At 54.7% G+C, this 115,343-nt stretch carries 84 protein-coding genes and 17 pseudogenes (2 of these 101 running past the window's edge); 51 read left to right on the top strand and 50 right to left on the bottom strand.

The window, feature by feature from the left end; all coding sequences use genetic code 11:
- Nucleotides 1-82: the 3' portion of a molybdopterin-dependent oxidoreductase gene (locus O1V66_RS07285; protein WP_045047818.1), read on the top strand. The gene continues 2,216 nt to the left of window position 1, outside the view; the window shows 82 of its 2,298 coding nt (coding positions 2,217-2,298); the start codon falls outside the window, past its left edge; its stop codon occupies nucleotides 80-82.
- Here the strand turns inward: O1V66_RS07285 and O1V66_RS07280 are convergent.
- The 4 genes and pseudogenes from O1V66_RS07280 to O1V66_RS07265 form a co-directional block, all read right to left on the bottom strand.
- Nucleotides 79-1,413 (bottom strand): MmgE/PrpD family protein, encoded by a 1,335-nt coding sequence (locus O1V66_RS07280; RefSeq protein WP_045047819.1) that lies wholly within the window; start codon nucleotides 1,411-1,413, stop codon nucleotides 79-81. The two genes, O1V66_RS07285 and O1V66_RS07280, sit on opposite strands and share 4 nt — an antisense overlap.
- A complete protein-coding gene (locus O1V66_RS07275; RefSeq protein ID WP_045047820.1) occupies nucleotides 1,413-2,504 on the bottom strand; it encodes an Ldh family oxidoreductase in 1,092 nt (363 codons plus the stop codon). Before O1V66_RS07275 ends, O1V66_RS07280 begins: the two co-directional genes overlap by 1 nt.
- Complete coding sequence (locus O1V66_RS07270) at nucleotides 2,501-3,652, bottom strand: amidohydrolase (RefSeq protein WP_269128235.1); 1,152 nt, start codon at nucleotides 3,650-3,652, stop codon at nucleotides 2,501-2,503. The genes O1V66_RS07275 and O1V66_RS07270 overlap by 4 nt, the downstream gene beginning before the upstream one ends.
- A 38-nt stretch (nucleotides 3,653-3,690) precedes the next feature.
- Nucleotides 3,691-4,220, bottom strand: a pseudogene (locus O1V66_RS07265) (GNAT family N-acetyltransferase).
- Nucleotides 4,221-4,562: 342 nt separating this feature from the next.
- Here O1V66_RS07265 and O1V66_RS07260 point away from each other — a divergent pair.
- From O1V66_RS07260 to O1V66_RS07215, 10 genes and pseudogenes are all read left to right on the top strand, one after another.
- A pseudogene (locus O1V66_RS07260) lies at nucleotides 4,563-5,635 on the top strand (iron-containing alcohol dehydrogenase family protein).
- Nucleotides 5,636-5,762: 127 nt separating this feature from the next.
- On the top strand, nucleotides 5,763-7,076 hold the full coding sequence (locus O1V66_RS07255; protein ID WP_045047823.1) for an LLM class flavin-dependent oxidoreductase: 1,314 nt from the start codon (nucleotides 5,763-5,765) through the stop codon (nucleotides 7,074-7,076).
- Between the two features lie 14 nt (nucleotides 7,077-7,090).
- Complete coding sequence (locus tag O1V66_RS07250) at nucleotides 7,091-8,308, top strand: aminotransferase class I/II-fold pyridoxal phosphate-dependent enzyme (protein ID WP_045047824.1); 1,218 nt, start codon at nucleotides 7,091-7,093, stop codon at nucleotides 8,306-8,308.
- A 134-nt stretch (nucleotides 8,309-8,442) separates the two neighbouring features.
- Nucleotides 8,443-8,964 (top strand): sugar dehydrogenase complex small subunit, encoded by a 522-nt coding sequence (locus O1V66_RS07245; RefSeq protein WP_045047825.1) that lies wholly within the window; start codon nucleotides 8,443-8,445, stop codon nucleotides 8,962-8,964.
- A 27-nt stretch (nucleotides 8,965-8,991) separates the two neighbouring features.
- Nucleotides 8,992-10,581 (top strand): GMC family oxidoreductase, encoded by a 1,590-nt coding sequence (locus O1V66_RS07240; protein WP_045047826.1) that lies wholly within the window; start codon nucleotides 8,992-8,994, stop codon nucleotides 10,579-10,581.
- Nucleotides 10,582-10,594: 13 nt separating this feature from the next.
- The gene (locus tag O1V66_RS07235; protein WP_269128234.1) at nucleotides 10,595-11,209 is read left to right on the top strand and encodes a c-type cytochrome; all 615 of its coding nucleotides are present in this window, start codon (nucleotides 10,595-10,597) and stop codon (nucleotides 11,207-11,209) included.
- Complete coding sequence (locus tag O1V66_RS07230; protein ID WP_269128233.1) at nucleotides 11,179-11,991, top strand: c-type cytochrome; 813 nt, start codon at nucleotides 11,179-11,181, stop codon at nucleotides 11,989-11,991. Before O1V66_RS07235 ends, O1V66_RS07230 begins: the two co-directional genes overlap by 31 nt.
- Before the next feature lie 101 nt (nucleotides 11,992-12,092).
- On the top strand, nucleotides 12,093-12,326 hold the full coding sequence (gene pptA, locus O1V66_RS07225) for a tautomerase PptA (protein ID WP_045047828.1): 234 nt from the start codon (nucleotides 12,093-12,095) through the stop codon (nucleotides 12,324-12,326).
- 222 nt (nucleotides 12,327-12,548) lie between these two features.
- The gene (locus O1V66_RS07220) at nucleotides 12,549-13,814 is read left to right on the top strand and encodes a chloride channel protein (protein WP_045047829.1); all 1,266 of its coding nucleotides are present in this window, start codon (nucleotides 12,549-12,551) and stop codon (nucleotides 13,812-13,814) included.
- A 70-nt stretch (nucleotides 13,815-13,884) separates the two neighbouring features.
- Nucleotides 13,885-14,787 (top strand): LysR family transcriptional regulator, encoded by a 903-nt coding sequence (locus O1V66_RS07215; RefSeq protein WP_045048203.1) that lies wholly within the window; start codon nucleotides 13,885-13,887, stop codon nucleotides 14,785-14,787.
- A 68-nt stretch (nucleotides 14,788-14,855) separates the two neighbouring features.
- Here the strand turns inward: O1V66_RS07215 and O1V66_RS07210 are convergent, their stop codons facing one another.
- Nucleotides 14,856-15,635 carry an L-threonylcarbamoyladenylate synthase gene (locus O1V66_RS07210; protein WP_045047830.1) on the bottom strand — a complete coding sequence of 260 codons (780 nt, stop codon included), beginning with the start codon at nucleotides 15,633-15,635 and terminating at the stop codon, nucleotides 14,856-14,858.
- 212 nt (nucleotides 15,636-15,847) lie between these two features.
- Here O1V66_RS07210 and O1V66_RS07205 point away from each other — a divergent pair, with 212 nt between their 5' ends.
- The 4 genes from O1V66_RS07205 to O1V66_RS07190 are packed head-to-tail and all read left to right on the top strand — an operon-like array spanning nucleotide 15,848 to nucleotide 20,854.
- On the top strand, nucleotides 15,848-16,786 hold the full coding sequence (locus O1V66_RS07205) for a LysR family transcriptional regulator (RefSeq protein ID WP_241481402.1): 939 nt from the start codon (nucleotides 15,848-15,850) through the stop codon (nucleotides 16,784-16,786).
- A 53-nt stretch (nucleotides 16,787-16,839) separates the two neighbouring features.
- On the top strand, nucleotides 16,840-18,369 hold the full coding sequence (locus O1V66_RS07200; RefSeq protein ID WP_045047831.1) for an MFS transporter: 1,530 nt from the start codon (nucleotides 16,840-16,842) through the stop codon (nucleotides 18,367-18,369).
- Nucleotides 18,370-18,404: 35 nt separating this feature from the next.
- On the top strand, nucleotides 18,405-19,457 hold the full coding sequence (locus O1V66_RS07195) for an HlyD family secretion protein (protein WP_045047832.1): 1,053 nt from the start codon (nucleotides 18,405-18,407) through the stop codon (nucleotides 19,455-19,457).
- Nucleotides 19,454-20,854 carry an efflux transporter outer membrane subunit gene (locus O1V66_RS07190; protein WP_045047833.1) on the top strand — a complete coding sequence of 467 codons (1,401 nt, stop codon included), beginning with the start codon at nucleotides 19,454-19,456 and terminating at the stop codon, nucleotides 20,852-20,854. The genes O1V66_RS07195 and O1V66_RS07190 overlap by 4 nt, the downstream gene beginning before the upstream one ends.
- Nucleotides 20,855-20,895: 41 nt before the next feature.
- On the opposite strand, the gene fucP is transcribed toward O1V66_RS07190, so the two are convergent.
- The gene (fucP, locus tag O1V66_RS07185; RefSeq protein WP_045047834.1) at nucleotides 20,896-22,140 is read right to left on the bottom strand and encodes an L-fucose:H+ symporter permease; all 1,245 of its coding nucleotides are present in this window, start codon (nucleotides 22,138-22,140) and stop codon (nucleotides 20,896-20,898) included.
- Between the two features lie 529 nt (nucleotides 22,141-22,669).
- Here fucP and O1V66_RS07180 point away from each other — a divergent pair.
- A complete protein-coding gene (locus tag O1V66_RS07180) occupies nucleotides 22,670-23,479 on the top strand; it encodes a Cof-type HAD-IIB family hydrolase (RefSeq protein ID WP_045047835.1) in 810 nt (269 codons plus the stop codon).
- A 117-nt stretch (nucleotides 23,480-23,596) separates the two neighbouring features.
- Complete coding sequence (gene dld, locus O1V66_RS07175) at nucleotides 23,597-25,291, top strand: D-lactate dehydrogenase (RefSeq protein WP_045047836.1); 1,695 nt, start codon at nucleotides 23,597-23,599, stop codon at nucleotides 25,289-25,291.
- A 62-nt stretch (nucleotides 25,292-25,353) separates the two neighbouring features.
- Here the strand turns inward: dld and ampC are convergent, their stop codons facing one another.
- Together ampC and mntR are read right to left on the bottom strand one after the other, a co-directional pair.
- Nucleotides 25,354-26,496 carry a class C beta-lactamase gene (gene ampC, locus O1V66_RS07170; protein WP_269128232.1) on the bottom strand — a complete coding sequence of 381 codons (1,143 nt, stop codon included), beginning with the start codon at nucleotides 26,494-26,496 and terminating at the stop codon, nucleotides 25,354-25,356.
- 161 nt (nucleotides 26,497-26,657) lie between these two features.
- Nucleotides 26,658-27,107 (bottom strand): manganese-binding transcriptional regulator MntR, encoded by a 450-nt coding sequence (mntR, locus tag O1V66_RS07165; RefSeq protein ID WP_152623619.1) that lies wholly within the window; start codon nucleotides 27,105-27,107, stop codon nucleotides 26,658-26,660.
- 211 nt (nucleotides 27,108-27,318) lie between these two features.
- On the opposite strand from mntR, the pseudogene O1V66_RS07160 reads away from it, so the two are divergent.
- The 5 genes and pseudogenes from O1V66_RS07160 to O1V66_RS07140 all read left to right on the top strand — a co-directional run bounded on the left by O1V66_RS07160 (nucleotide 27,319) and on the right by O1V66_RS07140 (nucleotide 31,663).
- Nucleotides 27,319-28,262, top strand: a pseudogene (locus tag O1V66_RS07160) (metal ABC transporter substrate-binding protein).
- Complete coding sequence (locus tag O1V66_RS07155; protein ID WP_045047840.1) at nucleotides 28,259-29,062, top strand: ATP-binding cassette domain-containing protein; 804 nt, start codon at nucleotides 28,259-28,261, stop codon at nucleotides 29,060-29,062. Before O1V66_RS07160 ends, O1V66_RS07155 begins: the two are co-directional and overlap by 4 nt.
- Entirely contained in the window at nucleotides 29,059-29,916 is an 858-nt protein-coding gene (locus O1V66_RS07150) for a metal ABC transporter permease (RefSeq protein ID WP_045047841.1), read from the top strand. The genes O1V66_RS07155 and O1V66_RS07150 overlap by 4 nt, the downstream gene beginning before the upstream one ends.
- Nucleotides 29,916-30,785 carry a metal ABC transporter permease gene (locus O1V66_RS07145; RefSeq protein WP_045047842.1) on the top strand — a complete coding sequence of 290 codons (870 nt, stop codon included), beginning with the start codon at nucleotides 29,916-29,918 and terminating at the stop codon, nucleotides 30,783-30,785. The genes O1V66_RS07150 and O1V66_RS07145 overlap by 1 nt, the downstream gene beginning before the upstream one ends.
- 98 nt (nucleotides 30,786-30,883) lie before the next feature.
- Nucleotides 30,884-31,663: a lysine/arginine/ornithine ABC transporter substrate-binding protein gene (locus O1V66_RS07140; protein WP_052673413.1), complete on the top strand. Its 780-nt coding sequence runs from the start codon at nucleotides 30,884-30,886 to the stop codon at nucleotides 31,661-31,663.
- Between the two features lie 81 nt (nucleotides 31,664-31,744).
- Here the strand turns inward: O1V66_RS07140 and pdxR are convergent, their stop codons facing one another.
- A complete protein-coding gene (gene pdxR / locus O1V66_RS07135) occupies nucleotides 31,745-33,232 on the bottom strand; it encodes a MocR-like pyridoxine biosynthesis transcription factor PdxR (RefSeq protein ID WP_045047843.1) in 1,488 nt (495 codons plus the stop codon).
- Nucleotides 33,233-33,390: 158 nt separating this feature from the next.
- On the opposite strand from pdxR, the gene O1V66_RS07130 reads away from it, so the two are divergent.
- Together O1V66_RS07130 and O1V66_RS07125 are read left to right on the top strand one after the other, a co-directional pair.
- A complete protein-coding gene (locus O1V66_RS07130) occupies nucleotides 33,391-34,659 on the top strand; it encodes a 4-aminobutyrate--2-oxoglutarate transaminase (RefSeq protein WP_045047844.1) in 1,269 nt (422 codons plus the stop codon).
- A 188-nt stretch (nucleotides 34,660-34,847) separates the two neighbouring features.
- A complete protein-coding gene (locus O1V66_RS07125; RefSeq protein WP_045047845.1) occupies nucleotides 34,848-36,206 on the top strand; it encodes a M35 family metalloendopeptidase in 1,359 nt (452 codons plus the stop codon).
- Between the two features lie 10 nt (nucleotides 36,207-36,216).
- On the opposite strand, the pseudogene O1V66_RS07120 reads toward O1V66_RS07125, so the two are convergent.
- Nucleotides 36,217-44,826 (bottom strand): annotated as a pseudogene (locus tag O1V66_RS07120) (GH36-type glycosyl hydrolase domain-containing protein).
- 686 nt (nucleotides 44,827-45,512) lie between these two features.
- Here O1V66_RS07120 and O1V66_RS07115 point away from each other — a divergent pair.
- From O1V66_RS07115 to O1V66_RS07105, 3 genes and pseudogenes are all read left to right on the top strand, one after another.
- A pseudogene (locus tag O1V66_RS07115) lies at nucleotides 45,513-45,987 on the top strand (YciE/YciF ferroxidase family protein).
- Nucleotides 45,988-46,060: 73 nt separating this feature from the next.
- Entirely contained in the window at nucleotides 46,061-46,576 is a 516-nt protein-coding gene (locus O1V66_RS07110) for a ferritin-like domain-containing protein (protein ID WP_045047847.1), read from the top strand.
- 123 nt (nucleotides 46,577-46,699) lie between these two features.
- Nucleotides 46,700-46,828 (top strand): hypothetical protein, encoded by a 129-nt coding sequence (locus tag O1V66_RS07105; RefSeq protein ID WP_269128231.1) that lies wholly within the window; start codon nucleotides 46,700-46,702, stop codon nucleotides 46,826-46,828.
- Between the two features lie 12 nt (nucleotides 46,829-46,840).
- Here O1V66_RS07105 and O1V66_RS07100 read toward each other — a convergent pair whose 3' ends face one another.
- From O1V66_RS07100 to O1V66_RS07085, 4 genes are all read right to left on the bottom strand, one after another.
- Nucleotides 46,841-48,034 carry a zinc-dependent alcohol dehydrogenase gene (locus tag O1V66_RS07100; protein ID WP_269128230.1) on the bottom strand — a complete coding sequence of 398 codons (1,194 nt, stop codon included), beginning with the start codon at nucleotides 48,032-48,034 and terminating at the stop codon, nucleotides 46,841-46,843.
- Between the two features lie 154 nt (nucleotides 48,035-48,188).
- Complete coding sequence (locus O1V66_RS07095) at nucleotides 48,189-48,554, bottom strand: hypothetical protein (protein ID WP_269128229.1); 366 nt, start codon at nucleotides 48,552-48,554, stop codon at nucleotides 48,189-48,191.
- Nucleotides 48,555-48,607: 53 nt separating this feature from the next.
- Nucleotides 48,608-49,504, bottom strand: a complete 897-nt coding sequence (locus O1V66_RS07090; RefSeq protein WP_269128228.1) for a glycosyltransferase — start codon at nucleotides 49,502-49,504, stop codon at nucleotides 48,608-48,610.
- Nucleotides 49,456-50,058 (bottom strand): hypothetical protein, encoded by a 603-nt coding sequence (locus tag O1V66_RS07085; protein ID WP_269128227.1) that lies wholly within the window; start codon nucleotides 50,056-50,058, stop codon nucleotides 49,456-49,458. The genes O1V66_RS07090 and O1V66_RS07085 overlap by 49 nt, the downstream gene beginning before the upstream one ends.
- 281 nt (nucleotides 50,059-50,339) lie before the next feature.
- On the opposite strand from O1V66_RS07085, the gene O1V66_RS07080 reads away from it, so the two are divergent.
- The gene (locus O1V66_RS07080) at nucleotides 50,340-51,176 is read left to right on the top strand and encodes an aldo/keto reductase (RefSeq protein WP_045047850.1); all 837 of its coding nucleotides are present in this window, start codon (nucleotides 50,340-50,342) and stop codon (nucleotides 51,174-51,176) included.
- Nucleotides 51,177-51,185: 9 nt separating this feature from the next.
- On the opposite strand, the gene O1V66_RS07075 is transcribed toward O1V66_RS07080, so the two are convergent.
- From O1V66_RS07075 to O1V66_RS07010, 14 genes and pseudogenes are all read right to left on the bottom strand, one after another.
- On the bottom strand, nucleotides 51,186-52,394 hold the full coding sequence (locus tag O1V66_RS07075) for a CynX/NimT family MFS transporter (protein ID WP_045047851.1): 1,209 nt from the start codon (nucleotides 52,392-52,394) through the stop codon (nucleotides 51,186-51,188).
- 153 nt (nucleotides 52,395-52,547) lie between these two features.
- Nucleotides 52,548-54,137 (bottom strand): dipeptide ABC transporter ATP-binding protein, encoded by a 1,590-nt coding sequence (locus O1V66_RS07070; RefSeq protein ID WP_045047852.1) that lies wholly within the window; start codon nucleotides 54,135-54,137, stop codon nucleotides 52,548-52,550.
- The gene (locus O1V66_RS07065) at nucleotides 54,134-54,973 is read right to left on the bottom strand and encodes an ABC transporter permease (RefSeq protein WP_045047853.1); all 840 of its coding nucleotides are present in this window, start codon (nucleotides 54,971-54,973) and stop codon (nucleotides 54,134-54,136) included. Before O1V66_RS07065 ends, O1V66_RS07070 begins: the two co-directional genes overlap by 4 nt.
- Nucleotides 54,970-55,978, bottom strand: a pseudogene (locus O1V66_RS07060) (ABC transporter permease). Before O1V66_RS07060 ends, O1V66_RS07065 begins: the two are co-directional and overlap by 4 nt.
- A 33-nt stretch (nucleotides 55,979-56,011) precedes the next feature.
- Nucleotides 56,012-57,634, bottom strand: coding sequence for an ABC transporter substrate-binding protein (locus tag O1V66_RS07055; RefSeq protein ID WP_045047855.1), 1,623 nt, complete (start codon nucleotides 57,632-57,634; stop codon nucleotides 56,012-56,014).
- A gap of 421 nt (nucleotides 57,635-58,055) precedes the next feature.
- Nucleotides 58,056-59,375 (bottom strand): NtaA/DmoA family FMN-dependent monooxygenase, encoded by a 1,320-nt coding sequence (locus tag O1V66_RS07050; RefSeq protein ID WP_045047856.1) that lies wholly within the window; start codon nucleotides 59,373-59,375, stop codon nucleotides 58,056-58,058.
- Between the two features lie 2 nt (nucleotides 59,376-59,377).
- Nucleotides 59,378-60,181: a transporter substrate-binding domain-containing protein gene (locus tag O1V66_RS07045; protein ID WP_072045081.1), complete on the bottom strand. Its 804-nt coding sequence runs from the start codon at nucleotides 60,179-60,181 to the stop codon at nucleotides 59,378-59,380.
- Nucleotides 60,182-60,206: 25 nt separating this feature from the next.
- Nucleotides 60,207-60,875 carry an amino acid ABC transporter permease gene (locus O1V66_RS07040; protein WP_045047857.1) on the bottom strand — a complete coding sequence of 223 codons (669 nt, stop codon included), beginning with the start codon at nucleotides 60,873-60,875 and terminating at the stop codon, nucleotides 60,207-60,209.
- 66 nt (nucleotides 60,876-60,941) lie between these two features.
- Entirely contained in the window at nucleotides 60,942-61,673 is a 732-nt protein-coding gene (locus O1V66_RS07035; protein ID WP_045047858.1) for an amino acid ABC transporter ATP-binding protein, read from the bottom strand.
- Nucleotides 61,674-61,771: 98 nt separating this feature from the next.
- On the bottom strand, nucleotides 61,772-61,939 hold the full coding sequence (locus tag O1V66_RS07030) for a hypothetical protein (RefSeq protein WP_269128226.1): 168 nt from the start codon (nucleotides 61,937-61,939) through the stop codon (nucleotides 61,772-61,774).
- A 56-nt stretch (nucleotides 61,940-61,995) separates the two neighbouring features.
- Nucleotides 61,996-62,343, bottom strand: coding sequence for an aminotransferase class I/II-fold pyridoxal phosphate-dependent enzyme (locus tag O1V66_RS07025; RefSeq protein ID WP_269128225.1), 348 nt, complete (start codon nucleotides 62,341-62,343; stop codon nucleotides 61,996-61,998).
- A complete protein-coding gene (locus tag O1V66_RS07020; protein ID WP_269128224.1) occupies nucleotides 62,273-62,959 on the bottom strand; it encodes an aminotransferase class I/II-fold pyridoxal phosphate-dependent enzyme in 687 nt (228 codons plus the stop codon). Before O1V66_RS07020 ends, O1V66_RS07025 begins: the two co-directional genes overlap by 71 nt.
- Nucleotides 62,960-63,050: 91 nt before the next feature.
- On the bottom strand, nucleotides 63,051-64,112 hold the full coding sequence (locus O1V66_RS07015) for a hypothetical protein (RefSeq protein ID WP_045047860.1): 1,062 nt from the start codon (nucleotides 64,110-64,112) through the stop codon (nucleotides 63,051-63,053).
- 189 nt (nucleotides 64,113-64,301) lie between these two features.
- On the bottom strand, nucleotides 64,302-65,183 hold the full coding sequence (locus tag O1V66_RS07010) for a LysR family transcriptional regulator (RefSeq protein ID WP_045047861.1): 882 nt from the start codon (nucleotides 65,181-65,183) through the stop codon (nucleotides 64,302-64,304).
- Nucleotides 65,184-65,455: 272 nt separating this feature from the next.
- Here O1V66_RS07010 and O1V66_RS07005 point away from each other — a divergent pair, with 272 nt between their 5' ends.
- The 6 genes from O1V66_RS07005 (at nucleotide 65,456) to O1V66_RS06980 (ending at nucleotide 73,268) form a co-directional block, all read left to right on the top strand.
- The gene (locus tag O1V66_RS07005) at nucleotides 65,456-66,988 is read left to right on the top strand and encodes an ABC transporter substrate-binding protein (protein ID WP_045047862.1); all 1,533 of its coding nucleotides are present in this window, start codon (nucleotides 65,456-65,458) and stop codon (nucleotides 66,986-66,988) included.
- Nucleotides 66,989-67,003: 15 nt separating this feature from the next.
- Nucleotides 67,004-67,930, top strand: a complete 927-nt coding sequence (locus O1V66_RS07000; protein WP_045047863.1) for an ABC transporter permease — start codon at nucleotides 67,004-67,006, stop codon at nucleotides 67,928-67,930.
- A 1-nt stretch (nucleotide 67,931) separates the two neighbouring features.
- The gene (locus tag O1V66_RS06995) at nucleotides 67,932-69,905 is read left to right on the top strand and encodes a dipeptide/oligopeptide/nickel ABC transporter permease/ATP-binding protein (protein WP_052673415.1); all 1,974 of its coding nucleotides are present in this window, start codon (nucleotides 67,932-67,934) and stop codon (nucleotides 69,903-69,905) included.
- Nucleotides 69,898-71,034 carry an ABC transporter ATP-binding protein gene (locus O1V66_RS06990; RefSeq protein ID WP_052673416.1) on the top strand — a complete coding sequence of 379 codons (1,137 nt, stop codon included), beginning with the start codon at nucleotides 69,898-69,900 and terminating at the stop codon, nucleotides 71,032-71,034. Before O1V66_RS06995 ends, O1V66_RS06990 begins: the two co-directional genes overlap by 8 nt.
- Nucleotides 71,035-71,110: 76 nt before the next feature.
- Nucleotides 71,111-72,301 (top strand): NAD(P)/FAD-dependent oxidoreductase, encoded by a 1,191-nt coding sequence (locus O1V66_RS06985; protein ID WP_045047864.1) that lies wholly within the window; start codon nucleotides 71,111-71,113, stop codon nucleotides 72,299-72,301.
- Between the two features lies 1 nt (nucleotide 72,302).
- A complete protein-coding gene (locus tag O1V66_RS06980) occupies nucleotides 72,303-73,268 on the top strand; it encodes a M14 family metallopeptidase (protein WP_045047865.1) in 966 nt (321 codons plus the stop codon).
- 42 nt (nucleotides 73,269-73,310) lie between these two features.
- Here the strand turns inward: O1V66_RS06980 and O1V66_RS06975 are convergent, their stop codons facing one another.
- Complete coding sequence (locus O1V66_RS06975) at nucleotides 73,311-75,593, bottom strand: FdhF/YdeP family oxidoreductase (protein ID WP_045047866.1); 2,283 nt, start codon at nucleotides 75,591-75,593, stop codon at nucleotides 73,311-73,313.
- A 254-nt stretch (nucleotides 75,594-75,847) separates the two neighbouring features.
- On the opposite strand from O1V66_RS06975, the pseudogene O1V66_RS06970 reads away from it, so the two are divergent.
- Nucleotides 75,848-76,102: pseudogene (locus tag O1V66_RS06970) on the top strand (recombinase family protein); the annotation flags it as partial.
- Nucleotides 76,103-76,156: 54 nt separating this feature from the next.
- Nucleotides 76,157-76,609: an acyltransferase gene (locus O1V66_RS06965; protein ID WP_045047867.1), complete on the top strand. Its 453-nt coding sequence runs from the start codon at nucleotides 76,157-76,159 to the stop codon at nucleotides 76,607-76,609.
- A gap of 78 nt (nucleotides 76,610-76,687) precedes the next feature.
- Here the strand turns inward: O1V66_RS06965 and O1V66_RS06960 are convergent, their stop codons facing one another.
- The 4 genes and pseudogenes from O1V66_RS06960 to O1V66_RS06945 all read right to left on the bottom strand — a co-directional run bounded on the left by O1V66_RS06960 (nucleotide 76,688) and on the right by O1V66_RS06945 (nucleotide 81,703).
- The gene (locus tag O1V66_RS06960) at nucleotides 76,688-78,160 is read right to left on the bottom strand and encodes a pyridoxal phosphate-dependent decarboxylase family protein (RefSeq protein WP_045047868.1); all 1,473 of its coding nucleotides are present in this window, start codon (nucleotides 78,158-78,160) and stop codon (nucleotides 76,688-76,690) included.
- A 17-nt stretch (nucleotides 78,161-78,177) separates the two neighbouring features.
- Nucleotides 78,178-79,564, bottom strand: a pseudogene (locus tag O1V66_RS06955) (diaminobutyrate--2-oxoglutarate transaminase).
- Nucleotides 79,565-80,016: 452 nt separating this feature from the next.
- A complete protein-coding gene (locus O1V66_RS06950) occupies nucleotides 80,017-80,760 on the bottom strand; it encodes a glycosyltransferase (protein WP_072045082.1) in 744 nt (247 codons plus the stop codon).
- Nucleotides 80,761-80,902: 142 nt separating this feature from the next.
- Nucleotides 80,903-81,703: a MetQ/NlpA family ABC transporter substrate-binding protein gene (locus O1V66_RS06945; RefSeq protein WP_045047871.1), complete on the bottom strand. Its 801-nt coding sequence runs from the start codon at nucleotides 81,701-81,703 to the stop codon at nucleotides 80,903-80,905.
- Between the two features lie 237 nt (nucleotides 81,704-81,940).
- Between O1V66_RS06945 and O1V66_RS06940 the strand changes: the two are divergent.
- Nucleotides 81,941-82,724 (top strand): annotated as a pseudogene (locus O1V66_RS06940) (DUF3750 domain-containing protein).
- 42 nt (nucleotides 82,725-82,766) lie between these two features.
- On the opposite strand, the pseudogene O1V66_RS06935 reads toward O1V66_RS06940, so the two are convergent.
- Nucleotides 82,767-83,753, bottom strand: a pseudogene (locus tag O1V66_RS06935) (aldo/keto reductase); the annotation flags it as partial.
- A gap of 257 nt (nucleotides 83,754-84,010) precedes the next feature.
- Between O1V66_RS06935 and O1V66_RS06930 the strand changes: the two are divergent.
- A complete protein-coding gene (locus tag O1V66_RS06930) occupies nucleotides 84,011-84,412 on the top strand; it encodes a (R)-mandelonitrile lyase (RefSeq protein WP_414058440.1) in 402 nt (133 codons plus the stop codon).
- 401 nt (nucleotides 84,413-84,813) lie between these two features.
- A complete protein-coding gene (locus tag O1V66_RS06925; RefSeq protein ID WP_152623620.1) occupies nucleotides 84,814-85,911 on the top strand; it encodes a YncE family protein in 1,098 nt (365 codons plus the stop codon).
- An 87-nt stretch (nucleotides 85,912-85,998) separates the two neighbouring features.
- On the opposite strand, the gene exaC is transcribed toward O1V66_RS06925, so the two are convergent.
- Nucleotides 85,999-87,519: an acetaldehyde dehydrogenase ExaC gene (exaC, locus tag O1V66_RS06920; RefSeq protein WP_045047874.1), complete on the bottom strand. Its 1,521-nt coding sequence runs from the start codon at nucleotides 87,517-87,519 to the stop codon at nucleotides 85,999-86,001.
- Between the two features lie 283 nt (nucleotides 87,520-87,802).
- Here exaC and O1V66_RS06915 point away from each other — a divergent pair, with 283 nt between their 5' ends.
- The gene (locus O1V66_RS06915) at nucleotides 87,803-89,581 is read left to right on the top strand and encodes a sigma-54-dependent Fis family transcriptional regulator (RefSeq protein WP_045048212.1); all 1,779 of its coding nucleotides are present in this window, start codon (nucleotides 87,803-87,805) and stop codon (nucleotides 89,579-89,581) included.
- Here O1V66_RS06915 and O1V66_RS06910 read toward each other — a convergent pair.
- The 3 genes from O1V66_RS06910 to O1V66_RS06900 form a co-directional block, all read right to left on the bottom strand.
- Nucleotides 89,571-90,473: a VOC family protein gene (locus O1V66_RS06910; RefSeq protein WP_269128223.1), complete on the bottom strand. Its 903-nt coding sequence runs from the start codon at nucleotides 90,471-90,473 to the stop codon at nucleotides 89,571-89,573. The two genes, O1V66_RS06915 and O1V66_RS06910, sit on opposite strands and share 11 nt — an antisense overlap.
- Nucleotides 90,474-90,642: 169 nt before the next feature.
- Nucleotides 90,643-91,965 carry a PQQ-dependent sugar dehydrogenase gene (locus O1V66_RS06905; RefSeq protein WP_045047875.1) on the bottom strand — a complete coding sequence of 441 codons (1,323 nt, stop codon included), beginning with the start codon at nucleotides 91,963-91,965 and terminating at the stop codon, nucleotides 90,643-90,645.
- Nucleotides 91,966-91,977: 12 nt separating this feature from the next.
- A complete protein-coding gene (locus O1V66_RS06900) occupies nucleotides 91,978-92,403 on the bottom strand; it encodes a DUF2231 domain-containing protein (RefSeq protein ID WP_045047876.1) in 426 nt (141 codons plus the stop codon).
- 242 nt (nucleotides 92,404-92,645) lie between these two features.
- On the opposite strand from O1V66_RS06900, the gene O1V66_RS06895 reads away from it, so the two are divergent.
- Nucleotides 92,646-92,903, top strand: a complete 258-nt coding sequence (locus tag O1V66_RS06895; RefSeq protein ID WP_241481417.1) for a hypothetical protein — start codon at nucleotides 92,646-92,648, stop codon at nucleotides 92,901-92,903.
- Between the two features lie 17 nt (nucleotides 92,904-92,920).
- On the opposite strand, the pseudogene O1V66_RS06890 reads toward O1V66_RS06895, so the two are convergent.
- A pseudogene (locus O1V66_RS06890) lies at nucleotides 92,921-94,010 on the bottom strand (oxidoreductase).
- A 165-nt stretch (nucleotides 94,011-94,175) separates the two neighbouring features.
- Nucleotides 94,176-94,817 (bottom strand): HD domain-containing protein, encoded by a 642-nt coding sequence (locus tag O1V66_RS06885; protein ID WP_045047879.1) that lies wholly within the window; start codon nucleotides 94,815-94,817, stop codon nucleotides 94,176-94,178.
- A gap of 123 nt (nucleotides 94,818-94,940) precedes the next feature.
- Here O1V66_RS06885 and O1V66_RS06880 point away from each other — a divergent pair, with 123 nt between their 5' ends.
- Complete coding sequence (locus O1V66_RS06880) at nucleotides 94,941-95,948, top strand: GlxA family transcriptional regulator (protein WP_045047880.1); 1,008 nt, start codon at nucleotides 94,941-94,943, stop codon at nucleotides 95,946-95,948.
- Here the strand turns inward: O1V66_RS06880 and O1V66_RS06875 are convergent.
- The 7 genes and pseudogenes from O1V66_RS06875 to O1V66_RS06845 all read right to left on the bottom strand — a co-directional run bounded on the left by O1V66_RS06875 (nucleotide 95,902) and on the right by O1V66_RS06845 (nucleotide 104,665).
- A pseudogene (locus tag O1V66_RS06875) lies at nucleotides 95,902-96,457 on the bottom strand (DNA-3-methyladenine glycosylase I). The gene O1V66_RS06880 and the pseudogene O1V66_RS06875 overlap by 47 nt on opposite strands.
- Nucleotides 96,458-96,514: 57 nt before the next feature.
- Entirely contained in the window at nucleotides 96,515-97,288 is a 774-nt protein-coding gene (xdhC, locus tag O1V66_RS06870; protein WP_045047882.1) for a xanthine dehydrogenase accessory protein XdhC, read from the bottom strand.
- A gap of 12 nt (nucleotides 97,289-97,300) precedes the next feature.
- A complete protein-coding gene (gene xdhB, locus O1V66_RS06865; RefSeq protein WP_045047883.1) occupies nucleotides 97,301-99,712 on the bottom strand; it encodes a xanthine dehydrogenase molybdopterin binding subunit in 2,412 nt (803 codons plus the stop codon).
- The gene (gene xdhA / locus O1V66_RS06860; protein WP_045047884.1) at nucleotides 99,705-101,162 is read right to left on the bottom strand and encodes a xanthine dehydrogenase small subunit; all 1,458 of its coding nucleotides are present in this window, start codon (nucleotides 101,160-101,162) and stop codon (nucleotides 99,705-99,707) included. The genes xdhB and xdhA overlap by 8 nt, the downstream gene beginning before the upstream one ends.
- 124 nt (nucleotides 101,163-101,286) lie before the next feature.
- A complete protein-coding gene (locus O1V66_RS06855; RefSeq protein WP_045047885.1) occupies nucleotides 101,287-101,916 on the bottom strand; it encodes a TetR family transcriptional regulator C-terminal domain-containing protein in 630 nt (209 codons plus the stop codon).
- Between the two features lie 81 nt (nucleotides 101,917-101,997).
- Nucleotides 101,998-103,339: pseudogene (guaD, locus tag O1V66_RS06850) on the bottom strand (guanine deaminase).
- 153 nt (nucleotides 103,340-103,492) lie between these two features.
- On the bottom strand, nucleotides 103,493-104,665 hold the full coding sequence (locus O1V66_RS06845) for an ROK family transcriptional regulator (protein WP_045047887.1): 1,173 nt from the start codon (nucleotides 104,663-104,665) through the stop codon (nucleotides 103,493-103,495).
- Between the two features lie 249 nt (nucleotides 104,666-104,914).
- Here O1V66_RS06845 and O1V66_RS06840 point away from each other — a divergent pair, with 249 nt between their 5' ends.
- The 5 genes and pseudogenes from O1V66_RS06840 (at nucleotide 104,915) to O1V66_RS06820 (ending at nucleotide 110,023) form a co-directional block, all read left to right on the top strand.
- Nucleotides 104,915-106,162: an extracellular solute-binding protein gene (locus tag O1V66_RS06840; protein WP_045047888.1), complete on the top strand. Its 1,248-nt coding sequence runs from the start codon at nucleotides 104,915-104,917 to the stop codon at nucleotides 106,160-106,162.
- A 9-nt stretch (nucleotides 106,163-106,171) separates the two neighbouring features.
- Nucleotides 106,172-107,074, top strand: coding sequence for a carbohydrate ABC transporter permease (locus tag O1V66_RS06835; protein WP_045047889.1), 903 nt, complete (start codon nucleotides 106,172-106,174; stop codon nucleotides 107,072-107,074).
- Nucleotides 107,071-107,910, top strand: coding sequence for a carbohydrate ABC transporter permease (locus tag O1V66_RS06830; protein WP_045047890.1), 840 nt, complete (start codon nucleotides 107,071-107,073; stop codon nucleotides 107,908-107,910). The genes O1V66_RS06835 and O1V66_RS06830 overlap by 4 nt, the downstream gene beginning before the upstream one ends.
- 48 nt (nucleotides 107,911-107,958) lie before the next feature.
- Nucleotides 107,959-108,927, top strand: coding sequence for a carbohydrate kinase family protein (locus O1V66_RS06825; protein WP_045047891.1), 969 nt, complete (start codon nucleotides 107,959-107,961; stop codon nucleotides 108,925-108,927).
- Nucleotides 108,928-110,023 (top strand): annotated as a pseudogene (locus O1V66_RS06820) (ABC transporter ATP-binding protein).
- Between the two features lie 142 nt (nucleotides 110,024-110,165).
- On the opposite strand, the gene O1V66_RS06815 reads toward O1V66_RS06820, so the two are convergent.
- Nucleotides 110,166-111,218 (bottom strand): acyltransferase family protein, encoded by a 1,053-nt coding sequence (locus O1V66_RS06815; protein WP_241481405.1) that lies wholly within the window; start codon nucleotides 111,216-111,218, stop codon nucleotides 110,166-110,168.
- Between the two features lie 247 nt (nucleotides 111,219-111,465).
- On the opposite strand from O1V66_RS06815, the pseudogene O1V66_RS06810 reads away from it, so the two are divergent.
- Nucleotides 111,466-112,916, top strand: a pseudogene (locus O1V66_RS06810) (MFS transporter).
- Nucleotides 112,917-113,061: 145 nt separating this feature from the next.
- Nucleotides 113,062-113,811 (top strand): bifunctional NADP-dependent 3-hydroxy acid dehydrogenase/3-hydroxypropionate dehydrogenase YdfG, encoded by a 750-nt coding sequence (gene ydfG, locus O1V66_RS06805; RefSeq protein WP_045047895.1) that lies wholly within the window; start codon nucleotides 113,062-113,064, stop codon nucleotides 113,809-113,811.
- A gap of 53 nt (nucleotides 113,812-113,864) precedes the next feature.
- Here ydfG and O1V66_RS06800 read toward each other — a convergent pair.
- Nucleotides 113,865-114,190, bottom strand: a pseudogene (locus O1V66_RS06800) (YnfA family protein).
- A 157-nt stretch (nucleotides 114,191-114,347) separates the two neighbouring features.
- On the opposite strand from O1V66_RS06800, the gene O1V66_RS06795 reads away from it, so the two are divergent.
- Both O1V66_RS06795 and O1V66_RS06790 read left to right on the top strand, forming a co-directional pair.
- Nucleotides 114,348-114,716 carry a DUF1283 domain-containing protein gene (locus tag O1V66_RS06795; RefSeq protein ID WP_045047897.1) on the top strand — a complete coding sequence of 123 codons (369 nt, stop codon included), beginning with the start codon at nucleotides 114,348-114,350 and terminating at the stop codon, nucleotides 114,714-114,716.
- Between the two features lie 65 nt (nucleotides 114,717-114,781).
- Nucleotides 114,782-115,081 (top strand): DUF1161 domain-containing protein, encoded by a 300-nt coding sequence (locus O1V66_RS06790; protein ID WP_045047898.1) that lies wholly within the window; start codon nucleotides 114,782-114,784, stop codon nucleotides 115,079-115,081.
- A 66-nt stretch (nucleotides 115,082-115,147) separates the two neighbouring features.
- Here O1V66_RS06790 and O1V66_RS06785 read toward each other — a convergent pair.
- A pseudogene (locus O1V66_RS06785) lies at nucleotides 115,148-115,343 on the bottom strand (MDR family MFS transporter) (it continues 1,215 nt past the right edge of the window).

The raw sequence follows: 115,343 nt of genomic DNA, 5'->3' as shown, positions 1-115,343 counted from the left end.
AACCACGGTGGAGATTGCCCGCTATACGCAGACGGCTCCGCAGGTGCAAGCCTTTGAGCCGCCGGTAGTGCTTTACCGCTAGGTATAATTGAACGATGTCAGCCGTTTTGCCAGTTCCGGCAGGGCGGTTGGCGTCGTTAATCGACATAACTCTTCAATCTCGTCCCACGTTTTTTCCGAATGCTGCGACAGACAACCCTGTAGTTTCAGACGCTGATCGACACCCATCGCTACACTTTGACTACGCGTGACACGCGAAACCCATTGCTCACCATTTTTACGTGACAACGTCACCTGATGGAAGCGTTGGGTCGGGTCTATTTCGTCGGGCGGCGCGGTCATATCGGGCTTACGGGTAACCTTGCGCGCCAACGCCATAATTTTGTCATCTACCGGCGCATCATCAAAATCTTCAAGGCTTAGACGATTGTGAAGCAGCACGGCGGCAATCACATACTCGAGGCTAAAACGGGCTTCGATACCGGTCTGTGGATTGCGCACCGACGCGGCAATATCTCCGCCCGGCGGGAAGGAAACCTCGATGGCGTGCACGTCTTCGGCAATCTCGCCAAGGGGCTTGCCGCTCTCGGCCAGCCAGCGACTGCGCAGGTTGAAAGCGGCATCGGCGGCGCTGTGGGTACCGGCGCAGGTCGGGTAAGGCTTGAATTCCAGCCCCGGCGCAATAATCCGCCACGGTGCGGCCCAGTCTTCAATCAGCTTGTCGGGTTGCTGCTGACCACCGCCGTTGCTGGCGAGAAACGCCTCCAGGACTCCAGCGCCTTTGCCGTCAAAACCTGCGAGCACCAGTCTGGCGGCCACCACGGCGGCCTCGGCGGCAAAACCGGCATGAAGAGGTTTCACGGCGGAGCCAAACTGGGCGCGCAATCCGCTGGCACGGGTCGCGGCAATGCCCAGAATCACCGCCGTTTGTGAAACATCCGCCTCGAGGTATCGGGCAACGGCCGCAGCGGCGGCTAGTGTGCCAAGCGTGGCGGTGCTGTGAAAACCGGCTTTGTAATGCTGGGGTCCGGCGGCCAACCCGACTCTGCCGGCCACTTCGACGCCAATGACGTAGGCATCCAGAAAACGCGTGTTGTCGGCGGGCGAGACGTCGCGAACCAGTGCAAACAAGGCGGGCAGGATGACCGCGGTCGGGTGACCGCGAAAACTCTGGTGAAAATCGTCATAATCCAGCGCATGACCCGCATAGCCGAGCAGCAGGGCGCGGGTTTGCACATCGTTGGCGGTATACACGCCAAGCAGACTGTTCAACGCAGGGTCTTTGATATCGCCATTAACTATTGGCAGGGCGACCGACACATAGTCAAGAATGCCTGCGCGGGCTTTTTCATGCGCCTCGGCAGAGGGCGCAGAGTCGACAATCAGGGCGGCAAGCCGATGCGTGATATCCATCAACTTTTCTCCTCAAGCAGGTAGTCAAAACCCTCCTGACGACAGAGGTCACGTAACTGGGTCAACAGCGCCGGTGGCAGCGGAATGCCCTCCAGGCTGCGTTGACGATGGCACTGATTTTCAGGCTCGCCGGCCACTAGAACCGGCGCAGACTCCTCGCTCGGCGGCGTGGCGTGCAGCGTATCGATGATTTCATCGAGGCTTGTCTCAAAGCCCTGTTCACCGCGAAACGCCTTGGGATCGAGGGCCAGGAAAAAGTGGCCGATATTGGGCATTCCGCCTTCCTGACGTGTGGCACCAAAGGCCGCATCGGCCAGCGGGCCTGACAGAATCTGCGCCATCATCGCCAATCCATAGCCCTTGTGACCGCCGTTCTCCTGCTGCCCGCCCAGCGGCGTCAATCCGCCTGCAAACTGCTGAAAGACGAAATCCATACCGCGCTGGCTGTCAGTGACGGTGTCACCTTTGTCGTCCACCACCCAACCGGCAGGCAGCGGCTTGTTGTGGAAGTCGTAGACCTTGACCTTGTTGGCCGCGACGGTCGTTGTCGCCATATCCAGTACAAAATCGTCGTTCTTGGCGGCGGGCGCGGCGAAGGCAATGGGATTGGTGCCGAGTACCGGCCACTGCGCACCGGTCGGCACCAGCAGACGGCCGCGCGTGGTGCTGGTGACAAGCGCTATCATGCCCTGTCGGGCAGCATGGCGGGCATAGAGTCCGGCTGCGCCAAAGTGGTTTGAATTGCGCACGACAACCGCGCCCATACCCAGCGTCCTGGCTTTACCCACCGCCGTTTCCATGGCGAGCATCGACGTCGCGTGACCCAGCGAATGACAGCCATCGATAACGGCCGTCACCGGCGTTTCGCCTACGATTTTGGCACGGGCATGCGGATGCCACATCTCGGCCTTCAGCAACTTGTAATAGTGCGGCAGCATCGAGATGCCGTGCGAATCGATGCCGAGCAGGTCGGTTTCAACCATCAACTCGGCAGTCTGTTCGGCCATATCGTCTGCCATGCCCCAGCCTTTGAGGATGATTTCTGCCTGCTGGCGCAGCAGCGCGGCCTGATAGGTGGCCGACGCGCTCATCGCAGTTTCTCGAGCGCAGCCACCGCCAGACGTTGCAGATAATCGGCGGTCGGGAACAGCGCGCGGTCATCGACACGGAAGGCCGGATGGTGCAGCGCATAGGGGCCGCCGGAACCAATCATGACAAAGGCACCCGGAATTTTTTGCTGGTAGAAGGCAAAGTCTTCGCCTATCGGGCTGGCTTCAACGGTCAGCGCTTCGAAACCTGCGGCGGGGGCCTGCTCGAGTGCGAAATCCACCCAGGCGGCGTCGTTCACCACAGAAGGCGGGCCGGGCTGCCAGTTAAGTTCGATTTGCGCATCGAAAGCCGTGGCAATCCCCTGCAGCAACTGGCGCAGGCGGCGTTCGATAAGCTCGCGGGTATCCTGATTAAAGGTGCGCACGGTGCCTTCGAGCCAGGCCTGATCGGGGATAACATTCCAGGTCGAGCCGCTATGAACCTGGGTAATCGAGACCACGGCGGTATGGTCGGCAGGCACGTTGCGGCTCAGCAGCGTTTGTACCGCGCCAATCACCTGACCCAGAATAATGATAGGGTCATTGCCGTCATGCGGACGCGCGGCATGGCTGCCCGTGCCCGAAATGGTGATGTCGAAACGGTCGACGCCCGCCGTCAACGCGCCCGCTTTGCTGCCGAGCACGCCAACCGGCAGCGTAGGGTCGTTGTGGATACCGAAAATCACGGCCGCGTCATCCAGCGCGCCGGTAGCCAGCAAGGCCGGTGCACCCTGACCCGTCTCTTCGGCAGCCTGGAATAGAATACGCACCCGGCCCGGCAGGGTGTCTTCACGCTTTTTCAGCAAAATAGCCGCGCCCAGTGCCGCCGACGTGTGGAAGTCGTGGCCGCAGGCGTGCATGACGCCCGGATTCTGCGACACATAGTCTACGCCGGACTGCTCGTCGATAGGCAGCGCATCGATATCGGAGCGCAGCACCACCAGATTTTTGGCGTTGGCGTCGCCCGGTTCGGCGACCAGACCGGTCGCCAGCGGTAAATCCAGCACGCGAATGTCATGCTGCGCCAGCACCGCCCTGATACGCGCCGTGGTTTCAAACTCCTGATTCGACAACTCGGGGAAACGGTGCATCTCGAGACGAAAAGCCTGAATAAACTGGGCGAGATCCTGGTGTTGCGGAAGAATGTTCATCAATAGGGTTCCTTGGGTCAGGCCTGCAAGATGCAGGATTAACGCTGGGGTTGACGCGCCAGCCAGCGTTGATGGGCAGACGGGTCGAGGATTTTTTCATATAAAGGGTGATATGCCCTTTGCCGAGGTCGGATTCATGCATCGGTTCAAAGCCGCGCTTTTGATACATCTCTTTCAACCACGGATGGCGGGTGGCGGTGCCGAGCGAAACGGCAGGGGCCTTGAGCTGCTTAAGCAGAATTTCCTGCTCTACCCAGTCCTGAATTTTTTTGCCCCAGCCATGACCGCTGTAATCGGGATGAGCACCAAACCAGCCGATGTGCGGCAGGCCGAAGGGACCGGGTAAAGGCCCCCACGGGTAACGCAGAGTCAGCGAAGAGACCATGACGTCGTCGACCAGCAGCGCGTATACGCCGTGCTCGCTCAGATGGCGGGTGACACGAGCCAAATCGGCCGTCGCCGCGTCAAAATGGATGCCCAGCTCGCGGATGGGCGCATAGGCGGCCAGCATGAGGTCGAGGTAAGCGTGGTTATCTTCGGGGGTTAATTGCCTGAACACTAACGTCATGAGTATCTCTTTTTCCGCGGTGAAAGTAGGACAGTTTATTATTGGTTTTCATCATTATCTTTTCTTTGAGCGGTTATTCATAGCAAGCTTTGTTATTTGCTTATCTAAAAAACGCATAAGTAATTGCGAATTATGGAATAGTAATGCCACTCTCTGTTATTGCTTATTTCATAAATTCTCGTAGCATTATTCCCAACAGAATCAAGGTGATAAAACGTAGGTTATCCCATTACTGCGACCCTCGCGAAACTTGCTGAATATCAATGAGATAGGCGGGTTTTTTCATTTGGCCGAAACAGACGCCGTTTGCTGACGCCACACACAAATGAACAGGTTATCGACGTGCTTGCAATCAAATCCCCCCAGACTTATTACCATCAACCGGGTATTCGCGCCAACACCGGTGAATATATCGCTCCGCTTTCAAAACATATCGCGATTATCACGACGCCGAAGGCATGGAAAGCCGTTAATCCCGAACTTGAAACCAGCCTGCAACAGCACGGTATCGAGTACAACGTCGATTTTCTGGCCGGAGAGTGCACCGAAGCGGCGATTGCCGAGCACACGGCTACGGTAAATGCGCAGGGTGCGACGCTGGTGCTGGGCATCGGCGGCGGTCGGGTGCTGGATACGGCAAAGGGCGTGGGCAATCGCCTCGAAGGCGTTGCTATCGTCACTTTCCCGACAGTCGCGGCTACCTGCGCGGCCTGGTCGCCGATCACCATTATCTATAATGCGGCTGGCGGCCACGAGAGCAGCCAGCCGCTGACCAAAATGCCGGCGCTGGTGCTGGTCGACAGCGAAATCATTGCCCGCAGCGACGCGCGTTTCCTGAAGGCGGGCATCGTCGATGCGCTGGCGAAATGGTATGAATTCCGCCCCTATCAGCAAAAGATTCGCGACAGTCTGGCGCTGAATCTCAAAGTGCAGGCCGCGCGTTTCGCCGTGGATACCTTTATCGAGTTTGGTCAGCAGGCTGTCGAAGACAATCAGCAGCAGAAAGTCACCCCCGCACTTATCAAGGTCATCGACGCCAATATCGCCGTGGCAGGCATGGCGAACAGCATGCGCGACGACTTCCCTGCGCCCGGCGTGGCCCATGCGCTGCATAACCGCATGACGCATCAGCCGGAACTGCATGACTGGCTGCATGGGGAAAAAGTAGGTTACGGGTTGCTGCTGCAATCGATTCTTGAAAACAACGGCGGCGAGCCAGAAGCGGAACTGCTGGCACTGTTAAAACAGTTTGGTGCGCCGCTGCAACTCCCCCACTGTCTGGAAATCGCGAAGAGACCCTGCAAACGATGGCGCAGGAAGTGAAATTCTCGGCGCAAAACAAGGCACGGCTGCCGTTTACGCTGTCGCCTGCCACAATTCTACAGGCGCTGAAGGCGACCGAACGCGCGGATTAACCGCGGCACACGCTGAAAGTGCGACGCACAAAACTATTCCAAGGCGGTGAGTACGACAGAAGACATCACCGCCACTATGCTTATCGTTAACACATTTTCGACAACTTTATAAATACTAAGGATTACCATGACCAGGTCCTCAACACCTTCCCGCCAAATGCGCCTCGGCCTGTTTGTTCAACCGCTTGGCCACCACGTCAGCGGCTGGCGTCTGACGGAGCGTCTTGGCTCGCCCACCGATATCGACTGGCTTATCAGCATTGCGAAAAAGGCCGAAGAAGGCACCTTCGACATGTTCTTCGTGGGCGATGCGCTGGCGACCAACGTACACCGTCTGCCGTCAACCATGGCGCGCCTCGAGCCGCTGACACTGCTTTCGGCCGTTGCCGTGAACACCAAATACATAGGTCTGGCGGCCACTGCCTCGACCACGTTCAGCGACCCGTTCACTCTGGCGCGCAGCTTCTCGTCACTGGACCACATCAGCCGTGGCCGTGCCGCCTGGAACGTGGTGACCTCCTACTCCAACGACGTCGCGCGTAATTTCAGCAAGGAAGACATGCCGGGGCACGCCGACCGCTACGCCAAGGCGACCGAATTCCTCGACGTCGCCAACAAGCTGTGGGAAGGCTGGCAGGAAGGCGCGGTGATCGCCGACAAAGCGAGCGGACAATATTTTGTCGATGGCAAAATCAACGCCATCGATCACCGTGGCGAGCACTATCAGGTGCAAGGTCCGTTGAACATTACCCGCTCGCCGCAGGGCAAGCCTGTCATTATCGAAGCCGGTTCATCCGCCGATGGTCAGAAGCTGGCAGCGGCCACCGCCGAAGTGGTGTTTACCGCCTCGGCAAGTCTGGAAGAGGGGCAGGCCTTCTACCGTTCACAGAAGCAGCAGGTTGTCGAAGCCGGTCGTAATCCGGATCACCTGCTGATTTTACCGGGCGTTATGCCGATTGTGGGCCGCACGCGTGAAGAAGCCAAAGAGACCTGGCGTCAGCTGAACCTGCTGGTGGATATCGACAACGGCATCAAGCAGCTCTCGGCCCGCTTTGATCTTGACATGACGCAGTTCCCGCTGGACGGGCCGGTGCCGGAAATTCCTGCGGTGCAGGGCAACCAGAGCCGCGTCAAGCTGCTGACCGATCTTGCCGAGCGCGAAAACCTGACGCTGCGCGAGCTGGCGGCCATCGCTGCGGGCTCTCGCGGACACCGCGTCATTGTCGGCACCGCCGAAGATATCGCCGACGATCTGCAACAGTGGCACGAGCAGCAGGGCGCAGACGGTTTCAACATCATGCCGGCCATCATTCCCGAGCAGCTCGACCTGTTCGTTGAGCTGGTTATTCCCGAGTTGAGAAAACGTGGCCTGTTCCGCGACCGCTACGCCTTCTCTACGCTGCGCGAAAACCTCGGCCTGCCGGTGGTTGAACACGCGTAACGGAGCACATTCGCATGACTGATGTAAAAGGGGCGATTCGCCTGTCAGAACGCGTGCAGCGCGTTTCGATGTCGCCGAACGCGGCGGCAAAGCAGTTGACCAACAGCCTCAAGGAGGCGGGCGTCGATATTGTGGATTTGACCACCGGCGAACCCGATTTCGACACGCCGGAGCACATCAAGCAGGCGGCCTATGCCGCCATTGAACGCGGTGAAACCAAATACACGCCGACGCCGGGCATCAAGCCGCTGCGTCAGGCGGTGCAACGCAAACTGCTGCGTGAAAACGGCCTGAATTTTGACGCCGATGCTATCGTGATTGCCAACGGGGCGAAGCAGATTATCTTCAACGCTTTTGCAGCAACCTTGAACGAGGGCGATGAAGTGCTGGTGCCGGTGCCTTACTGGCCGACTTTCCCGGACAGCGTGCGGTTTAACGGTGGCACGCCTGTGTTCCTGAATTGCCCGCTCGATCAGCACTACAAGGTGACGCCAGCCCAGCTCGAGCAGGCGATCACCGACAAAACCCGCTGGCTCATCCTGAACAATCCGGGCAATCCAAGCGGGGCGGTTTACAGCGCAGGCGAACTCACGGCGCTGGCCGATGTACTGCGCCGCTATCCGCAGGTATTGCTGATGCTCGACGAACTCTATGAACACGTGCTGTTCGATGGCCGCGAGCATGTCAGTCTGCTGAACGTGGCAGAAGACTTGCGTGACAGAACGCTGCTGGTTGGCGGGGTGTCGAAAACCTATGCCATGACCGGCTGGCGCATCGGCTATGGCGCAGGACCCAAAACCCTCACTAACGCCATGGCGGTGGTGCAGTCGCAAAACAGTTCGGGGGCATCGTCGGTCAGTCAGGCCGCGGCTGTTGCCGCGTTCGACGGCGGTCTGGAATTCATCAAACCTCAGGTGGCCGCGTATCAGGCGCGCCGTGACGTGCTGGTCGACAGGCTCGACAAGGTCAACGGCCTGCAACTTCTACGCCCGGAGGGCGCATTCTTCGTCTTTATCCACTGTGCAGGATTGCTGGGACGGCAACGTGCCGACGGCAGACGCATCGAGTCGGAAGAGGACGTCGTAAACTTCATGCTGGAAAACGGCGTGTCGGGCGTGGCGGGCAGCGCCTTTGGCCTGTCGCCGTATTTTCGCCTGTCGATAGCCACCGATTTCGAGACGGTCGACGAGGCAGGAAAACGCATCGAGGCCGCCTGTAATTCACTAAATTAAGCGAAATTATAGTGTGATGTTCGTCACACTATAATGATATGTAACAAGATGCTAACACATAAGCCCTTGTTGTTTACGGCGTTAATTATTTGTTATCAAATGGCTAACACCTATAACATGCAAGGGCTTTTCCAATGTTATCCAGAAGACAACTCCTTAAGTCCGGAGCTTATCTCACGGGTTTTGCCGCACTGAATCCCCTCATTTCCTGGGCTGTGCCTCCGGCGCAATCCAGCGATACTGCGTCGTTTTATCACCTCTCGCTGCTGCTGACCGGCCGCCGGGAATTAAGCCAGGTTGTTTCGCAACGCGCGCTTAACTGTCTGAGCGAAGAAGACAGCCAGTTTCCAGGGCAGCTTCGGCAGTTGATGCAGGCTATCGCGGCGGCAGGCATTACCCACGCCGATCAACTCAACGGGCACAGCATCATGACCCAGGATAGTACCGGTGCCACGGTGAAGAAAATCGTTTCGGCCTGGTATCTCGGCTATACAGGGACGCCCGTTTCCCTGCGCGCGGTCGACAACACCCGTTTTGTCACTTACACCGATGCGCTGGCCTATGCCCCGACAATGGATGCCACCGTGATCCCGACCTATTCGCGTGGCCATACCAATTACTGGACTCAACCGCCAGCAACAATAAAAAACGATTAATTCTTTCTCTTTTGATGTGAGCCAGAGATGACTAAACAATATGACGCCGATGTCATTGTGATCGGTTCGGGCGCGCTTGGCAGCAATGCCGCCCATACGCTTGCCCTCAAGGGCCGTTCGGTAATTATTCTTGAAGCCGGTGAAAAAATCCCGCGCTGGAAAATTGTCGAAAACTTCCGCAATTCCTCCAAAAAAGCTAACTACAACTCGCCGTATCCCAACGAGCCCTGGGCGCATCACTCCTACGACGAACAGTACATTGAAAACACCGGTTCCTTCGATTTTCGTCCGGGTATGCTCAAACTGGTTGGCGGCACGACCTGGCACTGGGCCTCGGCCTGCTGGCGCTATCTGCCAAACGACATGAAGCTGAAATCGCTCTACGGCGTGGGTCGCGACTGGCCGATGGAGTACAGCGAGCTGGAACCTTTCTACCAGAAAGCGGAAGAGGCGCTGGGCGTATGCGGCAGCGACACGGACGACCAGAGCGGTCAGGCCGGATCTGCGTTCCCCCCGCGCTCCAAACCCTATCCCATGGCACCGGAAGGCGAAACCTACCTGTTCCAGCGGGTGAAAAGCCGTCTCAGCCCGGCCGGTTACCACTTTATTCATGAGCCGAATGCCCGTGCGACGCGCCCCTATGACGGTCGTCCGGCCTGTAGCGGCAACAACAACTGTATGCCGGTCTGCCCGATAGGCTCCATGTACAGCGGCGACAAGCACGCGCAGCATGCCGAAGACGCGGGCGCGAAACTGATGACCGACGCCACCGCCTGGAAGCTTGAAAAAGGTGCCGACGGCAAGATTGTGGCAGTGCACGTGCGCAGCTCCAAGGGTGAAGACCAGCGTCTGACCGCCAAATATTTTGTCGTGGCGGCGCACGGACTGGAAACCCCCAAGCTGCTGCTGATTTCCGACGTCGCCAACAGTTCCGATCAGGTCGGACGCAACCTGATGGACCACACCGGCATGGGGCTGCAATTTCTGGCCGATGAACCGGTCTGGCCGGGGCGTGGCGCGGTCCAGCAGGGCGGCATATTCAACTATCGCGACGGGGATTTTCGCAAGAATCACGCCGCCATCAAACACGCAATGGCCAACAACGTGCCGAACATGACCGTCGCACAGCGGTTGATTGGCAAAGGGGTGATCGGGAGCGAACTCGACAGGCAAATCCGCCACGATGCGGCGCGCTGGGTCGACATCTCGACCGTTTTCGAAATCCTGCCTCATGCCACCAATACCGTGCGCCCAAGCACCACCCGCAAAGATGCGCTCGGCATTCCGATGCTGACCGTAAACTACGAAGTCGATGATTACGTCAAGGCCGCCAAAACGGTTGTCGACGCCGACTACCGTAAATTTGTCAGTCTGATGGGCGGGACCGTGGTCGAGGACAATACCGGCTGGCAGAACCGCGACCACCTGATGGGCACGGTCATCATGGGCGACAACCCGAAGGATTCGGTAGTCAACCACGAGTGCCGGACCTGGGACCACAGCAATCTGTTCCTGGCTACCACCGGCGTTATCCCTGCATCCGGGGTGATTAACCCAACCTTGACGGGCGTCGCGCTCAGCATTCGCGCGGCAGAAATCATCGACAAAGAGATTTAGGCGGGGAGACGAGATGAAAACCACACACAGGATTTTGACCGCCGCAGCGCTTGCGGCCGGTATTTTTGGCGCAACCTCTGCGCTTGCCGCGGAAGATTCCACGGCGCAGTTGATAAAGAAAGGCGAGTATCTCGCCGTCGCAGCCGACTGCGGGGCCTGTCACCGTCCGTTGCATGAGGACGGCGCGTCCTACGCGGGCGGCTATGCGATTGATTCGCCGATGGGGCGGATAATTTCCAGCAACATCACGCCGTCAAAGCAATACGGTATCGGTAATTACACCGAGCAGCAGTTTGCCGACGCGGTGCGCCGTGGCGTGGCAGCCGACGGCAGCAATCTGTATCCGGCGATGCCCTACACGGCGTATCACGCGATTTCCGATGAAGATATGCACGCGCTGTACACCTATTTTATGCAGGGTGTGAAGCCCTACGACCAGCCGGCAGCCGAGAAAACCGACCTCGCATTTCCGTTCAATATTCGCCAGATCATGTGGGGCTGGAACCTGCTTTATCGCAGCGACAAGCCGTTTGAAAAGCGCGAGGGCGCAACGGACGAGTTGAATCGCGGGAAATATCTGGTCGATGTGCTGGGGCATTGCAGCACCTGTCATACCCCCGCAACATGATGATGGCCGAAGACAGCAGCCAGAATCTGGCGGGCAGTCCGCTTGGCGGCTGGTATGCGCCCAATATCACACCGGATAAATCCGGCATTGCCGACTGGACGCAGAGTGACATTGTCACGTATCTCAAAACCGGCCATCTTGCAGGCAAGGCGCAGGCGGCAGGCCCGATGGGCGAAGCGGTGGAGCACAGTTTCCGTCATCTCGATGACAGTGACCTGAATGCCATTGCCGCGTGGATCCGTCAGGTGCCGCCGGTTTCCACGCCGGTTGCGGCCAAACTTGATACGCCGCCTGCGGCGACGGATATCAATCAGGTCGTCAAAGGTCAGGGCAGTCAGTCTTCACTGGCCGACAGTTCAAGCATAAATGGCGCCGAGCTGTATAACGGTGCCTGTGCCAGCTGTCACGGTATTGAAGGTCAGGGCACAAAGGACAACTTCTATCCTTCGCTGACTCACAATACCGCGGTGACCGGCGCGACGCCGCAAAACCTGGTGATGACGGTAGTTAACGGCATCGAACGCAAGGGCAACGATATCGACGTCGGCATGCCGGCCTTTGGGCAGCAGATGAATGACGCGCAGATAGCCGCCGTCAGCAGCTATGTGCGCACGCAGTTTGGGCAGGTTAACGATTCGGTGACCGCCGAGCAGGTAAAAGCCTTGCGACAGGGCGGCGCGCAGCCTTTCATTGTGCGTTACGTCAACGCGCTGATGATTGGCGGGGCCATTGTGGTGTTGCTGATTCTGTTCGGCTTGCTACGCTTACGTAAGAAACACTAAACGGAAGACCTCGCTCGCACAGAGTGATCGTCTTTTACTGGTTTATCCCTGTAAGATACTGAACAAATTTATGGGGATAACCCTTTTCTCGGAGAGCCGTAATGCCACATGTTGACTTGAAATTTATTACTCGTAACCTGACCGAAGAGCAGCAAAACGCGGTGTCTGAAGATATCATCGCCGTGCTGAAAAAACATTTCGGCAGCACTGACGATTCTGTCTCCATCCGCCTGAACGAAATTCCAAAAGATAGCTGGAAGAGTGAAGTTTACGACCCTATCATCATGGCGCACCTCGATAAACTGGTGAAAAAGCCGGGTTATAAACTCGACTAATCGCACGCCAGACCCACAGCAACAGTGCCAGCCTTGGGCGGACTGTTGCTGTTTATTTTGATGCCATGCCTTGCTATATCGCCGTTTATTCCCTTCATGTTTTAAAAGCATTTAACTTATTGCCGACATTCTTCCGGCCATTGCAGTGCCATTCACGCCTTCAACGTTATAATTTCCTTAATTTAAAGTGACCTAACACTGTCTTGCTTACAGGGAATATCCATGACCGATCCTCAGGTTGAAACAAAAAGCCGCACCACGACGCTGGTTTTCGCCACCCTACTGACCGGCGTGGCAGCCGGTATTGGCGGCATGTTGCTGGCGTTACTGCTGCACGCCATCCAGCATGCGGCTTTTGGCTACAGCCCGAACGCCATCATCAGCGAGGAGAGTTTTTTACAGGGCGTCAGCGCCGCCAACGCGTTTCGGCGCATTGGCGTTCTGATTATGTGCGGGGGCGTGGCCGGACTCGGCTGGTATCTGCTTTACCGTTTCGGTAAACCGCTGGTCAGTATCGCCAATGCGGTGAAAAATCCGGCAATGCCGATGCCTTTCTTCGCCACGCTCTGCCACGCGCTGTTGCAGATTGTCACCGTTGCGCTGGGTTCGCCGTTGGGTCGTGAAGTGGCCCCGCGTGAAGTCGGGGCGATTGGCGCGACCTGGCTTTCGCAGCGTTTTCGCCTGACCCAGTCAGAGACGCGGATAATGGTAGCCTGCGGCGCAGGCGCAGGATTGGCTGCGGTTTACAATGTTCCGCTGGGCGGCGCGGTGTTTACGCTGGAAGTGCTGCTTGGCGCTTTTAGCTGGCCGTTGCTGCTGCCTGCCGTCTGTACTTCGGCGATTGCGGCACTGGTGGCATGGGCGGGGTTGGGCAATGAATCGCAATATCACTTGCCCGCGCTGTCTATCACGCGGGATCTCATTATCTGGTCGGTACTGTGCGGGCCGCTGTTTGGCGTTGCCGCCAATCTGTTTAGCCGGGTGATGACGCGCGCGCGCAAACAGGCCAAACGCAATTGGCAGATGCCGGTGTTCTGTCTGTTGAATTTTACCTTGATAGGCCTGCTGTCAGTGGCTTTTCCTGAACTGCTCGGCAACGGCAAAGGGCCGGCGCAAATTAGTTTCAGCAATGAAATGATGCTTTACCTCGCGTTGAGTTTATTGATTCTGAAGCTGCTGATTATCTGGGGCAGTTTACGCTCGGGGGCAGAAGGCGGGCTGTTGACACCGGGGCTGTCCAATGGCGCTTTGCTGGCCTGCATTCTTGGCATTGCGTGGAATCATTTTTTGCCCGGCACGTCGCTTGGCGCATTTGCCATTATCGGTGCGGCGGCGTTTCTTGCCACTTCGATGAAAATGCCGATAACCGCCGTGGTGCTGATTCTGGAGTTCACCCGCGTCAATCATGACTTCCTGATCCCGATACTCTTTGCGGTAACCGGATCGGTTGCTACCAGCGCCTTGATGAACAAAAGGTTCGGGGATTGAAGGTCGGGTCCGGCAATGAATTGTGTTATTTTACCTTATTGCGTTTATTTTACTGATCTTGAAACCCTCTATGGACAATATTGAAAATCTGACCGCGATGGTGGTCTTCGCCCGCGTGGTGGAAACACTCAGTTTTACCGAAGCCGCGCAGTCGCTGCGACTGTCGAAATCGTCGGTGAGTCGTGAAATTGCCAGCCTCGAGGTCAGATTGGGCGCGCAGTTGCTGACCCGCACCACGCGCAAGATTGCGGTGACGGAAGTCGGGATGCGCTATTACCAGTACTGCAATCGTATTCTCAATGAAATCAAGGGCGCGGAACACTTTATCCGCCATTTTCATGAAGAACCGATCGGCAATCTGCGAGTCACGGCACCGGTCACCTTTGGCTGCCAATGTATTGTGCCGGTCCTGAACCAGTTCATTAATAACAATATTCACGTCAACGTGGATCTCGACCTGACCGATCGACCGGTGAATATGGCCGAGGAACTCTTTGATCTCGCCATCGTGATTACCCGCGACAAACCCGAAAGTGCGCAGATTAAACCGCTGATTCCCATTACCTGGGGACTCTATGCCGCGCCGAACTATGTCGCGCGACTGGCGAAAATCAGTAAACCCGAGGATCTGCCGCGCCATGACTACATCCTGTTTCGGGGTCCGGCCCACACCATTTCGCTACCGTTTTACAAAGACAAGCAGAAGCTGGATATCGACGTGCGCAGCCGTTTTCGCGTCAACAACAGCGTCGCGCTCATGAGTTCGGCCACGGCGGGCGCGGGTATTGCCTATCTGCCGGACTACATTGCCCAGGAGTCGGTGAAAGAGGGCAAACTGGTGCGTTTACTGCCGGACTGGAAGATGGATACCTATCATTCATGGGTACTGTTTAAATCGGAGAATATGCTGTCGGCCAGAGTAAGGCTGTTTGTCGATGATTTGGAGAGAAAGCTGCGGCAGAATTATGGCTGACTCTAAAGAATAAAACGGGTGCCAAAGGGCACCCGTTTTCATGTTTACTGACCAAGTGCTAGCAGAACTTAGTAGTAATTACCCTGACGGTAATCCCATGTCAGGAAAATATCAGACATGATAGACATGATTTTATCGACATCCAGACCTTTACGGATAAGAATTGGGCAAGGGGTCACGCTGCGCTGACCTTTTTGCTCTGGAACCAGCGTACCGTTGTCATCGACCATCGACACCATCACACCCTGCTCATAGCGGGTCTTCTCGGTTTCGTTTGGCTGAATGGAGGTCACGTATTCATTGGCTTCAATGATAAGGTCGGCGTGTGATTCGATACGCTCGCCAATACCTTCTACCTTGCCGCGGTTGCCTTTGCCGGATGGGTTGGCAGAGCTTGCGAAGGAGAATTTACCGTGGTTTTCCCACAGCTCTTTCGCCAGAATTTCGCCAGGCTTGCCGAACTTGATAACAAAGCAGCTGGTGTCGCGCTTGTCCATCATCATGGTTTTGGAGCCGTCGTCAGGAATGCGTGCCTTGGCGTCTTCTTTCCATGGCAGGATGCAGCCCAGCAAAATGTCTTTGTCCCAGTGCTGCTGATACAGCGCTTCGATTTCAGGGTTCAGCTGCGCCAGGGATTTCAACTGCTCCAGTGAACCGCACAGCACCACGCCCGGCTTGTTGCGGTTACGCTCTTTGGCTTCGAATTTACGATCCAGACCTTTGGCATCGGAGGTCATGATGATGTAGCCGACTTTGGTCGGGCAAACAATCATGCCGCCGTCTTTGGACAGAATTTCTACTGCTTCAGGCTGTAACGCGCCATTCCATTGAATTTTTTTGCTAGACATTGTCGACCCTTCCAAAAGCAAGTGATGAAGATATTCGGTGTTTCCGAACCAGTGAAATCATCCTACCGCATTTTTTCTAAACTGCGAGTATCAATCTTTAAATTTGACGATTGTTTCATTGCAGCAACAATCGATGCGAGAAGGGCGCTAATCCTGCTAGTCGGCAAATGCTGGGCATGCTATAAAAAAGCATTCTGCCAACGCGATGCCTTATGATGAAACTCCCTGATTTAAATCTGATTATTGCGCTTGATGCGCTGCTGGAAGAGGGGTCCGTGGTGGGTGCGGCCCGCCGTATGAATCTCAGCGCGCCCGCCATGAGCCGCACGCTGGGTCGTATCCGGCAACAGTTAAATGATCCTGTTCTGGTCAAGGTCGGACGCTCGCTGGTGCCTACGCCCCGAGCGCTGGCGCTGCGCGAACAGGTACAGCAGACGCTGCACAACGCGGTAAACCTGTTGCAGCCCGAAAACATTCTCGATGTTACCCAACTGACGCGAACCTTCACCCTGCATGCCAACGACGTGTTTATCAGCGCCTTCGGCGGCGAGTTGCTGGCCCGCCTGCGGCAGGAGGCCCCGAATGTCGGCCTGCGTTTCACGCCCGAAAGCCACACTGATGAAAACGGTCTGAATGAAGGCAAGGTCGACCTGTATATCAGCGCCATGCGGCCATTTGCCGACGACATTCACCTGCAAACCCTGTTCACTACCCGCTTTATGGGGCTGGCGCGTGAAGCGCACCCGATATTCGACCAGCCAATCACCCCCGAGCGTTTCGCGACCTTCGAGCAGATAAGCGTCTCTCGACGTGGTCGCGCTCGCGGCCCCATCGATGAGCGGCTTGCGGAACTGGGTCTGACGCGACACGTTTCGCTGGTAGTGCCTACCTTTCATTCCGGCGTGTTCTCGCTCGGCCATTCGGATTTGATCCTGCCGTTGCCTGAACACGTGGTGCATGCCGTTCAGAAAATGGGTATCCGCCTGCGCGCCTTTGCGCTGCCGTTCGACGTCGACAACATTCCCATTGTGCAGGCATGGCATCCGCGTTTTCAAAGCGATGCGGCACACCGCTGGTTCCGCCGCATCGTGCATGACCTGTGTATCCGTGCGCCAGACGCACGCCTCGCGTGCAAAGAAGGCAATTTCTGAATTCCTGAACTCTCCCTAGACTGAGCCCCTCAATCAATGGGAGAGGATATACCATGCAAATCAAGGCGCAATCCCGGCCAGCCGCGCCTGCCGGGAGCTTTACACTGCGCATCCTGACCGGACTTCTCGGCGTTCTGCTGGCGTCGCTGGTTGCCGGACTTAATGAACACGTGACCGATATCGCCATGATGGATGTCCGTGGAGCCATGTCGATAAGCCACGACGAGGGCAGTTGGCTCACCACACTCTATGAAGCCACGCAAGTCGCCGCGATGGCCTTCGCGCCGTGGTTTTCGGCAACCCTGTCGCTACGGCGTTTCACGCTGGGCGTTACCGGCATCTTCATGCTTCTCGGCATAGCCTGCCCGCTGGCGCCGAATCTGCACATGCTGTATGTCTTGCGCGCGCTGCAAGGGCTTTTTGGTGGCTGCCTGCCGCCGATGCTGATGAGCGTGGCACTACGATTCCTGCCTCCCGGTATCAAGCTCTATGGATTGGGTGCCTACGCGCTGACGGCAACCTTTGGGCCGAATCTGGGTACGCCGCTTGCCGCACTGTGGACGGAATATGTTGGCTGGCGCTGGGCGTTCTGGCAGATAGTGCCGCTATGTCTGCTGGCAATGGCCGCCGTTTCCTGGGGCATTCCGCAGGATCCTCTGCGCCTCGAGCGGTTCAAACAGTTTAACTGGCTTGGGTTGCTGCTGGGGTTTCCGGCGTTCACGTCGCTTGTGGTGGTGCTTGAACAGGGAACCCGGCTTGGCTGGCTCGACTCGCCGTTTATCAGTCACACGCTGTTGCTTGGCCTGGCCTGCCTGACGCTTTTCTTTGTCAATGAATGGTTTCATCCGCTGCCATTTTTCAAGGTTCAGCAGCTTGCACGCCGCAATCTGTTGTTTTCGCTGATTACTCTCGGCGGCGTATTGATCATTCTGGTGGCGATTCCGGGCATTCCGGCCGGTTATCTGGCCGAGGTGCAGGGATATCGTCCGCTTCAGACGGCTCCTCTGGCTTTGTATGTGGCGCTGGGTCAGCTTGCCGCCTTGCCGCTGGTTTCCGCGCTTTGCAACGTGCCGAAGATTGATTGCCGCTGGGTATTGGCAGCGGGACTGAGTCTGATTGCCGTTACCTGTTATCTCGGCAGCGCTATGACCTCCGACTGGATCCGCAACAACTTCTATGGCCTGCAAATGTTGCAGATTCTGGCTCAACCGATGGCCGTCATTCCGCTACTGATGCTGGCAACCAACGGCCTGCCGCCGATCGAGGGGCCTTCTGCTTCCGCGTGGTTCAATACGGTAAAAGGTATGGCGGCGGTGGTCGGCACAGGCGTGCTGGAAGGCCTCACCACGTTTCGTGAACATTTTCACTCCAACATTTTGCTGGATCAGTGGGGCAATCGGACCGCATTCACGCCGGGTTCGCTCGGGCTGGAGAATCTGGCCGAGCAGGTCCGGGCTCAGGCGCTGGTTCTCGCCTCGGCCGATGTTTACCGGGTGATGACGCTCCTGACGCTCGGGCTGGTGGTCTTTATTCCGATGATGGCGACGCGCGTGTTTCCGCCGCGGCCCGTGGCCGGATCGTAATTTTCGATAATATTTCTTTTATTCAGGGTTGTTCAATGACACAAAATTTACTCAAGAAAAACAAGGTAGTAGCCCTTGCTGGCCTAGGCGTGATGGTGCTGGTGCTGACGGGCATGAAGCTTATTTCACCGACCGCCGATCAAACCACCAATGATGCCTTCGTCAGCGCGGACTATACCCTGGTTACGCCACGCATTACCGGGCAGGTTCTGCATGTCGGGGTGGAAGATAACCAGTTTGTGCATCGGGGACAGATGCTGGTTGAAATCGACGACCGCGATGCGCGCGCCGCCTTGAATGCCGTGCAGGCCGAGGTACAGGTGCAGCAGGCGATGGTCTTGAATGCGCAGGCAAGTCTGGTGCAGCAGCAGTCGATTATCGCGCAGGCCGCGGCGGCGCTCTCGGCCAGTCAGGCGAATTTTGTCTTTGCCAAAGCGGACCTCGCCCGCTATCTCGACCTCGCCGCGCAGGGGGCGGGCAGCAGGCAAAATGCTCAGTTGGCGCGCTCAAGAATAGATACCGCACAGGCAAACGTCGCGCGCGACAAAGCCACGCTCAACGCCGCACAGGAAAAAACCGCCATCTTGAGGGCAGAGAGCGAACGCGCAGCCGGTGAATTGAAACGCGCACAGGCCGCGCTCGAAACTGCGCAACTGACGCTCTCCTATACCCGAATTGTCGCCCCGATCGATGGCTGGGTGGGAAAACGCACGGCGCGGGAGGGCGCCTACGTGACGCCGGGTAATCCGCTGCTGGCGCTGGTCCCGCTCAATCGCGCCTATGTCGTGGGCAATTTTCAGGAGACGCAGCTTGCACAGGTGCATGCAGGGCAGCCGGTCGATATCCGTGTCGACAGTCTGGGAGGCAAGACGCTGCACGGCGTCGTTGACAGCTTCGCCCCTGCAACGGGACTGACTTTTTCGCCTATCACGCCGGACAACGCCACGGGGAATTTCACCAAGGTGGTTCAGCGGATCCCGGTGAAAATCCGGCTTGACGCCGGTCAGCATCAGGCCGAACGGCTGCTGGTCGGCATGGCCGTCGAAGCCACCATTCATACGGCGGCAACGGGGAGCAAGACGTTATGAAACCCGTTTGTCTAGCATTGGGCATTACGTTGTTGAGCGGCTGTATGGTAGGGCCCGATTTTACACCACCCACTAGTAAAGCGCCCGCCGCGTGGCCGCAGGGCATCGCCGAAAGCCAGCCGGTAGGAACGTCTGTCGATGCCCGCTGGTGGACCCTGTTTCATGACCCGCAGCTCGACCAGCTGATTGCCCGTTCGACGCGCAGCAATCTCGATTTGCGCGCCGCAGGCGCCCGACTTTTGCAGGCTCGGGCAGCACGGCAAATCGTATCCGGCGACAGCACGCCGACGGTCACCGGCACGGCCAGTGCGCAGCGCGCCCGCAACAGTGAAGAGGGGCTTCAGGATATTTCGGGGCTTGAGGGCAAGAAAGCCTACAGCGTCTGGCAGCCGGGCATGGATGTCTCTTGGGAAGTCGATATGTGGGGACGAGTGCGGCGTGAGTTGGAGTCGGCCGACGCGTCAGTCGAAGCCAGTGCCGAACTGCGTCGCGACGTGCTGCTGACGGTGCAGGCCGAGACGGCGAGTGACTATATTCAACTGCGCAGCTTACAGGCGCAGCGGGCGACCACGGAACAGAATCTGGCGCTTGCGCGTCACAGCCTCAAGCTCACCGAAGTCAAGATGCGTGACGGTGTCGCAACGCGGCTGGAAGGGGCCGAAGCACGGGCGCAGGTGGCACTGATTCAGGCGCGTTTGCCGATGCTCGATCAGCAGCAGTCTCGTCTTCTGAATGCCCTGAGTTTTTTGCTTGCCGAACCGCCGGGCGCGTTGAAAACCGAACTTACGGCAAGCCGCGCAGTACCGCCGACGCCTGAAAAAGTGCCTGTCGGGCTACCGTCCGAACTCGTTCGTCGTCGACCGGATATTCGCGCAGCCGAGGCTAAACTGCATGCCGCAACGGCCGATATTGGCGTGGCGACTGCCGATTTTTATCCACGCTTAACCTTGACCGGAGACGTCGGGCTTCAGGCAATGCAATTTAGTCAGCTCGGAAATTGGGGCGCGCACTTCTTCAGCTTTGGGCCGAGTTTATCGTTGCCTATCTTTGAAGGAGGACGTTTGCGGGGGCAACTGGCGTTGCGCAAGGCGCAGCAGCAGGAGGCGGCAGTAAATTTTCAGCGTACGGTATTGAAAGCCTGGCATGAAGTTGACGATGCCCTGGTGGATTACGACACCTATCAGCAGCAGCGCTCGCAGTTGAATACCGTGGTCGAAAACGATCGGCTTGCACTTGATGCGGCCCAAAAACAGTATGTGGCGGGCGCGACTGATTTTCTGAATGTCCTGACGGTGCAGCAGGCGCTGTTGAATGCCCAGCAGGCGCAGGTGGCAAGCGATGCCGATGTGTCGTTGTCGATGGTGCGGATTTACAAGGCGTTGGGAGGAGGATGGTAGGAGAACGACGTCGGCTCCCGCAAGAGAGCCGACGTAAACCCTTAGTGGCCGGGTCTGTAACCCCGGCAGCCGTACCAGGCGATGTAGATATAACACACCAGCGGCACGACGAAGGAAACCAGCAAGGAGACGTGGTCCGCCACGGCGGCCTGCACGATAGGCATCACGGCACCGCCAACGATACCCATGCACAGTACGCCAGACGCGCGACCGGTCAGCCCACCCAGTTTGTTCAGCGCCAGCGAGAAAATGGTCGGGAACATGATGGAGTTGAACAGGCCGACGGAAAGGATAGCCCACATGCTGAATGTACCGCGCATCAGGATGGCCGACGCAATCAGCAACACCACGACAAACGCGTTGAACGCCAGCAGGCGATTGGCCTTGATGCGGGTCATCAACACGCTGCCGATGAAGCGGCCAACCATCGCGCCACCCCAGTAAAGGGCCAGCTTGTGACTCGCTTCCACGGCAGAAAGGGCAGCGATATCCGGGCGTTCAAGCAGGCTTATCAGGTAGCTGCCAATGGACACTTCCGCGCCCACGTAGGCAAAGATACCGATAACGCCCAGCACCAGATGCTTTTTCTTCCACAGGCTGTGCTCTTTGCCATCATCCTGTTCGATTTCATTGCTCAGCACCGGGAGCTTGCTGAATTTAATGACGATGGCGATAAGGATAAGCAGCGCCGTCAGCACCAGATAAGGCATCTGCACGGAGGCCGACTCGCTGGCGTAATACTGCTGCAACTGGTCCGCCGGCAGCTGGTTAATCTGGTCAGCGCCCAGCACAACGGCCGAAAGGATAAACATGCCGCCCAGAATCGGGCCGAGCGTGGTGCCGAGCGCATTGAATGCCTGAGTCAGGTTCAAACGGCTGGCGGCCGTTTCTGCCGTACCCAGCGAGTTTACAAACGGGTTGGCCGCTACCTGAAGCAGTGTCAAACCAGAGGCCAGAATGAACAGCGACAGCAGGAACAGGGGATAAGAACGCAGGGAAGCCGACGGATAAAACAGGACACAACCGGCCGCGGCGACCAGCAGACCCATGATGATCCCGGCCTTGTAACCAAACTTGCTGACCACCTTTCCGGCAGGATAGGACATGACAAAATAGGCAACGAAGAAGCAGAACTGAACCAGTGACGCCTGCACGTAGCTTAATTCGAACAAGGATTTCAGGTGCGGGACCAGAATATCATTCAGTGAGGTGATTAAGCCCCACATAAAGAACAGTGCAGTTAGCAGAGCCAGCGGCCCTTTGTAACTTGTAGTTTTGTCGTTCATGTAAATTCCTGTTACCTGTAACTGTCAGATTATTCGCCCATTGGCGCCTCTGACTCGACGATAAAATGCCGATGCCCGACTTGGCATCGTTATCTGACCCTGATGGCAATGACACACGCGTAGAAAGGTGACTTGGCGCACATTTTTTTGCGAGCGAAAGATTACATAAACTTGAAAGTAAGACAAGCGATGCCCGGTAAAGCAGCCATTTGGTTTTTGGTTGAAGAAGTAAAAATGTATTTCAATAACAATGCGTTAGTGCATGTTAGTCACTATTTGTACAGGGAATAGGCGCGCCCTATTACTATATTTGTGATCTAGATCTCATAAGTGGCCGTTAAGCAGGGAGGTCAAACAGGAACAAGCTTGCGAATTTCTTCAAAAAAGCGGGCGTAAATCAACGCAAAATCGAATAGGCTAAAGTTTGGATTAGAGGAATGAAAAGGGTTTTGATACGCTTTGACCACACGGTTGCCATGAGATAACCGGCTTACCTTTTCTTATTAATTTTGCCACCGACGGAATCCCCATGCCGATTAAATTGATTGCTGTAGATATGGACGGAACCTTTCTTGACGACGAGAAACGTTACGATAAAACGCGCTTTATGGCGCAATATGCCCAATTAAAGGAACGCGGCATTCGCTTCGTGGTAGCGAGCGGCAATCAGTATTATCAGCTGGTGCATTATTTCGAGGCTATCCAGCACGACATCGCCTTTGTCGCCGAAAACGGTGCCTATGTCGTCGATGCCGGTGAGGAGATCCACTGCGGCAAGTTTGCCCGTGAAGAGGTGGCTCGCATTCTCGACGTGCTGGCGGCTATTCCAGACATCCACCTGATCGTCTGCGGCAAAAACAGTGCCTATGCGCATACCTCAATGCCGCAGGCGGTTGTCGACAAGATGTCCAACCATTATCGCCGACTGAAAAAAGTCGAGGATTTCTCAGAGGTTGACGACATTATCTTCAAGTTTTCTCTGGGTGTGCAAAATGAAGTGATTCCTACGTTGCTTAAAAAACTGGCGTCGGCGGTGGGCGACATTACGCAGCCGGTCAGCAGCGGTTTTGGATTTATCGACCTGATCGTACCCGGACTGCACAAGGCCAACGGGTTGAGTTTGTTGCAGGCGCGATGGGGCATTCATGAAGACGATGTGGTGGCTATCGGCGACAGCGACAATGACATAGAAATGCTGCGTCACGCCCGTTACAGCTTCGCCATGGCCAATGCCAGTCCTGCGGTGGCGGAAGTCGCAAGCTATTCGACCGAGAGCAATAATCAGCAGGGCGCCTTGAATGTGATAGCACGCGTAATAAACGGGGATGCGCCGTTTTAGTTCAAAGAAAGTTTTTCGGTACGACTATTCTGACTCGGTAATAAAATCGCTATAAAGAAAGAATAATTAATCGAAATACTCGCCGCGATTTATTATGCGGCATTTGGAGAGGGTCAAATGGACAAGGCTAAAGATATTATTCCCCAGCTACAGCAATTTTTATCTGCTGAACAGCTGCTGACCGGTGAAAATGACAAGGCTTATTACACCAGGGGATTCCGGGTCGGTCACGGCAAGGCGCTCGCCGTCGCCATTCCCGATTCGCTGCTGCAACTCTGGCACATTCTCAAAGCCTGTGTCGCCTGCGACAAAATCATCCTCATGCAGGCGTCCAATACGGGCGTTACCGGCGGGTCCACGCCGGATGGCGACGATTACGACCGCGAGGTCATTATTGTCAGCACCCGCCGAATCAAGGGCGTGCAGGTCATCGACGACGCGCGTCAGGTGATAGCCTTCCCCGGCAGCACCTTGACCGAACTGGAAAAAGCCCTGCAACCGCATCAGAAAGAGCCGCATTCGGTGATTGGTTCGTCCTGTATCGGCGCGTCGGTCGTGGGCGGCGTGTGCAACAATTCCGGTGGGTCGCTTATCCGTCGCGGGCCGGCCTTTACCGAAAAATCGCTGTTTGCACAAATCGATCGGGACGGCACGCTGTCATTGGTCAATCATCTTGGCGTTGATCTCGGCACAACGCCTGAAGAGATGATAGCCCGCCTCGAAAAGCAGGATTACACCACCGGCACGCAGAGCGACTGGGACGGCAAAATCTGGGCCGATGACTACGCGAACGTTATCCGCGATGTCGAGGCCGACAGTCCGACCCGTTTCAACGGCAATGTGCAGTATCTGCACGACAGCGCAGGCAGTGCGGGCAAGGTGGCGGTCTTCGCCGTGCGTCTTTCGACGTTTGAACGCGGCGACGAAACCCAGACGTTCTATATTGGCACCAACGACGAAAAAGAGCTGGTCGCACTGCGTCGCACGCTGTTGCAAAACCTCAAGGAACTGCCGCAGCAGGCAGAATATATCCATCGCAACGCCTTTGATCTGACCGTGCGTTATTCAAAACACGTGTATTGGGCTGTTGATCGACTGGGGCCGGAGTCTTTACCTTCGCTGATGGCAAAGAAAGCGCAGTGGGATGTACGAGTTAAAAAAGCCGGTTTTCTGCCGCTGAACCTCGTGGACAAAGTGCTGCAAAAGGTCAATAGCCTGACGCCGAAACGAGTGGCGAAGCGCATCCTGAACTACCGCGACCAGTTCGAACATCATTTGATGATCAAGACCGAAGTGCGTTTTGCCGGGGAGTTGCAGCGGTTGCTGAGGCAGTTCTTCGCCGATAACACGGGTCAATTCTTTGCCTGCGATGAACGCGAGGAGAAAGACGCCTTTCTGGTGCGCTTTGGGGTCGGCGGTTGCACCGTGTCCTATTGTGATTATTGGGGCATTGACGCCAACGAACGTCTAATGGCTTTTGACGTGGCTCTACGCCGCAATGATGACCAGTGGCGTATTATTTTGCCGCCGCATTTACAGGCGCAGGTGCTTGAAGATTCCTGCTGCGGGCATTTCTTCTGCTTTGTAAACCATCAGGATTACATCCTCAAACCGGGTGTTGATCCTGTGGCGTTCAAGCATGAAGTGCTGGAATATCTGGACCGGCGCGGGGCGAAGTATCCGGCCGAACACAATGTCGGCCATCAGTATCAAGCTTCCTCTGACTATGAGCAGCATATGCGCCAGCTTGACCCAACCAACAGCTGCAATCCGGGCATCGGGAAAACCAGTAAAAACAAATACTGGGCCTGATCTGCGGCCTGTCTCTCGGCTCGCGTGTGTAAATGACACAAAAGCCGAGTCGACATTGTCCCTCAGAAACCGTGCTCCTGCGCCGCCAGAATGTCATGGGCGGCTTTAACACGTGCTTCATTCGGATAGGATTTATTGGCAAGCAGGATAATGCCCCTCTTTTTGACCGGCACAAATAGCGCATAGGTCGAGAAGCCATTAGTTGAGCCGGTCTTGTTATAAATCGCCTCTTCACGCGGTGGTTGCGGCGGTGAAATAGCGTAAGCCCTTTGCGGATGAGTGATTATCGCCGCACCGTTGTTCTCAAGCAAGGTGGGAAGCGGGGTGGGATAGGAATAACTCTCCCACATTAAATCCTGAGTAAAGTCCGCCACCTGATAATACCCCGTATGCGTGGCATCGATAGCCGCCTGCCAGCTCGCCTCGACAGGCTGCGCACGCAGATTGATATTCAGGTAGCGTATCAGGTCGGCAGACCCTGATTTCAGACCATAGGCTTCGGCGTCCAGCACGCCCGGATTGACCCGCACTGGCTGATTCTGCTTGTTATAGCCCTGAGCGTATGCCGACATTTTATTCTCGGGCACCTGAATGAAGGTGTTATGCATTCCGAGCGCCGGAAGCAGCCGTTGCTGCATTGCGTCGGTGAACGGTTGCTCCAGACGCCTTGCCGTAAGCATGCCCAGCAATCCGATCCCCATATTGGAATAAATACGCTGCCGACCCGCCGGTTGCGCAGGCTGCCAGGCTTTCAACCAGGGCATCAGGTGCGGGATATCCTTAATGCCGTCCGGCTCGAGCAGGGGCAGGCCGGAGGTATGTGTAGCGAGATTTAACAGACTGATGTGGTCGAACGCCGTGCCTTGTAATTCTGGAAGATAACGGCTTGCCGGGTCCTGCCAGTGGATTTTCCCCTGCTGCTGCGCCCAGCTTGCGAGAGTTGCGGTAAAGGTTTTACTTAAAGAACCAATCTCAAACAGCGTGGTTTGGGTCACCGGTTGACCCGTTGCTTTCGACGCAACGCCGTAGTTGTAAAACTGCTCCTTGCCGTCAATCGTGACCGCAATCGCCATGCCGGGTATCTGATAGCGCTGCATAAGGGGCTCTATTATCTGGTCGATTTTCTCGCGCAGAGGCGTTTGCGCCTGAGCCGTGCCCATCATGGCAAGAAGCAGCGCGGTTGTGGCAATCCGTCGAAGGGGCATCGTATTGAAGTCCTTGTTAAAAAAGTGGCATAGGAAGCGTCGGAACACAAAAAGCACGGAAATTAGCCAACCAGTCTACGAAAAATCCAAAAAAATCAGGAAGGGTGCTCACGCCTTCCTGATTTTTTCATGATTTATTTATGAGTATTGCTGAACGGACGTTATCTGGCCGCGTTTTGCTGCTCGGTAAAACGTTTAAACACTTCCAGCGTTTCGTCGCTGACATGGTGCTCGACACCCTCTGAATCCAGACGGGCGGTTTCAGGGCTGATACCCAGTGCGATGAAGAAGGCTTCAACGATATTGTGACGTTCGCGGTTTTCCGCCGCCAGTTTTTCGCCTTCGGGGGTCAGGAAGGTCCCGCGATAGGGTAACTGGCGTACCAGTCCGGCGCTGGCCAGACGTTTTAGCGTTTTCGCCACCGTAGGCTGGGAAACCCCAAGACGCGCGGCTAAATCGACCTGTCGCGCCTCGCCAAATTCCTGAATCAGATCCGAAATCAGCTCGACATAATCATCCATTAATTCCCGACGATGCGCTTCGCGCACCTGTAAAAAGCCCTGAGCGTGATCTTCCACATCCAGCAATGGACCTACTTTCTTATTTTTCACTACGCCCGCCTTTTTCTTGCTCAATGGCTTTTTACTTATTTAAAAACCTCACCACTACGGCCAAATTCTTCGCAGTAATGTGAAGCATTGTAAACCAAGTGGGAGCAACCACCAATTTTTGATAACTTTGCTTTGGCTAACTAATATAGCCTGTGCTATACCTGTTTAATAAACCTTCGTTTAGCTGCATGCAAGATGCCAGGGAGTGTCGATGAATAAATGCCTGAATGCTCTGAAGCTGTATAGTCGTTCACCGTTTCAACTGCGGTTGTTACTGCTGAGCCTGATTGTTGCACTGATAAGCGGCAATGCGCTGGCCGAGGACGGTAAGGAAAAAAGAAGTTTAAGGTCGTCACCACCTTTACGGTGATACAGGACATCGCGCAAAACGTGGCGGGCGAGGCGGCAACCGTGGAGTCCATTACCCGGCCGGGGGCAGAAATACACGACTACCAGCCGACGCCACGCGATATCGTCAAGACGCAGTCGGCGGACCTGATTCTGTGGAACGGCTTTAATCTGGAACGCTGGTTCGGGCGCTTTTTCGCCAATATCAAGGATGTGCCTTCCGCGACGGTGACCGAGGGCATTGAGCCGCTGCCCATCAAGGAAGGGCCGTATCGCGGCATTCCCAATCCGCACGCGTGGATGTCACCGAAAAATGCGCTGATTTATGTCGACAATATTCGTGCCGCGCTGGTCAGGTATGATCCCGCGCACGCCGCGACCTATAACCAGAATGCAAAAAACTATGCCGCGAAAATCGCCGAGCTTGATGCGCCGCTGCGTGAACGGTTGGCGAAAATCCCGCAGGCGCAGCGCTGGTTGGTGACAAGCGAAGGGGCGTTTAGCTATCTGGCGAGAGATTACGCCTTCAAGGAGGCCTATCTCTGGCCCATCAATGCCGAAGAGCAGGGCGCGCCGCAGCAGGTTAGACGGCTTATCGACCTGGTCAGGCAGCAACAGGTTCCGGTGGTTTTTAGCGAAAGCACGATCTCGGACAAACCGGCCAGACAGGTGAGCAAAGAGACAGGCTCGAAATATGGTGGCGTGCTGTATGTCGATTCACTCTCGGGGGCAAACGGCCCCGTGCCGACCTACATCGACCTGCTGAACGTTACCGTAGGCACCATTGCAGAAGGGTTCGGACAATGAACACGACACGACTTGACCTCATCGTAGACAACATCGCCGTCACTTACAACAACGGCCATACAGCCCTTCGCGATGCCAGTTTTACTCTGGGCGGCGGGTCTATCTGCGCGCTGCTGGGCGTTAACGGAAGCGGCAAGTCGACATTGTTCAAAACCATCATGGGCATTTTGCGACCCACGCAGGGACGCGTCACGCTCGACGGCGTCGGCGTGGCCAGGGCGCTAAAAGAAAACCTGATTGCCTATGTTCCGCAGTCGGAGGAAGTCGACTGGAACTTTCCTGTGCTGGTGCAGGACGTGGTCATGATGGGCCGCTACGGCAAGATGAATTTCATGCGCATTCCGGGCAAAGAGGATAAACGTCAGGTTGATTCGGCGCTTGCCCGCGTAGGTCTGGACGGACTGGCCGGGAGACAGATAGGGGAGCTTTCCGGCGGTCAGAAAAAACGCGTGTTTCTGGCGCGGGCGCTGGCCCAGCAAGGACGGGTGATGCTGCTCGACGAGCCTTTTACCGGCGTGGATATCCAGACGGAAAACGCCATCATCGACCTGATGCGCCAACTGCGCGAAGAGGGGCATCTGATTCTGGTCTCGACCCACAATATCGCGAGCGTGCCCGAGTTTTGCGACCGCGTCGTGCTTATCAATCAGACCGTGATCGCCACCGGCCCGCTGGATACCACCTTTACGCGCCCCAATCTGGAAGCTACCTTCGGCGGCGCGCTGCGCAACATGGCCTATTTCGCGCCCGATGCGCCTTCCGCTGCCAACGCGCCGTCACCGGTAAGGTTGGTCAAATGATCGAACTGCTGCTGCAACCCTTCCAGTACAACTATATGGTCAAGGCCATCTGGGTCAGCGCGGGCGTTGGCGCAGTGTGCGCATTTCTGTCGGCCTATCTGATGCTAAAGGGCTGGTCGCTGATGGGCGACGCGCTCTCACACTCCGTGGTGCCGGGGGTGGCCGGGGCTTACGCACTGGGTTTTCCGTATGCGGTGGGGGCCTTTATCACCGGCATTCTGGCCGCGCTGTCGATGACCCTGCTGCGCCACTACACGCGCCTGCGTGAAGACGCGATTATCGGCTTTGTTTTCTCGACCTTTTTCGCACTGGGTCTGCTGCTGGTGTCATTGAATCCGACGGCGGTGAACGTGCAGTCGATTCTGTTCGGCAATATTCTCGGCATCGACGAGGCCGATATTCTGCAAGTGGAGATTATCGTCGGCGTCTCCTTGCTGGTGCTCTGTGTCGTGTGGCGCGATCTGCTGGCGGTATTCTTCGATGAAGCCCATGCCGTATCGATTGGCCTTTCACCGCTCAAGCTGAAAATTATCTTCTTTACCCTGTTTAGCGCCTGTAGCGTGGCGGCCCTGCAAACGGTGGGCGCAATTCTGGTGATTGCGATGGTGATTACGCCGGGTGCCATCGCCTATCTGCTCACCGACCGGTTTTCACACCTGCTTGTTATTGCTGTCGCCATCGGCGCGCTCAGCAGCGCCGTGGGCGCGTGGCTGAGCTACTTTCTTGATGGCGCGACCGGCGGTGTGATTGTCACGCTGCAAACCAGCCTGTTTATTCTCGCCTTCCTGTTTGCGCCGAAACGTGGATGGCTAATCACGCGTTTACGCGTGCGTGATGCCAGGAGAAATGCCTGATGCTTGAGCTGATTATGGAGCCGATGAGCTTCCCGTTTATGCAGCGCGCCCTGATGACCGCCATCGCGACAAGCGTGGTATGCGCCCTGTTTTCCTGTTTTCTGGTGCTGAAAGGCTGGTCGTTGATGGGCGATGCCATCTCGCACGCAGTGTTGCCAGGCGTGGTGCTCGCCTTTCTGCTCGGCCTTCCTCTGGCGGTGGGCGCGTTCGCCTCGGGCCTTTTTTGCGCGGTCGCGACAGGCTTTATCAAGGAACATTGCCGAGTCAAAGAGGATTCGGTGATGGGCATTGTCTTCTCCGGCATGTTCGCGGCGGGATTGGTGATGTTTTCGCGCGTCGATACCGAGCAGCACCTTAGTCATATTCTGTTCGGCAATGTGCTTGGCGTAACCGATGACGAGATGCTGCAAACGCTGATTATCGCGGCGATCGTCACTGCCGTCATCTTATTCAAATTCAAGGATTTGATGCTGTTCTGCTTTGACCCGATACAGGCAAGGGTGGTCGGGCTGCCGGTGCGGTTTTACCACTATGCGCTGTTATGCCTGCTGGCAATGACGATTGTGGCGGCATTGCAGGCCGTCGGTGTCGTGCTGGTGGTCGCCATGCTGATTACACCGGGCATCACGGCCTTTCTGCTGTGCAAGACATTGAGTCGAATGATGATGCTTTCCGTGACCGCGTCACTTATTGCCGCCGTTGGCGGCACCTTTATCAGCTATTACATCGATGCCGCGACCGGGCCGACCATCGTGGTGCTGCAGTCGGCCTTGTTCCTGCTGGCGCTGACGGTCAATCTGGTGCGCAAAACCCTCGCCAATCGCGACGTGAAGAGACAGAAAAATGCCTCTGGCCTTCGCGCATCATAAGTTAAGCCTATTATCTCTCTGACTGCCGTCAGGCTATGTTGAAGAGGCCGCAACGATGGCAAATTCAATTCTGATAAATGGGTCGCGACGGAGAAGAGATGAAAAAAGTTTCACTGTTGGTTTTGATGGTCATGGCAAGCTGCAAGGCTTTCGCGGCACCGGTTCCCGCCGAACTGAAACTGGGTATCGACCCGACGTTTCCCCCTTTTGAATCCAAAACGCCACAGGGGCAGATTGTCGGCTTTGACGTTGACCTCGGCAAAGCCATCTGTCAGAAAATGCAGGTAAAGTGCGTCTTCGTCGAAAACAGTTTCGACGGCCTTATCCCGGCGCTTAAAGCCAAAAAATTCGATGCCATCCTGTCTTCACTCTCAATCAACGAGGAGCGCAAAAAGTCTATAGCCTTCTCCTCAGCGCTTTTCACCACGCCGGTTTATCTGGTTACCGCCAAAAATTCGGGGCTTTCCGCCACACCGGAGGCGCTCAAGGGCAAGCGCGTCGGCGTACAGCAGGGATCGGTGTTTGAGTCCTATGCCAATCAATATTGGCGCGCAAAGGGCGTCGAGGTCGTGTCTTATGGCTCTCCCGATGAAATCTATGCCGATTTGGCGCTGGGTCGACTCGATGCCAGTCTCGACGATGCTGCATCGGCCACCGCGTCATTTCTGGACAAACCGCAGGGCGCTAATTTTCAGCTAAACGGTAAGGAAGTGTATGACAAAGTGCTGTTTGGCAACGGCACCGGACTCGGTTTGCGCAAAGGGGACGAACCGCTGAAGGCGGCAATCGACAAAGCGATTGGCGAGATAAAAGCTGATGGCACCTTTGCCAGACTCAATAAAGAATATTTCAAGTTCGATGTCAGTCCGCGCAGCTAGCGCGACGATATTTCATGCATGATGGCCATTCGCGCGCGGGATTCCTGCAAAAAGTCTCCGCGCGCGAGCGGCATTATCGCATTATGCAGGCACGATGCCGCGCGCCTTGAGGCAGGCCACAAGCGTAGTGAATGCCGTCTCCATCTGCGGGATTTCGACGCAGCCATAGCCGAGAATCAGCCCTCGGCGCGCGCTGTTATGCATGAAATAACCAGAAAGCGGGCGTGTCAGCACGCCTTTTTGCTCAAGCTCGGCGCTCAGGGCAACATCATCGAGCGTATCCGGCAGCGCCAGAATCATATGCAGCCCGGCACTGCTGTATTCACAGAGAAAATCTTTGCCCAGCTCCTGCTCAATCATCCTTGCCAGGGCATTTCGCCGTTTACCATAAGAAAGTCGCATGCGGCGAATATGCGCGCCGTAATGGCCTTCGCGAATAAACTCCGCCAGCGTGAGTTGCGCCAACCCGTTGCCGCCGCGATACAACTCCGAATGGGCAATCTTGAGTCTGGCTGCGAGACTGCGCGGCAGCACCACGTAGCTGGTCCGCATTCCCGGAAACAGCGTCTTGCTGAAGGTGCCGATATAAATGACGGGCGCATCGGGCTGCAAGCCCTGCAACGCAGGAATCGGGCTGCCGGAGTAGCGGAATTCGCTGTCATAGTCGTCTTCGACAATCCAGCTGCCGTGCTGCACCGCGAGTGACAGGAGGCGCTGCCGCCGTGCCAGACTCATCACCGAACCGAGTGGATACTGGTGCGACGGCGTGACGCAAATCAGGCGCGGCGGTGTTTCGTCGTCGAGCACATCGGGCGGATCCATACCATTTTCATCGACCGGAATGGCGCGCATCTCAATCCCGTTAATCGACAGAATATTGCGAATACCCCAATAGCTCGGCTCTTCAATCCAGGCGCTGTCACCCAGATCACACAACACCTTTGCCAGCAGATCGAGCGCCTCGTGCGTACCCGCCGTAATCAGTATCTGTTCCGGGGAACAGTTGACCGAGCGGGCAATTCGCAGGTAATCGGTTAGCGCGTGCTGCAAGGGCGAACATCCGCCGTGGCGCGAATAGGTGAGATATTGCGGGTCCAGTTTACGATTAAGCCGGTTTTGCAGTTTGCGCCAGATGGCGTGCGGGAAGCGGGTCACATCCGGCACGCCGGGCATAAAGGCGCCCCACTGGTGTGGTGCGACGCCGGTGCGCCCCAGCAGTTGCGTACCGCGTTTTGAAAGCTGAACCTGATTGCGCACCGGCAGCGTCACCGGACGAGCCTGCTCGGCGCTGAATCCTTCCTCCGGCAAATCGGCGTTCACGAAGGTACCACTGCCGGTACGTGTCTGAATATAGCCCTCGGCTTGCAGCTGTTCATAGGCGGCCAGCACGGTATTGCGCGAGATGCCCAGCTCTTTGGCGAGATCCCGCGAGGCGGGCAGGCGGCTGCTCGGCGAGATGCTGGCATCCAGAATCGCCTGCCGCAATGCCTGATACAGCCGCTTGTTGAGAGGGCTCCCGGTGACGGAGCCAATACGATGCATAATCAGATCGGAAAGTAGCGTGCGCAATTGGTACCTCAAAATAAACAGAACTGGCTCTGGATTATAGGACCGGTTTAACGATAAAAAAGCAAGAGGAAGTGAGTGATGCGCGAGATTTTTAACCCGTCACTCCACCCATTCATTCAAGGCGTGTCTTAATAAAACTAGCGAGTCGGGGTTATAAAATGGATCAGAGCGAATTGGAACAGCGTCGTAAAGCCGCCACACCGCGTGGTGTTTCCGTGATGTACGATTTCTACGCGGGCAAGGCCGAGAACGCCACGCTGTGGGATGAACAGGGCCGTGAATTTATCGACTTTACGGCAGGCATCGCCGTGCTGAATACCGGCCATCGCCACCCGAAAGTTGTTGCAGCGGTGAAGGCACAGCTTGAGCTGTTTACGCATACCGCCTATCAGGTAGTGCCCTACGCCAGTTACATCACACTCGCCGAGCGTATCAACGCGCTGGCACCGGTTGAAGGCGCGGCGAAAACCACCTTCTTTACCACCGGGGCCGAAGCGGTCGAAAACGCGGTGAAAATCGCTCGCTCGGCCACGGGGCGTTCTGGCGTCATCACGTTCTCCGGCGCATTCCACGGCCGCACGCTGTTGACCATGGCGCTGACCGGCAAAGTCTTGCCGTATAAAAAGGGCTTCGGGCCATTCCCGGCTTCCGTGTTCCATGCCCGCTATCCTAACGCGCAGCAGGGCGTGAGCGTCGAAGCCGCGCTGGAGAGTATCGAGTACCTGTTCCGCGCCGACATTAGTCCGCAGGATGTGGCGGCTATCGTCTTTGAGCCGATTCAGGGCGAGGGCGGTTTCAATATTGCGCCACAGGAATTTGTCGAAGGTCTGCGCGCCCTGTGCGATCAACACGGTATTTTGCTGATAGCCGACGAAGTGCAGAGCGGCTTCGCGCGCACCGGCAAGATGTTTGCTATGGAGTATTACGGCAGCGCAAGGGCCGACCTTATCACTATGGCGAAGAGCCTCGGCGGCGGTCTGCCTATTTCTGGCGTAGTCGGTCGTGCCGAGGTTATGGACGCGCCCGAGCCGGGTGGATTGGGCGGCACCTACGCGGGCAGTCCGCTGGCCGTCGCGTCGTCGCTGGCGGTGCTGGATATCATTGAGGAAGAGCAGCTTTGCGAACGCGCACAGAAACTGGGTGCCGAGCTGGTGGAAGTGTTGCAGCAGGCGAAAGCGGCCTGCCCGGCGATTGTCGATATCCGCGCGCGCGGATCCATGGTTGCGGTAGAGTTTAACGACCCGCAAACCGGTAAACCTTCCGCCGATATTACGCGCCGCTATCAGCGTCTGGCGCTGGAAGCCGGTCTGATGCTGCTGAGCTGCGGCATTCACGGTAACGTCATTCGTTTCCTGTATCCGCTGACCATTCCCGACGCGCAGTTCAAACAGGCGCTCGACATCCTGACGCAGGTACTGAAAGACTAACGCTCACCCCTTATCGCGCCCGCGTGCTGCGGTAAGGGGAACCTGTTTGCAAGATTGATAGCTGGTGATTGTTAAACCGGTAAATGAGCTGGAAGTTGTAGCGCAAAGCAGACTTCCTGGAGTAATTATGGCCTCACTCTCCACAGCGATTAGCGTTGAGGAGAAAAGCTCAGGAGGCCAGTAAAGTTATGGACAATGTCATTCAGAGGCTGAATTCCGCGCGTCCGGTAAATCACGTGTGGCAGGGCGTTCGTCCCGACACCCGTATTTCTCCGCATCTCCAGACCATCAATAATAGCCTCACCGTCATGTCGAGCTTTATCGCCGATACTTTTACCGAGTCGATAACGACTCAACGTTCGATTACTACAACCACTAATAAATCGCACCCCTTGCAGGTGTGGCAATATGGCTTGATTGCCATTGCCGCCTCGGTAACCCTTTTTTATGGCGCGCGTCTGTTGTCCCAGACCATCAATCGCTGTTTACCTCATCAACTTGCGCCCGACATTCAGGATAATCAGCAAAATTACCTTATGCGGCTTCATGAGATGTCGACGTTGCGAGTAAAGGAAGGGGCGAGAGACATTATCAAAAAAACAGCGGAGGGCGTATTTCGCCGTTTTTTAACGGGTATGGAAGAGAATCTGGACGGCCTGGACGCCACCGACATTGCGCACAGCGATACCAACACGTGCTTTATGTTAGCCATCCCGTTTAATCAATTTTATATAAAAAATCATACCGCACTGAAAAATCACGATTTATGGCTAAAAACCTTCCTGTTCAAAGACAACGCGACCTTGGTCGAGGACGACTTGAATGCACTTTATAGCGAATTAATGCTTCTGCAACTCTCCGCGTTGAAGAAAGATGTCGAAAGCGCCATAAAAGTGTTGGGGAATAAAAAATATAGCGCGTCAATTCAGTCTTTATTCGGCCGATTAGGCGTATCGAGCAGTAAAGAGCGTAGCTTGATTAAGAGCTATCTAAAAATATCGTTAACACGATGCAGGGATATTATTGATCTCATCACAAAGGATCCCGCAGACGCATTAATATTTTTCCATCAGGGAACGCTGTGCGAGGTAAACGCCTTTGTCAGTCCTTGCGACAAAGACCATCACCTGCAACTGTCGAATCAATTACTGGGCAGAAATGCCGAATGCCAGAAGAAAACGCTGTTGCATGAGATTTCGCATTTCAGTGATGCAGCAGGGACCGGCGATTATCTCTATGCCACCGATCTGCAATACGAGTTCTCGCTGTTAAGTAACAGAGTTCTTAAAACGGAAGACGCCAGGCTTCAGACTGCCAGAATGTATCCGCTTGAGTGGCCTCTCAACATTAAAAAAGTGACCTCACCGCTGGTGATGGCGGTGCTGAAACTGAACAATGCCGATACCTTTGCCTGGATTGCGCTTAAACTGGCTCAACTGGACAACGCCGTCGAGCGGGGTGAATTTGTGCTCGGCGACGCCTGGGAAACGCTGCCCGCGCTGCCGCTGCCGTGGGCCGGACGCGCGGCCCACGGGCTTGGAGGTTAATCGGCCTGCGTTATACCCATACCTCGACCTGATGCGCCTCTCCGTCATCCTCGACAGGAATCAAGGCGTCGGCCAGCGGTTCGCCGTCCAGCAAGACCTGCGGACCGTTTTCGGCGCGTTTGACGGTAATGCGGTACTGGCTGCTGCCTTGCTGGTAGGTGAGGCTGATTTCCGGCCAGTCGGCAGGCAGGCGAGTCGTGATAGAAATAAATTCGCCGTGACGTTTTATGCCGAGCAGGGATTCGGTGAGCAGTCGATAAGCCCAGCCCGCCGATCCGGTGTACCAGCTCCAGCCGCCCCGACCTACATGGGGTTCCACACTGTAGATATCGGCGGTCATGACATAGGGTTCCACCTTGTAACGATGAACGGCATCGCCAGAAAGGCTGTGGTTGATAGGGTTTATGGCCGCGAAGAGCTGCCAGGCACGCTCGGTTTCGCCCATTTCGGCGAAGGCCATCACCGCCCAGATTGCCCCGTGGGTATATTGCCCGCCGTTTTCCCGAACGCCGGGTAAATAGCCGCGAATGTAACCGGGATTTGGCCCGTTATCATCAAACGGCGGAGTCAGGAGTTTGATGATGCCGACCTCTTCATCGACCAGTCGATGGTCGAGGGCGTGCATCGCCTGACGGCTGCGCTCGGGATCCTCCGCGCCTGCCAGCACCGACCAGCTTTGCGCAATGGCGTCTATCTGGCATTCCTGATTCCGGTGCGAGCCAAGGGTTTCTCCGCTGTCGAAGAAGCCGCGCAGATACCATTCGCCGTCCCATGCGTGGTCATAAAGATTCTGTTTGAGCCGTTTGGCCTGCTCATGGCAGAGCGTGGCGGCCTCGTGCTGCCCCAGTTTTTCGGCAAGCGGCGCAAAGCGCTGCAACACGTTGAGCAGGAAGAAACCGAGCCAGACGCTTTCGCCTTTACCTTTGATGCCGACATGATTCATGCCGTCGTTCCAGTCTCCGCTGCCCATCAGCGGCAGGCCGTGCTCCCCGAAATCAAGACCACGCTTGATAGCGCGCAGACAGTGCAGGAACAGCGTTTCGCTCAAGGCACTCGGTAACGGTAACCCATAAAAGGACTCTTCATCCGCGGCCAGTAGACGTGTCTCGATGTAGCCGACCAGCTTGTCGGCAACCTCGGTATCATGGGTGACCTCGATGTAGTGACACAGCGCCAGCGGCAGCCATAGATAGTCGTCGGAACAGCGCGTGCGCACCCCTTTACCGGACGGCGGATGCCACCAGTGCTGCACATCGCCCTCGACAAACTGATGCTCGGCACACAGCAAAATCTGCGCCCGCATCCGCTCGGGGGCGGCGTGCGCCAGCGCCAGCGTGTCCTGAAGCTGGTCCCTGAAACCAAAGGCCCCGCCGGACTGATAATAGCCGCTGCGCGCCATGATTCGGCTCGACAGCGTTTGATACACCAGCCAACCGTTGACCAGCAGATTGACCGCAGGCTCGGGCGTGGTGACCTGAATTTTATCCAGACGCCGATGCCAGTGGCGATGGACGCGATCCAGTTCATTTCGCGCGGCCTCTTCCTGCATAAATTGCTGGATAAGCTGCTCTGCCTCGAATGCGCTGTTGCCTAGGCCAAGTACAAAGATAAAGGTGCGCTGGTCGCCATCGATAAGTTTGGTGGCTGACTGCACGGCGGCGCAGGGGTCAAGCCCTGAACCTGGTTCTGTCGGCCAGTCTTTCGAGCAGCAGTGCGGCGGGGGCGGAAGGAGAGCCGTTGCGACCCAGGAAGTCGCGGCGATCGCCTGTGATTGAGCAATGCACGCCGGTGACCGCAAAGAAGGCGGTGCGTTCGCCCTCCGTGTCGCTGTAATGGTTGGTGGCAAGCACGCCACAGCCGCCGTTGACCTGCGCGGGGCGGGTGGCGATATGCATGGCGGATTTCGCCCGCAGGTCGCTCATGACCCATTCCACATAGCCCGTGACGGAGAGTTTTCGGGTGCGGCCCGACACGTTGCTTAACGTCAGGATAAACAGTTTCACCGGCGCCTGTTCTGCCACCAGCATGGTCAGTTCGCTGTCAATGCCGAGATGACGGTGCTCGAAGACGCTGTACCCGAAACCGTGACGGCTGAGATACTCATGTTGCGTGCGCACGGGAAGCGGCGTCGGAGACCAGACTTCGCCGTTTTCTTCATCGCGCAGGTAGAAGGCTTCTCCGCTGCCGTCGCTGACCGGATCGTTCTCCCAGGGCGTTAAACGATATTCATGGGCATTTTCGAACCAGGTGTAGGCCTGACCGCTTTCCGAAATCACGCTGCCGAAATTGTCGTTGGCAATTACGTTTGCCCACGGCGCCGGGGTGTTTTTGTCTGCCGTGAGGCGAATCTGGTACTCGCGGCCATCGGGCGAGAACCCGCCAAAATCGTTGTAGAATTTCAGCTGCTGATGGTCGAAGAGACGCGGCGGCACGTTCATGGGCGGCAGATTGCTGAACGTGACCAGCTTGGCCTGAATGCTTTGCGCGGGTTGGACTTTTTTATTGAGCTGATCGATAAGCTCGCCGTTGCGGTCATCGATAACAATGGCCGCCACGCTCATAAACAGAATCAAGTCTTCCGGCGCAATATGCTCGCTGGTTCTGACGTAAATTCCGCCATTTTTATCGATAAGGCTCGACTCGGCCCCGGCGGCCACGCGATTCAGGATTTGATTGTGCAGGTCCTGCTGATAGCCCTCGTGGGAATCGTTGAGAATCACCAAATCCACCGCCAGTCCTTTCATCCGCCAGTAGCTGTGGGCCTGAATCAAGGTGGTAACCAACGAAATGTTTTCGCTGCGGGTAATCACCAGCAGAACGATCGGCATATCGCCGGACAGGGAGTGACTCCAGAGCGCCGACTGGCCACGGCGATTGCGGCTGAGCACCTGCGAGTTGGGGCGCATTTCGGGGCTTGGAAAAATAACCGAACCCGCGAGCTGATTATAAAGATTGGCCTGTTCTTCGTTGGCGTTGATTTGGCGCAGTGTCACCTGACTGTGCGAGCGGGCAAAGGCAAAGACGCGGTCGGCGATGTTGTGGTCGCGGTACTTTTCCATCATGCCGAGACTCTGGGAGCGCGTTTCGCCGATACCGTAGATAAGGTCGATAATCAGCGGGACGCCGGGTTTCAGCTCGATTTGATGGCGGATAGACAAGATGGGATCAAGCACCGGACCTGCGCTGTTATCGAGTGCGCCTGTCCGATGCATGGCCTGTGGCGAAGCGGAGGTACGGCCGCGTCCGATAAAGGCTGCGCGATCGGTGGCAAATGAGGTGCGTCTGTCCGTTTCACCGTGAATGGCCGTGGTGTGGAACAGCCACGGGCAGGCTTCGTTTTCTTCGCGCGGACGACGATGACAGAGAATGCCCTCGCGGTCGGCCACTAATTCGGTTTGTACGAACAGATTGCTGAACGCGCGATGCGCCAGATCGTTGGCCAGTGGCGCGAGCACCACTTCGGTGTAGGTGGTGAGTTCCAGAATGCGGGGCTGACGGCCTTTGTGTATCAGGGTCAGACGGCGGATTTCGACATCGTCTTCGGGCGAAACCACAATTTTGGTCTGAACCGTCAGAGAGCCTTCCACGCGGGTGAACTCGGCGGCGGCATCGGTAAAGACGGCTTCATAATGCGCCGTTTTATGGTCGAGCGGGATCCCGGCCGGTTGCCAGGTGTTGGTAAAGAATTCGCCGGTTTGCGGATCGGCGATATAACAGAAGGTGCCGAAGTTGTCTCGTGTGCCGTCTGCGCGCCAGCGGGTCAGGGCAATGTCGCGCCAGGTGCTGTACCCGCCGCCGGCCTGCGTGACCATCAGGTGATACTGATTATTGGAAAGCAGCTGCACTTCCGGCGTGGGGCTGTCGACCCGGGTGAAATGGCGATAGGACGCGCTGACAGGTTGCAGGGCATCCACGGTGTCGAACTGCCGACGCGGGCTGTACATGGTCGGCGTGTCGGGCACTCTTTCCTGCAACAGCGGCAGGGCCGACTGCAACCAGGGATTGGCCACGAAGCGTTCGACCATTGGCGCATTCAACAGCGTATGCGACAGCGCCAGAAAACTCATGCCCTGATGGTGGGCCATATAGGTGCGAACCAGCGAGAAGATTTCACCGTGGTTGAGCCGTGAACGCGAATAGTCGAGCGCCTCGTAAAAGCCGTATTTGCCGCGTGCGCCGAGCGTGTCGAGTCGTTGCAGGTTGTCGCAGGCTTCCTGAGGTTCTACCACCAGCGCCATCAAGGAAGCATAAGGAGCGATGACCATGTCTTCGCCAAGGCCGCGCTTCAGACCCAGCCCCGGCACCCCGAAGGCGCGATACTGGTAGTTTTGACTCGGGTCGAAGGCGGCGTAGGCCGACTCTGAAATCCCCCACGGCACGCCGTTTTCCTTGCCCCAGGCAATCTGGCGATTCACCGCGGCACGGCTCATCTGCGCGAGCAGCGAATTAGGGTAAACCGGCATCACCAGTTGCGGCATCAGGTATTCGAACATCGAGCCGCTCCATGACATCAGCGACGGCGCTTTGTCGACCAGCGTAAACAGGCGGCCCAACGCAAACCAGCTTTTCTGCGGCAACTGGTTGGTGGCGATAGCCAGATAGCTGGTGAGGCGAATTTCAGACGGCAGAAGGTCATAACTGCCGCTGTCCAGCTTGTTGTTTTCGCAGTTATAGCCGACGCTGAGCAGTTGTGTTTCTTTGTTGTAGAGGAATTTAAAATCCATGCGCGCGTGATCGCGCAGGCGCAGATCGAGTTCGTTGATAAGCGCCAGTCGCTGATGGGCGATATTGGCCGCCAGCGCCAGCTTGTGGGCCTCAAGCACCGAATTTCCCTTTTCCTGCTCGGCGATCGCCATTTGTGAAATCAGCAACAGGGACGGCATTTTACCGTTGACGGGCGCTTCAATCATCCAGTCAAACAGTAATGACCACTCCTGAATGAAGTCCGCGAGCTGCGCCGATAATTCGCTGAGCCAATGACCGTTGATATTGCTGTGTTGCAGTAATTCTTCACATTGGCGCTGCATCTCTTTGAGCAGACCGATAACCAGATTGACCGGTGAAGCCGTCGCCTGCTGCCAGACATGGCGCAGTTTGCCTAAACCGGCTCGCATGGCGGGAGTCGCTTCGCTTTCGGTCAGCAGCAGGGTGTCTTCAAGGCCCGCCAGCATTTGCGTAACATCGAGCGCCGGTCGATTGCGCAGATGCGTGATCCCCGTGCCCAGCACCAGCAAGTGTCCGGCCAGATTGCCGCTGTCGACACTGGAGATGTAGCGCGGATTGAGAGGCGCCAGCGAGCGGGTGTCATACCAGTTATAAAGATGGCCGCGATAGTGCTCGAGTTTGTCCAGCGTATCCAGCGTATTGCCCGTGCGCGTCAGTAATGCGCCCTGCGACAGATAACCGAAATCCATGGCCGTAAGGTTGGCGAGCAGCGACAGCCCGATGTTTGTGGGAGAAGTACGGTGCGCCACTTTGGGTTCGGGCACTTCCTGATAGTTGTCGGGCGGCAGCCAGTTCTCCTGCGGATTGACGAAGGCAGAGAAGTAGGACCAGGTTTCACGGCTGATCCGGCGCAGGAAAACCCGCTGCGTGCGATAGACGGTGGCAACAGGTTGTTCGGGCGTGCGGCTCATCCAGCCGACCAGCACCGGTGCCAGGATCCATACCAGTCCCAACGGCAGCGCGAGGGGCATAAAGGCCGGATTATGCTCGAGCGTGAGCAGGATAAGCAGTAATCCCGCCAGCGGGTTGACCCACATCACGCCATAAAGATTGGCTATCGACAGCGAAAAGTAGGGTTTACAGGTTTCGCTGCTGCTGGTCCACTCCTGCAAGTGGCGATGGCTGACGTTCAACCGCCACAGGGTCACGAAAATGGCCTTCAGGGTGTAGCCGCTTTCGTGGGGCAAGGTGGCGAGGTACAACCCGATGCGCGACAGCCGCGATAAAATCCCGCACATCACGGACATGAAATGCGGCATGAGATGGATGTGCGCGCCCTTGTTGATGAGATTAAAACCCAGCGCCATCAAACTCGGGAACAGCAGCAACGCCGTCACGAATTTTAGCCAGTACATGGGATTCGGCACCAGCAACAGTGCGCTGAACAAAATAATCAGCAGAGATGGCGCAACCAGACTGCGGCGCAGGTTGTCGAGCAGTTTCCAGCGCGACAGCATGCTGAGCGGATTGGCGCAGAAGGTGCCGTCTGCCTGCCGAACCCGCAGACGCAGCCAGTTCAGTAACTGCCAGTCACCGCGTATCCAGCGGCTTCGGCGGGCAACATCGACCAGATAACTGGCCGGATACTGTTCATACAGCACAACATCGCTTAACACGCCGGAACGGGCGTAACAGCCTTCAAGCAGGTCATGACTCAGCACCAGATTTTCGGGACAGGTATTTTCGTTGGCGAGCGTGAACATATCCACGTCGTAAATTCCCTTGCCGACGAAGGAGCCTTCCCCGAAGAGATCCTGATAGATATCCGACGACATGGACGAGTAAGGATCGATACCCGGCAGACTGCTGCTGACCGCCGCATAGCGGCTTTGTCCGTAACGCGGGATCTCTTCGGCGAGCCGTGGTTGCAGAATGCCGTAGCCTTTCACGACACGGTGCTGGGCGGCATCGTAAAACGGCCGGTTCAGCGGATGGGCCATGGTCGCAATCATCTGATGGGCGTGATCGCGCGGCAGCAGGGTATCGCTGTCGAGGGTTATCACGTATTTCACGCGCGAAAGCTGTTGCTGCGAAGCACCTATGCAGGTGGTGAATACGCCCTCGGCACCACGTAGCCAGCGGTTCAAGGCGGCCAGCTTGCCTCTTTTACGCTCCTGACCCATCCAGACACCTTCGGCCGTGTTGAACAGACTTTCACGATGTAGCAGGCTAAAGCGTGCGACGGAAGATTCGCCGGTCTGGTCATAGCGGCGGTTTAACTGGCCGATTTTGCTGCTGGCATAGGCGAGCAGCAGGTCGTTGCCCGGACTCGCCGCACTGTCGCTATCGAGAAAATCGGCCACCAAAGAAAAATAGAGATTGGGCGAGGTATTGCCGAGATAGCAGACTTCAAGGGAGTTGATCAAGCGGTCGATTCCCTGACGGCTGCTAAGTAGGCAGGGAATGGCGACCAGGGTGCCGCACTCTTCGGGAATATGCTGGGAAAAATCCATTCTGGGCAGAGAGCGCGGCGTTCGGCTGCGTGTCGCCATCTCACTGAGCATGTCCATCGTGAACTGGCTGCACATCAATACAATCGGTACAAGCAGGAGCCATAAGGTCCAGCCCATGCCGCTTTGCCGGGTTTCAAACAGCAGATTGGCGGTCAGGGCCGTTATCAGCAGACTCAGACTGCCGAGCCATGAAAGCAGCGGCGTTTTATTCATCTGATGACGGAAGTAGTTCATTTTGGTGTAGCGAATGTTGAGCGTACTTTCGAGGCCGCTGCGGCCATTATCGACCAGATAGTAGCCCACGTGATGCTGCTGACTACCGGGTTGGGCCACCTGACTCAATGCAATCACGCGGCGGGCGATTTCCTGCTCGTTGAAGGCACAATGGCGGGCCAGCTTTTCGATGACATGGCGGTAGTTGTCGCGGGTGGCAAAAGACATGGCGGCGTAGATTTCGGCCGGGTCCTGACGCAGAATCTTCTCGACCACGCTGACGCTTTCCGCGAAATCGGCCCAGTTCATCTCATTCAGTTTTCTCAGACCGGCGATGCTGTTGCTCACCGAAAGCTGGCTTAACGCCAACTGCTGGTTGTAACGATTGATCATTTCGGCCGAGGTCAGGCCCACATCGGCCAACCGCTGTTCTATCCAGGTAAGGGGCAGCGCCAGCATAGAGCCGTGACCTTGCAGTCGACGCACCAGTTCGGCGACGAAAGCGCTGGTGCGCGGGGGATTGGTCCGCGCCATATCGGCAATCACGATGATAAGCTCGGCGGGCCGGTATTCTGCGCTATCCTGAATTTTATTGGCCCAGAATTCGGCCAGATTACGCTCCTGCTGCGCCTTGGTGACTTCTATGCTGATACGGCGCAGGTTTTCAATCAAGGCCAGACGCAACATGCCCGGAAACGCCCAGAGTTCCCCCAGCTTTAACGGCGTCACTTTCTGATACGAGGCGATAAAACGGGTGAGTGTGGTTTCATCCCAATGACCGTCGCTGTGCGCAATGGCCTCGGTGGCGATATCATAGATGCGCGGACAACTTTGCGGACTCACGAGCGTAGGCAGGCCTTTACCGAAATTTTTAGGCAGCAGTTGGCGCACCAGCCTGATGTGTTCTTCGATAAGATAAAAGTTGTCGAGCAGCCATTCTCCGGCGGGCGCGATACTTTTTCCCCGCCCGCCGAGAGGATATTGCAGTTATCCGACAGAATTTTTTCACTGTCAGTCAGCCGGTTAAGCAGGTAATAAGGGGCCTTTTTGGGGGAGAGCTTGTGGGATTGCGCCAGCTTTTCGCCGAAGCGCTCCATTTGGTCGGCGGAGAAAATCTCGGCCGCAATGGGCATGATTTCGCGTTCGTCATCATCACTACTCGACGCTATTCCCTGTGAGGCGTGGAGATCCCTTCGATTCTTGATCCATGGAACGAAAGCCATTTTCACGTATATGTTTCCTCGTGCGTACGCATGAGTGAGAACGAAAAAAGGTCTGTGTACGCACAGCAAAGAATAGATGAAGCCGATAGAGGCTGGCCTCACGGGGCGGCTAGGTCAAAAATTAGCCAGATAGGTCTAGTTTAGCAGGGAAAGTAGTAGAGATAAGGGCAGGCATGAGTGTGCCCGATACATTTTGTCTGAAATCGCCTCGTAACGCGCGAAGGCGATTAAGCGAATTCCACGAATTGACGCGCCGGGCCTGACGGGATGAATTTCAGAGCAGAAAGTCATGCAGGTTCCAGCCGCGTTCAGGGTGACTGACGTAGCAATTTTATACAAGCTTATTCGACAGTTTCCGGCGTTTAATGCTTCTCGCATGATTAATAACGATAAAGCGTTCAATTATGTGATTTTAAAAAATGACAGGCGTAGATCCTGTTTTCCTGTGCGGTCATCGATGCCCTGTAAATATTTCCCTCATCAGTCCCTTGAAATATCGCGTTTTGGTGAATTAATTCGGTAAAAATTTAAGATCCCCTAAACAAAATAAATAGCCAGACTTATCAAGAATAATTTAATCAAATATTTAAATTGTGGTTAAGATAAATCCGAAACCCCCGGCGGGTAATAATCATGAACTATTATTTTACCTGTTGCTAGTCACTATTGAGCATCTTATTTAGGAGAACGTCATGGCCATTTCTACATTAAAAGAGTTATTTATTCACGACTTATCTGATGTATACAGTGCCGAACGACAAATTACCAAGGCGCTGCCCAAAATGGCGAGAGCGGCAACCGATCCCAAACTGGTCGAGGCCTTTAAATTGCACCTTGAAGAGACTCAGGGCCAGCTTGAAAGGCTGGACAAAGTGGTCGAATCTTCCGACGAACTGCGCATCAAGCGCATGAAATGTCATGCCATGGAAGGGCTGGTGGAAGAGGCGCAAGAGCTTATCGACTCGGTTGAAAAGGGTGAAGTGCTTGATGCGGGGCTAATTGGGGCGGCGCAAAAGTCGAACATTATGAAATAGCCACTTACGGAACCTTAGCCGCGCTGGCTAAAAAACTGGGTTATACCGAAGCGGCCACGCTTTTACTTGAAACCCTGCAGGAAGAAAAAATACCGACGAAAAACTGACGGCAATCGCAGAATCTCAGAAGTAATTATTGGGCAGAATGCTTTTTTGTCATGACACATTCAGGTTATTACATCAATACCGACCAAGAGGGAACGACTATGAGTCACTCAAAAGCTTATGAAGATTATATCGACTGGGTACGCGATGCTCATGCCATGGAAGAACAGGCAGAAGCCATGCTCAAAAAAATGGCCGACCGTCTTGAGCACTATCCCGTGCTGCAGGAAGGAATAACCCGCCATATTACCGAAACGCAGGATCAGCAGCGTCTCGTAAAATCCGTGCTCGACAGACTCGATACCTCCAGTTCAACCTTCAAGGATGTCGCAGGGAAAGTGGCGGCGGCCGGTCAGGCATTTGGCGGGATGTTCGCGAGCGACGAAGTCATTAAAGGCAGCATAAGCGGCTACGTTTTCGAACATCTCGAAATTGCCTCCTACACGAATCTTATTGCCGCAGCGGAAGCCGTTGGCGATTTGGAAGGCGCCAAAATCTTCCTGCAAATCAAAAAACAGGAAGAAGCGATGGCGGCCTGGCTCGCCGAGCATAGCCCTGCCGTGACAAAAGAATATCTGGCACGTCTTGATAATCCGGATCAAGAAAGCAAACGCTGATTCGCTTAATACCTATTGCGTTATGCTCGTTTAATTTACGAGCGCCTTAAACCCGCCAATGGCGGGTTTATTTCAGCCTTGACTGCAACGACGTCAATAAATATGAACCAGTAAGGAGCCCTTATGAGTAAACATAAAGAGTTTGATAAAGACGAAGAGGATTTAAAACGGGCTAAAGATAATCCTCAGCCCGATACCGAAAAAGATGATCCTCACAATGCGCCCGAATCCGGCGATAAAGCGCCCACCTGACAGGCTCGGCAATTAAATGGCTCCCGATGCCGGAGCCATTCCCGGTACCAGAATTATCTTCCTGCAATCCTCCCGACGTTTTTCAAATATCTCATAGCCTTTTGCCGCCTCTTCCAACGGCATGGTGTGGGTGACAATTTCTTCAGGTTTAAGTTGGCCTTGCTCGATTAATTCCAGTAATTCGGGCAGGAATTTATGCACGTGAGTCTGACCCATCTTGAAGGTCAAACCTTTATCAAAGGCATCGCCGAACCAGGAAGCCGTGAATAAAGCCTGCGTAAACCCCGGTACGCTGACAATGCCGCCTCGTCTCACGGCGGCAATGCATTGACGCAACGCCTTGCCGCTGCTGCCTTCCAGTTTCAGATTGGTTAAAATCGTTTCCGTCATGCTGCCTTTGGCTTCAAAGCCGATGGCGTCGATAACGGCATCCACCCCGCGATGATTGGCAGTATGTTCAATGATATAGGCTGCCGGATCGTCATTTTCGTCAAAGTTAATCGGGATTACGCCATAGCGCTGCTGGGCGAAGTTCAGGCGGTAGGGATGATGGTCAATCATGAAAATCTTGTCGGCACCGAGGTAACGGGCGCAGGCGGCAGTAAGCAAACCGACGGGGCCTGCGCCAAAAATCGCCAGGCTCGAACCCTGTTTAATCTCGGCATTTTTAACGGCTTGCCACGCGGTAGGTAGAATGTCGGAAAGGAACAGCACCTTTTCGTCGGGCAGAATATCCGGCACTTTAAAGGGACCGGTATTGGCTTTCGGCACCCGGACATATTCGGCCTGTCCGCCCGGCACGCCGCCGTATAGATGACTGTAACCAAAGAGTGCAGCGGGTGGCGTGATGGTTTTACGGTTTAGCGCGGCGCCTTTTCCGGGATTGGTGGTTTCACAGGCGGCGTATTGACTCATATGGCAAAAGAAACATTCCCCGCAGGCAATTACAAAAGGAATGACGACGCGATCGCCTTTTTGCACGGCCGTAACGCCTGCACCAGTTTCCACAACTTCACCCATAAACTCATGACCAAAAATATCGCCATGTTCAGTGCCCGGAATTTTTCCGCGATAAAGATGTAAATCCGATCCGCAAATGGCGGTTGCCGTCACTTTGAGAATAATATCGTCGCTCGCTTCAATAATCGGGTCAGGCATATTGTCTACACTGACTTTATGCGCACCATGATAGGTAAGTGCTCTCATATTAACTTTCCTTAAGCGAAATGATCTACGTGAGGAGGTTGACTAGATAGAGTTAGCCAATATATCAATTAAACTTTCACACGAACCTCTTTAAAAATAGTCCATCTTCGCAATATTTCTATGTCTCCGGTGAATTAAGCGTATTGCAGGGGGGTTATTTTTTAGCGCCGACATAGCTAAGCACGGCCACGAATGGAGCGGCAATAAAAGATAATATAAACCGCAATAGCACACCACAAACAATCAAGGTAGAAAATAAACCTGTCTCTTTCGAATGTAAAAGCGTCGTGATAAACAGGGCGATAAAGAGAAACGCCAAAAATAATTCGGGAAGGGTATTCGCCAGAGCTTGAAAGACACTGGACTGCGCAAAAAATTTAGGGGTTCTTTTCCATTTGAGGGTAATTGTCGTGAAAGCGGCAATCGTTGCCAGCATACAGGTAAAGGTCAAGGCTCGCCCTATCCAGTAACTCATGAAAATGAGCAGAGGGGATGGACAGCCCGTCATACGATAACCCATCGCGATAAGGACCAGAGCATTGATGGAGAAAGAGAAAAAGATGAACAGGCCTGTTACAGGGAGGGCGGGGTCTTCAATATTATGGCTTGTCGGTGGGTCGAGCAATGCCGTGAAGGATACTGCAATAACGAAAACGAGCAGGATGATACCAAAAAACATTTGCAGACTGCGTAACACTTCCATGGTTTTAGACCAGCTTGAGAGCGAAGCAGCGCCGCCCAGACACACCGGCAAAAAAGACGCCAGTGGGCAAAGAGTTGTTGAACGGGGCCTGCCGTCCAGCGAAAGCGCTGCTGTTTCAGGCTGCCGAAAGATTCCGGAATGGTGCCGCGACCGAAAGTATCGCTAAAAAAACGGCCTTTACCGCCTCCGGCCCGCAGGCGAACGGCGATTTCCGAATCTTCGGTCAGGCACCATTCAGCCCAGCCTCCGGCTTCTTTAACCGCAGCCAGTCTAAATAGGCACATAGTTCCAATGGTGTAAGCGGAATCAAGTTCATTGGTGCCCACCAGCAAATACTTGGAAGCCACCATGTATTCCCAATGGCAAAGTTGGTGATAGTAGCTGCTGTGCTTATCATGGTAATCATGGGAAGTTTGCACAAAAACTATTTCGGGATCCCCAAACCACGGGGTGAGCGTCGAGAGAAAATCCGTTTCTGCAATATAATCGGCATCGACAACGGCAATCAGCGTGGTACGCGCATCGACTTTATCGAGACAAAAGTTTAATGCGCCCGCTTTGGCGCCTGTCATGTTTTCAATATGAAAAAAGCGGAAACATTCCGCCTTCAAGAGAATATTTAATTGACGGCAGCGGATTTCTACCGGTTTCCACAGTGCCGGATCGGACGTATTATTATCGCAGACAATAACTTCGTAATTTTTATAATCAAGTCGCGCTAATGCTTCCAGTGTTTCAATGACCAGTGCCGGGGGTCGGCATGGCAAGGAACATGGACTGAAACGAAGAGGTTATTAACCGGATTTTTGCATTGATAGGCATTATAGGGTTGTGTCCATATTTTTCTGATAAGCAGGCTGTAGGTGCCTATACCGAGAAAATAAGCCAGCAGTGCTTCTGCACAAATGATTGGCGGGAGCAAAAATACGGGTGAGAAATGTGTGCCGAGCAATGATGAACGACTCAAAAAATTAGCGTACCACATTAGGCCCGAGAGGATTAAAAGGGGTGACTGAACAAGAATACAGACGCCAGAGACGCTGAAATTTGGCAAGATTTTGCTAAAACCAAAACATAACAAGCCTAGTATGAGAGTAAAGAAAAATGCCGGAAGCATCGCCGCAAAGGGCAGAGCGATTAATAAACTCAATACCAGGGTTGAAATTATCTGCAAGCCCTCATGGTGGTCTTTCCATCGAGTTTGAAATGCCGTAGACATCGTTAATACGGTCATAAATGCAGAGCTTATTGCCAATCCAGAACTCATCACGGCAAAAGCCTGAAGGTAATCTGCAAATGAAAAGCTATATTGTACAGCCATAGGGTACTTCCTTCTCGTTCCATACAATGGAATGGTGAGAGTGGTTAATTAACGCGGTTATTATGCATTCATTATGCCGCCACTTCATTGTAGCCGACGATGTACAAGATTATCGTCAATATCTTGGATAAATAATGGGCAGAGTATAAGTGGCTTAATCGCCTGCTGTTTTATCTGTCAGTGTCCATTCTAAATTTGAATTTTAAAGGTTCAGCGCCTTATTATGTCTTTCCCGAAGTGGCGACTACACTTTATTTAATGCTTATATAAGGAAACACATAATGTCGTCAATACAACTCGACGGGAATTCGCTTTCGCCTCTGGGAATGGGGAGTTGGCATTTGGGACAAGGCAAACGCACCGATCGCGAGGAGATAGAGGCGCTGCGCACGGGCGTTTCTCTGGGAATGAACGTTATCGATACCGCCGAAATGTACGGTCGGGGCCGTTCCGAAACATTGATAGGCAAAGCTATCGAAGACATTCGCGATGACGTATTTCTGGTTTCGAAAATTTATCCGTGGAACGCCAATCGGCTGTTGATGGCGCGCAGTTGCGAGAACACCTTGAGACGCCTCAAGACTGACCGTCTTGACCTCTATTTGCTGCACTGGCGTTTTGGAAGTTTCCTCGGCGAGATGGTACACGGCTTTGAGAAGTTAAAGGCCGAGGGCAAAATCAGGGCGTGGGGCGTGTCCAATTTCGATACGCAGGCGATGGAAAGTCTGCTGAAAGTCGAGCAGGGCGATCGCTGCGCCACCAATCAGGTGTTTTATAACGTTGGCAGTCGTGGCGTGGAATTCGACCTGATTCCCTGGAGTCAGCAGCACAATATTCCACTGATGGCTTACTCGCCGCTGGGCGGCAAAGGTGCCGACCTGGCGCATCACCCGGTTATCCTGAAGCTTGCAGAAAAACATCAGGCAACGCCCGCCGCCCTGTTACTGGCCTGGACTATCCGCAATGGCCGCACTCTCGCTATTCCGGAGTCCGGTACCGCCGCGCATGTCAGAGACAACGCCGTGGCGCTGTCCATCTGGCTGGATAACGAGGATCTCTCGGCCATCGACAAGGCCTTTCCGCCACCCACAGGTAAACAGAAACTCGAAACCCGTTAACCTTTCTGTTTATCCAATCTGCCGCGCACGGCCCGCCAGCGGCGCGAGGATGAGTTGCAAGAGGTTACAACCCAGCAATATGGCAAGCGGTAACGTCCAGTTGCCGCTGTGCTGGTGGATAATGCCAAAGACCAGCGGCCCCAATGCGGCAATCCCATAGCCTACGCACTGTGCCATTCCCGAGAGCTGCGCGGCCTGCCGGTGATCCACGGCGCGAAGGTTAAATAGCGACAGGCAGATAACCATCGATGCGCCCGCGCCCAGTCCGGCAATGGTTAACCACAGCAGCGCCAGCGCAGGGGCAAACAGCAAGCCTGCCAGACCCACACTGATTGAAAGCGACGCGCAAAACCCGATCATCCGTTGATCCCGCAATCTTTTCAGCGCCGACATACACATCAGGTTGGCAACAATCGCGACCGCCTGATAGACAAACAGCATCCAGCCCGCGGTAGATTGACTAAAGCCATGGCTCTGCGCAAACGGCGTGAACCAGTCAATCAGGGTATAAAACACCATCGATTGCAGCGCCATAAACAGCGAAACCTGCCATCCAAGCGCGGCGCGCCACGGCGATCTCAACGGGGTAGCCCGACCCGCACCGCCAATCGCGGTAGAAGGCACGGCCGACTTGCCCGCGTGCATCACCAGCGGCAGCCAGACCAGTGCAGCGATAACGGCTGGAAGAGTCCAGACGCCGACCGACAGCGGCCAGCCGATACCGCCCATTGTTGCCAGCGGCACCGCAATACCCGACGCCACACTGGCCGTGATCGCCATCGTTGAAGCATAAAGACCAATGTATTTGGCGGTGTGCTGTTTGAAATCACGCTTAATCAAAGGCGGTAACAGCACATTGGCGGCGGCGATGCCGGTGCTGAGAATAAAGGTGCCGAGCCACAGCCCGCTTTCAAATGGCAGAATACGCAAGAGAGAACCTACGGCAATCAGGCATACCGCGCCCCACAGGCTTTTTTCCAGCCCGATGCGATTGCCAAGCCATGACGCACAGGGTGCGATGACCGCAAACAGCATCAACGGAATAAAGTTGAACAATCCGGCCGCCGAGGCGCTCAGATGAAAGGTAGCGCGGATATTCTCGAGCACAGGTCCGGTAGAAGTGATGGGTGAACGCAGGTTTGCGGCGGTGATAAGCACAATAAACAGAAAGTAACCGGAGCTTGAGAACAGAGAAGAACGCGAAGAGGGTTGAATCATGAGATCACCGCACAAAGGGCAGAATCAGCCTGCCGATGGTGCGTTGGTTAACGTTAACGCTTACGCAAAAGGGCTAGGCCCTGATGTCTGGTCGGGGATGTTACCGAGTGCGAATAAAATTGTAAAGCCCCCGCATTCAGGGGCGGGTGAATGTCAAAACGTGGGCAGTGAGTCGATAAGCTTGCGCGTCCACGGATGTGCAGGGCGATGGAAAACCGTATCGACCTGGCCCTGTTCCACGACTGCGCCGTCTTTCATCACCACGACGCGGTCGGCAAGATGATGCACCACGCCAAGGTCGTGAGAGATAAACAGCAGCGCCGTGCGGTGTTCCGCCTGCATCTCGGCGAGCAGATCCAGCACCTGCGCCTGCACGGATACGTCAAGCGCGCTGACCGGTTCATCGGCAATCAGCAGCGCCGGATTGGGCGCAAAGGCGCGGGCAATCGCGATACGCTGTCGCTGACCTCCCGACAGTTCGCGCGGAAAACGTTTCAGAAAACTGTCGCCGAGCTGAACTTCGTCGAGTAACTGGCGAATGCGCTGCAGACGCGCGTCGCCATAAATGCCGACGCTGTCCAGACTTTCGCCAATGATTTTCTCCACGTTATAGCGCGGGTCAAATGAACTCAACGGGTCCTGCGCTATCAGCTGAATACCACGCCTTCGCAGGCGGCGTTCGGACTCGGCCACCTGGCTCCAGCGCTCACCCTGAATGTCGATGTGGCCGCTGCTTGGTTCGACAAGTCCCATCACCATTCGCGCTACCGTGGTTTTACCAGAACCTGACTCACCGACAATGCCCAGCGTTTCCCCTACGGCGAGAGAGAAACTGACATTGTTGACGACGGATTTTTTGGCGTAATGCTTATGAAGCCCGTTGACCTCCAGCAGCGGCTGGCCTTCGGCTATCTGCTTGGCAGGCAGAGCCAGACCACGCTCGCCGGAAAGCCGAAGTCCGCGCGTGGCGGGGCTGGGCACGGCGGCCAGCAACTGTTGGGTATAAGGGTGGCGTGGCGCACGCAGCAGTTGCTCTCCCTGACCTTCTTCGACCACTTCGCCGTTTCTCATCACCAATACCCGGTCGGCGAGCTTGCCGACAACCGAGAGGTCATGGCTGATGAGTAACAGACTTTGCCCGCCGTCGCGGCGTTTTTGCAGCAGGTCGAGAATTTGTTTCTGCACCGTCATGTCGAGCGCGGTCGTGGGCTCGTCGGCAATGAGCAACTGAGGTTTGCCGGCCAGTGCCGTGGCGATAAGCGCCCGCTGGCGCAAGCCGCCCGAAAGCTGATGCGGATAGGCTGCAAGTCGCGTCTCGGCATCGGGGAAACCCACGGCGTTTAACAGCGCAATCGACTGGTTGTGCAGCGAATCAGGGTTTCGCGTTTGGCTGGCCCGCAGCGCATCCTTGAGTTGTTGACCGACTTTTCTCAACGGGTCCAGCGATACCAGCGCGTCTTGCAGCACATAACCAATCTGCCGACCGCGAATTTTTCGCCAGCGCCGCTGGCTGGCGTTCAGCATATCTTCGCCGTTTATCAGAAAGCGGTCTGCGGTTATCCGAGCTTTTACATCCTGCAACCCTATCAGGCTTCGGGCGGTCACCGTTTTACCCGAGCCGGACTCGCCCACAAAGGCCAGCGACTCGCCGTGTTTCAACTGCACGTTAATCCCGCGAACAACGGTTTTGTCGCCAAAGCGGACCGTCAGATTTTGAATATCGATAAATAAAGCCTGAGTCATGGCTGTTTTCCTTCAAAAGCGGCCTGCCAGTAGCGACCAAGCGTGTTGACAGAGATAACGGTCAAGGTAATGGCGACACCCGGCCAGACGGCAATCCACCACGCATTGCGCAGGTAATTGCGCCCCTCGGCCAGCATCAACCCCCATTCTGCGGTAGGCGGTTGCGGTCCCATGCCGAGAAAACTCAACCCCGCCGTCCCGATGATGGCGGTGCCTAAGCCCAGCGTTGCCAGAGCAGGCACATGCGCCACGGCATGCGGCAGGACGTGACGCCAGATAAGCACTCTGCGCGTTAATCCAAAGGTTTTAGCCTGTTCAACGTAGCCGGAAGACATCACCAGAAAGGTTTGCGCCCTGACGACGCGTGTAAAGCGGGGAATGGAGGCCACGCCGAGAGCAAATATCAGGTTGGTGGTGCCGGGGCCTGTGAAAGCAATCAGCATCAGCGCCAGCAGCAGGTCAGGGAAGGCGGAAATGACATCCACCGCACGGCTGATAAATTCGTCCAGCGGGCCTTTGGCCAATCCCGCCAGCAGACCCAGCATACTGCCGATGCTCACGGCGACGGCCATCGACGCCAGACTTATCAGCAGCGAATAGCGGCTGCCGTAGATAATACGCGTCAATACATCGCGACCCAGCTGGTCTGTGCCAAGCCAGTGCTGCCACGAGGACGGCAGCATGGCGTTCAACGGGTCGGCATTCAGCGGGTCGTAATGACTGAGATAGGCGGGCAGCAACACGGCAAGCAGCACCAGAAACAGGAAGAATACCGCCAGGCCGTAACCCACGGAGTAATGACGTTTTGGCACCTGGCCGGAAAGAATCTGACTCATGACGGGGTCTCCGTGAGGTCATCGCCACCGCGAAGACGCGGGTCGATCAGCAGATAAAGAATGTCGACCAGCGTACTCATCACCACATAGACAAAGGCCGAGAAGATGGCCACCGCCAGCACCACCGGTAAATCCTTGCCGAGTACCGCATCGACGGTAATCTTCCCGAGGCCCGGACGACCAAATACCTGTTCGGTTATCACCGCGCCGCTCAAAAGGCCGCCTATCAGCCAGCCGGTCAGGGTCACCGCCGGTAGGGCCGCATGGCGCAAGGCGTGACGCAGGCGAAGCGGTGAGGTTGTCAACGCCCCAGGCGCGAAGCGTCAGCGCAAAAGGTTCATCGAGCGCGTCTTCCAGCCCGCGTCGCAATACCTGTGCGACCACTGCGCCCTGCGCCAGTCCCAAAGACAGCGCAGGCAGCACCAGCGACGAAAAGCTGCGGTCGCCCGCGACCGGAAACCAGCGCAGGGTAAAGCTGAAAACAGACAACAGCACGATGCCGAGCCAAAACGAGGGCGTCGAGGCCAGCAGCAGCTCAAGCGAACCGGCCACGCGACGCCCCCAACGGCGATGCGCGGTCGCAACCGCCATCACGACCGCAAAAACCAGACTCACGACCAGCGCCAGCGCGGTGAGTTTCAGCGTTGGCCAAAGCTGATTCAAAATCAGTGCGCTGACGTCGGTATTCAGAAGGTACGAACGGCCGAAATCGCCGTGCAGTATGCGCCACAGGTAGTGCAGATACTGAAGATAAAGGGGCTTGTCCAGCCCCCATTCCGCGCGAATCGCTGCCTCGATTTCCGGCGTTCGCACCTGTTCACCAATCAACAGGCTGACAATGTCGCCCGGCGCAAGATAGACGCTGATAAATGACAACGTCACCGCCGCCCAAAGCACCAGCGCGCCGCTGAAAATACGTCGGACGATACGGCCGCCGAGCGCCGACAGGGGCGAATGGCCCGCCTTGGGTCGCGGCTGTGAGGTAAAGGTACTCTCGACTGACATGGTTGCACTCCTCGCGCGTAGTCTGTGAATCGATTAATGCTTGCTCAGCCAGACGTCGTAGGTATTTTCCGGCATCTGCTTGAACGGGCGGAAACTGATGCCGTGAACATAACGGGCAGCGGCAATCTGGTCTTCGGGTTCATAAAGCGGGATAGCCAGCGCCTGCTGCAAAATGGCGACGTTCTGAAGCTGGCTGTAAAGGGATTTTCGCTGGGCGTTGTCCTGCGTTTGCCAGGCGCTCCTTAGCAGGGGCAGCAGCTGCGGGTCGTCCGTGCGGCTATAGTTGATAGCGCCGCCGGCATTAATCGGCAGGTAGTGATTTTCGATATCGATACCGTCGGTTGGCGTATTCGAGTTGGCAATGGAGCCAAATTTGCCGCTGTTGCGCACCTCGACATAGGTCCCCGAATCGACATAGCGGATCTTCAAATCGACACCCAGCTTCTGCCGCGCCTCTGCCTGCAGGGCCTGCAACAGCACATCGCGCTGATCGCGAACCGTGGCCTGCGCCTGCACTATTTCAATGGTCAACGGCTTGCCGTCTTTGGTGCGAATGCCGTCGCTGCCCCTGGTGTTCCAGCCCGCCTCGTCGAGAAGCTTGTTGGCAAGGGTCGGATTATTGCCGTATTTGCCTTCCAGACCGGCGTCATAGAACGGATCCAGCGGTGAGGTAATACCCCAGACGCGTGTGCGCTGCCCGCGATAGATTGACTGCAAAACAGGGCCGATATCCAGGCCCTGCAACAGCGCCTGACGCACTTTCAGCTCCTGGGTCGGCCCGTATTTCACGTTGAGGAACAGTGAATAGGGCGTGCCGGTGTTTAGCGCGTGCTGATAAGTAAAGTCGGGATTGTCCTTGAATTCCCCGGCATCATTGCCCGAGACTCCTTCGATGACGTCAACCTGACCCGACAGCAGCGCGCCTGTACGCACCGAAGATTCAGGCAGGAAGCGGAAGGTTACGCTGTCGAGATAGGCGGGTCCCTGATGCCTGGCGTTCGCCGAAGCCCATTGGTAGTCAGGGTTACGCACGAATTCGATTTGCTGGCCCTTTTCATAGCGCTTGAGAATGAAAGGACCGGTGCCGATAAGGTCGGGACCGCCCGCTTTTAGCTGGGAAGAATGCCACGAATGCGGGGAGATGAGTTTCAGACTGCCGGCAAACGACAGAAACGGGCTATAGACGTCCTTGAGGGTGACGACCACGGTATTGTTGTCGGGAGTCGCGATATTGGCGATGCGCGCCCCAAACACGCTAAGCCCGGAACCGGCGCTGTAGGCAGGGTCCTGAAGATGGCGGAAATTATCGGCCACCGCCTCGGCGTTGAATTTTTCGCCGTTCGAGAATTTCACGTCATCACGCAGTGTAAAGGTGTAGGTTTTGCCGTCCTCCGAGAGCGTATAGCTTTTCGCCAGCCACGGAACATAGCTACCGTCCGCTTTGCGGGCAAACAGGGATTCATAGGCGGCGCGAAGCAGCAACTCGGTTTTGTCCTGGCCGTTAAGCTGCGGATTTAGCGTGGCGGGTTCTGTCTCGACACCCCACGTCAAATTGCCGCCCCTAACCGGTTGCTCGGCAGCGTTGGCCGGTTGCGTGGCTGAAACAATCAAGAGCGTTAATGCAGAAAGAGAATAAACGATTGACGTTGGTTTCATGGAGTTCCCATTATGGTTTGAAAAAGTAGAGGCTTTAAATTTTATATTTCAATGCCTTCTAAATGTCTTGCGCGTTGATTATTAATGGAGGATCAAGGCGATGTAAAATCACTTTGGTTGCTTAATATTGAAGGGAAATGACTTAGTGAAAAACAGAGGAAATACGGGGCGTGCAGCCTTAGCGCTATTTTTGCTATGCAAAGCGTAAAATAATGTTTTCCCTTGTCGACGGTTTGCGGTTTACTCGTTTTTGCCGACGTAGCGGCAATAAAAATTCCCCAGATAATGATATGGCATCAGACCCGTTCATAAATAATTGAATTATTCCAGCGTGGTCCGTGATAACAAATAAAGAGGGTTCAAAATAAAGGATATAACCGTCCTTTTTTTGAGCCCTTTTTATTTGGCGTTATTCTTTGACTCAGCGCGAGTGAGTGGGACGTCTCAAACCCAGATGGCCGCGCAGGGTATCGGCCTGGTAGTCACTGCGGAACACGCCGCGCTCCTGAAGCAGCGGAACAACTTTGTCGAAGAAGGCATCCGACGCGCCCGGTACATACGGCGGCATAATGACGAAGCCATCAACCGCGCGTTCGCGATACCAGGTGGTTATTCTCTCGGCCAGCGAGTCGGCGGTACCGGCGACGATAAATCCCGAACGGGCGACCCATTTGGCAAACTGGCGCAACGTCATGCCGTTTTCGCGTGCATGGTTGAGCATCGGCTCGAAACGCTCACGACGGCCAAGCTGGGCGGCAATATCCGGCACGGGTTCGTCAAGGCTGTGCCGACCCCAATCGTAATTCATGGTATTGGACAGATGACTGAGAGTGGCCAGCGGATGGTGAAGCTGCGTCAACGCGTTGAGCATCTCGTCGGCTTGCTTCTGAGTGTCGCCGATGATGGGTTGCAGACCGGGCAAAATTTTCAGGCTGTCGGCTTCACGACCTTGCTCAACCACCAGACGTTTTAGCTGCGCGTAGTAGCGCCGAGCCGACGCCAAATCCGGTTTTTCGGCCGCAAAGATGGCATCGGCCTGCTTCGCGGCAAGGGCCGTGAAGGCGCCCGAGCCTCCCGCCTGGATAGTGACGGGATGGCCCTGCGGCGATCGCGGTACGTTGAGCGGACCTTTGACCTTGAACCACGCATTGTCGATATCGGCGTAGTGAATCTTGTCGCCGCGCGCATAGACTCCGTGTTGCCGATCGCCCTCGATAGCCTCATCTTCCCAGCTGTCCCATAAGCGGCGAACGGCGTCGATAAAGGCTTCCGCCTTGAGGTAGCGCTTGTCGTGACTCAGAAGCTGCTGTCCATAATTGGCGGCTTCGGCGTCGCTGGTGGAGGTCACGACATTCCAGCCTGCGCGACCGCCGGTCAGGTGATCCAGCGTTGCCAACGTGCGGGCTGCGGCAAACGGTTGGCTAAAGGAGCTGGAAACCGTGCCCGCAAGCCCGATTTTTTCCGTGACGGCACCCAGCGCCGAGAGTACCGAAAAGGGCTCGGGACGCTCGATGACCCGATGTCTGACCGCCTCGTTGAAACTACTGTTATAGATATCGTCGATAGACAGCTTGTCGGCCATAAAGACCATGTCGAATTTGGCAGCCTCGGCTTTCAACGCCAGCGTTTTCAGTGTCTTCCAGTCGGAGGCGTGCGGTACCGGCGTTGACGCGGGCATGCGCCATCCGGCGTAATGGCAACCCGTTGTTTCCAGAAACAGGGCAAGGTGCAATGAGCGCATATCTATTGTCCCCGAGTTGGAATTTGGGCTTCAGGATCGGTACTCAAGTCGTATTCGAACCACTTCTCGGAGATCTTTTTCAACGTGCCGTCCTCACGCAATTGCTGCAGGGCCAGATCGGCTTTTTTGCGCAGATCTTCGCCGCGTGCATCCTTTCTGAAGGGTAAGGCCACCGGTTTTACGCCAAAAGGCTGGCCCACGACTTTGAGCGGCAGGTGCTTGTGTTTGATCTGGCCCAGCAAAATGACCTGACCCGAGACAAAGGCATCCACCTTTCCCTGCGCCACGGCGTTATAAATCAGGTCTTCCCCCTCGAAACGCACCAGTTTGATTTGATTTTGCGGATCATTTTCTTTCAGGGTGTTGGCAAAATTGGAGCCGAGCGAGGCAGCTACGGTCTTGCCTTTCATATCTTCGAGGCCATGAATACTCGTATTGTTGATGCTGACCGCCAACTGAGCCGCAGAGTAGTAATAGGGCGTGGTGAAGCCGTACTTTTTACGACGCTCCGGGGTATCGGCGAAGTTACCGACCGTATCCACCTTGCCGGTTTCAAGCGATCCCAGCGCACCCACCCAGTCAGACGTCACCCACTGGACTTTGTAGTGCATCTTCTCTGCCATCGCGTTAAGGATATCGACGCTGAAACCTTTGATTTCGCCTTTGTCGGTGAAGAAATGCGGATAGCCGTCTGGCGTCACGCCGACGCGCAGCACCGGCGTGTCATCCGTTTGCGCGGCGGGTTTGTCACAGGCGTTGAGTAGAAGTATTGAACAAGCGACCAGCGCCAGATTGAACCGGGTCATTCTGTTTTCCTTTTATTTTGCGTCGTTAGTGGACGTAAGGTTTATTGATGAATTTTTCGAGACGGCGTTGAAGCTCGCTGAGAATAATGGTCAACGCCCAGTAAATAAGGCCGACCGCGAAGTAGGCTTCGAAATACTTAAGCGACTCTGTCGCCGCCAGTTTGCCTGCGGCCAATAATTCGCTTACACCCAGCGTGAAAGCCAATGAGGAGTTTTTAATCAAGCCGATATAGACATTGCCGGTGGCGGGAATGGCGTTGCGGCAGGCCTGCGGAAAAAGAATGCGGCGTGAGGCCTGAAACAGGGTCAATCCCGAGGCCAGAGAGGCTTCGAGCTGGCCTTTGTCCACAGAGTCAATGGCGGCGCGAAATATTTCGGCAAGGTAGGCGGAGGTATTCAGGCTGAGACCCAGAATAACGGCGTTGATGGCGCTCATTGCGTTAAGGGCGGGAAAGAGCTGCGGTAATCCAAAATAGATAATAAGCAGCTGTACCAGCACCGGCGTTCCCCGAAAAAAGGAAATATACAGATGCGCAAAAGCTTTCCCTATTTTTCCGCTGCGCAGGAGCAGGGCAAAAATAATCCCGAGAATCGTAGCCAGCAGAATGGAGAATAAGGAGATAATAAGCGTTATCGGCAAATAGCCGAGGATCTGAGGGATAACGCTCAGCATATAGGCAACGTCGAAATTCATGATTGGGCATTCCGTTAACGTGAGTGGTTGACCCCGAGAGGCACGGCGGCGTGGAGGATCATTAGTTCAGGCGTAATCGTGTAAAAAGGCACGGGTTCGCGTTTCGGCCGACGCCCGAAAAATCTGTCCCGGTTTTCCCTGTTCGATAATCTTGCCGTGCTCCATAAAGAAGATGCGATCAGACACGTCGCGGGCAAAGCTCATCTCGTGGGTCACAATCATCATGGTGAGTTTCCGGTCGGCAAGACCGGCAATAAGGTTCAGGACGTCACGGCGCATTTCGGGGTCGAGGGAGGAGGTGGGTTCATCCAGTAGTATGACCTGTGGATCGACACTTAATGCGCGCGCAATGCCGACGCGCTGCTGCTGACCGCCGGACAGGGTGGCGGGATAGGCATCTGCCTTATGGGCAAGGCCGACCTGCGATAACAGGTCCATGCCGCGTTCATGCGCCTGCGCTTTCGTGAATCCCAGGGTATAAATCAGGATTTCGGTAATGTTTTGCAGCGCGGTTTTGTTTTTGAACAGGTTGTAATGCTGGAACACCATGGAGGTCTGGCGGCGAAACGCGGCGGTTTGTTTTCGGGTCAGCGTTTCGGCATCAATGTGTTGTTCACCTATCTGCAAGTGGCCGCTATCAGGCTTTACCAGCAAATTAAGGCAGCGCAACAGTGTCGATTTACCCGAACCGGAAGGCCCGATAACAGACACCACTTCGCTGCGTTGAATGCTGAAATCAACCTCCGAGAGGGCTTTAAACTGCTGAAAACTCTTGTTCAGTCCGCTGACCGTTATCATGATCACTCCGAAGAATTAACTATTGCTAATCAACGGATTATTCCCTGCCTGAGTCATCACGACAAATGCTTAAAACGGCAATGGTTATGTGCTTTTCTTTAATCGAAGCAGCGATTGAGCCTCTCGATGACCTTGATTAACTCGGCGCGGGGCAGCGCAAAGTTCAGGCGCATGAAGCCTTCTCCGGCCTCGCCAAATTTCAGGCCGTTGTTCATGAACACGCCCGCGTCCTTCACGAGTTTGCTCTGCAACGCGGACTGGCTCAAGCCCGTCTTCCTGAAATCGACCCACGCGAGGTAAGTGCCCTCGAGATGAAAAAGCGTCACGTCTTTAAGGGGGCGAGTCCTTGCTCGAGCAAGGCGTAGTTGCCTTTCAGGTAATGCAGAAGGGCATCCAGCCATTCTCCGCCGTGCCGATAGGCGGCAACGCAGCCTGCCATCGCCAGCATGTCAGGTTGATGCACACTTAGCTGATAGAGGTTATGCCGCAGTTTTTCTCTCAGGTCGGAGTTTTTGATTATAAGCTGGGCAACGGGCAATCCGCTCAGGTTGAAGGTCTTGCACGGCGAGGTAAAGGTAATAATGAAATCGGCGAACTCCTCATCGAGCGAAGCAATCGGCGTATAGGGGATATCGCCAATAACCAGGTCCTGATGCACGTCGTCGGACACCAGCAGTAACTCGTGGCGCTGGCAGAAACTGTGCTATCTGAATTAATTCTTCGCGGCTCCACACCTTGCCAACGGGATTATGCGGATTACAGAGGATGAGCATCCGGCTTCGCGGGGTGACTTGCGCCTCGAGGCGTTTGAGATCAAGATGGTAGTGATTCTGAAGTTCGACCAGCGGCACGTTTATCTGCCGACGTCCGGTGTGGTCGATGACGCGGTTAAAGGTGCCGAAACCCGGCGTCAGCACGAGTATGTCGTCATCGGGCTGCGTACAGGTGCGAATAATCACGTCGAGGGCCGTGATAACCGACTGACAGGAAAGCAGCCACTGCGGCGAAATCTGCCAATGGTGGCGGGACGCCTGCCAGTCGCGGAAAACGGCGGGGAAATCTTCCGGCCATTCGCTATAGCCGAGTGCGCCATGTTCCAGCGTTTCGCGTAGCGCGTTCAAGACGACGGGCGGAGAGTTGAAGTCCATGTCGGCTATCCAAAGCGGTATGACCGGTTCTCCGACTGATGAAACGAGGCCTTCCACTTCAAGCCATTTGGTGGCGCGCGTGGATTTGCGGTCTATGGGTATATCAAAATAACGCTGCGCATTCTGTTCAAGGCTCACTCGGCTATCTCCGGGACATGTAGGCATGTAAAGTATTGATAATAGGCGTCGGGCATCAATTATAGAAAGTCATCGGGCAGATGCCCATGCTTCATCCCAAAGTAATCTCGTTTCTGTCAAGTGACCCGGTCAGGAAGGGATTTGCCCCGCCTCTGTAATAGGCGTCGAGTTTTTCCCGGCTGGTGTCGTAGTCCGACACATAGAACTTTACGCCGCAGTAGTCAAGCCCATCGAGGCTGGCCAGATATTTATCCAGCGCCTTGTTGACGTGTTGCAGGTTGAGTTTCTGACCTATCAGCGTCGCGACCTTGTGCATCATTTCGATGAAGGGCATAACGTCGCGATGAAAGCGCTGACCCGTAGAGGAAGGGCTGACTTGAATCGCGCATTGGTTGAAGTCTCCGAGGGTAAATTTCAGGATGCAGTCTGAGGTAATCATCTGATTGCCCTGTGACAACGCCTGTTGCACGCGCTCCAGCCTTTCTCGATGACACTGTTTTGCTACCAGCAGATAAATGCCGTTGGCTTTACTGATATCTTCGATGGGTCGCCCGCGTACTAACAGGCAGGCTTGATAAGAAGGCGAGTCCATGACCGAGTGTTCCAGCGGTGTAGGGGGATCCAGTGTCAGTAACAGGGTCGCGCCACGCTGTCTGTCGTCTTCGGCCAATGCCGTCGCGCCGATACTTTTATTGAGATAAGCCTGTTCGGTCGTGAAATAGAGCGCCTGATTATCGGCTTTCTCCCGAAATGCCCTGCGTGCCTCTTCATAGCCTTGCTGCTGATAATCAATATCAATCAATCGCCAGCGGATAGTCTGATAACCGGCTTTCTTCAGTTGATAATCAATGAGTCGCTCCGTGAGCAGTCCGCCCGCGCCGAGTGAAATAAATGTCAGGGCGGTGTCTTTCATCGGCAGATGCTCGAGAACGTGGTTGACCATCTTGTTGATAAAGGTGATACGTGTTTCCAGCGAGGCGATACGTTGATTCTCGACCCAGGAAAGTTCACCCATACGGCGAATATTGTGCGTGCTGCCCGGCTCGAGATAACTTTCACGCAATACATGGCGCAGCGTAAGGGGGTCGAGTTGCGGATCGGCAAAAGGGATCGCACGGGGCGGGCTAGTGGCATGGCTTATGGCGGGCAGCATCGGCGGTTATCTCCGTGACAGAGGGTGAGTATCCTTATCTTTAAACGCGTCAGAGAGTGTAAGCCGCTCGCCAGGGCCGGAATACATTTGTCGTGCATTTTTGCGGCCAACCTCGACGGAATCCTTTTTTCAGACTGATTGATGGCGTGTAACCAGGCAATCAGCGCTATTTGAAAGAGCCGAAGGAAGTTATCTGCGTCGAGTGGTGAGCATAAAGTCAATAAACAGCTCAATCAGGCGATTATGAGGCTGATTACGGGCGCGGATAAGATAGATAGGCACCGAGACGCTTGGATGAAAAGGGATAAATTTCACGCCATCCGGCGTATAAAGCCGCGCCGTTTCGTCATCCACAATCCCTATTCCGCATCCCTGTTGCACCATGACGCACAGCGCTTCGCCCAAAGAAATATCGATAGTGGAACGGTATTCGATGCCGGCCTGCGCCATCGCGCGGTCGAAATTCTGTCGCAGTCCATCGGCGGGGCCGAGCGAGATAATATTCTCATCCCGCAAATCTTCGGGAAGCACGCGGTGATACTTCGCCAGGCGATGGCCTTTAGGCACCGCAATCAGTCCTTCCATTTCAAACAGCTTGTCGCGCAGCAGGGAGTGGTCTTCGGTTCGTGACTGGGCAATGCCGACATCTATCTGCCCATTGCCGACCAGACGCGCCATATCATTGGACGACGCGGTGATTAACGAGAGGGAAATCTGCTGATAACGCGCACTGAAATCCGCAATTGCACAGGCCATCCATTCCCGGCCAAAGGTATGAACCACCCCAATGACCAGCCGCCCCTGTTTAATCTGCTGCAAGGTTTTACCAAACCGCTTAAGGTTTTCAAAACCGAGTGCCACACGTTCGACTTCGGTATAGAGAGAGCGTGCCTCATCGGTAGGCAGCAGCCCTTTGGCGGTGCGGGTGAAAAGCAGTAATCCAAGATCCTGCTCCAACGTTTTCAAGGTCTTGCTCACCGCAGGTTGCGATACGTGCAAAATCTCGGACGCATCGGTAATCGACCCGCTTTGCATAATGGCTTTAAACACCTGAACCTGACGGTAATTCATCGACGCTTCCTCGTTAAGTGGATCATTTTGGGGCATGCGATATAACCTGAAGTTAACAAGCTATCAATAATATGAAATTGACGCAAAGCCCCTTTTCCCATTGAATGATTTCAACGCCCCGTGAAAGGGTGAAATAAAACCCTCGATAATAGCTTGATTAAAATAATAAATTTGAATTCAGATCTGCCGTATTCCCTCGCACCCAAAAGGCCGTGAGGTTCTTCATTGGTAATAACAGTTTTGTACTTTTATAACCTGACAGAGGAAGAGAAATGAGTCTGATCACCTGCGCACGTTCCGCCTTATTTTCATTATCGCTCCTTGCCGTTGCCACGTCGGCGGCCCTTGCCGCTCCCACCCAAACACTTCGTGTCGCCGTAGGGGCCGATCCGGCAACCCTCGACCCGCAATTTAACGATTTGCCTACGGGCGATACGGTGGAAGCGCTGGTGTATGAGGGACTGTTTCGTCTCGATGACAACAATGCCATTCAGAAAGGGCTGGCTACCGATTATCACTTTTCGCAGGACGGCAAGGTCCTGACGGTCAAGATTCAGACGGGTCATGTTTTCAGTAACGGTGATCCGCTGGACGCGCAGGCGGTGGTCGCCAGTTTCCAGAGATTGCTGTCCGAGAAAAACGGGTCTATCTATCGTGGCATCTACACCGCGCTTGGCTCCGTGAAGGCGATAGGGAATGACACGGTCGAATTCGACATGACGGCGCCCAACGGTCACGTGCTGCTGTTGCTGGCCAACGAGAGCGGCAGCATCGTCAATGTGAAGGCGGCCGACAAAATGGGCGCGGAATACGGGCACAAACCGATTGGCAGTGGACCCTATCTGGTCGATTCCTTTATCGGCGGCGAAAGCTATCGTCTGGTGCCAAACCCGAAATATCAAGGCGATCGTCCTGCCAAATTAAAGTCGATTGATTTTACCGTGGTGCCTGAAGATGCCTCGCGTATGGCGCTGCTTGAAACGGGAGATACGGATATTGTCGAGCGGGTTCCGCCGGAGTCGGTTGCGCAGATTAATGCGCTGCCGAATGCCAAGGTGATTACGCCGCCAAGCATGTTCTCAATCAACATGGAAATTGTGATGCGGGGGCCGCTCAAGGACCTTCGCGTGCGAAAGGCGTTGAATCTGGCCATCGATCGTCCCGGTATCATCAAGGGCGTGCTGGGCGGTATGGCTATTCCTTCCGTGGGAATGGTCGGGCCGGGTACGCAGGATTCACTGCGTAAAACCTTCGACCCGATAGCGTTCGACCCTGCACAGGCCAAAAAGCTGCTGGCCGAGGCGGGATACGGTCCGGGTAAGCTGGCGATAACGCTGACCTGTCCGACGGGGCGTTATATCAAGGACGCCGCCGTGTGTCAGGCCGTTGCCGGTTCGCTACAAAATATTGGTGTGAAAGCGACGGCCCATGTCGTGGATCGCGGCACCTGGACGCAAATCATCAGTCTGCCGCCCGAAAAGCGTCCGGATAATCTTGCCATGATTGGTCGCGGTACGGCGGGCATGGACTATACGCTCTATCGTCTGTTCCATACCGGCGTCAGCGCCAATACCTCCGGATTCAGCGACCCGAAAGTCGATGCACTGCTGGATCAGGGACGGGCAACGACCGACCCCGAGAAGCAGAAACAAATTTATGGCGAGATCCAGACCGCCGTGTGGCAGCAGATGCCGTTTATCTTCCTGTGGTATCAGAATCAGGCGCTAGGGGTTTCCGACAAGGTGCAGGGCTTCAAGGTGCGTCCGGATGAAACCATGGACTTCGATCAGGTCACGCTCAACTAACTACGAGGGGGACACATGTTTATCGTTAAACGTCTGCTTTCCGCCGTACCGACCCTTTTTATCGTCTCGCTGCTGGTGTTCTTTCTGGTGGATTTTATCCCCGGCGACCCGGCACGCATGCTGGCCGGACCGATGGCGAGTAATGAAGAGGTGACGGTCATTCGCGATACGCTTGGCCTCAACGATCCGCTGGTGGTGCGCTATGGCCGCTTTGTTCGCGGCATGGTGGACCCGTCGGTGATGACCTCGTTTCGGACCCATCGGCCTGTTGCCGTCGAGATTGCCTCGCGGTTGCCCAATACGTTGATTGTCGCCGTAGGAGGATTACTGGTGGGGCTGCTGCTGGGCACACTGGGCGGCATCCTCTGCGCACTGCGGCAGGGCGGCCTGATGGATACGGTGATAACCCTGTTCACGCTGGCCGGTATTTCCATGCCGATTTACTGGCTCGGATTGCTGTGTATCTGGTTCTTTGCCGTCTGGCTCGGCTGGTTGCCTGCGGCGGGCGCCACGACCTGGAAACACTTCGTGCTGCCGATTCTGGTCGTGGCGACTCGTCCGGCGGCGATGTTCAGTCGTCTGGTGACCGCCAGTCTGCTGGAAGCCATGAGTAAAGATTATCTCGATACGGCGCGCGCCAAGGGACTAAGTGAAACGCGTGTCATTTTGCTGCATGCGCTGCGCAATTCGCTGATTGCCGCCATCAGTGTGATCGGGGTGCAATTCGGCGCGATGCTGGGCGGTTCCGTGGTGACGGAGACGGTATTCGGCGTGCCGGGCGTCGGGCGTCTGCTGGTGGATTCTGTCTCGGCGGCTGATTATCCGGTGATTCAATATACCATTCTGCTGTTTTCGGTATTTTTCGTGTTGATTAATCTGGCGACCGATCTGCTGACGATGTGGCTCGATCCGCGCGCTTCCCTGCAAAGTGAACGGAGTTAAGATGATTACTGAAAGCAAGAAAACCGAGGCTCGCCTGTTTACGCGGCCGGCCAAAAGCTCGACCTTTCAACGTCCGTCTCGCTGGATGGCGCTGGGAGCTATCTATCGTCAGCCCAAGGGGGCAATCGGTCTGACGCTGGTTATCTGCTACGCACTGCTGGCACTGTTTGGGCCGCTGGTGGTGCCTATCGACCCGATGGCGCAAGACTTCTCGGCCACGCTGCAAGGGCCGACGATGCAACACTGGTTTGGTACCGATCAATTGGGACGCGATGTGTTCAGCCGTATTCTGACCGGCGCACGCACCTCTATCGGTATTGGTATCGGCGGCGTGCTGCTGGCGTTTGTGATAGGTGTACCGCTCGGGGTGCTTTCGGCCTGGAAGGGCGGCTGGATAGACTCGCTTGTCATGCGCGCCATGGACGTGCTGCTGAGTTTCCCGGACATTATCTTTGCGCTGGCGGTCGTCGCGATTTTCGGGGCGAGCACGCAAAACATCATCATTGCCGTCGGGCTGATTTCGGTGCCGGTGTTTGCCCGCTCAACGCGCGCCATTACGCAAAGTACACTGGCGGAGCCTTATATCGAGGGGAGCGCGTCGCTGGGTTGCCCGCCGCTGCGTGTCGTGCTGCGTCATGTCATGCCCAACATCAGCGGTCCGCTGTTGACGCTTTCAAGCCTGCTGTTTGCCTCGACGCTGCTTTCCGCCTCCGGACTCGGCTTTCTGGGGCTGGGCGTGCAACCGCCGGATCCGGAATGGGGCACCATGCTTGGCGAGGCGCGTTCCTATATTCGCAGTAATCCCTTGCTGCTGGCGTTTCCCGGCGTGTTTCTCGCAGTCTCGGCGCTGGCCTTCAATCTGCTCGGCGAAGCGCTTCGAACGATTTATGACCCGCTGGCAAAACGTATTCCCGCGCGTCCCTCCCTGCTTAAACACCTGCTGGGTAAGACAAAAAATGTTACGCCAAGGGTGAAAACGCCGCAGATACTCTCTCATGCCGTCGAGGTAAAAGGGCTGCGTATTGCCTATAGAACGCCTAAAGGATTACTGGATGTCGTGCGCGGTGTCGATCTGGTGCTTGAGCGCGGTAAAACGCTGGCGATAGTGGGGGAATCAGGCTCGGGAAAAAGCACGCTGCTGCGCGTTATCGGCACGCTTGTCAATCCGGGAGAAGTCTCCATTATCGAAGGTCAGGTCAAGATTGATGGGCAACCGACACAAGGGCTGCCGACCGGCGAGATTCGCAGGCTTCGTCGGGAGAAAATCGGCATTGTGTTTCAGGACGCGGCCAGTGCACTGAATCCGGTGATGACTCTGGGTGCCCAGCTTGGCGAGGCGGTTTCGCTGGTTGAAAAGCTGAGTCGCGAGAAACTGCGTCAACGTTGCATAGAGCTTTTGACGGACGTGGAGATTTCGGATCCGCAAAGGCGTCTGGGAATGTATCCGCATCAACTTTCCGGCGGTATGAAACAGCGCATCGTGATTGCCATTGCCCTGGCGCAGAACCCGACCGTATTGCTGGCCGACGAGCCGACCAGTGCGCTCGACGTGACTATTCAGCAACAGTTATTACTGCTGCTGCGTAAAATTCAGCAGCGGCGCGGGATGGCAATTCTGCTGGTTACCCACGACTTGAATCTGGTGGCGCGCTATGCCGACAGTGTCGCCATCATGTATGCGGGCAGGCTGGTGGAGACCGGCGCGGTAGAGACAGTTTTTCGGCAGCCGCTGCATCCCTACAGTCAGGCGCTGCGCGCCTGTACGCCGCATGCCGGTGAAAACGGGGCGCAACGTCTCACTACTATTTCCGGCGAGCCGCCGTCAATTGGCCCGCTCGCCGAAGGATGCGCGTTCCGCAGCCGCTGTCAGCGCAGTCATGGGCGTAGCGCCTGTGCCGAGGCAGTGCCGGAAGCGAGGTTGTTGCAGGCGCGTCAGGTAGCCTGTGTGTTTGCCGAGGAGGCCTGCCATGTTTAATCGTCATCCCGTTGCCTTGCCGAGCTGGCCCGCTCGCGGTGAAGATCTGATTGTGGCCGACAATGTCAGTCGTCATTTCAGCGGTGCGCGGCAATATTTCACCTCTGCGCCGCGCCCCGTGGTGCGGGCGGTCGATAATGTCTCGTTTTGCGTCAAGCGCGGAGAATGCTTTGCCATCGTCGGTGAGTCGGGGTCGGGCAAGAGTTCTCTGGCGCGGCTGGTGGTAGGGTTGCTGGATCCCACGGCTGGGACGGTCAAAATCAATGGGGTCTCACAATCGACCCTGACATCCAAAGCCCGCCGCGCCATGCGCCGTTCAGTGCAGCTGGTATTGCAGGATCCGCGCGCCTCGCTGGACCCGCGCATGACGGTATTCGACACGCTGCGCGAGGCGCTACAGGTTCACGGCCTGCATCCCGAAAAAGACGCGCGTACCCAGCGAATCGAAACCGTGATCCGCCAGGTCGGGCTTAGCGTCCAGCATTTACATCGTTTTCCACATGAACTGTCGGGCGGGCAACGTCAGCGTGCGGCCATCGCCCGCGCCATCATCTGCGAGCCCGAAATTTTAGTGCTGGATGAGCCGGTCAGCGCCCTCGATGTCTCCGTGCAGGCGCAAATCATCAATCTGCTGCAAGACCTCCAGCGCGACCTGGGTCTGACCTACGTGATGATAACGCATGACCTGGCGCTGGTTGCGCATATGGCTGACCGTGTCGGCGTAATGTACCTCGGGCGTTTTGTGGAACAGGGGAGCGTCCGCGACGTGTGCGGCTCCCCGCGCCATCCGTACACCCAAAGTCTGATGTCGCTGGTTCCCGAAAAAGACCCGCTGGCGCTGCGCGATGTCGAGCCACAGGTGTTGCGCGGGTCGATACCCAGTCCACTCGCGATACCCTCGGGGTGTGCCTTTCACACACGATGTCCGAGAGCGCGTCAGTTGGCGCTGTCCGGCGACGTGCGCGGCGTGGTCGATACGCCGGAAGGCGAGGTACCGCGCCGCTGCGCCGAAGATGCGCCACCGCGCAACCGGCTTGCGGGCGGCGACAGTGTGGCGATGTGCCATTTTGTCGACGATCCCCTTCTGGACTCGGAGGTCATTGTCCGCGTGCAGCCAACGGCCTGCTGATCTCGGCTGCGGGTTCAGAAATGATTAAGGTTGAGAGAAAAGAATCTGCCATTTTACTTAAAGAGAAGGTACAGCTATGTCCAGTCAAACAAGTGAATTCGTTATCGTCGGTGGGGGTATTTATGGTTCCAGCCTCGCGTATCAATTGGCCAAGGCAGGTAAAAGCGTGCTGTTGCTTGAAGGCGGAGAGATTGCCTCTGGCGCGTCCGGCGGTCCCGGCGAGCGCGGCGTGCGCGCCAACCGCCGCGATACCCGTGAACTTCCGGTCGCTGCGGTTGCACTGGCGCTATGGCAAAAATACCAGCAGGAATTCGAGCACGGCGTAGGTTATCGCCGCATAGGCGGATTGCAGGTTTTCGACGTCCCTTATGGTTATCGTGAACATGAAGTTCGCGGGCAAATGGAGGCGATGGCGCTGACGCAAACCCGTCTCGGCGCGCCTTCCGAGCTGTTGAATCTCGAGCAGACGCTGGCGCGAGAACCTGAGTTGACCCGCTCGCTGATTGGCGCAATTTACTGCCCCAATGACGGCGTGTGTGACCATACCTATGCCACGCAGCAGTTCGCAGCCGAAGCCATCAAGGCTGGCGCAGTCATTCGCACCGGCGCAAAAGTCACCGAAATTCTGGCCGAAGGCGGACGCGCCACCGGGGTAAAACTGGCAAGCGGCGAAACGATAGCCGTCGGCAGCCAACTGATTCTGACGGCCAATGCAGGCACACAGACATTGCTTAATCCGTATCTGCACGCGCATGAAAAAGCACCGCTGTGGCACCTGATGCCGCAAATGATTTATGTCACCAATCCGCTGAACAAAAAAATCAATCATTTGCTGTCGCACGCGCACCGCAAACTGGCGGTCAAGCAGATAGTCGACGGAACATTAATGCTGTCAGGCGGCGCGAGCGTAAGCTATACGGCAGAAGGGCTGTGGAAAGGGTCGTTGAGTTCGACGGCCAATAATCTGAGTGACGCGATTGCCGCGTTTCCGTTTATCGACCATTCTTCTTTCGTCAAAGCCGATGCCTCGCGCGTGGAAACCGTCTGCGTCGACGGCATTCCAGTAGTCGACAAACCGCAGGCGCTGGAAAATACGCTTTATGGCTACGGCTGGAGCGGACACGGTTTTGCGATTTCACTCGGCATCACCAAATTCATGAGCGACTGGCTGATTCAGGGTGAACGTCCTGCCGCGCTGGCACCTTTCACCTCTGCGCGCTTTACGCAGCCGCTGACTTTCGTTAACGAAGCATTGGAAGGATTATAAGATGGCGAGCACCTTTAACATCAATAAACCGGGCAAGCATTTCTACGACCTGTCGGCGGTGGCCGGTGAGGTGGCGGGCATTCAGGGCGATGTGTTGTGTTGCATCAATCAGGGCGAAGGACCTACCGTACTGCTTTGTGCAGGCATTCATGGCGACGAATACGAGCCGCAAACCGTGCTGCGCCATCTGGCGGAAACCTTGGAAACCGAGCAGGTTATTGGCCGTCTGATTATTATTCCGGCCATAAACTATGCCGCCGCGCAAAGTGGTGCGCGCGTGTCACCCGCCGATGGGCAAAACATGAATCGCGTGTTTCCCGGCAAGGCTGACGGTACGCCGACGGAGCGTCTTGCGGCGTTTATCACCCGCGAAATCTTCCCCGCGACCGATTTGCTCATCGACGCGCATACCGGCGGCAATGACGTGAATGTCGTGCCGATGATTTTTGGATTTAGCTCGGATGAGTGCGTCGTCAGCGATCCTGAACTCACCCGAATCATGGAAGCCTGGGGTTATCGCTACATTCAGCATGTGACGGGCATCGACTCCACAATCTGCGGCGCGGCGCTTGCGGCAGGCATCGCCTCGGTGGAAATAGAAGGGGGCGGCGGTTGTCTCAGGTCGGAAGAGCTTTCGACGATCCACGACGGATTGTTACGCGCATTGGCGGCCTTGGGCGTGCTGCAACCGCTGGTTGAGCCTCAGCCCTTTACAGGTTTGCATCTCAGCGCAGGTCCTGAAGCCCAGCTTGTCGCCCCACAGATGGGCGTGGTCGAACATAAGGTGAATTTAGGTGACAGTGTCACGAAAGGTGATGTGGTTGCGCTGCTTTATCCTCTAGCCGGCAAAGCCTCTGCACCGCGTGAATTGACGGCACCGGTGAGCGGCGTGGTATTGCGTCAGGCGCGCAATGCCTATTTGAAAGAAGGGCAGTTGGTGATGAATCTCGGGGTGATTGTCGGCTAGAAGGGTTTCCTCCGCGGTTGCGGAGGAAATTAATGGTCGATTCTAGCTTGCAGTGGCGTGTTTGATGACGCGAACCGGAGCCGATTTATAAGAGGGCGTGCCGCTCTCTTTGTCGTAATAGGAGAGCGGAATCAGCACGTTGGCCTCGGGGTAATAGGCGCCAACCGATCCGGGGGCGATGTTGTAAGCCACCACGGTAATGTTTTCCAGACGAAGATGACTGCCTTCCACGCGGGATTCGATATCCACGACATCGCCGTGTTCAAGCCCACGCTGCTGCAAATCCACATCATTCATAAACAGAATGTCACGACGCCCGAAGACGCCCCGATAGCGGTCATCCATGCCGTAGATTGTCGTGTTGTACTGGTCATGGCTGCGCAATGTCACCATTCGCAAGATATCGTCGCCTTCAACCACCTGATCCTCGTTGATGCCCTCAAACACGGAGAACATCGCCTTGCCGCTCGGCGTCGGCCATTTGCGTTCGGTAGGTGGCAGCGGCATGCGAAAACCATTTGGCTGGTCGATGCGCGCATTATAGTTATCGAAACCGGGAATGGTCTTCTCGATAAGGTCGCGAATGAGACGATAATCGGCCACCAGTTCCATCCAGGGCACGCGGGTATCCTCAAGCGTGGCTTTGGCCATGCGCGCGACGATATCGATTTCCGACAGCAGATGCTCCGAGGCGGGCTTCAGCTTGCCCGATGAGGCATGTACCATCGACATCGAGTCCTCCACCGTGATGGCCTGACGTCCGCTTGCCTGTAGGTCAAGTTCGGTACGGCCCAGACAGGGGAAGACAAAACTTTCGCGAGCGACCAGCAGATGTGAACGATTAAGCTTGGTGCCGACCTGCACGCTCAGGTCCAGCGACTTCATGGCCGCATAGCTCTTCTCGGGATCCGGCATTGCGACGGCGAAGTTTCCGCCTACGCAGATAAGCGCTTTCGCTTCACCGGCGACCATCGCCTCCATGGCCTTGACGGCATCATGGCCGTGGTTTTTCGGCGGCGTGAAGCCAAATACCTGCTCCAGTTTTTCTAGAAACGCGGCAGTGGGTTTTTCGGTAATACCGACCGTACGGTTTCCCTGTACGTTCGAATGGCCGCGAAGTGGGCAGACTCCTGCACCCGGTTTACCGATGTTACCGCGCAGCAGCAAGAGGTCGGCAATCAGCCGCACGTTGGCCGTCCCTTTATTATGCTGGGTGATGCCCATGCCGTAAGTGACAATGGTAGCGTTTGACCTGGCGTAAAGCTCGGCGACCTGCTCGAGCTGGGCGCGGGTCAGACCGGATTCTTTCTCGATGCCTTCCCACTGCGTAGTCTGCATGTCGGCGGCCAGCAGGTCGAAGCCTTGCGTGTGTTCGGCAATAAAGTCGCGGTCGAGCAGATTGCCGGATTGGGCATCCATTTCGAGCAGAGCTTTCATGATACCTTTGATTGCCGCCGCATCGCCGCCCGCTCTGACCTGAAAATAGGTCGAGGCGATGTTGGTCGAACTGTAGGTCGCCATTTCCATCACATTCTGCGGGTCGGCAAACCGTTCCAGCGCGCGCTCCTTAAGCGGATTAAACACAATAATCGGCACCTTGCGCCGTGCCGCTTCATGCAGCGTGCCCATCATGCGAGGGTGGTTGGTGCCCGGATTGTGGCCAATGGAAATGATAAGCTCGGTTTTATCGAAATCTTCCAGCGAAACGGTGCCTTTACCAATACCTATCGACTGCGGAAGGCCGACGCTTGTCGCCTCGTGACACATATTCGAACAGTCCGGGAAATTATTGGTGCCGTATTCGCGGGCGAAAAGCTGGAATAGATAGGCGGCTTCATTGGAGGTTCGCCCGGAGGTGTAAAACTCGACGTGGTCTGGCGACGGCATGGCGCGCAGGATTTCGCCAATGCGGGAGAACGCGTCATCCCACTCGATAGGGCGCAGCGTGTCGGTTTCGCGGTCATATCTCAGCGGATGAGTGATTCGCCCATAATCTTCCAACTCGAAATCAGACTTTTGCAGCAGGGAGGTCACCGTATTTTTCGCCAGAAATTCCGGCGTTAACCTTTTACTGGTTGCTTCCCAGGTTACGGCTTTCGCGCCATTTTCACAAAACTGGAATGTCGAATGAGTTTCTTTATCGGGCCACGCACAGCCAGGGCAATCGAAGCCATCGGGCTGGTTGGTGCGCAGTAACGTAGCGGGCGCGGTCAAGGTATCCATTTGATTACGCACGGCAATGGCCGTAGCTTTCAGCGCTCCCCAGCCTCCGGCAGGGCCGTCGTAGGGATGAATACCGGGAACCGAGCGTCGTTTGGTCGTCATTGGAAACTCCTGAATGGTGGTAACAATTACCTTATTAACGATAAGTGTAATCAAGGATTCAGAACTTGGCGGCGAGATGGAGACCAATATTGTAAGAGGGTTTGAATCACTACGTTTTATTAGTTACAACATTCAATAATTTTTAATACAACTCAATCACTTCGTCTGTGAGTGTGGCGCTGGCTTCTTCCAGCACGCACACCAGGATCGCATGACACCGGGCTGCTGAAAATCGGGTCAAATCCCGGCCACTAAAACTTGACCGTCCGGAGCTGGGACGTTTACTGTTAGATAGTCATCACAATGATATTTTACTGATTTAGCAGATAGAACAACATGAACTTCGGATTGTCAGTCTGGATGTCCCCACCTCATGGCAGGCGTTGTCAGATAAAGATCCATCGCAGGCTGACCCGATCACCCGCGCTGTGATAACCGCCATCAACAATATGCTGATAGACCTAATGGCCACAATGTCGCATAAGGACTGGCTGAGCCGCCGTCATAGGCATTAACATACAATAGTTCCGGTTTATTAATTAGACCTTATTCTGGATAATTCTATGAAATTGTTAGAAAGTGAAATTCGCGACGTGATTTCTGGAAATAACGTTACCATTATCAGACCTGCTAATATTTATGAATGTGAACTCAAGGATAACGTATTCATTGGCCCTTTTGTTGAGATACAGAAAGGGTGTCTAATTGGTAGTGGTAGCCGGGTTCAGTCACACACATTTATCTGTGAAAACGTAACCTTAGGCATGAACTGCTTCATCGGCCATAACGTGACGTTCGCAAACGATCTGTTTCATTCCGGTGCGCCGGACCCGTCACCGGATAACTGGATCACCATTTCCCTTGGAGATTCGGTCACTGTGGGAAGCGGAGCCACCATTCTGTCACCATATATATGCAGTGGTTCCGTCATTGGCGCAGGTTCCGTCGTGGTTAAACCGATTGAGGTCAAAGGGATTTATGCAGGAAACCCGGCAAAATTAATCAGGTTATTATGAAAAGTAAAAGGGCAGATAAGCCAATAAAAAAGCCGATAACGCGATGTTATCGGCTTATGAGATGACAGCTTGTACGGATTAGGCCGTCAGCAGTTGTTTCGCGGTAGTATCAACCAGTGCCAGCAGAACCTGAATGTCTTCCAGCGTCACCGTTGGGTTCAGCAGGGTCAGCTTCAGACAAGTCACGCCGTTATGCTCGGTTACACCCACGTTGGCGCGGCCGGAATCCAGCAAGGCATCGCCGATGCGCTGGTTGAACAGGGCGATAGCTGCGTCGCCGTCTGCTGCCAGTGCTTCAGGACGATAGCGGAACAGCACGCTTGCCAGCTGAGGCTTCATGACCAGCTCGAGTGTCGGCTGTTCAGTCACGTATTGCGCCACTTCCTGCGCCAGCGTCACACCGTGGTCGATGATTTCGGCATACTGCTTCTGACCCAGCGCTTCCAGACCCATCCACAATTTCAACGCATCGAAACGACGGGTGGTTTGCAGAGACTTGGAAACCAGGTTAGGCACGCCCTGAGCTTCGTCAAACTCGGAGTTCAGGTAAGCCGCCTGATAGCGCATCAGTTCATAGTGACGCGCTTCCTTCAGCAGGAACGCGCCGCAGCTGATGGTCTGGAAGAACTGCTTATGGAAGTCCAGAGTAATGGAGTCAACCAGTTCGATCCCGTCCAGATAATCGCGATACTTCTCGGACAGCAAGAGGGCGCCGCCCCAGGCTGCATCGACGTGCATCCAGATATCGTGCTTCGCTGCCAGCTCCGCAATGGCGCGAAGTGGGTCGATAGCACCGGCATCGGTGGTCCCGGCGGTTGCCACGATAGCCAGAATCTGCTCGCCGTTGGCTTGTGCCTGCGCGACTTTCTCGGCCAGATCGTTGAGATCCATGCGCGAGAACTCGTCGGTTTTGACCAGTGTCACGGACTGATAACCCAGACCCAGCAAAGCCATGTTCTTCTGCACGGAGAAGTGTGCATGTTCGGAACACAATACCTTGATTTTTCTAAGGTTACCGATCAGTCCATCCTGCTGGATAGAGTGACCCTGACGCGCGAAGAACGCGTCGCGAGCCAGCATCAGTCCCATCAGGTTGCTCTGGGTGCCACCGCTGGTAAACACACCGGCGTCGCCAGGCTGGTAACCGACCTGAGTACGCAGCCATTCAATAAGCTTCATCTCGATGATGGTCGCCGACGGGCTTTGGTCCCAGGAGTCCATACTCTGGTTAGTGGCGTTGATCAGCACTTCTGCGGCCTGGCTGACAACCAGACTTGGGCAGTGCAAATGCGCGACACACTGAGGGTGGTGAACCGACAGGCTGTCTTTCAAAAAGTATTCAATCGCACGCTCAATCGCAGCCTGGTTGCCCAGGCCTTGAGGATTGAAATCCAGCGTGATGCGTTCACGCAGTTCGGCAACGGATTTACCCTGATACATCTCGGGTTGTTGCAGCCACTGCACGACGGCCTGGCTACTTTGCGCAATGGCTTGCTTGTAGGCCTCGGTACTTTGCGCAGAGGCGGCCAGGATCGGGTTTATCTTGGACATCACGAAACTCACTTCACTCAGACAGGTTTAATGCCAGCACACAGCAGGGCGTTTTCGAATTTATCCAGGAAGATTTCCAATTCAGCATTGGTAATCAACAGGGATGGCAGCAGACGCAGCACGCAACCATGACGGCCACCGCGCTCCAGAATCAGCCCGTTTTCGAAACATTTTTTCTGCAACAGAGCAGAAAGCGCGCCGTCAGCAGGGTAGGAACCCATATGATCAGGAGCTTCATTCGGTTTAACAATTTCGATACCGAGCATCAGGCCCATACCGCGCACGTTACCCAGAACAGGATAGCGTTTTTGCAGTTCGCCCAGCTTGCCTTTCAGCCATTCACCCTGAGCAGCCACTTTCTCTGGAATGTTGTTGTCTTTCAGGTGTTGCAGGGTGGTCAGACCGGTCGCCATCGCCAACTGGTTACCACGGAAGGTACCGGTGTGGTGACCTGGTTCCCACGCATCAAACTGCTTCTTGATACCCAGAACCGGCTAACGGCAAGCCGCCGCCGACAGCTTTCGACATCACGATGATATCTGGCTCGATGCCGGCATGTTCGAAGGCGAACAGCTTGCCGGTACGACCAAAACCAGCCTGAACTTCGTCGATGATCAGCAGAATGCCATGTTCCTGAGTCACTTTACGAATGCGTTGCAACCACTCGACCGGAGCCGGGTTCACGCCGCCTTCGCCCTGAACCGCTTCAAGAATAACGGCAGCAGGTTTGCGCACGCCGCTCTCGACATCGTTGATCAGGTTTTCGAAATAGTAGGTCAGTGCCTTCACGCCAGCGTCACCGCCAATGCCCAGCGGGCAGCGGTATTGGTGCGGGTAAGGCATGAACTGCACTTCCGGCATCATGCCGTTGACGGCTTCTTTCGGAGACAGGTTACCTGTTACTGCCAGTGCACCGTGGGTCATACCGTGGTAACCGCCGGAGAAGCTGATTACGCTGGTACGGCCAGTGTATTTCTTGGCCAGCTTCAGTGCCGCTTCAACGGCATCCGCACCGGAAGGACCGGTGAATTGCAGGCAATAGTCTTTTCCCTGACCCGGCAGAATGGACAGCAGGTAGTCAGAGAACTTATCTTTCAACGGTGTTGTCAGATCAAGCGTATGTAACGGCAAGCCGCTAGTAATGACATTTTGGATGCTTTGCAGTATGTCAGGGTGATTATGTCCCAGTGCCAGCGTTCCCGCACCGGCCAAACAGTCAAGATATTGATTATTCTCAACGTCGGTGATCCACACGCCCAGGGCTTTTGCGATAGCGAAAGGCAACTTGCGTGGATAACTCCTAACATTCGATTCAAATTCAGCCTGTCGCGCCAAATAGGTTTCATTGTTTTGGTTTAATGAATTAGCACCTAAAGTATCAATACGGACTTTATCCGTCATCATATCTCTCCTACAACCGAGGTTCTCACAAACATCACGGTTGAATAAATGAATAAAAAAGTAAGTACAGCCGTTAAAGCGCGGCCAATATAGGGCTTTTTAAGCCATGACTCAATCAAAAATTTTGTGTATAGATGTTTACGCTTTTCCATTGGTAATCAATAGGTAGTTGATTAAATGGGCATTAACTCAAATTGAGTTACTCTACGTAAATTTTACGCGGTAAGAGGAGCGAAAGTTTCTCAGATTTCACGTAGCGCGATCAGTTTAGTTCAAAAAACGAGCTATATTATGGGTTATTTCTTCATCAAAGGGTAAATTTTTATTAACGACGCGAGTTTAAATGCACAATTCCTGCACTATCAGGGTGTTAACAGAGTGTTATAGGCGGAAAACAGCAGAAAATAGGGGATTATGGAGGGGAAATACCGCCAGCGCTAACTGGCGGCAGAAACTTAGCGATGGTTTTTGTACTCATCTGACAGGTAGGTAATGCCTGCTGTTTCATATTTCTCGATATCGCGGTCCAGAGAACCGTATTGCTTGGCATAGTAAGGGCCAACAGCATGGAAGCATTTGATTCCCTTGATGACGCCCGATTTTTTGCCTAAACGCCTGAAATAGCGTGAGATAACAGCATCTTCACCATTGTTGAAACCCAACTTGGTGAATTTTTCAAAGATGATGGAAATAATGCGGTAGTCTTTTCGACGAAAACCCGCGCACCAACCACCGGTTGGGCCAATTTGCACGGTCAATCCATCAACCGAAACATCAACGTATTGATCTTCAGGCGGCTTGGCACCATTGGTATGCTCGTTCTTGACTACATCAAGGCACAGGAAACCGAATTTTTTAAAGGTATTGAGATACTTGACAAAGACATCGTCGACAGCGTCCGGGAATTCAAGCACATCATCATCCACTTCAATGATGTAATCGCCCTTGGCCATCGGCATCAGCTGCTTGTAAGCATTAAGGCCGAGGTTTTTAGCATTATTAACGACTCTGATCGAGATGCTGTCCTGGTACTTTTCCTTGAAGGCGGCGAGTATGCTCGGAGTATTATCCGTCGAAGCATTATTGAAGATAATGATCTCCGATTGCTGCTTGTCTTTGATTGAACCGTACAACGCTTCAAGACAGACAGGAAGCATCGCCCCTCGATTCCATGTCAATATAACAAAGGATGTTCTCATTTATAGTCTCGTTCGTCATTTGCATTGGGTGTAAGAAAACTTACTGAAGTATTTGATGGTAGCACGCAAAATAAAAAGGTGACTATGAGATTTATAGTAGTTTTTGCTTATCCGGCAGTGTTTTACTGCCGGATAATATTTTTTACCAGGCTGGAATGGCGTCGCCCTTATAGACTTCCTTGGCTTTGGCTGCGACGGCAGGATTCTGGAATGCTTCTTTGAGTTCCTGAAGTTTCTTGCTGTCTTTATTGTCTTCGCGAGCAACCAGCGCATTTACGTAAGGCGAGGCGGCACCTTCCATAAACAGACCATCGCGTACGGCAGACAGGCCAACCTGCGAAGAGAAGTTGGTATTGATGATAGACAATACAACGTCCGGGTCATCCAGCGTGCGGGTCAGTTGCGGGGTATCAACCTGAACCAGCTTAAGTTTTTTAGGATTTTCAATGACATCAAGGGTCGTCGGCAAATAGCCGACGCCGTCTTTCAGTTTAATAAGTCCCTGAGCCTGAAGCAGTAACAGGCTGCGGCCAAGAGTGGTCGCCTCGTTTGAGATTGTCACCGTCGCGCCTTCCGGCAAGTCTTTTACATTTTTGATCTTCTTGGAATAGGCGGCGATAGGGAAGATGAAGGTCTTGGTCAGAATGGCAAAGTGATACCCGCGCTCTTTTGACTGTGCCTCGAGATAAGGCAAACTCTGGAAGGCATTGGCATCGACATCTTTACTGTTCAACGATTCATTGGGCAGCACATAATCATTGAAAGAGACGACATCAACGTCCAGATTATATTTATCCTTGGCAATTTTTTGTACTTCCTGCCAGATAGCCTGATCGGGACCAGTGTTGATAGCGACTTTGACTTTATTATCGTCGGCTTGTTTACAGGCAGACAGCATGACAACAGAGGTGGCAATCAACGCGGATAACAGTAATTTCTTCATGAATACGAATCTCTTATATTTGAAACATATTTATACAATGTGCAGCGATATTACTATACAGAGACTCGCACTGGCTTATCCATTGATATGTAGTGAAATATGTTCATCTTGAATGACTTTGAAGCGTTCAGACAATCTTTATGCCATAAGCGGACTTTATGGAAAATCGGCCAACTTGCGACCCCCGTTTTTATGCTCTAGGGTTTAAAGACACTTCCTGGAATATGTGAAAAATCTATGACTTACCTAAAATGGTTCGGCCTTGGTTATCTATGTATTTTATTGCTGTCCTTTGGCTACAGTTATGCCAAAGCTTCTCAAACAAAGGATGAACCCATAAGTCATAACTGGTCGACAACGCGTCGTGATTCTGCCTCGCTTGCCCCCGATCCTGCCAAGTTTCGTGATACGGCGATTGTGGAAATCTATACGGCACCGACCTATGGCTGGCGAGGGTTGTTTGCCGTCCATCCATGGATAATATTCAAGCGAGCCGGTGAAACCTCCTACACTCGTTACGACGTGATCGGTTGGGGTAGGGATGATGTGGTGCGCCAGAACTATGCTATTCCGGATGGATACTGGTTTGGTTCTAAGCCGAAGATTTTGGTCGACCACCGCGGACCCGCTGCCGAAGCGATGATCCCCAAGATTGAAGCAGCGATTAAAAGCTATCCGGTTCCCGCATACCTACCACGCGTGGCCAGGCCCGAACAGCAACACCTTTATGGCGCATATTGGTCGCGACGTGCCAGAGTTGGCGTTGGATTTGCCGTCGAATGCCATCGGGAAAGACTATCGACCTCTCACGCATCCGGTTGGTTTGCCGCCGTCGGGAAAGGGCGTTCAGGTTTCGGTGCTCGGGATTTTAGGCTTGACCGTCGGTTCTCAGGAAGGCTTTGAATTCAATGTGTTGGGACTCAATCTCGGCATTGATTTCAGAAATCCTGCATTGCGGTTGCCGTTTATCGGCCGTGTAGGATTTGACCGTCAATCAGGAGTTGCGGTTAAAGATATTTAAAAATGGAAAAACGGCACCGTGAAGGTGCCGTATATCGTCTCGACGTCCTACGCGGGATTGCAGAGATGCCGGGTAACGATCGCCAACGACGTTGATCGCGTCGAGCGCAGCCTGAATTTCACCTAAATCTTCATCGCTAAGCCCTAAATCGGCAGCACCAATGTTCTCTTCGAGGCGGTGCAACTTGGTCGTGCCCGGGATCGGCACAATCGACGTATGCTGCGCAAGCAGCCATGCCAATGCAATCTGCGCCGACGTGACCCCTTTATCGCTGGCGATTTTGCCGAGCAGGGTGACCAATTGTTGATTAGCCTCAATGGCGGCGGCGGCAAATCTTGGCACCTTACTTCTGAAATCGTCGTCGCCGAAAGTGGTTCCCGTGGCAATGGATCCTGTCAGGAAACCTTTCCCCAATGGGCTGAAAGGCACGAAACCTATGCCTAACTCTTTGAGTAAAGGAAGAATTTCCTGCTCGGGTTCTCGCCACCACAAAGAATATTCACTTTGTAGCGCAGTAACCGGTTGCACGGCGTGCGCGCGGCGGATCGTTTGCGCACCGGCTTCGGATAAGCCAAAATGCTTAACTTTTCCTTCAGCAATCAATTGCTTAACTGTGCCGGCGACGTCTTCAATGGGAACATCGGGGTCGACACGATGCTGATAAAGCAGGTCAATGACGTCTGTTTTGAGACGCTTCAAGGAACCTTCAACCGCTTCGCGGATATGTTCCGGGCGACTGTTGAGAATTTGCTGCTTGTTGTCATCACCAAAGGTAAAACCGAATTTGGTTGCGATAACGACCTGATCACGAATCGGTTTTAGCGCTTCACCCACCACATCTTCGTTCACGTAAGGGCCATAAACCTCGGCGGTATCGAAGAAAGTGACTCCACGTTCAAACGCGGCGCGGAGTAATTCAACCGCCGATTTTGTGTCAGTTGCTGGTCCGTAGCCATGACTCAGGCCCATACAGCCTAATCCTAGCGCCGAAACTTCAAGGCCGGATTGACCGAGTTTACGTTTTTGCATTTCAATGCTCCTTAACATCCAATCGAAGTTTCAATGTAAAGGCACTGACTGCATGACGACTATATACAAATTCAGGTCGAACTTATGAGTTTTACTCATTAGTGCTTTCGCAGATTTGCCTCTAATCTCTACCGGTTAAGTAGGGTATGGTGACTTTCACTTTGCAAACGGAGCATTGCCGAATGAACTTCATTGCTGCATCTGCCGTTGTTATTTCAATATTGGGTTCGGTTGCCTATGCCGAAACGGAGAGAAAAATGAACATCAAAATCACTCAGAGTGGTTCACAACCTTCAAATGTGGGTCCAGAAAGTTATTTCACGGGTAAAGTGCGTATCGATGCGCCATTCAGTGGATCTGAAGATGCCCGTATTGGCGGCGCAACGGTAACATTCGAACCTGGCGCTCGCACGGCCTGGCATACTCATCCATTGGGTCAGACGCTGATCGTGACGCAGGGTCGAGGCTGGTTACAGGAAGTGGGCAGCGAAATTCGCGAAATTAATCAGGGCGACATCGTCTGGATCCCACAGGGCGTTAAACATTGGCACGGCGCGACGCCGGAAAATAGCATGACACATATTGCCATCGCCGAGTCGCTGAACGGCAGTCCGGTGGAGTGGATGGAAAAAGTCACCGACGCGCAATATTCTAAATAATTCGGCATGTCCGTAGCAATGAGTCGCCATTGCTGCGGACAGTGCAAGAATTCATAACTTGAAGGTTTTTGGACTACAGAAACTTGTGTTCAGTTTTTCCAGACAAAGTCGCTAGAGAGCATGAGCCGATGTTCGTTATGAAGTCTTACGTCAGCAGCGCACAGGGAAGGTGAGTCGTCAGCCTGGATAAAGCAAGGTATCCGGGGCCTGATGTCGTGAAGTCGGATCCTGATATCATATTTAACATAATATACATTATGCGCACCGACGTAACGCTCTGGCAATTCTAGGGTTTTGGGCTTTGCTCTCGGGTTAATCAGGATCGGTGATTTACGCCGATTTCTGTCCATCTGTTCCCTGACTGCTAAAGTTAAAGAGCCACCAATATTATGGAGGGAAATATGGCTAACCGTTTTACACGTCGAAACTTTCTGGCAATGTCATCGTTGACTGCCGCTTCAATCATTGTCCCTGCCGCCTATGCACAGTCGTCATCTACAGGTTCTCGTCAAATGCTCGAATCCACACAGCGTTCCGCGCTTCTTCAACCCGCGGCCGTGCCGTTGTCTCAGGCCAACGCTATTGCCGTGGTGCAAAAAGAGATTTGCAGTCTCGGCGTTTACAACCTTGCCGACGGCAACAGTCTGGCGCAAATCCCGCTGCCCGAACAAAGTCACGAACTGGTAATCACGCCCGACAATCGCTATGCCTTCATCGCCCAGTATGGCGTCAAGAAATGGCTGGCACCCGGTGTTGGCGGTAACCAGATTACGGTCGTGGATTTACAGCAACATAAAGTGGTCAACACTCTCGACCTGACGCCATATTATCGTCTTCACGGAATTCGCATGGATAATCATGGCCGCCTGTTTGTACTCAGTGAAACCAGTTCGGTTCTGATTCGTTTCGATAATCCTGTTGAAAACGACGAGCCTGATGCCCTCATCCCGGTTCATGGTGTGCGTAGCCACTATTTTGTCCTTAATAAAGCCGGTACACGTGCCTGGGTTTCCGATACCCTGAGCAGCATGGCCATTTCAGTGAACACGGAAGATCCGACCCAAGCCGTGCAGAAAGTGTTCAATGGCAAGGGGCCCGAAGGATGCTGTCTTAGCCCGGACGAAAGCCGTTTCTATATCATCAATCGCTACGGAAATGCCATTAAAGCGTATGATGCCAACACCCTGAAATTACTGCATCAGGCTGAAACTAAAGGAGAAAGTGTGCGCGTTGTGGCACTTGAAAATGGCCAACTTGTCGTGGCTAATTCCGCCCGCAAAAGTCTGCTTGTCTTTGATCCTTCACTTAAACCGCTCAAGGAAATCCCGCTTTCTGGCGCACCGACGGCAATAACCCTCACAGATAATGATGACCGGGTCATCACATCAACGGAAGATAACAAATTAACGTGGATAGACATCGCGCAAGGAAAACCCGTCAAGACTATCAGTACCGACAAAGGGGCCGATGCTTCCGTGTTGTTTAAATACGAGTCCTAAGCAGAAAAAAGAGGCCCCTTTCGGTGCCTCTTTGAGTGGCCTTACAGTACAGCGGCTACGGGTTAGCGTCGCCCTGCTCTTTTATCATTAAAACAGCCCTAAAGGTGAGGTGTCGTAGCTGACCAGCAGATTTTTGATTTGCTGATACTGACTCAAGGCCATTTTATGAGTTTCACGTCCGACGCCTGACTGTTTGTATCCGCCGAACGCCGCGTGCGCAGGATAGACGTGATAACAATTGGTCCAGACTCGACCTGCCTTGATGCTGCGGCCCATGCGATAAGCCAGATTGGTATCACGCGTCCAAACGCCAGCGCCCAGACCAAACTGCGTCTGGTTGGCAATTTTTAGCGCTTCGGCTTCATCTTTAAAAGTGGTCACGCCAATAACCGGTCCAAAAATTTCTTCCTGGAAGCAGCGCATTTCGTTCTCACCTTTAATCAGCGTTGGCTGAATATAGAAACCATTATCAAGTTCAGGTTTCACAGACGCACGTTCGCCGCCAACCAGTATTTTGCCGCCTTCCTGTTTCGCGATATCGATATAAGACATTATCTTGTCGAATTGCTGACGAGAGGCCTGTGCGCCAATCATGGTGTCGGTATCCAGCGGATCGCCACGATGAATCGTGGCAACCTTGGCCATGACGCGCTCCATGAAAGGTTCATAAATGGATTCATGGATCAGGGCACGCGACGGACAGGTACAGACTTCGCCCTGATTAAAGAAGCCGAGCACCAAACCTTCAACAGCTTTCTCGATAAAATCTTCTTCGGCTTCCATCACATCGGCGAAATAGATATTTGGTGATTTACCGCCAAGCTCAACGGTACACGGAATAATATTTTCGGCGGCGCAGGCCATGATGTGACGACCTACCGGTGTAGAGCCGGTAAACGCAATCTTGGCGATGCGCTTGCTGGTTGCCAAAGCTTCACCCGCTTCCTTGCCATAACCTTGCACGACATTGAGCACGCCTGCTGGGAAGATATCGCCGATCAGTTCCATCAGCATGGTGATGCCCAGCGGAGTTTGTTCGGCAGGTTTCAACACCACGCAGTTCCCTGCGGCCAGTGCGGGTGCCAATTTCCAGGCAGCCATCAACAAGGGGAAGTTCCAGGGAATGATCTGTCCGACCACGCCAAGCGGTTCATGGAAGTGATAAGCCACCGTTTTTTCATCAATTTCTGCTGCACTGCCTTCCTGAGCGCGTAGGCATCCCGCAAAATAACGGAAGTGGTCAACCGCAAGCGGCAGGTCGGCATTCAGGGTTTCACGAATTGGTTTACCATTGTCCCAACTCTCGACGACGGCAAGATATTCCAGATTGGCCTCGATGGTGTCGGCGACTTTCAAAAGCAGATTGGAGCGCTGCTGAACGCTGGTTTTTCCCCACTCTTCGGCAACGCGATGTGCCGCGTCCAGGGCGGCGTCGATGTCACGCGCATCGGAACGCGGGAACTGGCCAATATCACTGCCGTCCACGGGTGAAGTATTCATGAAATACTGACCGCTTAACGGCTCGATGAATTTGCCATCAATATAGTTACCATAGGTCGCTTTCAAGGTGAACAAAGCGCCTGGTTTGCCGGGATGTGCGTATTGCATTGCAAACTCCTTATGTAGGGTGAGACTCGCAGAGAGTGGCGACCGTTCTGCTTCTTTTCGCGGGCAGATACCGTCACCCTTCTTTATATAGCATGTGTCGTGCCAGTCTCTGCATAAGTGCCTATCTAGAAAATAACCAGCAAATTCATAAAGATAAATCGACACTCACACATCTATCCAAAGAATGCGACACAACTTTCCGTATCTGTGTTGCAAATCGCAACACCTTCTTCTTTATGGCGCTACAATATTGAAACACTTTGGTTACATTTCTGAGGTTGTTATGCGCGATAGGCTGTGGGCGGCCGGTGTTCCACTTGAGACGTTGAATCCACTGTTAAATGACTCCTGGTCACGCAGTGCGCTTTATGGACTCGACAGATTTAGCCGTGATTTTTCCCCTCTTCGTCAAAACGAACTGGCCGACGTACTGGCAAGTAATGCCGCCTTGCAGCAGTTTGCCCAGCCCGCCGTCAATATGCTTGCCGAGAAAATTGCCGATAAACAGTCGGTTGTGATTCTTTCCGATGCAGAAGGCATGGTGTTAAATACCTGCGGGGATATGCAGGCTTTGCAAAAAGCCCAGCGCTTTGCCCTCGCACCGGGAAATTTATGGAGCGAGTCTGGCCGAGGCACCAATGCTATCGGTACGGCACTCGCCATTGACGACGGCTGCGAAATACGAGGTCAGCAACATTTTCTTGATAGTAATCAGGGGCTTTATTGCGCGGCCATGCCGTTACAGTCGCCCGATGGACACATCGCGGGCGTACTGGATATATCTGGTCCTGCCCATTTCCCTCATCCAGACACTTTTGCCTGGGTTAAGCACGCAGCCAAGCAGATTGAATATTTATGGATGAAAGAGAGTTTACACCCCGATCAATGGGTGATGAATCTGCATCCACAGGTCAATGGACTGGATAAAATTGATGAACTCCTGTTGATTTTCGCCGATAACATGCTGGTGTCGGCCAATCGTGCCGCCATGCGACTTCTCGACATCACCGCCGATCAGTTTGGACAGACCACCTTCCAGCACCTCTTTCCGCTTAGTGAACAGGTTGAAAATGCCGTGCCGCACCCGCTTTATACGCGGCGACAGCAGTGTCTCTTTTATCGATTACGCGCCCCCAAAAAATCGCTCTTTGCCGTATCTGCCCCCTCTTCTCCTGCGTGTGCTGCGCTGGGCAATGAGGCCGAGAAAATGTGCAAGCTACTTGATGCCGGTATTTCACTCGGCATCAATGGCGAAACGGGCTGCGGTAAAGAGTATGTGAGTCGCGCTCTACACCGGCAAAGTCGCTGGCGCAAAGGCCGGTTTGTGGCTATCAACTGTGCGGCCATTCCGGAATCCCTGATCGAATCCGAACTCTTTGGCTATGAATCGGGTGCCTTTACCGGGGCCAGCAAGAAAGGTTATATCGGCAAAATCCGCGAAGCGGATGGCGGCGTGCTGTTTCTTGACGAGATAGGCGATATGCCCCTGGCGCTGCAAACCCGTTTGCTGCGTGTCTTGCAGGAAAAGGAAGTGGCTCCCCTTGGGTCCAGCCAAAGTTGGCCAGTCAACTTTGCGGTGATCAGTGCAACGCATCATAATCTCGAACAACTGGTTGCCGAAGGTCGCTTCCGTGAAGATCTGCTCTATCGACTTCAGGAGTTTTCACTCCGTATTCCTCCCTTGCGCGAATGGCCGGCACTCGCCACCTTTATTAATCAGCAGTGGCAGGAATTGGGCGGCCAAAAACGCAACATTACGTTAAGCCCCCTGCTCATTGATGCGCTCGTTACCCACCGTTGGCCGGGCAATGTACGACAGCTACGCAGCTTGCTAAAAGTCTTGCTGGCGCTGGCCGATGACAATGAGCAGATTGAAATAGATAAGCTTCCCCTGCAATATCGTGCTCCCATTCCCGAGCCTGCACCGGGATTGCAGCAACATGATGAACGACTGATTGCCGAAACACTGAAGCGGTTCAAGGGAAATATCAGTAAAACGGCGCAGGCACTGGGGATTGCGCGCAGCACGCTCTATCGCCGAGCTGCGCGTGTCAGAGGATAAAACGGGAATTAAACCTGATGTATTTCCGCAATGTATCCGCCCGGAACTGCACAATCGCCGAGTGTTGTACTTCGGCCGCGCTGCTGCGCCAAAGGATTTTCGCACCCGATGAAAGCGCGTTATCCAGCGTAATGCGCAGGTCTTTCACGGCATAACCCGTTTTTTCAAGGCCGAAAGGATAAGGCAGATGCCCATCGGTCACAAAAATCTGCGTTTTACCAAAGGTAGAATCCAGTTCGACCTCCCTCACCTTTGCAGTCTGGCATAGATAGGCCGCCTCATTTTCGCGATCGCTGACGACGTGCCCCTTGGAGAAAATGAGGAAGCTTTTAATAAAAGCATCGACGCGATAACGGGAAATATACACCCTGTTTTCCGGCACGGTGGTGAGCGGCGTATATTTCGGAGCGGCAGTATGCCAATAAAGTTGGGTATTGATACCGCCGGGCCACTGAATTACCGCGTCGCGGCCAATCGGGTCAGGAAAAGGCTCGACCAGCACATCAGCCCCGGCCTGTTTAGCCTGCGCAATCGCGGCATCCATATCCTTGACTAGAAATCCGTTGCGCTCCGCTCCAAAGGGATAAGGGATAGGTGTTGCGAAATCGAAGACCGAAAAGCCGCCCACCGGCGTCAGAATCAACTGTGACAAGGTCTGACTCGGTGTCGGGGTAACATCAACGCTGACACGCTTAGTCACTATTCCACCGAATGTTTTTAGAATACTGGCGACGAAGGCATCCATCTTTCCGGGCTGGACATAAACATGGGTGGTGTCATATTGCGGGCCGACGGCCACGCTTGAGTCATCAGCCCACGAAATAACAGGTGAGCTCATCAGCAAGGCAGAAAAAACAGCTAACAGCGAGGGACGGAGATTTTCACTTTTCATTTTGCAGATCCTTGTAGAATAAATAAGGTGATTACCCGACTGCGACCTTATTTATCCTATAGGAACGCGTTTAATATGATATTTCATATTTTCTAACAACAAGCGCAATAAATTTATATAACCTCTACCGGCCGAAGATATTTTCGCGCGCGGTAGAGGTTCTTGTTTATTACTGGCCGTTGGCCGCAGTAACGCGCCAAACGGTATTACCTGCGTCATCGGCAATCAGCAAGCCGCCCTGTTTGTCCATCGCCAGACCCACAGGTAAACCACGCACCTCTTTCTGGTCGTCAGTCAGGAAGCCAGTGACCACAGGTTTAGGCTGTCCGACCGGTTTCCCGTTCTGGAACGCGACATAGACCACCTGGTAACCATTGAGCGGCTTACGGTTCCAGCTTCCGTGTTCACTGATAAATGCCCCGCCGCGATACTCGGCAGGAAGATTGCTTCCGGTATAAAACAGCAGTCCCAGCGGCGCGACGTGCGAGCTGAGGGCGTAATCCGGCTTGATGGCTTTCTCAACCAGATCTGGCCGCTGTGGTCTTACACGTTCATCGACATGTTGACCAAAGTAGCTGTAGGGCCAGCCATAGAAGCCGTGTTCCTGCACTGAAGTCATGTAATCCGGCACCAGGTCGGCACCAATTTCATCGCGTTCATTCACAATTGCCCAAAGCTTGCCGCTTTGTGGTTCCCACTGTAAACCGGTCGGATTGCGCAGACCGCTGGCGTATATGCGACTAGCCCCTGTCGCGACGTCGACTTCCAGCACATCGGCGCGACGATACTCTGCCCCAATCCCGTTTTCCGTAATGTTACTGTTTGACCCTACGCCAACGTACAGCTTGCTGCCATCGGGGCTGGCCAGGAGCGATTTGGTCCAATGGTGATTGATAGGACCGCCCGGCAAGTCGGCCAGCTCGGTACCCGGATCGGTGATTTTGGTCTCACCGGATTGATAGTGGTAGCGCATCAACCCGTCGGCATTGGCGACATACAGTTGGTCACCAATAAGTTGCACGCCAAACGGGGAATGCAGGTTTTCAAGGAAGATGTGCTTCTCCCAGGTTTTACCGTCACCACTGACATTTCTCAACAGGGTAATGCGGTTACCGCCTGCGCCGCCTTTCCCGGACGCTTTTTGCACCAGGCCCATGATGAGTTCCTTGGGTTTACTGGTCACGCCCGGCGGACTGTTGGCCTCGACCACCAGAATGTCGCCATTCGGCAATACAGTCAGTTGGCGCGGATGCATAAAGCCGTCGGCGACCTTCTCAATCTTCAGACCTTCCGCCACTTTAGGCGTTTCACCATTTTTCCACGGCGTGCCGCTTGGAACCTGCATCGGCGGCAACAGGAAGTTTTGCGCGGCAGGCAGTTGCGGGTCGCTGCCCGTTTGTTTCTCGGGCGAAATCTTGGCGGCGTTATCGCAACCCGCCAGAAGCAGCGGCAGAGTCAGTGCCAATGCGGAGATTGCATAATATTTTTTCATCCCGGCTTCTCCTTAAGCAGTGCGATCGCGCAAGGCGAGTTGCAGATTGGCAATCAACAGCAAAACCACCACGACAGTGGACAAAATCACGCCGGTCGGCACGACGGCAAAAGCATCGCGGCTATGAATAAAGGCATTGAAGATTGAAAGAATAATTGCCAGCAGGCTCAACCAGAAATGGACTTTATACGGCGAATTTTGCGCAAATGACGTACCTACCCACACCTGCACCAGATTGATGATGCGCGGAATAATGGCAATCACCAGCCCCAGCACAATCAGCCAGCTTGCGGCCTGTGTCCAGGCTATTTCGGTGCTGTAAATATAGATAATGTCGAATATCCAGGCGGCGGTAAAAAAACCAATGGGCAGCGGATCAAGCAACGCTACAATGCCCACGGCAAGAGAGGAATTTCTGGGAGATCTCAGGGACGTCATTCACAAGCTCCTTATGAAACGGAAAAAAATGGCCACTGCCATCGAGTGCCCAAACGATACTTGTAAAATTTTAGTTAATTTTATGGGTTTATGTGGCGGGAGGTGACAGAAAGTGAATATTTAATCGGCGATGGCCCGTTGCTCGTTGCGTTTTACTTAAAAAGCATTACTCCTTAGGATTAATCCTAAGGAGGTTGTTCATGTCTTTGAGTTCACGCGCTTTACTGATTACTGCCCTTTTCATGCCCTGCTTTATGACACCCTCGACCTTCGCCAAAGGTCATTCTCCCTCGGACGATGAGGTGAAACAGGCGATTATCGATGAGTCGATTGCGTCTTATCCCGGTACCTGTGCCTGTCCTTTTAATCAGGCAAGGAATGGCAGTCACTGCGGGGGAAGAAGTGCATGGAGCCGTGCGGGAGGATATTCGCCTCTTTGTTATAAAAAAGAAGTCACAGGCGATATGGTCAAAGATTGGCGGGAGTCTCATCACGGATAAGACCCCCTTTTGAGGATTTATCGCACCTGCTTCTCGACATATTCCAATGCGGCGCGTAACGAGATGTCGTCTGGATTATTCGGCAGCAGGTGAATAGATTCTCCGGCTTTCAAGGTGCGCGCAATCAGACGTTGAATGTGCTCGTCGTTGTGGATATCCACTTGCAGCGCCGCCAGACTGACCGGCAGGTCCAGCCGCTGATACAGCGCAATCAGCTGGTCGACCACGTCAAACTGTTTCAGCAAGGCGTTTTGCACCAGGATGCCGTAGGCCACCTTGGTACCATGCAGGAAAGCCTCGGTTTGCGGCAGCGCCGTCAGCCCGTTATGCACGGAATGCGCCGCGGCGATACGGGTATAGCGGTTCGCCAAGTCCGCCCACCAGCCCGCCGCCCGCAATGATGGCATCAATGATATTGATCAGGGGTTTGGTCAACTGCCCCTCTGCTTGAGCCTGTAGCGCCGCTTCGCTTTCGTTAAGCAGCACGTCACGAATAGTCAGCGCGGTATTGAGGCCCAACTGCGCGGTCAAGGGTACGGCGGTCGGTTCGGGTGACAGGACGACGGCTTCGTACCACTTCGCCAGCGTATCGCCGATGCCTGCCAGTAAATAGGCTTTGGGAGCCTGCTGAATGATGCGTGGCTCGACGACCACCAGATGATTGGCATCGTCGAAGATTTCATAATGCAGCGCCGTGCCTTCGTCGCTATACCACACGGAAAGCGGCGTCCACGCGGCGCAGGTCGCGGCAATCGTTGGAATGGCGATGACATTCAGGCCAAGACGGCGTGCCACGACCTTCGCGGTATCCAGCACTGCCCCGCCACCAATGCCGATCACAACCTGACGATCGGTGCCGCCCATGTCCACCAGCCGCTGCACTTCCGTCTCGCTACAGTGCGCCTTGAACAAGGCATGTCGGGCTTTGGGATGACTAAATTCGTCAGGCAGAAAATCTTTGGCCGCCGCGAGTGCGCGCTCGCCGAAAATCCATAACGCATTTTGCAGTTGCTCGGCGGAATAGAAATCCCTGATACGTTCAATGGCACCCGGGAAAGAAAAGTAGTTTGCGGGGCCAGTCACCACGCGAATGTGGGTATCGCTCATGCTCGAACCTTTTATTTATTCATTATTAATCGACAGCGTTAATCCTACATCTAGCCGTCCAGATGGATAATAACGTTTTTGCATAAGCATATTCTCGAGGGCGGCCGCAACGGTACTTAACAACCGCCCTGCGCATAATTTCAGAAGGAGTCTTGCCCGTTGAATCTATGACGGCCAGTGCGAACCGCGAATAATCGAGCAGAAATTGCCCTTGTCGAAATCGGGTTGCTTATCGGCAATCACGTCGGCCTTCACATTACCAAAGGTTGTTTGCGGTTTATCTTTAATACCCTCGTAGAAGGCATTAATAATGTCCTCTTTGAAATGTGGCGTTCTTGGATGCGCACCGAGCACCCTTTCGCGATCCTCCACGCGATACCCTTCATAGTTGATGCCCAGCACATCCATCTCAACGCCCGCCGTCAGAAGCGCAATGACCGGATCCATAAACTCGGGAATACCCGGCGTCGTATGCAGCGCAATGGCAGTCCACACTTTGTCGATATCGGCCTGACTGATTTGATGCTGACGCAAAAAGTCGCGTGCGGCGTTGGCGCCATCCACTTCAAAACGTTTGTCACAACTGCAATGATCTCGCGTGAGTCCCATGTCGTGGAACATACAGCCGATATAAAGCAGCTCGCTCTCTACCACCAGCCCGCGTTGCTGACCAGCCATTGCGGCCCAGTAATAGACGCGGCTCGAATGATTGAACAGCAGTTCCGATTCCGTATCCCGCACCAGTTCCGTTGCCTGTTTCGCCATAGTGCTGTCAGGAATACGAATTCCGTTAATCGTGAATGTCATGATTTATTTCCCGTTGAGTGAAGTAAGGTCTGAAATCACGATAAGGCCAAGACACAATGTCTTCAATGGTAGTAATATGACGATATAAGACATCTCGACGTACTCGGCCATAGGAAAGAGCAAATGTTAAAAATCGTGCAGATTCTGGCGATCCCGGGCGTGCAACTGCTGGACGTGTCAGGCCCGCTGGATGTGTTTGCCGAGGTTAATCAGCAGTTGGGGCGCAAGATTTATCAACTCGAGGTTATTGCGCTTGATGACTTGCAGGTCGTGACCTCATCAGGTATTTCCCTTCTGGCCGAAACGCGGCTTTGCGACACGCCTTCGCAAAAGCCCGACACCTTTCTGATTGCCGGTGCGCCCGATATATCGCGTTTCAAGCCTGACAGTGCAGAACTTGACGCGATAAAACAGCGGGCAATGATGAGTCGGCGTTATGGGTCCGTTTGTACCGGCGCCATGTTGCTGGCCGAAACGGGCTTGCTGGAAGGACATCGCATTACCACGCACTGGTCGATTGCCGAGACATTAAGCCAGAAGTATCCCGGAATTCAGGTCGATGCCGACGCCATTTATATCGCCGAAGGCCCTTTGCGCACGGCAGCGGGGGTGACGTCAGGGCTTGATCTTGCGTTGAGGATGGTAGAGGAAGATATGGGCCGCGAGGTAGCGTTGAACGTCGCGGCGCAGCTGGTGATGTTCTTTAAACGCCCCGGCGGACAGATGCAGTTTAGCCGCGCCGGAAAAAGCTCGATTGGCGGCCGTAGTGCGTTGCAGGATGTGCAGCGCTGGGTTATCGGCACCCTTCAGGATACGCACTCGGTGCAAACGATGGCGAATCATATGGGCGTCAGCACACGGCATTTAACGCGGTTGTTTACCCATGAAATGTCGCAGACGCCGAGTGAATGGCTCGAGCAGGCGCGGGTAAATCATGCGCGTCATCTGCTGGAGTCTTCCTTGCTCTCACCCAAGCAGATTGCCGCGCAGTGCGGCTACAGGAGTATCGATATTTTGCGGCGAGCCTTTATTCGACAGCTTAATGTCAGTCCTGCGCAGTACAGGCAACGCTTCAAAGGGGATGTCAAGACACCTGATGACGGCGAAAACAGTCGGGACGATGAGTGTTGATAATGCCGGTCGCCTCCATCCAGGCATAGACAATAACGGGGCCGACAAAACTGAACCCGCGTTTTTTGAGCGCTTTGGCAATCTTTTCAGACAGCGGGCTGTGCGTGGGAACTGGACCCAGATGCTGTATGGGTTTGCCGTCGACCTGATTCCAAATCCATTGTGCAAAATCCTCGCCGTTTGCCTGCATGGCCAGATAAGCGCGCGCATTATTGATAACGGCCCTGATTTTGGTCGGGGAACGGATTATCTCGGCGTTTGCCAACAGACGCTCGACATCCTGGTCGGTAAATTGCGCGACCTTTTCGGGGTCGAATCCGCAGAAACGCCTGTCGTAATGCCTCGCGTTTCTTGAGGATGGTGCGCCACGACAACCCCGCCTGAAAACCGTCGAGCATCAGTTTTTCCCATAGGGCGCGGCTGTCATGAACAGGAACACCCCATTCGTGGTCATGATAATGCTGCATAAGGGGGTCGTTATCCCCCCAGCAGCGGACTAAATCGGTCACGGAAAGCTCCATAAACTGTGGCAAAACATCCCGTTAGCATAGCGTAATAAAGCGATATCAGGTGCGTTGATAGGCTGCAATAACCTCCCCGGCAATGGCGACGGCAATTTCTGCGGGCAATTTGCCTTTGACATCGGGCAACCCCACCGGACAGCGCATTTTCCTCAAACAGGCTTCACTGATTCCTTTTCCCGCCAGTCGGTAATCGAATCTTTTACGCTTGGTTTCGGAACCGATTAACCCGAAATAGCGAAAATCGTTGCGCCTGAGGATTTTCTCGCTGAGTGCCAAATCCAGCTGATGGTCATGGGTCAGCACAATAAAGTAACTGTCGGCAGGCATCTGCTGCACGGTGGCTTCAGGTTCTTCGTCGATAACACAGGTTATCTGGGGATCGACATGGGCCGGAAATTCGCTGGCCCGAGCATCGACCCACGTAATGCGACACGGCAATGTGGCGAGAATGGCGACCAGCGCCCGCCCCACATGCCCTGCGCCATAAACCACCACCTGCGGCTGTGATTGACATAGCGGCTCAAACAGCACGGTAGCGACACCGCCGCAGCATTGGCCTAACCGCGCCCCCAGATTAAAACGCTCAAGACGGCTTTGTGCGTGGTGTTGCTCGAGCATTTCACGTGCAATGGCTATTGCCTGAAATTCGAGGTTCCCGCCGCCAAGAGTAAAATATTGCCCGGCAGCGGTGACCAGCATCTTGCAGCCACTGTTTCTCGGCGTTGAACCCTGATGCTCGACCAACGTTATCATGACGCAAGACTCTCTACGTTCCTGCAATTGATTGAGCTGAGTTATCCAGTCATCGGTACGCATCACGCCTCCTCGCTATTTGCCTGCCACTTCAGGGGTCAAGCCGACATTTTCCGTGACGTTGTCACCTTGCTGCATGCTTTCCTGCAGCTGCATGACACCCAGCAAGACGCGCTCGGGGGTGGCAGGCGCGTCCAGCTGAATATGACGCTGATAATGTCCTACGCTCGCGACGGCATCCTTAATCGCACACCAGACAGAAATCCCGAGCATAAAGGGCGGTTCGCCCACGGCTTTGGAATGAAACACGGTATCTTCGGGATTCTTGCGGTTTTCAACCAATTTGACGCGCAGGTCCTGCGGCACATCGGCAATGGCCGGTATTTTATAGCTGGCCGGACCGCTGGTTTCCAGACGCCCTTTTCCACTCCACACCAACTCTTCACAAGTGAGCCAGCCCATGCCTTGCACGAAGCCGCCTTCGACCTGCCCGATATCGATAGCCGGATTCAGCGAGTCACCGACGTCATGCAGTATATCGGCACGCAGCAATTTATACTCACCGGTCAATGTGTCTATCAACACCTCGGAACAGGCCGCGCCGTAAGAGAAATAATAGAACGGATGGCCCGCTGCCCTGGAACGGTCGTAGAAGATTTTGGGCGTTTTGTAGAAACCCGTGCTCGACAGCGAAACCTGATTCAGCCACGCCTGCGTCACTACCTGCTGGAACGTGAAATATTGCTCCGCGACGCGCACCTGACCATTGCTGAATTCGATGTCTGATTCCTGCGCTTCATAGTTGCGCATCAACATCTCGACCAGTCGACCTTTGATTATCTCGGCGGCATTCTGCGCCGCCTTCCCGTTCAGATCCGCCCCCGAGGACGCGGCAGTCGGCGAAGTGTTCGGCACTTTACCGGTATCGGTCGCGGTTATCTGAATTTGCGACAGCGGCACCTGAAAGACTTCGGCCACGACCTGCGCCACCTTGGTATTCAGCCCCTGACCCATTTCGGTGCCGCCGTGATTCAGCTGAATGCTGCCATCGGTGTAGACGAGGACCAGCGCCCCCGCCTGATTCAGAAAGCTGGCGGTAAAGGAGATGCCGAATTTCACCGGGGTCAGCGCCAATCCTTTCTTCAAATACGGGCTGTGCCGGTTAAACTGCGTCACCGCCTCGCGCCGCGCCGCGTATTGTGCACTCAGCTCAAGCTCGGCCGTCATCTCCTGCAACAGATTTTGCTCAACCAGCTGATAATAGTGGGTGACGTTGCGGTCCTCCTTGCCGTAATAGTTGGTTTTACGCACTTCAAGCGGGTCGCGGCCCAGTTCACGGGCAATGTGGTCGATGATATGTTCTATCGCAACCATGCCTTGCGGGCCGCCGAATCCTCGATACGCCGTATTGGAGGCAATATGGGTTTTGCAGCGATAACCGGTAATGATCGCGTCGCCAAGATAATAGGCGTTGTCGGCATGGAACATCGCGCGGTCGATGATAGACCCCGACAGATCCAGCGAATATCCGCAGTTACCCGCCAATTTTATGTCTATGCCGTGGATCTGGCCGTTGTCCGTGAATCCCACGTCATAACGAATATAAAACGGATGACGTTTTCCGGTGATCATCATGTCGTCCTGACGCGACAGACGCATTTTCACCGGTCTGCCGGTAAGGTGCGCCGCCAATGCCGCCAGACAGGCCGTGCCTGCCGCCTGCGTCTCTTTTCCGCCGAAGCCGCCGCCCATACGGCGCATATCGACCACGACCTTATGCATTGGCAGACCCAGCACAGAGGCCACCAATTTCTGCACCTCCGTTGGATGCTGCGTAGAGCTATACACCAGCATTGCGCCGTCTTCGCCGGGCATCACCGAGGCGATTTGCGTCTCGAGATAAAAGTGTTCCTGACCGCCGATTTCCAGCTCGCCCTGCAGGCGATGTGGCGCGCTCGCGAGCGCCGAGGCTGCGTCACCGCGTTGGTGGACGTGCGGCGCTTCGACCCAGAATTCCTGTTCCAGTGCCTGCTTCACGCTCAATACCGCCGGCAGTTCGCGGTATTCGATAACCGCCGCCGAAGCGGCCGCCCGTGCCGCGGCCTCGCTGTCTGCCGCAACCACCAGCAGCACCTGTCCGTAATACTCGATACAATCCTTTGCCAGCAGCGGATCGCCCTGGGTTAGCGGCGCAATGTCCAGCTCGCCCGGCACATCGTCGGCGGTGATGACGCGCACCACACCGGGTATGGCGAAACAGGGTTCAATATCAATGCGCACAATCTCGGCGTGGGCGACTTCACTCAGTCGCGGCACCAGATGCAGCTGATTCGGAAACTCGAGCCGATCGTCGATATAGACCGCCTCGCCGCTGACGTGCTTGTCGGCGCTTTCATGTTTCATGCTCTTGCCGACGCCGCTGTTCAAACCGGCGCGGAACAGGTCTGCGAGCGTTTCCTGTGAAGGGACTACGGGGGATTTAGACATACTGGGTCACCCTCATCATGGTATCGGTCGAGGTGGTTTCAATCAGGCAACGGCGCAGCAGATTTTTCGCCACCTGCATACGGTATTCGCGGCTCGCACGAAAATCGCTGATGGGCTGATAATCCTGCGCCAGAGCGAGACAAGCCCGTTCAACCGTGGTGGATTGCCACGGCTGACCCAGCAACAGTTGCTCGCAGTGGTAGGCACGCTGGGCGATCGCCGCCATACCGCCGAACGCCAGGCTCGCCTGTGTGACGATGCCGTCGATGATTTCCAGATTAAAAGCACCGCAGACGGCCGAGATGTCATCGTCGAGCCGTTTCGACACCTTATAGATTTTCAGCGTTCTGTGCGGGTTGGCCGCGATGCGTGGAATCAGAATGTGCGAGATAAATTCGCCGGGCTGCAACGCCGTTTGTCGATAACCCAGATAAAACTGCGCCAGCGGCAAGATTCGCTCGACATCCCCGCAGCGTAGACGCAGCGAAGCGCCTAGGGCCAGAAACACGGGGCCGCTGTCGCCGATAGGCGAGGCGTTGGCAATATTGCCGCCAAAGGTGCCTTGATTGCGAATTTGCTGCGAGGCAAAACGCTCAAGCAAGGCGCCGAAATCCGGGAATTCATGTTCAAGCAGCGGCAGGCAGTCACTCAAGGTAGCGGCTGCGCCCAGAATAATCGTATCGTCAGTCACCTCGAGGGTTTTAAGCTCGGGGATCGCGCCCATGGCAATCAATTGAGTGAGACGCCGATGACGCTGCGTCACCTCCAGCGCCAGGTCGGTACCGCCAGCGACCAGTTTAGCTTCCGGATTGGCCTGATACGCCGTAGCCAGTGCGTCAAGCGTGGTCGGAATTACGCTGCCGTCATCGGCATAGCGTTCGGATTGCCCTGCAACGGGCGCGATGGCCTGGAGTCGTTGCAGCGTAGTCTGTTCGGCGCGGTCAAACTGATCGACAACCGGCGTGGCGCAGGCGGCAAGCGCAGCTTCCACAATAGGACGATAACCGGTGCAGCGACAGAGGTTTCCGGAGAGCGCCTGCAAAACCTGTTCACGTTGAGCGGCACGTTTTACCGCCGAATGATTTTTTTGCAGGGCAAAGACAGACATCACGAAACCGGGCGTACAGAAGCCGCACTGCGAGGCATGGTTGTCGACCATCGCCTGTTGAACGCTATGCAGTTGTCCCTGATGTTTGAGGTCTTCGACGGTGATGAGCTGTTTGCCCTGCAATGCAGAAACAAAGGTCAGACAGGCATTGATGGGCGTATAGCGCAGCGTGTCGCCCTGCGGCTCGGCGAGAACCACCGTACAGGCCCCGCAATCGCCGGACGCACACCCTTCCTTGGTGCCGCAGCGGCCCGCGTTGCGGCGCAGATACTGCAACACGGTGGTATCGGGTGGCAGTGCTGTTTCCTGTTGCAGTCGGTCATTCAAAAGAAATTGGATCATAAGAGTTCCTGCTCACAATAATGCTTTTAATAAACCAATCGATTTGTACAACTGGTCAAATTTATAATTTAAGTAGCAATATTGATGCCAAGAACATCTCAAATATGAATGAAACTAGACTGACTTATACCGCACAGCCGCGCAGGATAAGCGTGGTGACCTCGTCAATAATGTGTTCACGGTTGGCGGTGTCTTCACTGATGTCACGATACATCTGATTAACCTGCACAGCGAAATCGGCATAGTACTGGGTGATTGCCCAGATATTCATGATAAACAGCCGGGCATCCAACGGTCGAAGTTTTCCTTGTTCAATCCATTGATTTATCAGGGTTTCCTTGCTGATAATATTGCCGATCGCCTCAGGCCAGTATTTATGCAGATAATGACCGCCGCTTAACACTTCGCTGGTGAAAATTCGCGATAATTCAGGCTGTTGAAAGGAGAACTCCAGCTTGTTGCGGATATAGCGGCGCAGTACGGCTTCGGGTTCGACCAGGCTGTCGTCAAACTGAATAATCTCGGCCCAGACGCTCAGTACCTTATGCAGTAACTCCTCATACAGCTCCTCTTTTCCGGCGATGTAATAATGCAGCTGGGTTTTCTTCATGCCCGCCCGCTGCGCAATCGCTTGCGTCGTGGCGCCCTGAAAGCCTTTTTCACTGAATTCGGCGATGGCGGCGGCGTGAATAGTTTCAAGGGTCTTCTCGCGGGCGACGCGAACGCGGCTATTTGCTGTTTCTGTGTTCATCATTGGTGCGTTTATATCCTGAATTTGCCTTAATTTAGGGCAAGGGTGCCGATTTAGCGCACCCCTGATATTTATACAGTGGTTCTAGTCGGGGCGTTGATAAACGACTTTTCCGTCGACCAGTGTGCGGAAGATATTGCGGTCGTCCCCCAGCGTCATCAATACAAAGAGTTTTTCGGCCAGCGTTTTGCAGTTTCCGGTGCGAAGCTGTTGCAATGCCGTTGCGCTGGGGTCCAGCACCACGATATCGGCCTCTTTACCCGCCTCGAAATTACCGATTTTGTCATCAAGATGCAGAGCCCGCGCGCCGCCGAGTGTGGCGTGGTAGAAAGCCTCGAAGGCGGAAAGCCTATATTTCTGCAATTGCCCCACCTTGTAGGCTTCGCCCAGCGTTTGCAGCATGCTGAACGACGTGCCCGCCCCGACGTCGGTGCCCATGCCGAGGCGCACCTGTTTCTGCCACGAGGTGTTGATATCGAACAGGCCGCTGCCGAGAAACAGGTTCGACGTCGGACAAAAAGCGATACTGGAATCCGTGTCGTGCAGGCAATCCCATTCGGCGTCATGCAGATGAATACAGTGGGCAAACACGCAGCGCGAGCCGGTCAGGCCATAGTCGTGATAGACATCCAGATAACCCTGATGTTCAGGATACAGCGACTTCACCCACGAAATTTCATCCACGTTTTCGCACAAATGCGTTTGCAGGTAGATGTCGGGATGCTCCTGCCTGATTTGACGCACTTTCGCCAGCAATTCCGGCGATGAAGTAGGCACGAAGCGCGGTGTGAGTGCATAGCTCAACCGTTTGTGATTGTGCCAGCGGTCGATAAGCGTACGGGTGTCGCGCTCACTCTCTTCGGGGGTTTCCAGCACGCTATCCGGCGCATTCTGGTCCATCATGACTTTACCGGCGATCAGGCGCATATTCAGGGCGGCGGCAACGGTAAAGAGTGCATCCACCGACTGCGGATGCACGGTGCCAAACACCAGCGCCGTGGTAGTGCCGTTATTAAGCAGCTGATCGACAAAGAATTTCGACATTTTATTGGCGTAATCGATGTCGTGATACTGCGCCTCGGTCGGAAACGTGTAGTTGTTGAGCCACTCCAGCAACTGCTCGCCGTAACGCGCCGATCATTTCGGTTTGCGGATAATGAATATGGGTATCGATAAAACCCGGCACCAGCAGCTTGTCGCGGTAGTCGTCGAGCGGCACCGGATAGCTCAGCTCCATAAGGGTTTTTTCGCCCTCTTCCCGGCTGCCCAGCCAGACAATCTTGCCGCCGTCGAGAAACATCATGCCGTCTTCAAGATAACGGGCATTGGCCTCGATCTCTGCGGGCGTTTTGATTATGCCGCCAATATCGAAGAAGTTGCCTCGAAGGGCGCGAGTTATAGTGAATGGAGAAGTGTTGCTGGTCATGAGATTCCCTTTACGATAGCCGGTCATGCAGGTTGACCGGTTTCATCGAGTAGCATTGTTATAAAAAACGATAACAAGGGTAAGCAAGGGTTGTGCCAGAGTTTGACCAATCGGTCAATCCGGTTGTATGGAACTCAATGTAAGGGGCGGCGGCTATTTAAGCAACACTTCATATTGCGGATTGAATTCATCGAAGATAGGCAGCGCGGCGGCTCCCAGTGCGGCGGTATCCGTGCCGGTCATGCCCATTCTGACGCGTGACTGGGCCGAATAACGGCTGCGAACCGAATTGTACAGCGGCGTCAGGCGGGCGATGAGCCTGGCTACCAGCGGTTGCGGCATCATTCCACCAATGATCACGCACTGGGCATCGAAGACACATTCCATGATATTGATGGCCTGACAGGCAGGTTCGATGGCGGTGTCCAGCCAGCGTTCAAACCGTGCCTCATCCACCGCCAGCAGATCTTCCGGCGTGGCCGTGTTGGGATCCAATTCGCAGCCTTCGTACGCGGCCTGTAATGACAGATAGCGCTCGAGACATCCTTTATTACCGCAGTAGCAGGCGCGACCGCCCGGTTGCACCACCATGTGCCCGACCTCGCCCGCGTTATGGGCATGGCCGCTGTAGATGCGCCCTTCCGTAAACAACCCGGCACCCAGCCCCGTGCCGATATACAGATAGACAAACGAGGTCAACTGCTTGGCGATGCCGTGAAAACGTTCGCCGATGGCGGCGACGGTGGCGTCGTTTTCCAGCGTAACCGGCCAGCCGGTAGCTGCGCCGAGCCGCCCTTCGATGTCGATATTGTCCCATCCGTGCAGCGTGGTCGGCCCTTCGGAAGAAATCCCTTCAACGCCGAAAGGTCCGGGCATCACGATGCCAATCCCGAGCATCTTGCGCCAGTCGATTTTTACTTTCTGGCGCATTTCTTGCAGCGTTTTCATGATTAATTTCAACGTCGCGTCGGGTTGCGGCTTTTGAACGTTGATGAGTCGGCGAAACCGCACCTTGCCTTTGAGGTCGACCAACACCACGCGCAGCGTCTGGTGATCCAGATGAATGCCAATCGAATAGGCACTGTTGGGATTCAGGGTGAGCGGAATGGCTGGCTGGCCGCGCCCCGCGACACGGCGTGGCAATCTGGAGGCAATGATGCCCGCGTGCTCGAGTTCGGCGGCAATATTGGACACGGTTTGGGGCGTCAGTGACGTCAAACGCGCGATTTCGGCTCGGGTCAGCTCGCCGTTCAGGCGAATCGCTTCAATCACCACACGGCGATTGTGCGCCCGCGCATGTTCGAGATTAGTACCAGAAGTTGTCATAACTGCCTATGCACCAAGGAAAAGCCTGTGAGCAGTATGCTGTTCAAGACTCGGGCAATCAAATTGATTTTATTAATGCCAAGCGCTTCACAGCCTTTAGGGCTAAAACCCTGTAAATGTTATGCGCATGTGAAATTTCTTCAGTAAATAGAGACCCAACGGCCCGCGGTTGTCCCATTTTTACCGCGATTAAAGCAATCAAATTGATTTAATCATTTCGTTGCCGCAAGGCATCGATTGGAGAGAAAAATGATAACGAGATTACGTCCTGCCAGCCTGTGCGTATTGTCTGCCCTCGCCTTGGGCTTTTCTGCCAATACGCTTGCCGAAACCACGCTAAGCGCCCTGTTTATGACTCAGGCCGCCTACAGTGAAAACGATATTCGCGCCATGACTGCCGATTTCACCAAGGCGCATCCCGACATCAAGGTGAATCTGGAATTTGTGCCTTACGAAGCGCTGCATGACAAGATTGTTGCCGCGCGCGGTGCCGGTGCCAAAGGTTACGATGTCGTGCTGTTCGACGCTATCTGGCCTGCCGAATTCACCAAATATGGTTTGTTGCAGGATGTCACCTCGCGCATCAACAAAGACCAGGCGGGGAAAATCTTCGATGGCGCCATTTCCACCGTGACCTATCAGGATAAACGTTGGGGCATGCCGTGGATCCTCGATACCAAATACCTGTATTACAACAAGGCGATGTTGGCGAAAGCCGGGATTACCGCGCCGCCGACCACCTGGCAGGAGTTGGCGCAGCAGGCCGAAATTCTCAAAGAGAAAAATGTGGTGAAATATCCGCTGGTCTGGAGCTGGTCACAGTCCGAGGCGCTGATTTGCGACTACACGACGCTGGTTTCTGCCTTCAAGGGCGATTTCTATCAGGACGGCAAGCTGAACTTTACCAATCCCGGGGCCATGAAAGCCATCAACTACATGAAGGATTCGCTGGATAAAGGCCTGACCAACCCGAATTCGCGCGAATATCTCGAAGAAGACGTGCGCAAGTCCTTCTCCAACGGCGATGCGGCTTTTGCACTGAACTGGACCTATATGTACAACATGGCCAACGACCCGAAGCAGAGCAAAGTCGCGGGTGATGTCGGCGTGGTGCCTGCGCCGGGCGAAGCAGCGGGACAGGCTTCCGGAGTCAATGGCTCGATGGGGCTTGGGATAGCCAGGGCGAGTGTGCATCCGGACCAGGCCTGGGAATACATCAGCTACATGACGTCACAGCCCGTGCAGGACAAGTATGCCAAATTGAGCCTGCCTATCTGGAAATCTTCCTATGACGACCCGGCGGTGCAGAAAGGTCAGGAGGCGCTGATAGCCGCCGCCAAGTCATCGCTCAACGTGATGCTGTCACGTCCTGTTACTCCGAGCTATTCGCAGCTTTCGACCCTGTTGCAGCAGAGTGTGCAGAGCGTGTTGCAGGGCAAGGCGCCCGCTGCCGACGCGATGGCCGCCGCTACCCAAAGTGCAGACCGCCTACGTTAAGGAATGACTATGCTCAGTTTGCCACAACGTGAGCGTCGTCAGGCATGGGTGCTGCTGGCACCCATGCTGGTGATGATGTTTCTGCTGACCGCCTGGCCGCTGGTTCGCACGATTTGGCTCAGCTTTACCGATGCCGGACTCATCGGCGAGGGCCCTGCACCCGCCTGGGTCGGCATCGACAACTTCATCTACGCACTAACCGATCCCGATTTTCGTGCCGCGCTGTGGCGCACACTCTATTTCACTGTCGTATCCGTCCTTATCGAAGGGGTGATCGGCGTGCTGGTTGCCCTGCTGTTGAACCAGAAATTCCGGGGTCGCAGCGCGTTGCGGGTGTTGGTGATTCTGCCGTGGGCGCTGCCAACCATCGTCAATGCCACAATGTGGCGGCTCAACTTTAATCCGGATTACGGCAGTATCAACGCCCTGCTTTCACAGTTGGGGCTTATCGCTCACTACCGCAGCTGGCTGGGTTCGCCCGACTCGGCCATCAATGCCGTAATGTTCGCCGATATCTGGAAGAACTATCCGCTGGTTACGCTGCTGACTCTGGCGGCGCTGCAAACCATTCCCGAAGACCTGTTCGAGGCGGCGCGACTTGACGGCGCCTCCGCCTGGCGACGTTTTCGCGCCATCACCTTTCCGGCAATCGCCGCACCGCTTGCCGTGGCGCTTGTCCTGCGCACCATCGACGCCTTCAAGATTTTCGACATTATCTATGTCATGACGCGCGGCGGCCCGCTGGACAGCACCAAAACGGTCAGCTTTTTTGTGTATCAGGAGTCGTTCAGCTACCTGCGCGCGGGCAGCGGTGCAGCCTATGCCGTATTGATGACTTTACTCTGTGCCCTGCTGATTGGACTTTATATGCTGCTGCTATTGCGCCAGCGCAAACGGGGAGTCAGTGAATGAAACATCAACTGAGGAGAGGGTTGCGCTATCTGGCTGCGCTGCTGGTTGCCGTCTCGATTCTGGCACCGATGCTGTGGCTGTTTCTGATGAGTGTGAGCTCAAGTACCGATCTGGCGCGCGTACCGCTCCGCTGGATCCCGACCCAGTGGGATTTTAGCCGCTATCTCAGTCTGCTGACCTTGCAGGCCGGCCAACCCGGCGCGCTGTTTCTGCATGCGCTCGGCAACAGTGTGCTGGTCGCAAGCGGCGCGACGCTGATTTCGCTGCTGCTGGCGATTCCGGCGGCATACAGTTTTTCACGCTATGCAGGGCGCGATGGCTGGCTATACGCCAGTTTGGCGATATATATGGTGCCGCCGGTTGCCTTTGTGCTACCGCTGTATTTCATTCTTGAGCAACTCGGCCTGTTGAACACGCATCTTGGGCTGATTCTGGTTTACTGCTCCATGATCCTGCCCTTTCTGACCTGGATGCTGAAAAACCAGTTTGATGCCCTGCCGCTGGATATCGAACAGGCGGCCCGTCTGGATGGCCTGCGCTACTGGCAGGTTTTACTGCGCATTACCCTGCCGCTCGCCAAACCGGCTTTGGGTGCCTCCGCGATGTTTGGCTGGCTGCTGGCCTGGGATGAATTCTTCTATGCGCTGCTGTTTACCAACAACATTGACGCCCAGACCTTGCCCGTGACCATTGCCGGTTTTACCGCAGGACGCGCCACGGATGATGGCCTTATCGCCGCGGTCGGGATTCTCGCCGCCGTGCCGCCCCTGTTTATTGCCCTGTGGCTGCAGAAAACGCTGGTCAGCGGGTTAACCAGCGGCGGCAGCAAGGGTTGATATGTATAACATTTCTCACGCAGCCGACTCTTTTGCCTGGAAGCAACCATGATAAAACCAGAAACTTCGGCCCGCCTGTACGTGGTCGGAAATATCAATGTGGATGTGATTATGAGCACGCTCGACGAATGGCCGCAAAAAGGCACAGAAGCGATGCTTGAAAGCAGTGCAATACGCCCCGGCGGTTCTGCAGGCAACTGCGCGCTGGCACTGGATGCCCTGAACACGCCGTATCGGCTGGTTGCCAATCAGGGCAACGATCAATTCACGCCCTGGCTGGCAGAACTTTTTGCGGCCAGTGCGGCTGACTGGCCGCGCTATGCCTGCGAAACCTCACTCACCTTCGGCGTGACACATTCTGATCACGAGCGCACGTTTTTCAGCAATCAGGGGCACATCGCGCGGTTGAGCCGTGATGATGTGCTCTCGCAACTTCCGCGCGAAGCCGTGGCCGGGGACTGGGTCCTGCTGTGCGGCACTTTTCTGTGCACCGCCTTGTTCGCAGAGTATTCCTCTCTGCTCGAGACGCTGAAACGGCGAGGTTTCAAGGTCGCTATCGACAGCGGCTGGCCGCCAGCGGGCTGGAGCGCCACCTTGCGTCAGCAACTTTTCCCGTGTCTGAAAAATTGCGATGCCCTGCTGCTCAATGAGGTCGAAACGCTGGGGTTGAGCGGCTGTAACAGTCTGCCCGACGCCGCCTCGATGCTGCTCGACTTGCTCGCCGACAACGCAGTCGTGGTGGCAAAATGTGGGCCCGATGGCGCTTATTTGTGGTCCGCACAAACCCATCTGCACACTCCGGCAGAAGCCATTGCCGTCGTCGATACCATTGGCGCAGGCGACAGTTTCAACGCCGGTTATTTCAGCGCGCTGATTTATGGGCAAGACGCGGCAACGGCGCTGGACTGGGGCGTACGTGTCGCCAGTGCCGCCATCAGCAGCTCACCGCGACGTTACCCGGACTGGCAAACCCTTTTCAGTACGGCTCATCGAGCCAATCGGCAGGAGAATCAATAAATGGCAAGTGTTGAGCTGGTTAAGGTAGCCAAACATTACGGCAGGATGCAGGTGTTGAAACCCCTCGATCTGTCGATTGAAGACGGCAGTTTTACCGTGCTGGTCGGGCCTTCCGGCTGCGGAAAATCCACCCTGCTGCGCCTGTTGGCGGGGCTGGAATCCGTCAGTGACGGGGAAATTTTGCTGGATAATCGCAAGATCAATAATCTTGATCCCGCCGATCGCGACATTGCCATGGTGTTTCAAAGCTACGCGCTTTATCCACATCTGACCGTCGCCGAGAACATGGCTTTTCATATGCAGGTCAAACGCGTGCCCAAGGCCGAGCAGCAAAGTAAAGTGTTGCAGGCTGCCAAGGTATTGGCTATCGATCACCTGTTGCAGCGCTTGCCCAAAGACTTGTCGGGCGGGCAACGGCAGCGTGTGGCGATGGGTCGGGCATTGGTGCGCAGCCCGAAAGTGTTTCTGTTTGACGAACCGCTGTCGAATCTCGATGCGCAACTGCGTATGGAGCTGCGGGCGGAAATCAAGGCGGTCCACCAGCAGTTTCGCACCACAACGGTGTATGTCACACACGATCAGGTTGAAGCCATGACGCTGGCTGACCGTATCGTAGTGATGAAAGACGGATTTATCGTGCAGCAAGGACAACCGCTGGAAATTTACGACCGCCCAGTCAACACCTTCGTGGCGCGCTTTATTGGCTCGCCGCCGATGAATCTGTTCAATGGCGTCGTGAGTGAACAGCATGGCCAACCTTGTGTGCAGTGCGATGCCCTGACCTTTGCGCTGCCGCAGAAATGGTGGACCGCCGCCAGAAATATCATGGGCCAGCCGGTCACGCTGGGGCTACGTCCGCATGACATTGTGATTTCGGAAAACGACAATCCTCGTCCTCCCGGTATTTTGCGACTGCTAGAAGTAACGGGGGAAAGCAGCCTGATGCATATCGACTGGTGCGGTTTTGCCTTGCATGTGCAATGTGCAGGCCGCGTGCGGATCAGTGTGGATGCGCCCGGTTCTGCTGGATATTCGGGTCGACGGGGTCCATTTGTTTGCGGCCGACAGTGGCGAGAGATTACTGGAATCGCGCTGATTTTATCATGACCTGTCAGCCGTTCGAGGGCAAAATCTGACGCGAAACGCCTGACAGGTCATCAAAGCCTGAAATTTAATTGATTTGTTTAAATTTTATAATCCCTAACGGCATAAACAAATAATGAATATGAATGTATTCATCAGGTTCGTCGAAGCGCATTGTCCTTTTTCTCAAAGTTATGCATTAATTTTGTGACACGTTTTTCAATAAGTGAATAAAAGAGGCAACCTATAATCAGGCAAATTATGCTCAATGCAATGCCGTAAAGATCTTTGTTTACCGACGAATGATAAAATATGACTCCAGCAATCACTTCAATAAAGAAGTGCGTAATGTAGATGCTGTAAGAGGCATTACCTAAATAAACCAGCAATTTATAGGTCTTTGTTTCGGACGAATCCATCACGCTGAATAGAAAAACAATCAGCATTGCAGGTAACCCAAAACTAAAGAAGCGCGGCTCCCCCTTTGAAGATAACCACATTCCCAAAACAAATATCACGCCAATCATAAGGGAGGCCAGTGGAATGGCGATCTTGATGTTCTTCAGCCTGTCAAAAACCTGCGAAAAAATGCAGCCCATCGCGAAGTTAATCATCAAGGGATCGCCTATCATGTAGCTAAAATTCACGTTACCGAGCTGATAACCTTGAATTGACAGCATTTTCACGCCAAGGACCATGGCTATCAAAAGTGCCGATGAGTAAGTAATGAGTTGCTTTTTGGTGCTCACAAACATCATGAAAGCGGCATAGACGACGTAAAAAAACATCTCGTAAACCAGTGACCATGATGGCCCAATCAACATATGGTACTGAGGGTTATTGTTAAAGGAAGGTAATAACAGAATATTGCCAATAATTTCATAAGGACTGATGAAGTGTGTCTGCTTGAGGTAAATTAATATAAACGGGATGAGTACGATGAGAAAGATAGGATAAATACGCTCAATGCGCCGCCGAATAAAATGGGTGGCGACAGCCATGCCAAAAGGCGAATCCTCCCGAGTTTTATATCCCATGATAAATCCGCTAAGGATAAAAAAGGCATCAACGCCAAAATCACCCACGTATTCAAGACCAAAATCCGTTGACAAGGCCGTTTTGGAATCACCCCACAAATGATTAATGACAACTAATATCGCGGCAAACGCCCGCAATATTTGCAGCGAGACTATTTTTGATTTCATCATTTTATGCCAGGTAAGTATTAGATGATTAATTTTCTAATAACTTAGCATGTTAACTACCGTAAAATCGCCATGGTTATTATTTGTAGGAATTTTAAAGTTGACCGCGATGGGTAAATTGTTATCCTCAAGCAGAGTGATTTTGTGCCTAAGTCTTTGCTGTCTAAAGCATAATTAAATCTGAAAATTAGCGTTCAAACAGGGAGTTGATAATGTTCACTACAAGCAATTTCAGATATATTCGAGTGCTATGCCAATGAAAAAATTTACCCTTCCTGCCGGTTCCGCCCTGCCATTGCTGGTGGCCGGTGCCATGTTTATGGAAAATCTCGATACGACGGTGATAGTGACCGCGCTGCCCAAAATGGCCGAAGCCTTTGGCGTGCATGCCATCGATCTCAACATTGGCGTTTCTGCGTATATTCTGACTTTAACGGTGTTTATTCCCGCGAGTGGATGGATTGCCAATCGCTTTGGGACCCGCACCGTCTTCTCCTCGGCCATTATCCTCTTTACGCTGGCCTCGATTCTGTGTGCGATGAGTGTAAGTCTTCCGACGTTTACCGCCGCGCGAATGCTACAGGGGTTTGCCGGTGCATTAATGGTTCCCGTCGGCAGGCTGGTGGTGCTCAGAAATACGTCCAAGGCCGATCTGATTCGGGCGATTGCCACCATCACCTGGCCCGCACTGGTTGCGCCGATACTGGGTCCGCCGCTGGGGGCTTTATTACCACCTATGCCTCGTGGCACTGGATTTTTCTGTTAAATGTTCCGCTGGGCATCGCCGCGCTGCTGCTCAGTCTCAAACTCATTCCCAATGAAAAAGGTGCGACAGGGATCCCCTTTGACATCACAGGATTTGTGCTGACTGGCATTGCCTGTTTCGGGCTGATGTTTGGTCTGGATATGTTCAATAAAGGCGGCAGTTACCTATTGCCGTCCCTTTTCGTGCTGGGCAGCCTCCTGATTGGCGTTGCGGCGGTCAGACATTCGCTTGTCACGCCGCATCCCTTGTTGCCTATGGTAGCGATGAAGATAAAAAGTTACGCTGTCACGGTTATCGGCGGATCGCTGTTTCGTATCGCGATTGGCTCCCTGCCTTTTCTGTTGCCGTTACTGTTCCAGCTCGGCTATGGCATGAGTCCTTTCGATGCGGGTCTGCTGGTACTCTCTGTCTTTGCTGGTAATCTGGCGATGAAACCTTTTACCTCGGCCATTTTGTTCCGTTTTCCGTTCCGCAGCATTCTGGTCGTCAACGGATTGATCAACACACTGACGATTTTTGCCTGCGCCTTCCTGACGCCTGCGGTGCCGACCGCCCTGACCTTTATTTTGCTGTTTATCAGCGGCATGTCGCGGTCGATGCAGTTTACCGCCATCAACACGCTGGCCTTCTCGCAGGTGCCCGGTCCGATGATGGGCGGCGCAAACACCATGTTCAACACCGCGCAGCAGCTCTCCTCCGGGTTGGGTATCGCTATCGGCGCGCTTGCCCTGCGCATTGCTCAGCATTTTGAACCGGCGGTGGCGAGTGGTACTTCGCTCGGCAGTTTCCGGCTGGCCTTTATCATCGTTGGCGGTATCGCCATTTTGGGTATGCTTGACAGCATGACGCTCAATGCCACCGACGGTGATGAAATACGTCAGAAAAAGAAGGCCGCAGCAAAGAAAGACGCGCAGGAAACAACGCAGCCCGAGTGAGTCATCACAACATCAAGCTTCTGGCGGCTAGGGGGCGCACTGTGTTATTAGTGATTTGAAGCAGGAATGGGTTAACGAGAGTAAGTGGGACGTCGTCTATTATGTTTGCCCTGATAAATGGGCTTTTTATTTTAAGGAATGACCGATGATTATTTTTGTAACCGGCGCGACAGCCGGATTTGGCGCGGCGATCGCCCGCAAATTTGTTCAAGCCGGGCACCAGGTAATTGCCACCGGACGTCGTAAAGAACGTTTAAATGCGCTGAAAGCCGAGCTGGGCGATGCGCTGTATGTAGCACAGCTTGATGTCACCGATCGCGCTTCCATCGGAGAGGCTATTGCCGCGCTGCCTGCCGAGTGGCAGCACATCGATGTGCTGGTCAACAACGCCGGACTGGCGCTCGGCATCGAAACCGCCGACAAGGCGTCGGTGGATGACTGGGACACCATGATAGACACAAATACCAAAGGTGTGGTGTTCGTGACACGCGCCCTCCTGCCGGGCATGGTTGAACGCAATGTCGGCCATATCATCAACATCGGCTCGACGGCGGGCAACTGGCCATACAGCGGCGGCAATGTCTATGGCGCGACCAAGGCTTTCGTTCGCCAGTTCAGCCTTAATCTGCGTACCGATCTTTTTGGTACCAAAGTCCGTGTCACCAACATTGAACCGGGTCTGTGCGGCGGGACCGAGTTCTCCAACGTGCGTTTTAAAGGCGACGAAGCGAAAGTGGGTCAAACGTATGACAAAACCAATCCACTGACGGCAGAAGACGTGGCGGAGTCCGTATTCTGGGCCTCGACCCTGCCTGCACACGTAAATATCAACTCCATCGAGATGATGCCGGTCAGTCAGTCGCTGGCAGGTCTGCGCGTGAATCGCGACGAATAATTGCTACTAAGCGTATTAGGGGCAATGCCGGTGGCGTTGCCCTTTTTTATTGCCTAACAGGATTTCCAGCCGGAAATAATGATAAGCATGCCTGCCAACGCGACGCCGGCTCCAAGCCAATCGGTCGTCGCCAGTTTTACGCCATCCACAAAGCGCAACCAAAGCAGCGCAGTGACCACATAGACACCGCCGTAAGCGGCATAGACGCGGCCGCTCGCCGCCGGGTGCAAGGTCAATAGCCACACAAACAGTGCAAGACTGAGTGCCGCAGGCAGCAGCACGAGCCCATTCGCGCCCTTGCGCAGCCAGAGGTAAGGCAAAAAACAGCCTACGATTTCGGCAAGTGCGGTAACAAAAAAAGCAGGGTCGTCTTGATCATGACCTGAAAACATCTCTATGAGTAAATTGTTGTAAATTCAGACCGATTTATTCAATCAACGATAAACCAGTACGGGCTCATTACGTGACGTACACGGTTAGGGTGGTATAATTTCAGTAATCGCGTCGGCGATGTGTAAACCTATAAGGATGAGCCAATGAAAACAATAGTGATGTCTCGACTGCTGCGCAAAATGCTGCCTGTCGCTCTGCTGGTGCTTTCGGGTAGCTGGCAGATGGCCGCCCATGCCGAAACCAACTGTGCCGGCGGAACCTGTGTGTTTGGCGGTAACGGCAGCAGCGCATTGAGCAATGAAGAAGCACGCCAGAGCAAGGAGCAATGGAATGCCACGCGTACCCTGCGCGAGCAGAAAATCAATCGTCAGCAGAAAGACAATGCCAAATACGATCAGTCCATCGATCTGCGCGACAAGTGCAATGCCAGTCGTAATCTGAATGCCTATTGGGAACCCACCACCGAGCGTTGCCTCGACCGTCGCACCGGTTCTCAGCTTCTTGCACCCTAACGTCTTGAAAGTGGGCAATTAACAGCTAAGCTTTTAGCACATGCTGTTCAAATAAGGACGAAATCATGAACAAGACTTTATTGGTGGGTTTGACATTATTCTCTCTGTCTCCCTTGGCGGCGATGGCCTCCTGTGACAGCGTCAAAGCGGATATCACCCAGAAGATTGTGGCTAACGGCTTGCCTGAGTCCAATTTCAAGCTGGACATCGTTGCCAACGATCAGGCCGATCAGGCTGGCGGTCAGGTCGTGGGTCACTGCGACAACGACACGCAAAAAATCGTCTACACCAAACTGTCGAATGGCGGTGACGACACGACGGCCAGTCCGAAGACCGGCACCAGCCAGGATGCCACCGCGCAATAGTTAAAGCTGCAAGCATAAAAAAGGGCCTGATCGTCTATGCGTTCAGGCCCTTTTTATTTCCAACGTTCAGCCTTCGCTGTGTTTGCGCGCAGGTTTTTCGCCTTTTGGCACCAGCAACACCGCCGCAAACACCCATATCGACATCATCGCCGCGAGAATAAAGACCCAATGCAGCGAGGCAGAAACCTGCTCCACAATATTCGCCAGTTTTCCTGCGGATAACTGCTGTCTTTGCGACGTTTCCATCAGGGTCTGAACCGGA

Source organism: Rouxiella chamberiensis, assembly GCF_026967475.1.
GTDB classification, from domain to species: Bacteria; Pseudomonadota; Gammaproteobacteria; order Enterobacterales; family Enterobacteriaceae; genus Rouxiella; species Rouxiella chamberiensis.
The sequence above is the reverse complement of the archived record's forward strand: the minus strand, read 5'-3'. Positions and strand labels throughout refer to the sequence as shown.

Coding starts and splice junctions, on each gene's coding strand:
- O1V66_RS07235 (WP_269128234.1), top strand. CDS start 10,595: ATGAAAACCACACACAGGATTTTGACCGCCGCAGCGCTTGCGGCCGGT.
- O1V66_RS06885 (WP_045047879.1), bottom strand. CDS start 94,817: ATGACATTCACGATTAACGGAATTCGTATTCCTGACAGCACTATGGCG.
- ydfG (WP_045047895.1), top strand. CDS start 113,062: ATGATTATTTTTGTAACCGGCGCGACAGCCGGATTTGGCGCGGCGATC.
- O1V66_RS07180 (WP_045047835.1), top strand. CDS start 22,670: ATGCCGATTAAATTGATTGCTGTAGATATGGACGGAACCTTTCTTGAC.
- O1V66_RS06930 (WP_414058440.1), top strand. CDS start 84,011: ATGAACATCAAAATCACTCAGAGTGGTTCACAACCTTCAAATGTGGGT.
- O1V66_RS07215 (WP_045048203.1), top strand. CDS start 13,885: ATGGACAATATTGAAAATCTGACCGCGATGGTGGTCTTCGCCCGCGTG.
- fucP (WP_045047834.1), bottom strand. CDS start 22,140: ATGAACGACAAAACTACAAGTTACAAAGGGCCGCTGGCTCTGCTAACT.
- O1V66_RS07100 (WP_269128230.1), bottom strand. CDS start 48,034: ATGAGAGCACTTACCTATCATGGTGCGCATAAAGTCAGTGTAGACAAT.
- O1V66_RS06840 (WP_045047888.1), top strand. CDS start 104,915: ATGATAACGAGATTACGTCCTGCCAGCCTGTGCGTATTGTCTGCCCTC.
- pptA (WP_045047828.1), top strand. CDS start 12,093: ATGCCACATGTTGACTTGAAATTTATTACTCGTAACCTGACCGAAGAG.
- O1V66_RS07240 (WP_045047826.1), top strand. CDS start 8,992: ATGACTAAACAATATGACGCCGATGTCATTGTGATCGGTTCGGGCGCG.
- O1V66_RS07105 (WP_269128231.1), top strand. CDS start 46,700: ATGAGTAAACATAAAGAGTTTGATAAAGACGAAGAGGATTTAAAACGG.
- O1V66_RS06880 (WP_045047880.1), top strand. CDS start 94,941: ATGTTAAAAATCGTGCAGATTCTGGCGATCCCGGGCGTGCAACTGCTG.
- O1V66_RS06975 (WP_045047866.1), bottom strand. CDS start 75,593: ATGACGACCAAACGACGCTCGGTTCCCGGTATTCATCCCTACGACGGC.
- O1V66_RS07130 (WP_045047844.1), top strand. CDS start 33,391: ATGGATCAGAGCGAATTGGAACAGCGTCGTAAAGCCGCCACACCGCGT.
- O1V66_RS07075 (WP_045047851.1), bottom strand. CDS start 52,394: ATGATTCAACCCTCTTCGCGTTCTTCTCTGTTCTCAAGCTCCGGTTAC.
- O1V66_RS06895 (WP_241481417.1), top strand. CDS start 92,646: ATGCCCTGCTTTATGACACCCTCGACCTTCGCCAAAGGTCATTCTCCC.
- O1V66_RS06925 (WP_152623620.1), top strand. CDS start 84,814: ATGGCTAACCGTTTTACACGTCGAAACTTTCTGGCAATGTCATCGTTG.
- O1V66_RS07190 (WP_045047833.1), top strand. CDS start 19,454: ATGAAACCCGTTTGTCTAGCATTGGGCATTACGTTGTTGAGCGGCTGT.
- O1V66_RS07000 (WP_045047863.1), top strand. CDS start 67,004: ATGTTTATCGTTAAACGTCTGCTTTCCGCCGTACCGACCCTTTTTATC.
- O1V66_RS07205 (WP_241481402.1), top strand. CDS start 15,848: ATGATGAAACTCCCTGATTTAAATCTGATTATTGCGCTTGATGCGCTG.
- xdhB (WP_045047883.1), bottom strand. CDS start 99,712: ATGTCTAAATCCCCCGTAGTCCCTTCACAGGAAACGCTCGCAGACCTG.
- O1V66_RS07195 (WP_045047832.1), top strand. CDS start 18,405: ATGACACAAAATTTACTCAAGAAAAACAAGGTAGTAGCCCTTGCTGGC.
- O1V66_RS07150 (WP_045047841.1), top strand. CDS start 29,059: ATGATCGAACTGCTGCTGCAACCCTTCCAGTACAACTATATGGTCAAG.
- O1V66_RS06830 (WP_045047890.1), top strand. CDS start 107,071: ATGAAACATCAACTGAGGAGAGGGTTGCGCTATCTGGCTGCGCTGCTG.
- O1V66_RS07005 (WP_045047862.1), top strand. CDS start 65,456: ATGAGTCTGATCACCTGCGCACGTTCCGCCTTATTTTCATTATCGCTC.
- O1V66_RS07255 (WP_045047823.1), top strand. CDS start 5,763: ATGACCAGGTCCTCAACACCTTCCCGCCAAATGCGCCTCGGCCTGTTT.
- O1V66_RS06960 (WP_045047868.1), bottom strand. CDS start 78,160: ATGTCCAAGATAAACCCGATCCTGGCCGCCTCTGCGCAAAGTACCGAG.
- O1V66_RS07010 (WP_045047861.1), bottom strand. CDS start 65,183: ATGAATTACCGTCAGGTTCAGGTGTTTAAAGCCATTATGCAAAGCGGG.
- O1V66_RS07270 (WP_269128235.1), bottom strand. CDS start 3,652: ATGAACATTCTTCCGCAACACCAGGATCTCGCCCAGTTTATTCAGGCT.
- O1V66_RS07080 (WP_045047850.1), top strand. CDS start 50,340: ATGTCGTCAATACAACTCGACGGGAATTCGCTTTCGCCTCTGGGAATG.
- O1V66_RS06845 (WP_045047887.1), bottom strand. CDS start 104,665: ATGACAACTTCTGGTACTAATCTCGAACATGCGCGGGCGCACAATCGC.
- O1V66_RS07220 (WP_045047829.1), top strand. CDS start 12,549: ATGACCGATCCTCAGGTTGAAACAAAAAGCCGCACCACGACGCTGGTT.
- O1V66_RS06905 (WP_045047875.1), bottom strand. CDS start 91,965: ATGAAAAAATATTATGCAATCTCCGCATTGGCACTGACTCTGCCGCTG.
- O1V66_RS07155 (WP_045047840.1), top strand. CDS start 28,259: ATGAACACGACACGACTTGACCTCATCGTAGACAACATCGCCGTCACT.
- O1V66_RS07200 (WP_045047831.1), top strand. CDS start 16,840: ATGCAAATCAAGGCGCAATCCCGGCCAGCCGCGCCTGCCGGGAGCTTT.
- O1V66_RS06825 (WP_045047891.1), top strand. CDS start 107,959: ATGATAAAACCAGAAACTTCGGCCCGCCTGTACGTGGTCGGAAATATC.
- O1V66_RS07275 (WP_045047820.1), bottom strand. CDS start 2,504: ATGAGCGCGTCGGCCACCTATCAGGCCGCGCTGCTGCGCCAGCAGGCA.
- xdhA (WP_045047884.1), bottom strand. CDS start 101,162: ATGATCCAATTTCTTTTGAATGACCGACTGCAACAGGAAACAGCACTG.
- O1V66_RS07045 (WP_072045081.1), bottom strand. CDS start 60,181: ATGACCCGGTTCAATCTGGCGCTGGTCGCTTGTTCAATACTTCTACTC.
- O1V66_RS07125 (WP_045047845.1), top strand. CDS start 34,848: ATGGACAATGTCATTCAGAGGCTGAATTCCGCGCGTCCGGTAAATCAC.
- O1V66_RS07085 (WP_269128227.1), bottom strand. CDS start 50,058: ATGGCTGTACAATATAGCTTTTCATTTGCAGATTACCTTCAGGCTTTT.
- O1V66_RS06900 (WP_045047876.1), bottom strand. CDS start 92,403: ATGACGTCCCTGAGATCTCCCAGAAATTCCTCTCTTGCCGTGGGCATT.
- O1V66_RS07035 (WP_045047858.1), bottom strand. CDS start 61,673: ATGATAACGGTCAGCGGACTGAACAAGAGTTTTCAGCAGTTTAAAGCC.
- dld (WP_045047836.1), top strand. CDS start 23,597: ATGGACAAGGCTAAAGATATTATTCCCCAGCTACAGCAATTTTTATCT.
- O1V66_RS06985 (WP_045047864.1), top strand. CDS start 71,111: ATGTCCAGTCAAACAAGTGAATTCGTTATCGTCGGTGGGGGTATTTAT.
- O1V66_RS07145 (WP_045047842.1), top strand. CDS start 29,916: ATGCTTGAGCTGATTATGGAGCCGATGAGCTTCCCGTTTATGCAGCGC.
- O1V66_RS06910 (WP_269128223.1), bottom strand. CDS start 90,473: ATGAAAAGTGAAAATCTCCGTCCCTCGCTGTTAGCTGTTTTTTCTGCC.
- O1V66_RS07040 (WP_045047857.1), bottom strand. CDS start 60,875: ATGAATTTCGACGTTGCCTATATGCTGAGCGTTATCCCTCAGATCCTC.
- O1V66_RS07210 (WP_045047830.1), bottom strand. CDS start 15,635: ATGTCTAGCAAAAAAATTCAATGGAATGGCGCGTTACAGCCTGAAGCA.
- O1V66_RS06995 (WP_052673415.1), top strand. CDS start 67,932: ATGATTACTGAAAGCAAGAAAACCGAGGCTCGCCTGTTTACGCGGCCG.
- O1V66_RS07065 (WP_045047853.1), bottom strand. CDS start 54,973: ATGAGTCAGATTCTTTCCGGCCAGGTGCCAAAACGTCATTACTCCGTG.
- xdhC (WP_045047882.1), bottom strand. CDS start 97,288: ATGCGTACCGATGACTGGATAACTCAGCTCAATCAATTGCAGGAACGT.
- O1V66_RS07280 (WP_045047819.1), bottom strand. CDS start 1,413: ATGGATATCACGCATCGGCTTGCCGCCCTGATTGTCGACTCTGCGCCC.
- O1V66_RS07250 (WP_045047824.1), top strand. CDS start 7,091: ATGACTGATGTAAAAGGGGCGATTCGCCTGTCAGAACGCGTGCAGCGC.
- O1V66_RS06950 (WP_072045082.1), bottom strand. CDS start 80,760: ATGAGAACATCCTTTGTTATATTGACATGGAATCGAGGGGCGATGCTT.
- exaC (WP_045047874.1), bottom strand. CDS start 87,519: ATGCAATACGCACATCCCGGCAAACCAGGCGCTTTGTTCACCTTGAAA.
- O1V66_RS07070 (WP_045047852.1), bottom strand. CDS start 54,137: ATGACTCAGGCTTTATTTATCGATATTCAAAATCTGACGGTCCGCTTT.
- O1V66_RS06990 (WP_052673416.1), top strand. CDS start 69,898: ATGTTTAATCGTCATCCCGTTGCCTTGCCGAGCTGGCCCGCTCGCGGT.
- O1V66_RS06815 (WP_241481405.1), bottom strand. CDS start 111,218: ATGATGAAATCAAAAATAGTCTCGCTGCAAATATTGCGGGCGTTTGCC.
- ampC (WP_269128232.1), bottom strand. CDS start 26,496: ATGCCCCTTCGACGGATTGCCACAACCGCGCTGCTTCTTGCCATGATG.
- O1V66_RS06915 (WP_045048212.1), top strand. CDS start 87,803: ATGCGCGATAGGCTGTGGGCGGCCGGTGTTCCACTTGAGACGTTGAAT.
- O1V66_RS06795 (WP_045047897.1), top strand. CDS start 114,348: ATGAAAACAATAGTGATGTCTCGACTGCTGCGCAAAATGCTGCCTGTC.
- O1V66_RS06835 (WP_045047889.1), top strand. CDS start 106,172: ATGCTCAGTTTGCCACAACGTGAGCGTCGTCAGGCATGGGTGCTGCTG.
- O1V66_RS07050 (WP_045047856.1), bottom strand. CDS start 59,375: ATGCGCTCATTGCACCTTGCCCTGTTTCTGGAAACAACGGGTTGCCAT.
- O1V66_RS06980 (WP_045047865.1), top strand. CDS start 72,303: ATGGCGAGCACCTTTAACATCAATAAACCGGGCAAGCATTTCTACGAC.
- O1V66_RS06945 (WP_045047871.1), bottom strand. CDS start 81,703: ATGAAGAAATTACTGTTATCCGCGTTGATTGCCACCTCTGTTGTCATG.
- O1V66_RS07055 (WP_045047855.1), bottom strand. CDS start 57,634: ATGAAACCAACGTCAATCGTTTATTCTCTTTCTGCATTAACGCTCTTG.
- O1V66_RS07245 (WP_045047825.1), top strand. CDS start 8,443: ATGTTATCCAGAAGACAACTCCTTAAGTCCGGAGCTTATCTCACGGGT.
- O1V66_RS07095 (WP_269128229.1), bottom strand. CDS start 48,554: ATGGGTTATCGTATGACGGGCTGTCCATCCCCTCTGCTCATTTTCATG.
- O1V66_RS07110 (WP_045047847.1), top strand. CDS start 46,061: ATGAGTCACTCAAAAGCTTATGAAGATTATATCGACTGGGTACGCGAT.
- O1V66_RS07015 (WP_045047860.1), bottom strand. CDS start 64,112: ATGCTGCCCGCCATAAGCCATGCCACTAGCCCGCCCCGTGCGATCCCT.
- O1V66_RS06965 (WP_045047867.1), top strand. CDS start 76,157: ATGAAATTGTTAGAAAGTGAAATTCGCGACGTGATTTCTGGAAATAAC.
- O1V66_RS07140 (WP_052673413.1), top strand. CDS start 30,884: ATGAAAAAAGTTTCACTGTTGGTTTTGATGGTCATGGCAAGCTGCAAG.
- O1V66_RS06790 (WP_045047898.1), top strand. CDS start 114,782: ATGAACAAGACTTTATTGGTGGGTTTGACATTATTCTCTCTGTCTCCC.
- O1V66_RS06855 (WP_045047885.1), bottom strand. CDS start 101,916: ATGATGAACACAGAAACAGCAAATAGCCGCGTTCGCGTCGCCCGCGAG.